Source organism: Streptomyces sp. NPDC023573 (genome assembly GCF_055559735.1).
In genome coordinates, this window is record NZ_JBVHKB010000015.1 from 1 (window position 1) to 112,257 (window position 112,257).

Annotated in this window: 101 protein-coding genes (1 of these 101 only partly in view); 39 read left to right on the top strand and 62 right to left on the bottom strand. The window is 71.6% G+C overall.

The window, feature by feature from the left end:
* Positions 1 to 742 precede the first annotated feature (742 nt).
* The 5 genes from ACZ32T_RS33335 to ACZ32T_RS33355 form a co-directional block, all read right to left on the bottom strand.
* The gene (locus ACZ32T_RS33335) at positions 743 to 1,054 is read right to left on the bottom strand and encodes an SCO5918 family protein (protein WP_467264450.1); all 312 of its coding nucleotides are present in this window, start codon (positions 1,052 to 1,054) and stop codon (positions 743 to 745) included.
* A 56-nt stretch (positions 1,055 to 1,110) separates the two neighbouring features.
* Complete coding sequence (locus tag ACZ32T_RS33340; protein ID WP_467371126.1) at positions 1,111 to 1,515, bottom strand: CBS domain-containing protein; 405 nt, start codon at positions 1,513 to 1,515, stop codon at positions 1,111 to 1,113.
* 46 nt (positions 1,516 to 1,561) lie between these two features.
* Positions 1,562 to 3,076, bottom strand: a complete 1,515-nt coding sequence (locus tag ACZ32T_RS33345) for a DEAD/DEAH box helicase (protein ID WP_467371128.1) — start codon at positions 3,074 to 3,076, stop codon at positions 1,562 to 1,564.
* Between the two features lie 323 nt (positions 3,077 to 3,399).
* A complete protein-coding gene (locus ACZ32T_RS33350; protein WP_467264444.1) occupies positions 3,400 to 3,603 on the bottom strand; it encodes a cold-shock protein in 204 nt (67 codons plus the stop codon).
* A 466-nt stretch (positions 3,604 to 4,069) separates the two neighbouring features.
* Positions 4,070 to 5,725, bottom strand: coding sequence for an FAD-binding dehydrogenase (locus ACZ32T_RS33355; RefSeq protein WP_467371131.1), 1,656 nt, complete (start codon positions 5,723 to 5,725; stop codon positions 4,070 to 4,072).
* 154 nt (positions 5,726 to 5,879) lie between these two features.
* Here ACZ32T_RS33355 and ACZ32T_RS33360 point away from each other — a divergent pair, with 154 nt between their 5' ends.
* The 4 genes from ACZ32T_RS33360 to ACZ32T_RS33375 are packed head-to-tail and all read left to right on the top strand — an operon-like array spanning position 5,880 to position 8,017.
* On the top strand, positions 5,880 to 6,797 hold the full coding sequence (locus tag ACZ32T_RS33360) for a DMT family transporter (protein ID WP_467264441.1): 918 nt from the start codon (positions 5,880 to 5,882) through the stop codon (positions 6,795 to 6,797).
* Positions 6,784 to 7,314 carry an NUDIX hydrolase gene (locus ACZ32T_RS33365; protein ID WP_467371133.1) on the top strand — a complete coding sequence of 177 codons (531 nt, stop codon included), beginning with the start codon at positions 6,784 to 6,786 and terminating at the stop codon, positions 7,312 to 7,314. The genes ACZ32T_RS33360 and ACZ32T_RS33365 overlap by 14 nt, the downstream gene beginning before the upstream one ends.
* Positions 7,311 to 7,706, top strand: a complete 396-nt coding sequence (locus tag ACZ32T_RS33370; protein WP_467264437.1) for a YidH family protein — start codon at positions 7,311 to 7,313, stop codon at positions 7,704 to 7,706. The genes ACZ32T_RS33365 and ACZ32T_RS33370 overlap by 4 nt, the downstream gene beginning before the upstream one ends.
* The gene (locus ACZ32T_RS33375; protein ID WP_467264435.1) at positions 7,706 to 8,017 is read left to right on the top strand and encodes a DUF202 domain-containing protein; all 312 of its coding nucleotides are present in this window, start codon (positions 7,706 to 7,708) and stop codon (positions 8,015 to 8,017) included. Before ACZ32T_RS33370 ends, ACZ32T_RS33375 begins: the two co-directional genes overlap by 1 nt.
* Positions 8,018 to 8,051: 34 nt before the next feature.
* On the opposite strand, the gene ACZ32T_RS33380 is transcribed toward ACZ32T_RS33375, so the two are convergent.
* Complete coding sequence (locus tag ACZ32T_RS33380; RefSeq protein ID WP_467264433.1) at positions 8,052 to 8,987, bottom strand: NADP-dependent oxidoreductase; 936 nt, start codon at positions 8,985 to 8,987, stop codon at positions 8,052 to 8,054.
* A 170-nt stretch (positions 8,988 to 9,157) separates the two neighbouring features.
* Here ACZ32T_RS33380 and ACZ32T_RS33385 point away from each other — a divergent pair, with 170 nt between their 5' ends.
* Positions 9,158 to 10,180 (top strand): phosphotransferase family protein, encoded by a 1,023-nt coding sequence (locus ACZ32T_RS33385; RefSeq protein ID WP_467371135.1) that lies wholly within the window; start codon positions 9,158 to 9,160, stop codon positions 10,178 to 10,180.
* Between the two features lie 7 nt (positions 10,181 to 10,187).
* Positions 10,188 to 11,402, top strand: coding sequence for an acyl-CoA dehydrogenase family protein (locus ACZ32T_RS33390; protein ID WP_467371137.1), 1,215 nt, complete (start codon positions 10,188 to 10,190; stop codon positions 11,400 to 11,402).
* Positions 11,403 to 11,446: 44 nt separating this feature from the next.
* On the opposite strand, the gene ACZ32T_RS33395 is transcribed toward ACZ32T_RS33390, so the two are convergent.
* Complete coding sequence (locus ACZ32T_RS33395; protein WP_467371139.1) at positions 11,447 to 12,757, bottom strand: M28 family metallopeptidase; 1,311 nt, start codon at positions 12,755 to 12,757, stop codon at positions 11,447 to 11,449.
* A gap of 422 nt (positions 12,758 to 13,179) precedes the next feature.
* On the opposite strand from ACZ32T_RS33395, the gene ACZ32T_RS33400 reads away from it, so the two are divergent.
* Complete coding sequence (locus ACZ32T_RS33400) at positions 13,180 to 13,818, top strand: DUF642 domain-containing protein (RefSeq protein ID WP_467371141.1); 639 nt, start codon at positions 13,180 to 13,182, stop codon at positions 13,816 to 13,818.
* 34 nt (positions 13,819 to 13,852) lie between these two features.
* Here the strand turns inward: ACZ32T_RS33400 and ACZ32T_RS33405 are convergent, their stop codons facing one another.
* The 3 genes from ACZ32T_RS33405 to ACZ32T_RS33415 are packed head-to-tail and all read right to left on the bottom strand — an operon-like array spanning position 13,853 to position 16,913.
* Complete coding sequence (locus tag ACZ32T_RS33405; RefSeq protein WP_467264424.1) at positions 13,853 to 14,446, bottom strand: TetR/AcrR family transcriptional regulator; 594 nt, start codon at positions 14,444 to 14,446, stop codon at positions 13,853 to 13,855.
* A gap of 38 nt (positions 14,447 to 14,484) precedes the next feature.
* Positions 14,485 to 16,152, bottom strand: coding sequence for an AMP-binding protein (locus ACZ32T_RS33410; protein ID WP_467371143.1), 1,668 nt, complete (start codon positions 16,150 to 16,152; stop codon positions 14,485 to 14,487).
* A complete protein-coding gene (locus ACZ32T_RS33415) occupies positions 16,149 to 16,913 on the bottom strand; it encodes an SDR family oxidoreductase (RefSeq protein ID WP_467371145.1) in 765 nt (254 codons plus the stop codon). The genes ACZ32T_RS33410 and ACZ32T_RS33415 overlap by 4 nt, the downstream gene beginning before the upstream one ends.
* Before the next feature lie 172 nt (positions 16,914 to 17,085).
* Between ACZ32T_RS33415 and ACZ32T_RS33420 the strand changes: the two genes are divergently transcribed.
* A complete protein-coding gene (locus tag ACZ32T_RS33420) occupies positions 17,086 to 18,354 on the top strand; it encodes an exo-beta-N-acetylmuramidase NamZ family protein (protein ID WP_467264417.1) in 1,269 nt (422 codons plus the stop codon).
* 55 nt (positions 18,355 to 18,409) lie between these two features.
* Here the strand turns inward: ACZ32T_RS33420 and ACZ32T_RS33425 are convergent, their stop codons facing one another.
* Both ACZ32T_RS33425 and ACZ32T_RS33430 read right to left on the bottom strand, forming a co-directional pair.
* Complete coding sequence (locus ACZ32T_RS33425) at positions 18,410 to 21,046, bottom strand: peptidoglycan recognition protein family protein (protein ID WP_467371147.1); 2,637 nt, start codon at positions 21,044 to 21,046, stop codon at positions 18,410 to 18,412.
* Positions 21,047 to 21,232: 186 nt separating this feature from the next.
* Positions 21,233 to 24,061: a penicillin acylase family protein gene (locus ACZ32T_RS33430; protein WP_467371149.1), complete on the bottom strand. Its 2,829-nt coding sequence runs from the start codon at positions 24,059 to 24,061 to the stop codon at positions 21,233 to 21,235.
* Positions 24,062 to 24,281: 220 nt separating this feature from the next.
* Here ACZ32T_RS33430 and ACZ32T_RS33435 point away from each other — a divergent pair, with 220 nt between their 5' ends.
* Positions 24,282 to 24,893: a hypothetical protein gene (locus ACZ32T_RS33435; RefSeq protein WP_467270879.1), complete on the top strand. Its 612-nt coding sequence runs from the start codon at positions 24,282 to 24,284 to the stop codon at positions 24,891 to 24,893.
* 30 nt (positions 24,894 to 24,923) lie between these two features.
* On the opposite strand, the gene soxR is transcribed toward ACZ32T_RS33435, so the two are convergent.
* A complete protein-coding gene (gene soxR, locus ACZ32T_RS33440; RefSeq protein ID WP_467270877.1) occupies positions 24,924 to 25,397 on the bottom strand; it encodes a redox-sensitive transcriptional activator SoxR in 474 nt (157 codons plus the stop codon).
* A gap of 156 nt (positions 25,398 to 25,553) precedes the next feature.
* On the opposite strand from soxR, the gene ACZ32T_RS33445 reads away from it, so the two are divergent.
* On the top strand, positions 25,554 to 26,015 hold the full coding sequence (locus tag ACZ32T_RS33445; protein ID WP_467270876.1) for a MaoC family dehydratase: 462 nt from the start codon (positions 25,554 to 25,556) through the stop codon (positions 26,013 to 26,015).
* An 81-nt stretch (positions 26,016 to 26,096) separates the two neighbouring features.
* Here the strand turns inward: ACZ32T_RS33445 and ACZ32T_RS33450 are convergent, their stop codons facing one another.
* The 4 genes from ACZ32T_RS33450 to ACZ32T_RS33465 all read right to left on the bottom strand — a co-directional run bounded on the left by ACZ32T_RS33450 (position 26,097) and on the right by ACZ32T_RS33465 (position 28,832).
* Positions 26,097 to 26,720 carry a TetR/AcrR family transcriptional regulator gene (locus ACZ32T_RS33450; protein ID WP_467270874.1) on the bottom strand — a complete coding sequence of 208 codons (624 nt, stop codon included), beginning with the start codon at positions 26,718 to 26,720 and terminating at the stop codon, positions 26,097 to 26,099.
* Between the two features lie 85 nt (positions 26,721 to 26,805).
* Positions 26,806 to 27,096 (bottom strand): YiaA/YiaB family inner membrane protein, encoded by a 291-nt coding sequence (locus ACZ32T_RS33455; protein WP_031099588.1) that lies wholly within the window; start codon positions 27,094 to 27,096, stop codon positions 26,806 to 26,808.
* A gap of 129 nt (positions 27,097 to 27,225) precedes the next feature.
* Positions 27,226 to 27,609, bottom strand: a complete 384-nt coding sequence (locus ACZ32T_RS33460) for a VOC family protein (protein WP_467371151.1) — start codon at positions 27,607 to 27,609, stop codon at positions 27,226 to 27,228.
* 71 nt (positions 27,610 to 27,680) lie between these two features.
* Positions 27,681 to 28,832: an acyl-CoA dehydrogenase family protein gene (locus ACZ32T_RS33465; protein ID WP_467371153.1), complete on the bottom strand. Its 1,152-nt coding sequence runs from the start codon at positions 28,830 to 28,832 to the stop codon at positions 27,681 to 27,683.
* Positions 28,833 to 28,897: 65 nt separating this feature from the next.
* On the opposite strand from ACZ32T_RS33465, the gene ACZ32T_RS33470 reads away from it, so the two are divergent.
* From ACZ32T_RS33470 to ACZ32T_RS33485, 4 genes are all read left to right on the top strand, one after another.
* On the top strand, positions 28,898 to 29,572 hold the full coding sequence (locus ACZ32T_RS33470; RefSeq protein ID WP_467371155.1) for a TetR/AcrR family transcriptional regulator: 675 nt from the start codon (positions 28,898 to 28,900) through the stop codon (positions 29,570 to 29,572).
* A gap of 14 nt (positions 29,573 to 29,586) precedes the next feature.
* Positions 29,587 to 30,312: an ArsR/SmtB family transcription factor gene (locus ACZ32T_RS33475; RefSeq protein WP_467371157.1), complete on the top strand. Its 726-nt coding sequence runs from the start codon at positions 29,587 to 29,589 to the stop codon at positions 30,310 to 30,312.
* 44 nt (positions 30,313 to 30,356) lie between these two features.
* Positions 30,357 to 31,307 (top strand): DMT family transporter, encoded by a 951-nt coding sequence (locus tag ACZ32T_RS33480; protein WP_467371160.1) that lies wholly within the window; start codon positions 30,357 to 30,359, stop codon positions 31,305 to 31,307.
* Between the two features lie 106 nt (positions 31,308 to 31,413).
* Positions 31,414 to 32,403, top strand: coding sequence for an Acg family FMN-binding oxidoreductase (locus ACZ32T_RS33485; protein WP_467371162.1), 990 nt, complete (start codon positions 31,414 to 31,416; stop codon positions 32,401 to 32,403).
* 42 nt (positions 32,404 to 32,445) lie between these two features.
* Here the strand turns inward: ACZ32T_RS33485 and ACZ32T_RS33490 are convergent, their stop codons facing one another.
* The 6 genes from ACZ32T_RS33490 to ACZ32T_RS33515 all read right to left on the bottom strand — a co-directional run bounded on the left by ACZ32T_RS33490 (position 32,446) and on the right by ACZ32T_RS33515 (position 41,015).
* Positions 32,446 to 33,525: a Zn-dependent alcohol dehydrogenase gene (locus ACZ32T_RS33490; protein WP_467270860.1), complete on the bottom strand. Its 1,080-nt coding sequence runs from the start codon at positions 33,523 to 33,525 to the stop codon at positions 32,446 to 32,448.
* A gap of 31 nt (positions 33,526 to 33,556) precedes the next feature.
* A complete protein-coding gene (locus ACZ32T_RS33495) occupies positions 33,557 to 34,951 on the bottom strand; it encodes an aldehyde dehydrogenase family protein (RefSeq protein WP_467270858.1) in 1,395 nt (464 codons plus the stop codon).
* 209 nt (positions 34,952 to 35,160) lie between these two features.
* Complete coding sequence (locus tag ACZ32T_RS33500) at positions 35,161 to 36,408, bottom strand: MFS transporter (RefSeq protein ID WP_467270856.1); 1,248 nt, start codon at positions 36,406 to 36,408, stop codon at positions 35,161 to 35,163.
* A complete protein-coding gene (locus ACZ32T_RS33505; RefSeq protein WP_467270854.1) occupies positions 36,408 to 37,808 on the bottom strand; it encodes a CitMHS family transporter in 1,401 nt (466 codons plus the stop codon). The genes ACZ32T_RS33500 and ACZ32T_RS33505 overlap by 1 nt, the downstream gene beginning before the upstream one ends.
* Before the next feature lie 121 nt (positions 37,809 to 37,929).
* A complete protein-coding gene (locus tag ACZ32T_RS33510; RefSeq protein ID WP_467371164.1) occupies positions 37,930 to 40,110 on the bottom strand; it encodes a molybdopterin oxidoreductase family protein in 2,181 nt (726 codons plus the stop codon).
* Positions 40,111 to 40,385: 275 nt separating this feature from the next.
* Positions 40,386 to 41,015 (bottom strand): TetR/AcrR family transcriptional regulator, encoded by a 630-nt coding sequence (locus ACZ32T_RS33515; protein ID WP_467371167.1) that lies wholly within the window; start codon positions 41,013 to 41,015, stop codon positions 40,386 to 40,388.
* Between the two features lie 111 nt (positions 41,016 to 41,126).
* On the opposite strand from ACZ32T_RS33515, the gene hmgA reads away from it, so the two are divergent.
* The 3 genes from hmgA (at position 41,127) to ACZ32T_RS33530 (ending at position 44,559) form a co-directional block, all read left to right on the top strand.
* The gene (hmgA, locus tag ACZ32T_RS33520) at positions 41,127 to 42,446 is read left to right on the top strand and encodes a homogentisate 1,2-dioxygenase (protein WP_467270848.1); all 1,320 of its coding nucleotides are present in this window, start codon (positions 41,127 to 41,129) and stop codon (positions 42,444 to 42,446) included.
* Positions 42,447 to 42,477: 31 nt separating this feature from the next.
* Positions 42,478 to 43,251, top strand: a complete 774-nt coding sequence (locus tag ACZ32T_RS33525; protein ID WP_467270847.1) for a GntR family transcriptional regulator — start codon at positions 42,478 to 42,480, stop codon at positions 43,249 to 43,251.
* Between the two features lie 84 nt (positions 43,252 to 43,335).
* The gene (locus tag ACZ32T_RS33530; RefSeq protein ID WP_467371170.1) at positions 43,336 to 44,559 is read left to right on the top strand and encodes a type ISP restriction/modification enzyme; all 1,224 of its coding nucleotides are present in this window, start codon (positions 43,336 to 43,338) and stop codon (positions 44,557 to 44,559) included.
* A gap of 203 nt (positions 44,560 to 44,762) precedes the next feature.
* Here the strand turns inward: ACZ32T_RS33530 and ACZ32T_RS33535 are convergent, their stop codons facing one another.
* Positions 44,763 to 45,026: a hypothetical protein gene (locus ACZ32T_RS33535; RefSeq protein ID WP_362889458.1), complete on the bottom strand. Its 264-nt coding sequence runs from the start codon at positions 45,024 to 45,026 to the stop codon at positions 44,763 to 44,765.
* Positions 45,027 to 45,233: 207 nt separating this feature from the next.
* On the opposite strand from ACZ32T_RS33535, the gene ACZ32T_RS33540 reads away from it, so the two are divergent.
* Entirely contained in the window at positions 45,234 to 46,355 is a 1,122-nt protein-coding gene (locus ACZ32T_RS33540) for a serine/threonine-protein kinase (RefSeq protein WP_467371172.1), read from the top strand.
* Positions 46,356 to 46,436: 81 nt separating this feature from the next.
* Here ACZ32T_RS33540 and ACZ32T_RS33545 read toward each other — a convergent pair whose 3' ends face one another.
* A complete protein-coding gene (locus tag ACZ32T_RS33545) occupies positions 46,437 to 47,246 on the bottom strand; it encodes an SGNH/GDSL hydrolase family protein (protein WP_467371174.1) in 810 nt (269 codons plus the stop codon).
* Positions 47,247 to 47,982: 736 nt separating this feature from the next.
* Between ACZ32T_RS33545 and ACZ32T_RS33550 the strand changes: the two genes are divergently transcribed.
* From ACZ32T_RS33550 to ACZ32T_RS33565, 4 genes are all read left to right on the top strand, one after another.
* Positions 47,983 to 48,813, top strand: a complete 831-nt coding sequence (locus ACZ32T_RS33550; protein ID WP_467270838.1) for a glycosyltransferase family 2 protein — start codon at positions 47,983 to 47,985, stop codon at positions 48,811 to 48,813.
* On the top strand, positions 48,810 to 49,814 hold the full coding sequence (locus ACZ32T_RS33555) for a glycosyltransferase family 2 protein (RefSeq protein ID WP_467371176.1): 1,005 nt from the start codon (positions 48,810 to 48,812) through the stop codon (positions 49,812 to 49,814). The genes ACZ32T_RS33550 and ACZ32T_RS33555 overlap by 4 nt, the downstream gene beginning before the upstream one ends.
* Positions 49,815 to 49,861: 47 nt before the next feature.
* The gene (locus ACZ32T_RS33560; RefSeq protein ID WP_467371252.1) at positions 49,862 to 50,650 is read left to right on the top strand and encodes a polysaccharide deacetylase family protein; all 789 of its coding nucleotides are present in this window, start codon (positions 49,862 to 49,864) and stop codon (positions 50,648 to 50,650) included.
* A gap of 96 nt (positions 50,651 to 50,746) precedes the next feature.
* On the top strand, positions 50,747 to 51,850 hold the full coding sequence (locus ACZ32T_RS33565; protein ID WP_467270834.1) for a DUF5925 domain-containing protein: 1,104 nt from the start codon (positions 50,747 to 50,749) through the stop codon (positions 51,848 to 51,850).
* A gap of 7 nt (positions 51,851 to 51,857) precedes the next feature.
* On the opposite strand, the gene ACZ32T_RS33570 is transcribed toward ACZ32T_RS33565, so the two are convergent.
* The gene (locus ACZ32T_RS33570) at positions 51,858 to 52,232 is read right to left on the bottom strand and encodes a GntR family transcriptional regulator (protein WP_467371178.1); all 375 of its coding nucleotides are present in this window, start codon (positions 52,230 to 52,232) and stop codon (positions 51,858 to 51,860) included.
* A gap of 69 nt (positions 52,233 to 52,301) precedes the next feature.
* On the opposite strand from ACZ32T_RS33570, the gene ACZ32T_RS33575 reads away from it, so the two are divergent.
* Entirely contained in the window at positions 52,302 to 53,222 is a 921-nt protein-coding gene (locus tag ACZ32T_RS33575) for a GNAT family N-acetyltransferase (protein WP_467270830.1), read from the top strand.
* Positions 53,203 to 53,712, top strand: coding sequence for a ribonuclease FAU-1 family protein (locus tag ACZ32T_RS33580; RefSeq protein WP_467371180.1), 510 nt, complete (start codon positions 53,203 to 53,205; stop codon positions 53,710 to 53,712). The genes ACZ32T_RS33575 and ACZ32T_RS33580 overlap by 20 nt, the downstream gene beginning before the upstream one ends.
* A 56-nt stretch (positions 53,713 to 53,768) precedes the next feature.
* On the opposite strand, the gene ACZ32T_RS33585 is transcribed toward ACZ32T_RS33580, so the two are convergent.
* From ACZ32T_RS33585 to ACZ32T_RS33600, 4 genes are read right to left on the bottom strand one after another with little or no spacing between them, the layout of a single operon-like run.
* The gene (locus tag ACZ32T_RS33585) at positions 53,769 to 55,247 is read right to left on the bottom strand and encodes a methyltransferase domain-containing protein (RefSeq protein WP_467270826.1); all 1,479 of its coding nucleotides are present in this window, start codon (positions 55,245 to 55,247) and stop codon (positions 53,769 to 53,771) included.
* Positions 55,248 to 55,280: 33 nt separating this feature from the next.
* Positions 55,281 to 56,768 carry a tripartite tricarboxylate transporter permease gene (locus tag ACZ32T_RS33590; protein ID WP_467270824.1) on the bottom strand — a complete coding sequence of 496 codons (1,488 nt, stop codon included), beginning with the start codon at positions 56,766 to 56,768 and terminating at the stop codon, positions 55,281 to 55,283.
* A 3-nt stretch (positions 56,769 to 56,771) separates the two neighbouring features.
* The gene (locus ACZ32T_RS33595; protein ID WP_467371182.1) at positions 56,772 to 57,302 is read right to left on the bottom strand and encodes a tripartite tricarboxylate transporter TctB family protein; all 531 of its coding nucleotides are present in this window, start codon (positions 57,300 to 57,302) and stop codon (positions 56,772 to 56,774) included.
* A complete protein-coding gene (locus tag ACZ32T_RS33600) occupies positions 57,299 to 58,282 on the bottom strand; it encodes a Bug family tripartite tricarboxylate transporter substrate binding protein (RefSeq protein WP_467270820.1) in 984 nt (327 codons plus the stop codon). The genes ACZ32T_RS33595 and ACZ32T_RS33600 overlap by 4 nt, the downstream gene beginning before the upstream one ends.
* 90 nt (positions 58,283 to 58,372) lie before the next feature.
* Between ACZ32T_RS33600 and ACZ32T_RS33605 the strand changes: the two genes are divergently transcribed.
* The 3 genes from ACZ32T_RS33605 (at position 58,373) to ACZ32T_RS33615 (ending at position 62,055) form a co-directional block, all read left to right on the top strand.
* Positions 58,373 to 59,113 carry a response regulator gene (locus ACZ32T_RS33605; protein WP_467270818.1) on the top strand — a complete coding sequence of 247 codons (741 nt, stop codon included), beginning with the start codon at positions 58,373 to 58,375 and terminating at the stop codon, positions 59,111 to 59,113.
* 138 nt (positions 59,114 to 59,251) lie between these two features.
* On the top strand, positions 59,252 to 60,826 hold the full coding sequence (locus ACZ32T_RS33610) for an alkaline phosphatase D family protein (RefSeq protein WP_467270817.1): 1,575 nt from the start codon (positions 59,252 to 59,254) through the stop codon (positions 60,824 to 60,826).
* A gap of 197 nt (positions 60,827 to 61,023) precedes the next feature.
* Entirely contained in the window at positions 61,024 to 62,055 is a 1,032-nt protein-coding gene (locus tag ACZ32T_RS33615; protein WP_467371185.1) for a lytic polysaccharide monooxygenase auxiliary activity family 9 protein, read from the top strand.
* A gap of 51 nt (positions 62,056 to 62,106) precedes the next feature.
* Here the strand turns inward: ACZ32T_RS33615 and ACZ32T_RS33620 are convergent, their stop codons facing one another.
* From ACZ32T_RS33620 to ACZ32T_RS33630, 3 genes are all read right to left on the bottom strand, one after another.
* On the bottom strand, positions 62,107 to 62,991 hold the full coding sequence (locus tag ACZ32T_RS33620; protein WP_467371187.1) for an esterase/lipase family protein: 885 nt from the start codon (positions 62,989 to 62,991) through the stop codon (positions 62,107 to 62,109).
* 165 nt (positions 62,992 to 63,156) lie between these two features.
* On the bottom strand, positions 63,157 to 64,155 hold the full coding sequence (locus ACZ32T_RS33625) for a DNA polymerase Y family protein (protein WP_467371189.1): 999 nt from the start codon (positions 64,153 to 64,155) through the stop codon (positions 63,157 to 63,159).
* Positions 64,152 to 67,610 (bottom strand): DNA polymerase III subunit alpha, encoded by a 3,459-nt coding sequence (locus tag ACZ32T_RS33630; protein WP_467371191.1) that lies wholly within the window; start codon positions 67,608 to 67,610, stop codon positions 64,152 to 64,154. Before ACZ32T_RS33630 ends, ACZ32T_RS33625 begins: the two co-directional genes overlap by 4 nt.
* 156 nt (positions 67,611 to 67,766) lie before the next feature.
* On the opposite strand from ACZ32T_RS33630, the gene ACZ32T_RS33635 reads away from it, so the two are divergent.
* Complete coding sequence (locus ACZ32T_RS33635) at positions 67,767 to 68,813, top strand: DUF3533 domain-containing protein (protein WP_467270807.1); 1,047 nt, start codon at positions 67,767 to 67,769, stop codon at positions 68,811 to 68,813.
* Between the two features lie 397 nt (positions 68,814 to 69,210).
* Positions 69,211 to 70,542 (top strand): serine hydrolase domain-containing protein, encoded by a 1,332-nt coding sequence (locus tag ACZ32T_RS33640; RefSeq protein WP_467270805.1) that lies wholly within the window; start codon positions 69,211 to 69,213, stop codon positions 70,540 to 70,542.
* A gap of 87 nt (positions 70,543 to 70,629) precedes the next feature.
* Here the strand turns inward: ACZ32T_RS33640 and ACZ32T_RS33645 are convergent, their stop codons facing one another.
* Positions 70,630 to 71,715: a S1 family peptidase gene (locus ACZ32T_RS33645; protein WP_467371193.1), complete on the bottom strand. Its 1,086-nt coding sequence runs from the start codon at positions 71,713 to 71,715 to the stop codon at positions 70,630 to 70,632.
* Between the two features lie 435 nt (positions 71,716 to 72,150).
* Between ACZ32T_RS33645 and ACZ32T_RS33650 the strand changes: the two genes are divergently transcribed.
* Positions 72,151 to 73,035, top strand: a complete 885-nt coding sequence (locus tag ACZ32T_RS33650; RefSeq protein ID WP_467270801.1) for an alpha/beta fold hydrolase — start codon at positions 72,151 to 72,153, stop codon at positions 73,033 to 73,035.
* Between the two features lie 60 nt (positions 73,036 to 73,095).
* Here the strand turns inward: ACZ32T_RS33650 and ACZ32T_RS33655 are convergent, their stop codons facing one another.
* Entirely contained in the window at positions 73,096 to 73,227 is a 132-nt protein-coding gene (locus ACZ32T_RS33655) for a hypothetical protein (RefSeq protein ID WP_467371195.1), read from the bottom strand.
* 7 nt (positions 73,228 to 73,234) lie between these two features.
* On the opposite strand from ACZ32T_RS33655, the gene ACZ32T_RS33660 reads away from it, so the two are divergent.
* Positions 73,235 to 73,396 carry a hypothetical protein gene (locus ACZ32T_RS33660; protein ID WP_467371197.1) on the top strand — a complete coding sequence of 54 codons (162 nt, stop codon included), beginning with the start codon at positions 73,235 to 73,237 and terminating at the stop codon, positions 73,394 to 73,396.
* A 62-nt stretch (positions 73,397 to 73,458) separates the two neighbouring features.
* On the opposite strand, the gene ACZ32T_RS33665 is transcribed toward ACZ32T_RS33660, so the two are convergent.
* From ACZ32T_RS33665 to fxsA, 5 genes are all read right to left on the bottom strand, one after another.
* Entirely contained in the window at positions 73,459 to 73,776 is a 318-nt protein-coding gene (locus ACZ32T_RS33665) for a hypothetical protein (RefSeq protein ID WP_467371199.1), read from the bottom strand.
* Between the two features lie 34 nt (positions 73,777 to 73,810).
* Positions 73,811 to 77,743, bottom strand: a complete 3,933-nt coding sequence (fxsT, locus tag ACZ32T_RS33670; protein ID WP_467371201.1) for an FxSxx-COOH system tetratricopeptide repeat protein — start codon at positions 77,741 to 77,743, stop codon at positions 73,811 to 73,813.
* Positions 77,740 to 79,041, bottom strand: coding sequence for an FxsC protein (fsxC, locus tag ACZ32T_RS33675; RefSeq protein ID WP_467270796.1), 1,302 nt, complete (start codon positions 79,039 to 79,041; stop codon positions 77,740 to 77,742). Before fsxC ends, fxsT begins: the two co-directional genes overlap by 4 nt.
* 150 nt (positions 79,042 to 79,191) lie before the next feature.
* Positions 79,192 to 81,468 carry a radical SAM/SPASM protein FxsBH, inactivated beta-hydroxylase extension form gene (fxsBH, locus tag ACZ32T_RS33680; protein ID WP_467371202.1) on the bottom strand — a complete coding sequence of 759 codons (2,277 nt, stop codon included), beginning with the start codon at positions 81,466 to 81,468 and terminating at the stop codon, positions 79,192 to 79,194.
* A gap of 111 nt (positions 81,469 to 81,579) precedes the next feature.
* A complete protein-coding gene (fxsA, locus tag ACZ32T_RS33685; RefSeq protein ID WP_104790156.1) occupies positions 81,580 to 81,744 on the bottom strand; it encodes an FxSxx-COOH cyclophane-containing RiPP peptide in 165 nt (54 codons plus the stop codon).
* 242 nt (positions 81,745 to 81,986) lie between these two features.
* Here fxsA and ACZ32T_RS33690 point away from each other — a divergent pair, with 242 nt between their 5' ends.
* The gene (locus tag ACZ32T_RS33690; protein ID WP_467270792.1) at positions 81,987 to 82,886 is read left to right on the top strand and encodes a DUF4231 domain-containing protein; all 900 of its coding nucleotides are present in this window, start codon (positions 81,987 to 81,989) and stop codon (positions 82,884 to 82,886) included.
* Positions 82,887 to 82,898: 12 nt separating this feature from the next.
* Here the strand turns inward: ACZ32T_RS33690 and ACZ32T_RS33695 are convergent, their stop codons facing one another.
* From ACZ32T_RS33695 to ACZ32T_RS33730, 8 genes are all read right to left on the bottom strand, one after another.
* Positions 82,899 to 83,378, bottom strand: a complete 480-nt coding sequence (locus ACZ32T_RS33695) for a hypothetical protein (protein ID WP_467270790.1) — start codon at positions 83,376 to 83,378, stop codon at positions 82,899 to 82,901.
* A 186-nt stretch (positions 83,379 to 83,564) separates the two neighbouring features.
* On the bottom strand, positions 83,565 to 84,467 hold the full coding sequence (locus ACZ32T_RS33700; protein ID WP_467270788.1) for a S1 family peptidase: 903 nt from the start codon (positions 84,465 to 84,467) through the stop codon (positions 83,565 to 83,567).
* A 268-nt stretch (positions 84,468 to 84,735) separates the two neighbouring features.
* A complete protein-coding gene (locus ACZ32T_RS33705) occupies positions 84,736 to 85,542 on the bottom strand; it encodes a DUF1684 domain-containing protein (protein WP_467270786.1) in 807 nt (268 codons plus the stop codon).
* A gap of 4 nt (positions 85,543 to 85,546) precedes the next feature.
* Positions 85,547 to 86,836 carry an NtaA/DmoA family FMN-dependent monooxygenase gene (locus ACZ32T_RS33710; RefSeq protein WP_467371205.1) on the bottom strand — a complete coding sequence of 430 codons (1,290 nt, stop codon included), beginning with the start codon at positions 86,834 to 86,836 and terminating at the stop codon, positions 85,547 to 85,549.
* On the bottom strand, positions 86,833 to 87,909 hold the full coding sequence (locus ACZ32T_RS33715) for an LLM class flavin-dependent oxidoreductase (protein ID WP_467371207.1): 1,077 nt from the start codon (positions 87,907 to 87,909) through the stop codon (positions 86,833 to 86,835). Before ACZ32T_RS33715 ends, ACZ32T_RS33710 begins: the two co-directional genes overlap by 4 nt.
* A gap of 66 nt (positions 87,910 to 87,975) precedes the next feature.
* Positions 87,976 to 88,728 carry an amino acid ABC transporter ATP-binding protein gene (locus ACZ32T_RS33720; protein ID WP_467270896.1) on the bottom strand — a complete coding sequence of 251 codons (753 nt, stop codon included), beginning with the start codon at positions 88,726 to 88,728 and terminating at the stop codon, positions 87,976 to 87,978.
* Between the two features lie 116 nt (positions 88,729 to 88,844).
* A complete protein-coding gene (locus tag ACZ32T_RS33725; RefSeq protein WP_467371209.1) occupies positions 88,845 to 90,686 on the bottom strand; it encodes an FAD/NAD(P)-binding protein in 1,842 nt (613 codons plus the stop codon).
* Positions 90,683 to 91,549 (bottom strand): amino acid ABC transporter permease, encoded by an 867-nt coding sequence (locus ACZ32T_RS33730; RefSeq protein ID WP_467371211.1) that lies wholly within the window; start codon positions 91,547 to 91,549, stop codon positions 90,683 to 90,685. The genes ACZ32T_RS33725 and ACZ32T_RS33730 overlap by 4 nt, the downstream gene beginning before the upstream one ends.
* A gap of 448 nt (positions 91,550 to 91,997) precedes the next feature.
* Here ACZ32T_RS33730 and ACZ32T_RS33735 point away from each other — a divergent pair, with 448 nt between their 5' ends.
* Positions 91,998 to 92,936, top strand: a complete 939-nt coding sequence (locus tag ACZ32T_RS33735) for an ABC transporter substrate-binding protein (protein ID WP_467371213.1) — start codon at positions 91,998 to 92,000, stop codon at positions 92,934 to 92,936.
* A gap of 24 nt (positions 92,937 to 92,960) precedes the next feature.
* Here ACZ32T_RS33735 and ACZ32T_RS33740 read toward each other — a convergent pair whose 3' ends face one another.
* A complete protein-coding gene (locus ACZ32T_RS33740) occupies positions 92,961 to 94,166 on the bottom strand; it encodes a DUF5685 family protein (RefSeq protein WP_467371254.1) in 1,206 nt (401 codons plus the stop codon).
* Between the two features lie 307 nt (positions 94,167 to 94,473).
* On the opposite strand from ACZ32T_RS33740, the gene ACZ32T_RS33745 reads away from it, so the two are divergent.
* Positions 94,474 to 94,914, top strand: a complete 441-nt coding sequence (locus ACZ32T_RS33745) for a cell division protein SepF (RefSeq protein WP_467270774.1) — start codon at positions 94,474 to 94,476, stop codon at positions 94,912 to 94,914.
* Between the two features lie 22 nt (positions 94,915 to 94,936).
* Here the strand turns inward: ACZ32T_RS33745 and ACZ32T_RS33750 are convergent, their stop codons facing one another.
* Positions 94,937 to 96,166 (bottom strand): acyl-CoA dehydrogenase family protein, encoded by a 1,230-nt coding sequence (locus ACZ32T_RS33750; RefSeq protein WP_467270772.1) that lies wholly within the window; start codon positions 96,164 to 96,166, stop codon positions 94,937 to 94,939.
* An 89-nt stretch (positions 96,167 to 96,255) separates the two neighbouring features.
* Positions 96,256 to 97,989: an MFS transporter gene (locus ACZ32T_RS33755; protein ID WP_467270770.1), complete on the bottom strand. Its 1,734-nt coding sequence runs from the start codon at positions 97,987 to 97,989 to the stop codon at positions 96,256 to 96,258.
* Positions 97,990 to 98,466: 477 nt separating this feature from the next.
* On the opposite strand from ACZ32T_RS33755, the gene ACZ32T_RS33760 reads away from it, so the two are divergent.
* Positions 98,467 to 99,519, top strand: coding sequence for a phosphatase PAP2 family protein (locus tag ACZ32T_RS33760; RefSeq protein ID WP_467371215.1), 1,053 nt, complete (start codon positions 98,467 to 98,469; stop codon positions 99,517 to 99,519).
* Positions 99,520 to 99,602: 83 nt separating this feature from the next.
* Here ACZ32T_RS33760 and ACZ32T_RS33765 read toward each other — a convergent pair whose 3' ends face one another.
* Both ACZ32T_RS33765 and ACZ32T_RS33770 read right to left on the bottom strand, forming a co-directional pair.
* Positions 99,603 to 99,818: an I78 family peptidase inhibitor gene (locus tag ACZ32T_RS33765; protein ID WP_467270766.1), complete on the bottom strand. Its 216-nt coding sequence runs from the start codon at positions 99,816 to 99,818 to the stop codon at positions 99,603 to 99,605.
* Between the two features lie 348 nt (positions 99,819 to 100,166).
* Positions 100,167 to 101,444, bottom strand: a complete 1,278-nt coding sequence (locus ACZ32T_RS33770) for a glycosyltransferase family 4 protein (protein WP_467270764.1) — start codon at positions 101,442 to 101,444, stop codon at positions 100,167 to 100,169.
* 311 nt (positions 101,445 to 101,755) lie between these two features.
* On the opposite strand from ACZ32T_RS33770, the gene ACZ32T_RS33775 reads away from it, so the two are divergent.
* Positions 101,756 to 102,538: a hypothetical protein gene (locus ACZ32T_RS33775; RefSeq protein ID WP_467270892.1), complete on the top strand. Its 783-nt coding sequence runs from the start codon at positions 101,756 to 101,758 to the stop codon at positions 102,536 to 102,538.
* A 137-nt stretch (positions 102,539 to 102,675) separates the two neighbouring features.
* Positions 102,676 to 102,981 carry a hypothetical protein gene (locus ACZ32T_RS33780; protein ID WP_467270762.1) on the top strand — a complete coding sequence of 102 codons (306 nt, stop codon included), beginning with the start codon at positions 102,676 to 102,678 and terminating at the stop codon, positions 102,979 to 102,981.
* A 62-nt stretch (positions 102,982 to 103,043) separates the two neighbouring features.
* Here the strand turns inward: ACZ32T_RS33780 and der are convergent, their stop codons facing one another.
* From der to aroH, 5 genes are all read right to left on the bottom strand, one after another.
* Positions 103,044 to 104,513, bottom strand: coding sequence for a ribosome biogenesis GTPase Der (der, locus tag ACZ32T_RS33785; RefSeq protein ID WP_467270760.1), 1,470 nt, complete (start codon positions 104,511 to 104,513; stop codon positions 103,044 to 103,046).
* Between the two features lie 56 nt (positions 104,514 to 104,569).
* Positions 104,570 to 105,238 carry a lysophospholipid acyltransferase family protein gene (locus tag ACZ32T_RS33790; protein ID WP_467371217.1) on the bottom strand — a complete coding sequence of 223 codons (669 nt, stop codon included), beginning with the start codon at positions 105,236 to 105,238 and terminating at the stop codon, positions 104,570 to 104,572.
* Positions 105,235 to 105,951, bottom strand: coding sequence for a (d)CMP kinase (gene cmk, locus ACZ32T_RS33795; protein ID WP_467371219.1), 717 nt, complete (start codon positions 105,949 to 105,951; stop codon positions 105,235 to 105,237). The genes ACZ32T_RS33790 and cmk overlap by 4 nt, the downstream gene beginning before the upstream one ends.
* A 111-nt stretch (positions 105,952 to 106,062) precedes the next feature.
* The gene (locus tag ACZ32T_RS33800) at positions 106,063 to 107,148 is read right to left on the bottom strand and encodes a prephenate dehydrogenase (protein ID WP_467270755.1); all 1,086 of its coding nucleotides are present in this window, start codon (positions 107,146 to 107,148) and stop codon (positions 106,063 to 106,065) included.
* Positions 107,145 to 107,507: a chorismate mutase gene (gene aroH, locus ACZ32T_RS33805; protein ID WP_467270753.1), complete on the bottom strand. Its 363-nt coding sequence runs from the start codon at positions 107,505 to 107,507 to the stop codon at positions 107,145 to 107,147. The genes ACZ32T_RS33800 and aroH overlap by 4 nt, the downstream gene beginning before the upstream one ends.
* A gap of 444 nt (positions 107,508 to 107,951) precedes the next feature.
* Between aroH and ACZ32T_RS33810 the strand changes: the two genes are divergently transcribed.
* Positions 107,952 to 108,647, top strand: a complete 696-nt coding sequence (locus ACZ32T_RS33810; RefSeq protein ID WP_467371256.1) for a nucleotidyltransferase domain-containing protein — start codon at positions 107,952 to 107,954, stop codon at positions 108,645 to 108,647.
* A gap of 1 nt (position 108,648) precedes the next feature.
* Here ACZ32T_RS33810 and ACZ32T_RS33815 read toward each other — a convergent pair whose 3' ends face one another.
* Positions 108,649 to 109,587, bottom strand: a complete 939-nt coding sequence (locus ACZ32T_RS33815) for a class I SAM-dependent methyltransferase (RefSeq protein WP_467371221.1) — start codon at positions 109,585 to 109,587, stop codon at positions 108,649 to 108,651.
* A gap of 47 nt (positions 109,588 to 109,634) precedes the next feature.
* On the opposite strand from ACZ32T_RS33815, the gene ACZ32T_RS33820 reads away from it, so the two are divergent.
* Complete coding sequence (locus ACZ32T_RS33820; protein WP_467270749.1) at positions 109,635 to 110,201, top strand: helix-turn-helix domain-containing protein; 567 nt, start codon at positions 109,635 to 109,637, stop codon at positions 110,199 to 110,201.
* Between the two features lie 19 nt (positions 110,202 to 110,220).
* Here the strand turns inward: ACZ32T_RS33820 and ACZ32T_RS33825 are convergent, their stop codons facing one another.
* The 3 genes in view from ACZ32T_RS33825 to ACZ32T_RS33835 are tightly spaced (at most 3 nt apart) and all read right to left on the bottom strand, a layout consistent with a single transcriptional unit that may run on beyond the window.
* A complete protein-coding gene (locus tag ACZ32T_RS33825) occupies positions 110,221 to 111,012 on the bottom strand; it encodes a nucleotidyltransferase domain-containing protein (RefSeq protein ID WP_467371224.1) in 792 nt (263 codons plus the stop codon).
* A gap of 3 nt (positions 111,013 to 111,015) precedes the next feature.
* Positions 111,016 to 112,038: an ADP-ribosylglycohydrolase family protein gene (locus ACZ32T_RS33830; protein ID WP_467270745.1), complete on the bottom strand. Its 1,023-nt coding sequence runs from the start codon at positions 112,036 to 112,038 to the stop codon at positions 111,016 to 111,018.
* On the bottom strand, positions 112,035 to 112,257 hold the 3' end of the coding sequence (locus ACZ32T_RS33835) for an NUDIX hydrolase (RefSeq protein ID WP_467270744.1). The gene runs 521 nt beyond the window's last position; 223 of the gene's 744 nt are visible here — the last part of the coding sequence; its start codon lies off the right edge, out of view — the gene reads right to left on this strand; the stop codon is at positions 112,035 to 112,037. Before ACZ32T_RS33835 ends, ACZ32T_RS33830 begins: the two co-directional genes overlap by 4 nt.

A 112,257-nucleotide genomic window follows, 5' to 3' on the forward strand; every position in this document is an offset into this window, starting at 1 on the left:
CCGGAGACCACCTCACTATCGATGTCCTGCGGTACCCGGGCCCAGTCATTCCGCCCGGGCGATCCTGATGGCGCCTGGTTCCTCCGTTCTTCCTCATTGATCAACTGCGTACTGCTGCTACTGCGTCGTACTGCTCGCGGCCTCTCATAGCACCGCCTTCGGCAGCCAGCCCCGTCGCCCGTCCTGCGTCTGCTCCGGCTTGGAACCCCACTGCCGAACCTCCCGGTGCGCGCGCCCGCAGCCGACGCCTTCACCGAGGTACCGCTCACTTACTTCTGCTGCTGGGTACCGCTCTCCGCGTTTACCGATACTGCGGAACTGCTCGTGGCGGCCCCTGATCACTGCGGGCCACCCGGTCCGGTCGCCAGTCCCGTCGCCGTCCTGCAACCATCCTGGCTTCGGAACTCCGCCACCGCACCGTTCTGCCAACTGCAACTGCGGTACTTCTGCCCGGCAGTTCATCTCTGCCAGGCCCTGCTGACTTCCTGAGCTACGAGAGAAACCATAGCCACACCACAACCCAATGTCTACTCCGTCCAGCATAGGTTTTCGCGTGTTCGGTGATGAGGAAACCGGCCGTGGCCGTGATGCCGGACGCCCCCGGAGGGCGATGGGCGGCTTCAGCCACTGCGACCACTGACCCGCCGCCTCGCCGGGGCACCCCGATACGCGGTGAGGGTCCGGCCGGAGTGCTCCGGCCGGACCCTCACCCGCTTGCCGACGGCTCGCGTCTGCCCGTCGGTCAGGCGGCCACAGGGGCGCCGAGCATCGCGGATGCCTGCTGCACCGGGCTGAGAACGCGGGTGGGCGCGGGGGCCGGGGACAGGTCGCGGCAGGTGAAGCCGAGCTGGGCCATGGCCCGCAGCACCTCTCCTGCGCTGAAGTCCCGGCGGTCCTGGCGTGTGATGACCTGTCCGACCTGTTTGACGGGGTAGGTGCGTCGGGCGATGATCACCGATTCGCCGGAGGCGTGCTCGGGCTTGATGCCCTTCATCGATTCCAGAACGCCGCTCCTGGTGAGGTCGAACGGGAAGCGGGCGATGACACAGCGCATGATGCCTCACAGGAAGAGGGACGAAGAGGGAGTGGTTCTGCCGCGGTGAGGACGGTTCAGCGGGCGAGGGCGAGTACGCCCAGGGCGTTGCCGTGTTCGTCGACCACAGGCAGCGCATCGACGTCGCTGTGGCGCATCATGTGCCCGGCTTCGGCCATGGTGGTCACGGGCGAGGTGAACGGTCCGCCGGCGCCGGGGATGTCCCGCAGCCGGACCCTGTCCGAGTACGCCGGGCTGTCACGGACTGCTGCGAGCCGGGCGTGGGTGACCAGTCCGATGCACAGGCCGCTGTCGTCACAGAGAAGCAGATGCCCGGTACGGGCACTGGCCATGACGGAGAGGGCCACCTCGACGGTCATGTCGTCACAGACCTGCGGTCCGGCGGTGTCCATGGCGTCGGCCACCGTGCCGCCTGCCGCTGTGGGCCGGGCCGGGCGGGGGTGCGTCTGGATCAGCGTCAAAAGGTGCCTCCTGCACAGGTGGGTCAGCTTCCGGATCACGCAGTTCTCAGGCCGCCGCGTCGAAGACGGACTGTTGTGCGGTCACGCGCCGGGCCCTGGAGGCGGGGCTGCGCCGGCCTCGTGAGGACGTGCTGCGCCGACGCCGCTCGACCACCGGCGCGGTGATCGTCACGGGAATGCCTGAGGGGGTCCGGGCGCCGGTGATGCGGCCGAGTGCCTCCTCGCCGGAGCGGACCTGGGTGGTCTGGGGGACGATGCCGGCGGCGGTCATGAGGTGGTTCATGTCGCGGCGCTGGTTGGGGGTGACCAGGGTGACGACGCTGCCTGCCTCCCCTGCTCGCGCGGTTCGGCCGCCGCGGTGGAGGTAGTCCTTGTGGTCGGTCGGCGGGTCGACGTTGACGACGAGGTCGAGGTTGTCGACGTGGATGCCGCGTGCGGCGACGTTCGTGGCCACGAGCACGGTGACGTGCCCGGTCTTGAACTGGGTCAGGGTCCGGGTGCGCTGGGACTGCGCCTTCCCGCCGTGCAGGGCGGCGGCCCTCACACCGCTGGCCAGCAGGTGGTCGGTGAGCTTGTCCACAGCCCGCTTGGTGTCCAGGAACATGATGACTCGGCCTTCGCGCGCGGCGATCTCAGTCGTCGCCCGGTGCTTGTCGGCGCCGTGGACGTGCAGGACGTGGTGCTCCATCGTGGTGACCGCGCCGGCGGAGGGGTCCACCGAGTGGACGACCGGGTCGCTGAGGTAGCGGCGGACCAGGCGGTCGACGTTGCGGTCCAGGGTGGCGGAGAACAGCATCCGCTGCCCTTCGGGGCGGACCTGGTCCAAAAGTGCGGTGACCTGGGGCATGAAGCCCATGTCGGCCATCTGGTCGGCCTCGTCCAGGACCGTGATCGCGACCTGGTCGAGTCGGCAGTCACCGCGGTCGATGAGGTCCTTGAGCCGGCCCGGCGTCGCCACGACGACCTCGGCACCCCCACGCAGCAGGTTGGCCTGCCTCCCGATGGGCATCCCGCCGACGACGGTGGCCATGCGCAGCCTCACCGAGCGGGCGTAGGGGGCCAGGGCGTCGGTCACCTGCTGGGCCAGCTCACGCGTCGGCACGAGGACCAGGGCCAGCGGTTGTCGGGGCTCGGCACGCTGACCGGCGGTGCGGGCCAGCAGAGCCAGGCCGAAAGCGAGGGTCTTGCCGGAGCCGGTGCGCCCACGGCCCAGGGCGTCGCGGCCCGCTAGGGTGTTGGGCAGGGTCGCGCCCTGGATCGGGAACGGAACGCTCACCCCCTGGGCGGTCAGGGCCGCCAGCAGCTGCCCCGGCATGTCGAGGTCGGCGAAAGCATCGACCGCGGGGAGCGCGGGAGTGACCGTGACCGGCAGAGCGAACTCGCCCTGGACCGCGGAGGGCCGCCGCCCATGACCACCACCCGAGCGGCCCGAACCGCCGGAGCGGGCCGGGGCAGCCGAACGCGCCGGGGAGGTCGAGTTGAAGCGGCTGCCGCCACGACCGGAGTCAGCGGTACGGCTGCGTGCGCGGGAAGAGCGGTCGTTCGTTCGTGTGGAGTTCATTCAGAACCTTCCTTGATACGGCACGTACCAAGGAATTCCCGCAGCGGAAGAACAGCGCAAGGAACTACAGGAACGGGCCGAGCGAAATACAAAACAAGCGAATGGGCCCGGTGATTTATCCCGGATCGGGATGCAGGCCGTGGAATGAGTGATGCCGTAGGGGCGAGGGAGCCAGCCCACTGGCGAGTGGAGCTCCGCAGGAGTGGGCAGCGACTCCGCGGGCGAAGGTTCTGCCGCAGGTGGCACCGATCCGGGAGGAATGCCCGGAGCCGGGTCCCGCACCCCGAGGGATGCGGGACCCGGCTACGAAGTACGCGTCGGCGTCAGGCGGGAACGATGTTCTCGGCCGTCGGGCCCTTCTGGCTCGGCGCGATGTCGAAGGTGACCTTCTGACCTTCCATGAGCTCGCGGAAGCCCTGGGCGGCGATGTTCGAGAAGTGGGCGAACACGTCAGCGCCGCCACCGTCCTGCTCGATGAAGCCGAAACCCTTGGCCGCGTTGAACCACTTCACAGTGCCTGACGCCATGTCATATCTCCTTCAGGGGGGCAGTACGCCGAGACCCGTGAGGTACGGATCCCGCGTCGCCGCGATGATGCCCCGACCGGAGAAAACCGGAAATACAATGAAGCTTCCGCTGGCCGGAAATACCCACACGGAAGCTTGAAGTTTTGGGAACCACGACTGCAACTGAGATCGACAGTAGCATGCCGTAATGATCCGCGTACGGCGAATAAATCCACTCTCTTTGCCGCCGCAATAACACTCCCGGCACGGCGCGTTGAACCCTCACGTCGTGGCCATAGATATTGCCCCGCCCTGGGCGCAGCGTTGCGCGAAGGGCGCTTACCCTTCACAGCGCGAGGATGCCGGCCACGCGAAGCAGGTCGGCGCGTCGCCCGCCGGACGAAAGGCCGGCGTCCAGGTCCGGGTAGTGGCGCAGGGCGTACTCCTGCGCCGGTTCCTTGAGGCGTGTGAAGTCGAAGGCGGCGCGTCAGCCGGTCGCCTCCGCCGCCGCACGGCCCGCCGTCCGGCCCGAGAAGATGCAGCCGCCGAGGAAGGTGCCCTCCAGGGAGCGGTAGCCGTGCACCCCGCCGCCGCCGAAGCCCGCCGCCTCCCCGGCCGCGTACACCCCGGGCAGCGGGGCGCCGCCCTCGGTGAGGACGCGGGAGGACAGGTCCGTCTCCAGCCCTCCGAGGGACTTGCGGGTCAGGATGTTCAGCCGTACGGCGATCAGCGGGCCCGCGGCCGGGTCGAGGATGCGGTGCGGCTTCGCCGTACGGATCAGTTTGTCGCCGAGGTAGGAGCGGGCGCCGTTGATCGCCGTGATCTGGAGGTCCTTGGTGAAGGGGTTGGCGATCTCTCGGTCCCGGGCGGTGATCTCGCGGCGCAGGGAGTCCTCGTCGATGAGGGCTTCGCCCGTGAGCGCGTTCATCCCGCGTACGAGCGCGCCGAGGTCCTTCTCGACGACGAAGTCCACGCCCTTGTCCATGAACGCCTTCACCGGCCCGGGGACGTCGGCGCGCGCCCTGCCGATCACGTCGCGCACGGACTTACCGGTCAGGTCCGGGTTCTGCTCGGAGCCGGAGAGGGCGAACTCCTTGCCGATGATCTTCTGATCGAGGACGAACCAGGTGTAGCCGTGGCCGGACCGCATGATGTGTTCCAGGGTGCCCAGCGTGTCGAAGCCCGGGAAGAGCGGCACCGGCAGCCGCTTGCCGCGGGCGTCCAGCCAGAGGGAGGACGGGCCGGGCAGGATCCGGATGCCGTGCTTGTCCCAGATCGGGTTCCAGTTCTCGATGCCCTCGGTGTAGTGCCACATCCGGTCGCGGTTGATGTGGTGGGCGCCCGCCCTCTCGGCGATGCCGAGCATCAGTCCGTCGACATGGGCGGGGACGCCGGAGAGCATCTTCTCCGGCGGGGTGCCCAGGCGCCCGGGCCACTGGGAACGCACCAGGTCGTGGTTGCCCCCGATGCCGCCGGAGGTGACGATCACGGCCTGGGCCCTGAGCTCGAAGGCGCCCGTGACCTCCCGGCTGCTCGCGGTGCCCCGCCCGGCCGGGCTCTCCTCCAGGATCTCGCCGGTGACCGTGTCGACGGCTCCGGCCGAGCGCCCGAGGCCGGTCACCCGGTGGCGGAAGCACAGCTGGACGAGGCCCTTCGCGACGCCCTCGCGGACGCGCCGCTCGAAGGGAGCGACGACGCCGGGGCCGGTGCCCCAGGTGATGTGGAACCGGGGGACGGAGTTGCCGTGGCCGTTCGCGTCGTAGCCGCCGCGTTCGGCCCAGCCGACGACGGGGAAGAACCGCACCCCCTGGGCGTGCAGCCAGGCCCGCTTCTCCCCGGCCGCGAAGTCGACGTACGCCTCGGCCCACTTCCGTGGCCAGTGGTCCTCGTCGCGGTCGAAGCCGGCGGTGCCGTGCCAGTCCTGGAGGGCCAGGTCGTGGCTGTCCTTGATCCGCATCCGGCGCTGCTCGGGCGAGTCGACGAGGAAGAGCCCGCCGAAGGACCAGTGCGCCTGGCCGCCGACGGACTGCTCGGGTTCCTGGTCGAGCAGGATCACCGTGCGGCCCGCGTCGACGAGCTCGGCGGTGGCCGCCAGGCCCGCGAGTCCCGCCCCGATCACGATCACATCAGCGTCGTACGCCATGGGTTCCATCCTTCGGGGCGGTGCGGGGCAGCGGCGGGCGGGGCGGGCGAAGTTACTTGTGGGTCAGATCTTCGGTACCGGCCGCCCCCACGTCAACCGTCCGGTCGGCGGCGCCCTCACCGATCCGGTACGTCCGCCGGGCTATCGTCGGACCGTGTCGGTGCTGGTACTCCTGCTGTCGGTGGGCGCTGCCTGCTGCCTGGGCTTCGGATATGTCCTCCAGCAGGACGCGGCCCGCCGTGCGCCCCTGAACGACTTCCTCTCCCCCCGCCTGCTGTTCGACCTGATGCGGGTGCCGAGCTGGCTGGCCGGGCTCGGCCTGATGGTCTGCGGGATGGTCCTCGGGGCGCTGGCGCTCGGCCAGGGCGAGGTGTCGGTCGTGGAGCCGCTCCTGGCGACCAATCTGCTCTTCGCGATGGCCCTGTCGCGCCATCGCACGGGCCAGACGCTGGGCCGTCAGGGCTGGGGAGGGCTCTGCCTGCTCGCGGGCGGCGTCACCGCGTTCCTGCTGGCCGGTGAGCCGCGCGGCGGTGAGGCGGTGACGGCTCCCCTGCGGCTGTGGCTGGTGATCGGGGGTGTGGCGGGGCTTGCGGTGGTCCTGACCGCCTGTGCCCGGCACCCGAGGACCCGTGGGACCCCTGTCCTGCTGGGCCTGGCGGCGGGACTGCTCTACGGGCTGCAGGACGCGCTGACCAGGCTCAGCGGGGAGCGCCTGGCCGACGGCGGCTGGACGGCACTGCTGACGGGCTGGCAGCCGTACACGGTGCTCGTGCTGGGGGTGACCGGGCTGCTCCTGGTCCAGAGTGCCTTCGAGGCGGGGCCGCTGCGGATGTCGCTGCCGGCGCTGACCGCCGCGCAGCCGCTGGCCGGGATCGTCTGCGGGATCGGGTTCCTCGGCGACCAGGTCCGCACCGACACCGGGGCACTGGCCTGGCAGGCCGTGGGGATGGCGGCGATCGTGGCGGGGATCGTGCTCCTGGGGCTGCACCCGGCGATGCCGGAGGGCAAGGACCGGCACGGATCCACGGCCGCCGACCGGTTGATGTTGGATGGACCCCATGAATCCGGCTGACGAGATCCTGGACATTGTCGACGAGAACGACGAGGTGGTCGGACAGGCGCCACGCGGCGAGGCCACCGCGCGCGGCCTGCGCCACCGCTGCGTCTTCATCGAGGCCCGGGACCCGGCGGGCCGGCTGTTCGTGCACCGCAGGACGGCCACGAAGCTGGTCTTCCCCTCGCACTACGACATGTTCGTCGGCGGGGTCGTGGGCGCGGGCGAGTCGTACGCGGAGGCGGCGCTGCGGGAGGCCGGGGAGGAGCTGGGGGTGCCGGGTCTCCCCCGCCCCGCACCGCTCTTCAAGTACCTCTACGAGAGCCCTCGGCACAGCTGGTGGTCGTACGTGTACGAGGTGCGCTGCGAGCTGCCCGTGCGGCCGCAGGCGGAGGAGGTCGACTGGCACACCTTCCTGACCGACGCGGAGCTGGAGGCGCGTCTCGGCGACTGGACGTGGGTGCCGGACGGGCTGGAGACGTACCACCGGCTGCGGGCCCACCGGGCGAGCGGCGCGGCGGGGGGCGCCGCGTGAGCGATTTCGTGCGCGGACTGCGGCTGTGGTTCGCCCCGGAGCGGATCCGCACGGAGGGTGACACCCCGGACTACCGCTTCTCCCTGGCCAACGAGCGCACCTTCCTCGCCTGGATCCGGACGGCTCTCGCACTCATCGGCGGCGGTTTCGCCGTCGACCAGTTCCTCCCGGAACTGGCGTGGGGCGTACGCGCCGGTCTGGCCCTGGGGCTGCTGGCGGCGGGGGTGCTCTGCGCGCTGCGCGCCGTCAACCACTGGGTGCGTTGCGAGCGTGCGATGCGGCGCGGGGAGGATCTTCCGGTGTCGCGCTTCCCCACGCTGCTCAGCCTCGTGGTCGCCGTGGTGGCGGTCGCGATGGTGGTGGTGGTCCTGTTCGGCTGGGAGGGCCGGTGATGTCGGCGGAGCGCGATCCCGGGCTCCAGCCCGAGCGGACGCGGCTCGCCTGGCGCCGCACCACCCTGTCGTGCACGGTGGTGGCCCTCCTCGCGTTCCGGCAGGCGCTGTACCAGGGGGCGACCGCGGCCGGGGTGGTCGCGTCGGCCCTGAGCCTGCTGGCCCTGCTGGGGTTCCTCGTGGTGGCGCACCGGCGGGTGACGGGTATGGGGGCCGCCGGGCCGCCCGCAGCGCTGTCGCCGCGCCATGCGCTGACGGCGGTCGCCTGCACGGTGGCGCTCGCGGTGTTCGCCGCCGTGTCGTTGTTCTGACCGGCCGTCCGTCCCCGGTGCTCCCGGGCCGCGGTCAGTCCTCCCAGGCCACCGCGACGACGATCTTGCCCCGGGTGCGCCCCTCCTGGTTGAGCCGGTAGGCCTCGGCGGCCTGCTCCAGGGGGAAGACCCGGTCGACGTGGACGGAGACGATGCCCTGCTCGGCGAGTCCGGCGAGGTGGGCGAGGTCGGCGGCGTCGGGCCGGACGAAGGCGTAGCGCCCGCCGTAGGAGAAGACCTCCGCGTCGGCGATGGACGCGAGCCGGCCGTCGGGCGCGAGGGTCTCGGCGGAGATCCGGAGGGCTTCCCCGCCGACCGTGTCGAACGCCGCGTCGAATCCGTCGGGGGCCAGGTCGCGGAGGCGGGCGGCCAGCCCTTCGCCGTACTCCACGGGCTCGCCGCCCAGTTGGCGTACGTAGTCGTGGTTGTGGGGCCCCGCCGTGCCGATCACCCGGCAGCCCGCGTGCCGGGCGAGCTGGACGGCGAGCGAACCGACGCCTCCGGCGGCCGCGTGGACCAGGACGGTGTCGCCCGCCTGCACCTCGAGCGTGCGGTGCAGCACCTGGTGTGCGGTGAGGCCGCACAGCGGCAGGCCGGCCGCTTCCTCGAAGCCGACACTCAGGGGCTTGCGGGCGAGGGTGCGCACGGGTGCGGCGACGTACTCGGCGAAGGTGCCGCGCGAGAGGAAGTCCTCACGCACATAGCCGATGACCTCGTCCCCCACCGCGAACTCGTCCACAGCGGCGCCGGGCTGGACCACGACGCCGGAGACGTCCCAGCCGGGGATGACGGGGAACACGGCCTCCAGCCCCGCCTGGAGGTAGCCCTCGCGGGCCTTCCAGTCGACGGGGTTGACGGCCGCGGCCCGCACCTTGACCAGGACCGAGTCGGGCCCGACCTTCGGATCGGGCCGCTCGCCGTACTCCAGTACGTCGGCCGAGCCGTACCTGCTGTAGCTGATCGCCTTCATCCTCCGACGATCGGCGTGGTCCCGGGCGCCCGCAACTCAGGCTGGGACACGGCTGACGCGGACCGGGGAGGGGCCCGAGATCACTTCTCGGATTCCGGGAGGACACTGGACGACATACCGACTGGTCGGCATCATGGTGCCGACCGTTCAACGTCCCGGAGGTGCGCCCCATGAGCCCAGTCCACCCGCCAGGTCTCGATCTCGACCTGCTGCGCGGCCATCTCGACCGTGAGCGGCCGGGGCTGGTGAACGGACCGCTCGACGCCCGGGTCATCGAGGGCGGCCGCTCGAACCTCACCTACATCGTCACCGACGGCACCGGGCAGTGGGTCGTGCGCAGACCTCCCCTGGGCCATGTGCTCGCCACCGCGCACGACATGAAGCGCGAGCACCGGGTGATCAGCGCCCTGCACTCCACGGCGGTCCCGGTGCCGGAGACCCTCCTGCTCTGCGAGGACGACGCGGTGATCGGCTCGCCGTTCTACGTCATGGAGTACGTCGAGGGGACCCCCTACCGCACCGCCGACCAGCTGTCCCCGCTGGGCGCCGAGCGCACCCGGGCCGTCGTCCTGGGGCTGGTGGACACCCTGGTGGATCTGCACGCCGTGAATCCGGCGGCCGTCGGCCTCGGTGACTTCGGGCGTCCGGAGGGCTTCCTGGACCGGCAGCTGCGGCGCTGGGGCAAGCAGCTGGACGCGTCCCGCAACCGTGAGCTCGCCGGCATCGACGAGCTGCACGCCGCGCTCGGCCGGGAGCTGCCCGCCTCCCCCGCGCCCACCGTCGTGCACGGCGACTACCGGCTGGACAACGTCCTGATCGGTCAGGACGACCGGATCAAGGCGGTTCTGGACTGGGAGATGTCCACGCTCGGCGACCCCCTCACGGACCTCGGCCTGCTCGTGATGTACAGCTCCGACCTGGGCCTGCCCGAGTCGCCCGTCTCGACCACCAGCGGCGCCCCGGGCCACCCAGGCCCCGCCGAGCTGATCGAGCGCTACGCCGCACGGTCCGGCCGCGACACCTCCGCCATCTCCTGGTACACGGCCTTCGCGTGGTTCAAGCTCGCCGTGATCCTCGAGGGCATCCACTACCGCTACACCCTTGGCCAGACCGTGGGCGCCGGCTTCGACCGCATCGGCGACCTGGTCCCGGTCTTCATCTCGCACGGCCTCACCACCCTCCAGGAAGGCTGATCACCCCGTGGACTTCGCATTCGACGCCCGTACCGAAGAGCTGCGCACCAGGCTGCTCACGTTCATGGACGAGCACGTCCACCCCGCCGAGGAGGTCGCCGAGGAGCAGCGCGGGCGGCTGGCGTCGCCCTGGGACACCCCGCAGGTCGTGGAGGACCTGAAGGCGGAGGCGCGCAGGCAGGGCCTGTGGAACCTCTTCCTCCCCGACGCGGAGTACGGCGCCGGGCTGACGAACCTCCAGTACGCCCCGCTGGCCGAGATCACCGGCCGCAGCCCGCACCTGGCACCGACGGCGCTGAACTGCGCGGCGCCGGACACCGGGAACATGGAGGTGCTCTTCCAGTTCGGTTCCGAGGCGCAGAAGAAGCAGTGGCTGGAGCCCCTGCTCGCCGGGGAGATCCGCTCGGCGTTCGCGATGACGGAGCCCGATGTGGCCTCGTCGGACGCGACGAACATCGAGACGCGGATCGCTCGCGACGGCGACGGCTACGTCATCAACGGGCGCAAGTGGTACATCTCCGGGGCGATGAACCCGGACTGCGCGGTCTTCATCGTGATGGGGAAGACGGACCCGGACAACGAGGACATCCGCCGCCAGCAGTCGATGATCCTGGTCCCGCGTGACACCCCGGGCCTGGAGGTGCGCCGCGCGATGCAGGTGTACGGCTACGAGGACCACTCCCACGGCGGCCACGCCGAGGTCGTGTTCACGGACGTACGGGTGCCAGCCGCCAACCTGATCGGCGAGGAGGGCGGCGGCTTCGCCATCGCCCAGGCACGGCTGGGGCCGGGCCGGATCCACCACTGCATGCGGCTGATCGGGATGGCCGAGCGGGCGATCGAGCTGATGTGCCGGCGGTCCGTGGCCCGTACGGCCTTCGGCAAGCCGCTCGCGCAGCAGGGCGTCGTGCAGAACTGGATCGCGGACGCCCGGGTGACGGTGGAGCAGCTGCGGCTGCTGGTACTGAAGACGGCCTGGCTGATGGACACGGTGGGCAACCGCGGCGCCCACACGGAGATCCAGGCCATCAAGATCGCCACCCCGCGCGCGGTCTGCGACATCCTCGACCGGGCGGTGCAGCTGTACGGCGCCGGCGGCGTCAGCCAGGACTTCCCGCTGGCCGAACTCTGGTCCTCGGCGCGGACGCTGCGGCTGGCGGACGGGCCGGACGAGGTGCACCAGCGGTCGCTGGCGCGGCGGGAGATCAGGAAGTACGTCTGAGCCCTGGTGCGGGGAGGCGGCCGGCCGGCCGCCTCCCCGGCGGGTCAGAAGGTGAGCTGCCAGCTGTCGATGTAGCCGGTGTCCTGCGCGGCCACGTCCCGGACCTGTAGCTTCCAGGACCCGTTGGCCGCCTCGGCGGAGGCGTTGACCGTGTACGTCGTGATCACGTTGTCGGCCGAGTCACTGCCGCTGGAGTTCTTCAGCCGGTAGGCGGTCCCGTCCGGTGCGAGCAGGTCGACGACGAGGTCACCCCGGTAGGTGTGCTTGATGTCGACGGCCACCTTGAGGGCCGAAGGGGCGTTGCCCGTACGGCCGGTGACGGAGACCGGCGAGGTCACTGCGGCCCCGTTGTCGGGTACGGAGACGTCGGCGGCGTTGCTGAACACCGTGCCGGTCGGCGGGGTGACCGTGCCCGCGGACAGGGTCCAGACGGCGTGGGCGACCGCGTCGCTGTTGCGGTCCAGGGCGGTGTCGTTGATGTTGGCGGTCGTGTCGCACGAGGAGTGGTAGCAGCGGTCGAAGGACTGGCCCGCCGTGCCACCCCACTTCTGGGCCTGGGCGCTGGACTTGGTGTTGCTCGCCCCGGTGAACAGGCCTCCGACGGGCACGCCCGCGCTCTTGAAGGGGGCGTGGTCGGAGCGGCCGTCCCCCTCGGTCTCTATCTCGGTGGGTACCGACAGACCCGCGAAGTAGCTCTTGAAGGTCTGCTCGATGACGGGGTCGTCGTCGTAGACGAAGTAGCCGGCGTTGGGCGAGCCGATCATGTCGAAGTTGAGGTACCCGGCGAGCTTGGAACGCTCGGCCGTGGCCAGGTTGTTGACGTAGTACTTCGAGCCGACGAGGCCCAGCTCCTCGGCGCCCCACCAGGCGAATCGCAGGTGCTTGTCCGGCGCGAGCTGAGCCCTGGAGACCGCGAGTGCGGTCTCCAGCACGGCGGCGGAGCCGGAGCCGTTGTCGTTGATGCCGGCGCCGGAGGCCACCGAGTCGAGGTGGGAGCCGGCCATCAGGACCTGGTTCGGGTCGCCGCCGGGCCAGTCGGCGATCAGGTTGTACCCGGTGGCCCCGCCGGAGGTGAACTGCTGGAGCGCCGTGGTGTAACCGGCGGCGTCCAGCTTGGCCTTCACGTAGTCGACGGATGCCTTGTAACCGGCCCTGCCGTGGGCCCGGTTGCCGCCGTTGGCGGTGGCGATCGACTGGAGCTGGGTGAGGTGCGCCTTCACGTTGGCGAGCGGGATGTCGGGGGCCGCGGCGACGGCTCGGGGTGCGGCCTGGACGGCCGGGGCGGCGGTGGCCAGCAGGGCGGCGACCGCGAGCGCGGCGGCGGCGGCGAGGGATCTGCGTCGGGCAGGTCTCATCAGGGGCTCCGGATTCCGTTCGGGGACTGACGGAACGTGCGGGGGGTCCCCGGGCGTGCACGACCGGGGCCTGGAGCGGTGGGGCTGGAAGCGCGCCCCCGATGCTCGGGCAGATGACCGAGCACCGTCAAGAGTGGAATCCGGACACGCTTGTTCGCTGAGCGGACACCGGGGAGAAGGGGCCGAGGCCACCCTCCCTACCGAGCACGCAGGCCGGCACCCCGGGCCGGCTCCCGCGTGTGCCGGAGCGCGGCCCGGCCGGCCCCGCGCCGGGGGCGCTCATTCCCCGTGTTGTTCCTGCTCGGCGCGCCTCAAGCGCCGCCGTCCGGCGTCTTGGCGGGGTGGGCGCAGGACCGCACACTCCGAGTGGGTCCCCCGCCGGGAGCCCCGCCCATGGCGTCGCGTGAACCGAGAGGCCCTCCATGCGCCCGTTCCGCCTGTCCGCCGCCGCTCTGTCCTCCGCGGTACTCCTGCTGACCGCCACCGCAGCCTCCGCTTCGCCCCGTACGCACGACGCCACGACGCACGACACCACGACGCACACCACTGTTGTGGACTTCGACGGCGGATTCGAGACACCGGCCGTCCCGGCGCCGGCCCCCTTCACCACGTACCCCGGCGGACAGCCCCTCGGCCCCTGGACGGCCGGCGGTGACAGCGTCGACCTGACGTCCGACCGCCTGTGGGACGCCGCCGAGGGTCAGCAGTCGCTCGACCTCAACGGCAGCTCGACCGGCAGCGTCTCGCAGGAGATACGGGTCCTGCCCCTGACCTCGTACGTCGTCAGCTTCGAGCTGGCCGGCAACCCGGCGTGGGCGCCCGCCCTGAAGACGGGCGAACTACGAGTCGACGGCGCACCGGTCAGGACGTTCAGCTTCGACATCACCGGCCACGGGTTCCGCGACATGGGCTACACGCGGCAGACCGCCGTCTTCACCAACCTGCTGAAGCACTCCGTCACCCTCACCTTCACGAGCACCAGCCCCGGGGTCGGAGGCCCGGTCATCGACGACGTCCGGGTCCGGAGCTGCCTGCTGGTGCTCTGCCCGCCCACGTCCTGACTCCGGACGGGGGGGCGACCGCCCGGGTCCGGCCTCAGGGGCGCAGCGCCCTCAGCAGCAGGTCGGCCAGGTGGTCCGCGACCTCTCGCCGGCTGAGCGGGCCGTCCGGGCTGTACCACGTGGACAGGTGGTGGACCGAACCGAAGTGGTAGTCGACGACCAGGTCGGCCGGAGTCGCGGCGGAGAACACCCCGGCCTTCTGCCCCTCTTCGATCAGGGCGCGGAAGCGCTCGTGGTAGCGCCGCCGCTCCGTGCGGACCTGCTTGTTCTTCTCCGGGCTCAGATGGTGCATGGAGCGGAAGAAGATCGAGGCGTCGTCGAGGTTGTCGATGGTGGTGACCACCACGTCGGCCGCCGCGTCACGCACCCGCTGCTCGATCGGCGCCTCGGCGTTCGCGTAGGCGTCGAGCCGCTCCTGCTGGAGCCGCAGCACCCGGGCGTAGACCTCCTGGAGGAGGTCCTCCTTGGAACCGAAGTAGTGGTAGAGCGCCCCCTTGGTGACGCCCGCCGCCTCGACGATCTCCTGGACGGAGGTGCGGTCGTAGCCCTGTTCCGCGAAGAGCCGGGTGGCGGCGGCCAGCAGCCTCTGGGGGACGGGCGTACCGTTCCCGTCCGTCGCCTTGGCCATTGCCGCCACCTGTCCTCTCGTACCGTGCGTGAACTGTTCTAACGGGGGGAACGCAGTTCCCGCCTGAGGATCTTCCCACTCGCCGTCTTCGGGAGTTCGGTCAGGATCTCCACTTCGCGCGGGTACTTGTACGCGGCCAGCCGTGCCTTGCAGTACGCGCTGAGCTCGCCGGGCTCCGTCGCGGTGCCCGGCCGCAGGCTGACGTAGGCCCGGACGGTCTCCCCGCGATAGGCGTCGGGGACTCCCACGACGGCCGCCTCGCGGACCGCCGGGTGGGTGTAGAGGACGTCCTCGACCTCCCGGGGCCAGACCTTGAAGCCGGAGGCGTTGATCATGTCCTTCTTGCGGTCCACGACGTAGAGCCAGCCGGCCGTGTCCATGAAGCCGATGTCCCCGGTGCGCAGCTCCCCGTCGGGGAAGGCGGCCTCGGTGGCCTCGGGCAGGTTCCAGTAGCCGGAGACGACCTGCGGCCCGCGCACGGCGATCTCGCCCTGTTCGCCGAAGGGGACGTCGTCGCCCTTCTCGTCGATGATCCTGACCACGGTGTCGGGCCCGGGGACACCGACGGACAGGGTCCCGGAGACGGGGTCGACGGGCGCCTCGTGCTCCGGCGGTACGGAGGCGCAGGGCGCGGTGCACTCCGTGAGGCCGTAGCCGTTGCGGATGTACGGGCCGAAGCCGTCACGGAACTTCTCGACCAGGGCGGGAGGCAGCGGCGCGCCACCCGACGAGATCACCTTGAAGGAGGCGAAGTGCTCCCGGGTGACGTCCGGGTGCGCGGCGAGCGCCATGAAGGCGGTCGACGGGCCCACCGTGTAGGCGGGCCGGTGCTCGGCGAAGGCCTCCAGGACGACGCCCGCCTCGAAGCGGTACGCGAGGACCAGGGTGCCCGCGTTGGCCATGCACGCGGCCAGCTGGCAGACCATGCCGGTGATGTGGAAGAGCGGGGCGAGCGCGAAGTAGGACGAGCCCTCCTCGATGGGGTGGCCGGTCCGCTGGCGCTCCGCGTTGATCATGATGTTGCCCTGGGAGTTCATGGCCCCCTTGGGAGTGCCGCTCGTCCCGGACGTGTAGCTGATCAGGGCGGTGTCCGAAGCGGTGAGCTCGCGGTCCTCGGGGGCCGCGAGACCGCGACGGGCCACCTCCACGAGATCGGAGGCCCGGTCGCCGGGGCCGGGCGCGGGGAGCCGTTCGAAGCCGAGCACCCGGGGGTCGTCGGCCGACTGGAGATCGAGCTCGCAGGCCGTGAGTGCGATCGTGACGCTCGGCGCGGCCTCGGCGGTGGCCCGCAGATAGGACTCCCAGGCCCGGTCGGAGCAGATCAGCGCGGTCACCTCCGCGTCCTTCAGCACGTGCCCGACCTCGCCGGCCTTGTACATCGGGTTGAGCGGGACGACGGTGGCACCGGCCTTCCAGGCCCCGAGCAGCGCGAGCACGAAGTGCGGGGTGTTCTGCAGCATGATCGCGACCCGGTCGCCCCGCCGCAGGCCCTCGGCCGCGAGATGTCCCGCCACGGAGTCGGACAGCTCGTCCGTCTCGCGGTAGCTGAGCCGGCCGTCGAAGTAGGCGAGCGCGGTGTGGTCCGGGGCCCGCCCGACGGCCGCGCGGAAGGCGTGCACCATGGTCTCGGCGGGGTGGACGGGGGCGAGCTGGGCCTCGCTGAGCAGGGCCGTCCAGGGCTTGGCCGCGTAGATCGAGTCGCTCATGCGCCGGCCTCCTCCCACTTCTGCTGCAGGTGGTTCATGTTGCCGATCCAGTGGTCGGGGTCCTTGGCGCGGGCGCGGTAGTAGCCCGCCACCTCGGGGTGCGGCAGGACGAGGAAGCGGTCCTGCTCCATGGCGTCGAACAGGGCGTCGGCGACGGCCTCCGGCTCGATCGCGGTGGGCGCGAGCACGAGGTCGCCCGCGGATCCCGCGGCGGTGAGCATGTCCGTGCGCACCCCCTGGGGGCAGATCGTGTGGACCTTGACCCCCCGGTGCCGGTAGGTCAGTGAGAGCCACTCGGCGAAGGCGACGGCGCCGTGCTTCGTCACGCTGTACGGGGCGGCGCCGATCATCGTCAGCAGGCCGGCCGCCGAAGCGGTGGAGACGAAGCGGCCGCTGCCGCGCTCCAGCCACTGGGGCAGCAGTGCCTTGGCCGCGCGGACGTGCGCCATCACGTTGACGTCCCAGGCCCGGGCCCAGACGTCCTCCTCGGCGAAGGCGTCGCCGCCCGAGGCGAGGCCGGCGTTGGCGCAGTAGACGTCCACGGTGCCGCCGAGCGCGTCGCGCGCGGCGTCCACGATGCCGGAGGCGTCCCCGGCCACGACCGTGCCGCCGATCTCCTCGGCGAGCGCCTCGACCCGGTCGCCTTCGAGGTCGTTGACGACGACCCGCGCGCCCTCCGCGGCGAATCTGCGGGCGAGGGCGGCCCCGATGCCGCCTCCGGCTCCCGTCACCACTACGCCAGCGCCCTGCACCGTACTCATCGGTCCCGCCTCTCTCAGCCGTCTTCCCCGGCAGACTAACCAGTCGGTATGTGATCGGGGAAGGGGTTCGGGGCAGGACTGGGAATCTGCCCAGTCCTGGGCGTTCCGTGCGGCCCGCACCCGCGCTAGCGTGCGTGACCATGACGGTCGACGCGATCATGGAGGTAGCGGAATGACCCTGTCCAGGCGTGGTTTGCTGGCTGTCGGCGGCGCGATGGGAGCCCTCGCGACGACCGCCGCGGGGCCGGGGGCGGCCGTCGCGGCCGGCCGGGAGCACGGCGCCGGGGGTGCCGTGGTCCGTACCGGCTTCGAGCGGCTGGCCGCCGACGGTTACCGGCTGCTGGCCGGGCAGAAGGTGGGTGTCGTCACCAATCCGACGGGGATCACCGCCGACGTGCGCCACATCGTCGACGTGATGCACCCCGACGACCGGGTGGACCTGACCGCCGTCTTCGGCCCCGAGCACGGCTTCCGGGGGACGGCTCAGGCGGGCGGCTCGGAGGGCCGGTACGACGACCCGGCGACCGGGCTGCCGGTCTACGACACGTATCTGAAGAGCGGCCAGGCGCTCGCCGACGTCTTCACCGCGTCGGGTGTCGACACGGTGGTCTTCGACATCCAGGACGCGGGCGCCCGCTTCTACACGTACATCTGGACCCTGTACGACTGCATGGAGGCGGCGGCGCTCGCGGGCAAGCGGTTCGTCGTCCTGGACCGGCCGAATCCGGTGACCGGCCGGGCGGCGCTCGGACCCGTGCTCGACCCGGCCTTCGCCACCTTCGTGGGACGCCGGGAGATCTCCCAGGCGCACGGGATGACGGTGGCGGAGCTCGCGCTGCTCTTCAACGCGGAGTTCCTGGCGGACCGTCCGGTGGAACTCGACGTGGTCAAGATGTCCGGATGGCGCCGCAAGGACTTCTTCGACACCACGGGCCTGCCGTGGGTGCCTCCCAGCCCCAACATGCCGACGCCGGAGACCGCGGTGGTCTACCCCGGGACCTGCCTGTTCGAGGGGACGAACCTCTCCGAGGGCCGGGGGACGACACGGCCGTTCGAGCTGCTCGGCGCGGAGGGCGTCGACCACCGGTGGGCGGCTGCGGTGAACGGCCTGGAGCTGCCCGGGGTCGCCTTCCGTGAGGCGTACTTCGCGCCGACGTTCTCCAAGTTCCAGGGGAAGACGGTGGGCGGGGTCCAGGTGCACGTCCAGGACCGGGACGCCTTCGACCCCGTACGCACGGGAATCGCCCTGCTGGTCACGGCCAAGCGGACCTGGAGCGGGTTCGCGTGGCGGGCGGACAACTGGATCGACAAGCTCACCGGCAACACCCGGGTCCGCACGATGATCGACGCGGGGGCGGACACCGACGAGGTGGTGGGTGCCTGGGCGGCCGATCTGGCCGCGTTCCGGAAGGTGCGGCGGGAACACCTGCTGTACCGGTGAACACGTCGGCGGGGTGGTACGGGCCTGGCCCGTACCACCCCGCCTCCGTCTCACCTCACTTGCGGAAGTAGCCGGTGATGTCCGCGATCAGGTCGAGGCTGCCCGACCGGTTGTAGAAACTCACCTTGCCGTTCACGACGGGCACGATCACCAGGTTCGGAGCCGTCTGACCCTGCACGAGGTTCAGGTTCGTCGCGCTCGTGCGCGTCGTCCCGTCCGGATAGACCGACACATAGCTCGTCGGCGCCGTCACGTTCGTCGCGGTCACGTTCAGCACGACCGCCGTGACACCCTCGGCCGGTACACCGTCGACGCCCGCCACCTGCAGCGTCACGACACTGTCCGCGCCGACCGGCGCCTTGGGCACGCCCAGACCGGCACGGGTGTCCATCACACGCTTGGGCCCGAGGTTGATGTGGGACGCGCCTTCGTCGCCGGAGGTGAAGTAACCGGTGATGTCGGCGATCAGGTCCAGTGTCCCGGCACGGTTGTAGAAACTCACCTTGCCGTTCACCACGGGCACGATCACCAGGTTCGGAGCCGTCTGCCCCTTCACCAGGTTCAGATTCGACGCGGCCGTCCGCGTCGTCCCGTCCGGGTAGACCGACACATAGCTGGTCTCCCCCGTCACGTTCGTCGCGGTCACGTTCAGCACGACCGCCGTGACACCCTCGGCCGGCACACCGTCGACGCCCGCCACCTGCAGCGTCACGACACTGTCCGCGCCGACCGGCGCCTTCGCCACGCCCAGACCCTCACGCGTGTCCATCACACGCTTCGGCCCGAGGTTGACGTGCGTGGAGCCCTCGCCGCCGGAGGTGAAGTAACCGGTGATGTCCGCGATCAGGTCCAGCGTCCCGGCACGGTTGTAGAAACTCACCTTGCCGTTCACCACGGGCACGATCACCAGGTTCGGAGCCGTCTGCCCCTTCACCAGGTTCAGATTCGACGCGGCCGTCCGCGTCGTGCCCTCCGGGTAGACCGACACATAGCTGGTCTCCCCCGTCACGTTCGTCGCCGTCACGTTCAGCACGACCGCGCCCACTCCGGTGGCCGGGATGCCGTTCGTGCCGGTCACCTGGAGGTTGACCACACTGTCCGCGCCGACGGGCGCCTTGGGCGCGCCCAGTCCGGTACGCGTGTCCATCAGACGCTCCGGGGTGACGGGCACGAACTTCTTCGGGCTCGGCACACTCACGTTCACCGCGGCGGTGGTCGTGGCCTTGCCCGACTGGTGGACAGCCTTCACCGCGACCTGGTGGCTGCCCGGGAGGAGCGTCGTGGAGGCGGTGCGCGCCTTGCCCGCGACGGTGGTCACGCTCTTGCCGTCGACGAGGAGCTCGAACCCGCTGATCAGCGAGGACGGGGTGGTCGTCGACCAGTTCACCGAGACCGGGCCCGGCGTCTCGTAGCCCGAGTCCACGGCGAACGCCCCGCCGGCGACCGAGGTGACCTTGAGGCCCTGGACGGGGCCGGCGGCCAGCGTGCGGATGGTCGGAAGCTGCGGGTACAGCTTCATGCCGGGGCACTGGGTGTTGAAGCCGTCCCGGTGACCCGAGATCTGCTTGAACGAGTAGGACTGCCCGGCGACGAACTCCGTGCCGTGGTAGTTCTTCTGCGTGGCGCCGGCGACCAGCGTGGTGCTGCCGGCCGGGTCACCGCCGTACTGTCCGAGCTTGTACGCGGCCATCCGGGCGGTCGCCTCGAGAGCGACGTTCGGGGCGCCGGCGTCCGTGTAGTCGCCGATGACGGCGACACTCGTCGACTCACTGTTGAAGCCGTACGTGTGTGCGCCCTGGACGGGCTGGTCGATGCCGCCCTGACGGCCCTCGAATATCTTCCCGCACTTGTCGACGAGGAAGTTGTAGCCGAGGTCGCGCCAGCCGTTCGTCTTCACGTGGAAGACGTGCAGGGCGCGCACGATCGCCGCGGATTCGGAGCAGTCGTAACTGGCGTTGGTCGTGTGGTGCACGAAGGCGGCCTTGATGACGCCGCCTTCCAGGTAGATCGGGCCCTCGTCGTTGATGGATTCGTCGGCGCCCCACTCGGCGCGACTGACGACCGTGGGCTGCGGGACCGTCGACGGCGGGCCCGGGTCGATCGCGGCGGACGCGAAGGCGGCGGGCTCGGCGTCCGTGGAGCCGCTCCGCGCCGCGCCGGCCCCGGCGACCGGGTCGACCATGTCGAGACGGAGGCCGGCCGGCAGGGTGCCGGAGGCGGCCCCGTCGCTCACCCGCACCTCGGCACCGTCCGAGCGTCCGACCCAGACGGGCTCCGTGGAGCCGCGTTCCGTGGGACGCTCGCCGTCGAGGCCGGGCAGGTACGGCTCCAGTGTGATCCAGTCGGACCACGCGCCGGTCCGCGCGTCGCGGGTACGGGCCTCGATCGTGCCCTCGACCTCCGCGTCGGCGTCGGGCCAGGAGACGCCCAGCATGCCGAACGGCTCGGTGGCACGCCGGGAGAGGGCGGCCTCGCCACGTCCCTCGGACTTCAGGGCGAGCTTGTGCACCTCGCTCCTGACCGGGCCGCCCTCCCCGGCCGCGGCACTGTAGGCCCCCGCCCGGGCGGCCGTACGGCCCTCGTTCCGCGCGTCTCCCGCCTCGGCGCCGCTCGCGGCGTTCTGGAAACCCAGAACGGCGACGACACCGAGGGCGGCGGCCACAGCCGTACCGCGCACACGATTCGATCTCAAGTTGTTCCCCACCCCTTTATGGACATGTCATTGTTGAACGGCGAAATGCTACTGGGTGGCACTGACAGCCGACGGCCGGTACCGCCGAAACGCACGAGGCCGCCCCATGACGAAGGCCTCCGCACCGCGAGGAACAGCGGTACGGAGGCCGGGTTCTGATGCTTTGTCAGAAAAACTGCCCCGGACTCAGCGGTGCGAGGGGAACTCCACGACCTGCTGGTAGGTCGGCCGGTTCTGCCAGTGGATCGACTTCTGCGAGATCCCGCCGAGCGGGCGGTGGACGATCGCGTCGGTGCACCACTGCTCACCGGCCTCGCAGCTGTCGTCACCCGGGTAGACCGTGGTCGCGGGTACGGCGGCGGCCTCCTTCAGGGTGCCGAGGAGGGCCGACCGGCAGGCGCTCAGGTCGCCGTTGCCGCAGTACGTCCTGGCCAGCGGCCCCTTGACGGGCTGTCCGAGGACCTGGCGCAGGTCCTTGTCGGCGAAGCCCCACCAGCCGTACTGGAAGGCGGAGCCGCTGTGCGCTCCGCTCGGCCCGTGGGCGACCGCCGGGGACTCGTCCGTGGCCAGGTTCGCGGTCAGTGCCGTGTAGAGGCCGTCACCCAGCCCGGGGCGGAACTCCGCCTCGATCAGTTTCGGCCACCACGCGTCCATGATCCGCACGGCGTCCGCGTGCGTGTACGTGTGCGAGCCCGGGCTGGTCTCCTTGCGCTGCGCCCCGGCCGCCCGCCAGGAATCCAGCTGCTGGACCACCGCGTCGAGCTCCGGGTCGGTGACCGGCCGGGAGCGGAGCACCTTCAGCAGTTCGGGCAGCAGCTGCTCGCCGCGCAGGTCGGTGAGCGCCGCTTCCTCCATGGCGCGGGTGAGGGAGGCGCGGGTCACCCCTCCCTCCTCGACCAGTTCGGACACCCGGTCGTCGAGCAGGTCGCCGCGGTGCACGGCGCCGAAGCCGAACGCGGCGGTGGAGTAGTCCTCGGCCTGACGGTTGTTCCAGGAGATGTAGTAGTCCTGGCCGCTGGAGTGCGGGTGTTCGGCGAACGGCGTGTAGTCGGTGGTGTTGGCCGCCGGGTCGTAGCCCTGCCACTCGTAGGCCTTCTCGGCCCTGACCGGCAGCGCCGCGTCCACACCGGCCGCACGCACGGGGTTCATGCCGCTGTTGTAGTAGGCCGTGGTGCGGGAGTCCGCGTAGAACCAGTTGAAGGCGTAGTCGATATGGCTCGCCGCCCGCTGGAAGGAGGCCGCGTCCGTCACGTACGCCGGATCGTTGAGCAGCTGGAAGCCGATGATCGAGTCGGCCTCGTGGCGGTAGGTGGTGCGCAGCGAGGTGTACGCGACGGGCTTGCCGTCCACCGTGGCCCGGTGGGTGACGATGCCGTAGTCGCTGCGCCACACCTGCATGCGGTACGAGCCCTTGGCGGTGGAGTCGGCGACGGTGGGCTTCCAGGAGTTGGTGCGCTCCAGCTTCTCCATGGCCGTGCAGACGCCGTCGTTCCGGTAGTGCGTGGAGTCCTTGGTGGGGGCGGAGCCGTCGGGTTCGCAGAGCTCGACGGCGTACGTGTCGGTGATGTCCTGGGCCGCAGAGGTGGCGCTCCAGGCGTAGTCCTGGCCTCGGCCCATCTGGATGTACATGCCGACACCGGCGAAGGAGACGCCGCGGGCGCTGATGCCGGGGCCCTGGAGCTCCTGGAGCATCATCAGCTGCGGGGCGAAGTAGCCGGTCTGGGGGCCCATGACGGCGATCGGGTTGCCGCTCGCGGTGTGCTTGCCCGACACCAGGAGGGCGTTGGACATGCCCCGCTTGCGGGCGGTGTCGCCGGATCCGGGCAGCGAGCCCTCCGGGATCACGCCGTCGTCGTACATCCCCTGGGCCGGTGCGAGGCGGTCGGGTGCGTCGACGGGGTCCTTCCTGTCGGTGCCCGCCGAGCCGGTCCGGTCGTATATCAGTGGTTCCGGGGTGACGGAACCCGCGTCGGGAAGAGCGGTGCCCCGGGCCTCGTCGGGCTTGCCGGCGTACGGGAAGGAGGTGCCGTCGTGGACGGTGAGCACCGCCTCGGGGTCGTTGCGCTGGCGGAAGGACTCCCAGACGCGGGTGCCCTCCTCGACGCCGTACTTCCGCTGGGCGGCGAGCAGCGAGAGCGCGGCCTGGACCTCGCCGCCGCCCCCGCCGCCGAACTGTCCCCCGACGACCGAGGCGATCGAGATCAGGTCGGTCAGCTTGAACGGCTGGATCTCGCCGATGTTGGTGATGGCGTCGATCTTCCCGGTGAGGACGTACTCGCCCGGGAAGTAGCGGCCCTTCTTGGACTTCTCGCGGTAGGAGTTGATCCCGTCCACGTAGGCCTGCGCGTCGGCCATCGCCTGCTCGCCGCGGGCGCCCTCGGTGGTGCGGATCCGTTCGACCTGCGCTTCGAGGTCCGCCTCGGTGTACGGGGCCTGCGGCCAGAACTGCTGCTCGAGTCCCTGGTTGGCGAGCGCTCCGCCGGCGAAGGACGTCAGCTGCCCGCGCCCGATGTGCCGGAAAAGGTCCATCAGCCAGAGCCGGTCCTGCCCGGCGGCGAATCCCGCGCCGAATTCGGTGCCGTAGCGCGTGGTGCCCTTGATGTGGGGCACGCCGCTCTTCTTGTCCCGCGTGATCGTGACGTCCTCGCGCGGTGTGGTCACGGACTCGACCTGGTCGGCGGCGACTCCGAAGGAGGCGTCGTTGAAGAAGTCGGTCAGCTTCCGGTCGGTGAGGCCCGTGTGCCCCTCGACCAGGCCGTTGTAGCGGTCGAGCTGGTCGTCGCTGTGCGCGGGGTGGGTGCCGAACGCCTTGTTGCCGAGGATCTCGACGAGCGTGGCGTTGCCGTTCTCACCGGGTGGCAGGATGTCCGCGCACTGGTTGCCGCAGTGGTCGGTGACGGCGAGGGGCTCCGGTTCCGCCGCTCCGGCGCCGGGCGCCGAGGCGAGCAGGGACGTACCGAGAGCGAGGACGGCCGCGACTGTGGCGGCTCTGAGCGTGCGGGTGCGTGGGGGCATGCGTGCTCCTCCGGGTGGCCGATGCGCCGGAGGTTACCGCCGGTACACCCCGCCGGTAAGATGAACATCAGTCACTTTTCCGGATCACCACACCCCCGCACCCGGCCTCACATGGACCGTCTCAGTCCGTGGACGCGTTTCACCTTTGGATGGAGCCGAATCGGGCAGTCGTACGTCCATCCCTTGACGCCGAAGTACGAGCGACGGAGGTGGCAGTGCCATGGCCGGTTTCCGGAGTCTTGCGAGACAGGTCCGCGATCCGCGGGGCGATCTGGCTTTGCGGCGGTACTCGCTGCGCAAATGCCTGGAGCGATTCGCCCCGTACGGTCATCGGGCGACCTGGGATCATCTGTGCGCCCGGCACGGGATGGAGCCCGAGGACCGGGCTCCCGACCCGGGGCGCCTGATCCGCGCACTGGAGGAACTGGAGGAGGCGCGGGCCGTCTGGCTCGCGTACGAGGCGGGCTTCGCCGAGCGGCGGCGCCGCGAGAAGCACGACGGGCTGCGGCGGCCCGGCACGTTCGACGACTGGCACCGGCGGACCTGGGGCGGCAACGGGATCGCGCACTGCGAGGATCCGGGGGTCCACCCCGGCGCACCTCTGGCCGAGGTCCTGGGACGGCTGATCGCGGCCCTGGGCGCGAAGCCCGGCGCCGCGTGCCCGGTCTGCACGGGAACCGGCATCATCTGGCGGCAGGACCTGGAGCGGGAACCGTGGGCCGGACCGGTCTGCACGGGCTGCGGCATCGTCGTACCCCGGCCCGTCCTCACGGCGAAGGCGCTGGCCGAGGCCAGGAGGGCACGGAGCCGGGCCCTGGCGTCGGCGGCCTGAGCACCGCGGTCACGGAGCGACCGGGCGCGCTCAGGAGCGGTCGGCCGGACGCCGCTCGGGCATCAGCCGCGACCCGGCGATCCGGTCACCGACCACGTCGTCGGGGTTGGACAGGACACAGGTCTCCAGCGACAGGCATCCGCAGCCGATGCAGTCGGTGAGGTGGTCGCGCAGTCGGCCCAGCTGCTTGATGCGCTCGTCCAGCTCCGAGCGCCAGGCCTGGGAGAGCCGGGCCCAGTCCTCCCGGTTCGGCGTGCGCTCCTCCGGCAGCTCGGCCAGCGCCTCCCTGATGGTGGCGAGCGGGATGCCCACCCGCTGCGCCGCCCGGACGAACGCCACCCGGCGCAGGGCGTCCCTGGTGTAGCGGCGCTGGTTGCCGCTGGTGCGACTGCTGCTGATCAGACCCTTGGACTCGTAGAAGTGCAGGGCGGACACCGCGGCGCCGCTGCGTGCGGAGAGCTGACCGACGGTGAGTTCATGGAATGACTGCGGGATCTGAGGCACTCCCCCAACCCTAGTGGCCACCTTCCGGCCTGTGCGTCCGCCCTGAAAACCCGCCCGTCCGTCGTTGACAGGACCGCGCCGCCCAACCATGCTGAGCAAGCGCTTAGACACCGCCCTTGGAGGGCGACCGACAGCCGGAAGGCAGGGACCAGGAACATGACAGAGCCGAAGATCTTCACGTCCGCACAGGAGCTGCGGGACGGGGTGGGCCAGGAGCTCGGTCACAGCGATTGGCTGGAGATCGAGCAGAAGAGGATCGACCAGTTCGCCGAGGCCACGGGTGACCACCAGTGGATCCATGTGGACCCGGAGCGCGCCGCGGCCGGGCCCTTCGGCACGACGATCGCGCACGGCTACCTGACGCTGTCGCTGCTGCCGGTGCTCGTCCCGCAGATCCTGCGGGTCGAGGGCGCGAAGATGGGCATCAACTACGGGACCAACAAGGTCCGCTTCCCCTCGACCGTCCCGGTGGGCTCGCGGCTCCGGGCCACGGCCGTGCTCAAGGACGTCGAGGAGGCGGGAGGCGGCGTGCAGGTCACCGCCCTGGTCACCGTCGAGCGCGAGGGCGGCGACAAGCCGGCCTGCGTCGCGGAATCGGTCTCGCGCTACTACTTCTGACCCCGGCGCGCGCCCGCCCTCCGGAGCGCGCGGCCGTTTCCGGTCCGTACGGGTGCGCCGGGCCCGCGGGGGCGCCCGGCGTCACTTCTGGGCGCCCACCATGCGCAGGACGAGGTCCGCGTAGAGGGTGCCGACCTCCTCGGGCGTCCGGCTGCCCTGCGCGTTGAACCAGCGCGCCACGTCGATGCAGAGGGACAGCACGGCGAGCGTGGTGCCGGGGACGTCCGGTACGTCGAACTCGCCCGCCCGGACACCGTCGCCGATGATCCGGCGCACCACGGCGTCGGTCTGCCTGCGCAGGGCCACGATCTCGGTGCGGTGCTCCTCGCCGAGGGCCTCCAGCTCGTACTGCACGACCCGGGCGGTGGTGTGCCGCTCCGCGTGCCAGCTGACGAAGGAGCGGACCGCTTCGGCGAGCCGCTCGGCCGCCGTGCCGTCCTTGCCGGCCGCCGTCTCCAGGAGGAGCAGGGCCCGGTCGTGACCGATCCTGCTGATCCGGTGGAGCAGTTCTTCCTTGGTCTTGTAGTGGATGTAGAGCGCGGCCGGGCTCATACCGGCCCGGCCGGCGATGTCACGGGTCGTGGTGGCGTGGTAGCCACGCTCCGCGAAGGCCTCGACGGCGGCGACGAGCAGTCGCCGGGCCGCTTCGGGCGTCACCTCGCTCCACGGCGTGTTCTCGCCGTCGGTCTCCTCCGCCGTACTCATCGCCACGTGCCCCTTTCCGCTGGCAGGACGAACACCATACCGCGAACCTGAGCAAGCGCTTAGAGCGCTCATGGAGGTGAGACCGTCAGAGCTTCTGGAAGGGGTCGTGCTCGGCGAGGATCTTCTCCAGCCTGGCCTGGTCGACCCGGCTGACGATCTGCCCCGCCTCCTGCCGGTCCCTGATGACCTTGGCGAGCGTGAAGCACGAGGTGACGAGATAGAGGACGCCGATGGCGAGGAAGGCCCGCACCCAGGCGTCGGCGTCCAGGAAGAAGATCCCGAGGGCCACGGCTCCCATGGCCACACCGAAGGAGAGGACGGCTTGTCCGTAGAAGGCGGCGGTGCTCTGCTGCTTGACCGATGTTGTCTCACTCATGTGCACAGCATCCGGCCCGGCGGCGTGCCCCGGTATCCGTCGGCGTACTCAGCCGGTACTCACGGTCAGCGGCGCGCGGGCCGGCCGGGGCCGGATCCGGCCGGACCCGGCCCCGGCTGGATCCGGGCCTCAGGAAGACATCGCGGCGCGGTCGGACGCGCTGCGCAGCACACAGAACTCGTTGCCCTCGGGGTCGGCGAGGACGGCCCAGCCCGCGCCGCCGGGTTCCCGGCGGTCGGCGACCAGGGTGGCGCCGAGGCCCAGCAGACGCTCCGTCTCTTCCTCGCGCGAGCTCTCGGGGCGCAGGCAGAGATGGATCCGGTTCTTGACCGTCTTCGGTTCCGGCACCTGGTTGAAGTACAGCACCAGGCCCTGCTCCAGCGTCACCTGGGTCTCGTGAGCACCCGGCCCGTCCTCCGGGTCCGGCGGGCACCCGGTCACCTCGCTCCAGAACCGGGCCAGTTCATAGGCATTCGCACAGTCGATCGCCACGTTCCGCAGTACTGAGACCATGCGCGGAAGCCTGCCCGAACGCCACCCGGTCCGCCAGTCACACGCTCGCGCCGGAGGCACCGACGCTCCGGTCAGAAGGCCGACACCCCGGTCAGCGCCCGGCCGATGATCAGCTTCTGGATCTGGCTGGTGCCCTCGTACAGGGTCATCACGCGGGCGTCCCTGACCAGTTTGCCGACGGGGTACTCGTCGATGTAGCCATAACCGCCGAACACCTGCAGGGCGTTGTTCGCCGCGCGGACCGCGGCCTCGGAGGCGAAGAGCTTGGCCGTGGACGCGGCGGTGGCGAACTCCTGGCCGCGGTCGATGAGATCGGCGACCCGCCAGGTCAGCATGCGGGCGGCGTCGACGTCCACCGAGATGTCGCTGATGAGCTCCTGGACGAGCTGGTAGCTCGCGATGGACTTGCCGAACTGCTCACGCTCGCCGGCGTAGCGCACAGCGGCGTCCAGGGCGGCCTGTGCGATGCCGACACAGCCGGCCGCGACCGACATACGGCCCTTGGCCAGGGCGGACATGGCGATGGAGAAGCCCTTGCCCTCGGGGCCCAGGAGCGTGGAGGCGGGGACGCGGACGTCCTCCAGCACCATCTCGGCCGTGGCCTGGCCGCGCAGGCCGAGCTTGCCGTGGACGGTGCGACGGGTCAGGCCGGGGCTGTCGGCCGGCACCAGGAAGGCGGAGACGCCCCGGTGGCCGGGGGTGTCGTTCGTACGCGCGAAGAGCAGGACGACATCGGCCCAGGTGCCGTTGGTGATGAACATCTTGGAGCCGTTGATCACATAGTCGTCGCCGTCGCGCACGGCCTTCGTGGTGAGGTTCCCCGCGTCGGACCCGGTGCCCGGCTCGGTGAGGCCGAAGCAGCCGACGGCCTCGCCCGCGGTGAGCCCCGGCAGCCACCGCCGCTTCTGCTCCTCGCTCCCCCAGGACGCGATCGTCTTGGCGACCAGGCCGAGCGAGACGGAGACGATGCCGCGCACCGAGGAGTCACCGCGGCCGAGCTCCTCGGTCACCAGGCAGTACGCGAGGTGGTCGCCGCCGGAGCCGCCGAACTCCTCCGGGATCGTCAGCCCGAGGAAGCCGAGGGCTCCCAGCTTCTTCACGATCGACTTGTCGACACTCTCGGCGCGGTCCCACTCCACGACGTGCGGGGTGATCTCCCGCGCGACGAAGTCCTCGGCGAGCTGCCGGACGGCATCCTGCTCCTCGCTCAGCTCCAGGTTCATCCTGCGACACCCCACTTTTAATTAGCACTGCTAGTTTTCTGCTTGCAGGCCCTACTATGTGCCGCATGGCCCGACCACGCAAGCCCCTTCTCAGCAGAGACCGCATCGTCGAGGCGGCGAGCGCACTCGTCGACGCGGAGGGGCTGGACGCCGTCTCGACCCGCCGGCTCGCCGCGGAGCTCGGTGTGAGCGGGCCGTCGCTCTACAACCACTTCCGGAACAAGGACGAGATCCTCGACGCGGTCGCCGACGCCGTGTCCGCACAGGTCGACCTGTCGATGTTCGAGGAGGACGACCCGCGCGACTGGCCCGCCGCCCTGCACGACTGGGCCGTCTCCTACCGCGCGGCGCTCACCGCGCACCCGCACATCGTCCCGGTGCTCGCCCAGGGACCGGGCCGCCGCCCGGCCGGTCTGCGGGTCGCGGACGCGGTCTTCGGGGCCATGGTCCGGGCGGGCTGGCCGCCCGCCCAGGCCACCTACATCGGCGCGCTGATGCGCTACTTCATCACCGGGTCGGCGCTCGGCTCCTTCGCCCGTGGTTTCGTCGACGACGAGACGGCGTACGACCCCGCCGACTATCCGCACCTCGGCCAGGCCCACCTGTTGGCCGACCGCCGGCAGCAGGTCGACGAGGGCGCGTTCGAGACCGGGCTGCGCGCGCTGCTGGACGGTCTCGCGTTCCAGTACCAGCAGACCGCTCCCGGCCGCACGGTTCGGCCCGCGCCGAACGGTGCCTGACGCATCCTGGAGCCATGGCCCGTACGACACCGCACGATCCGGCCGCGCCCCGGCTCGCCGCGCTGGCGGCCCTGCTCGCCGACGAGACCCGCGCCGCCTTCTGCCTGGCCCTGCTCGACGGCCGGGCCTGGACCGCCGGCGAGCTGGCCCGTGGCGCGGGCGTGGCCCCCTCGACGGCGAGTGAACACCTGTCCAAGCTGGTCGCGGGCGGACTGCTGGCCGAGGAACGCCAGGGCCGCCACCGCTATCTGCGGCTCGCCGACGGGCGGATCGCGCAGCTGGTCGAGGAGCTGGCCGCCCATGCCGCTCCCGGCCCGCCGACTCCCCCGCGCACCCTGCGCGAGGCGAGCCTCCGGCACGCGCTGGCCCGGGGCCGCACCTGCTACGACCATCTCGCAGGCCGGCTCGGCATCCGTATCACCGAAGCGATGACCGGACGCGGACTCCTGCGGCAGGACACCGGTTTCGCGCTGACCGAGGACGGCCTGGAGTGGTTCGGCACGCTCGGCATCCCCCTGACCACCGCTTCGCGGAGGCCCCTGGCACGGGGCTGTCTGGACTGGACCGAGCGGCGGCAGCACCTGGCGGGGACCGCGGGTGCCGCGCTGTGCCGTCATGTGCTGGACGCCGGGTGGTGCGAACGGGTCGGGACGGGACGAGCTGTCCGGGCCACGCCGGCCGGGCTCCGCGCCCTGTCGGCGCACCTGTCCGTCGAGCCGACGACGATTGACGTGAGCTGACAATTCGGTGGGCCCCGAAGCGTTCCCGGCCTAACGTCGTGCCCATGACGACGACACCGACAGCGCGCCCGAACGCCCCGGCCGCCTCCGGGCGCGACTGGCGCGCCCCGGCCGCCGCCTGCACCACGGTCATCCTCTGGGCCTCCGCGTTCGTCTCCATCCGGAGCGCGGGCGAGGCGTACTCACCGGGGGCGCTGGCCCTGGGCCGGCTCCTCGCGGGCACGCTGACGCTCGGCGCGATCCTGCTGGTACGCCGCGAGGGGCTGCCGCCCCGGGCCGCGTGGCCGGGCGTCATCGGGTCCGGGCTGCTCTGGTTCGGCCTGTACATGGTGGTGCTCAACTGGGGTGAGCAGCAGGTCGACGCGGGCACCGCGGCCATGATCGTGAACGTCGGGCCGATCCTGATGGCCCTCCTGGGCGCCAGGCTGCTCGGGGAGGCGCTGCCGCGCCGGCTCCTGACGGGCATGGCGGTCTCGTTCGCGGGCGCCGTCGTCGTCGGCCTCTCCATGTCGGGCCACGGGAGCTCCTCCGTGCTCGGCGTGCTCCTGTGCCTGCTGGCCGCGCTGTCGTACGCGGGCGGGGTGGTCATCCAGAAGCCCGCGCTGCGGCACGGATCGCCGCTCCAGATCACCACGTTCGGCTGCGTCGTCGGAACGGTCGCCTGCCTGCCGTTCAGCGGCGTGCTGGTCTCCGATGCGGCCGGCGCTCCCCTGTCCGCCACGCTGAACATGGTCTATCTCGGGGTGTTCCCGACGGCGCTGGCGTTCACGACCTGGGCCTACGCGCTGGCCCGGACCACCGCGGGCCGGATGGGCGCGACGACGTACGCGGTGCCCGCCCTGGTGGTGCTGATGTCCTGGCTGCTGCTCGACGAGATCCCCGCGCTGCTCACCGTCGCGGGCGGGCTGCTCTGCCTGGCCGGGGTCGCGGTCTCGCGGACCCGTGGGCGGACCGGCCGCGCGGGAGCGGAGCCTGCGGTGCCGGCGGAGACGTAGGCCGGAAGTCCCGCCCGGGGGAAACCTAGGACCCTTACACCGGCGTGTGTGACGTCGGACACTGGAGGAGACGTACTGACCGGCCACTCCGCAGGAGGCATGCCTCATGCAGTCCTTGCTCCACTCCGCCCTCGACCTCCCCGGGCAGGCCGCCGTCGCGGCGGCCGCGGCGGCCGCTCCATCCGTGTTCAACACCCAGCCCTGGTCGTTCGCCGTCGGTCCGGGGGGACTCGACGTGTACGCGGAGCCGGGCCTGGCGTCGCTGCCGACGGCGTCGGCGGAACGCGATGTCCACCTGTCGTGCGGGGCAGCGGTCCTCAACGCCCGGGCCGCGCTCGCCCGTCTGGGTCACGGAGCCCGGGTCTCGGTGCTGCCCGACGCCGGCGACCCGCTCCTGGTGGCGCGGATCGCGGTGACCGACGAGGCGCCGGACCCTGTGCTGGGCCGGCTGTGCGGCTGGGTGCACCTGCGCCGCACCAACCGGTACCCGTTCGCCCCCGAGCCCCTTCCTTCGGACGTGGTGGCACTCCTGCACGACGCGGCGGGCCAGGAGGGGGCGAGCCTGCGGCTGCTGGACCGGGAGCCGGAGTACCAGCGCATGCTGTCCCTGATCCGGCAGGCGACGTGCGACGAGGAGGCAGCCGTCCAGGAGGACAGGCTCGCCCGGCTCTCGCCCGGCAGCGCTCCCTCCGTCATTCCGGTCGGCAGTCTCGGGCCCGTGCCGCACCGCGGCGGCTACGACGATCCGCTCGTACGGGACATGGCCGAGGGAGCCGACCTCCCCGGGCGTTCGCACGCGGACTTCGAACCGCACCCGGACCTGGCCGTCCTGGAGACCCCGGGCGACGACCCCGCCTCCTGGGTGGCGGCCGGGCAGGCCCTGCAGAGGCTGCTGCTCACCGCCACGGAGCACGCGGTCGCCGCCTCGTTCGCCAACCAGCCGCTGGAGGACGCCGACCTGCGTGACGACGTGTCGGCGAGTGCCGCGCACTACGGGCACCCGCAGATGGTGCTGCGCGTCGGATATCCCCGGACGCAGCCGCCCCCCACTCCCCGCAGGCCGCTGAGCGAGGCCCTCCGCCGGACGGAGGGCTGACAGCCCCCCGCCGCGGACGCGGGCCCCGCCCCTGGGGCCTGTCTAGAAGACGACCAGCGCGCGGCCGCCCTTGCCGGCGATCATGTTGTCGAAGGCCGCCGGGATGCCGTCCAGCGAGATCCGCTCCGTCACCAGCATGGAGAGGTCGAACCGTCCGGCGCGGATGTGGTCGGCGAGCACCGGCAGGTCGCGCGCCGGGTCGCTGTTGCCGTAGACGCAACCGGTGAGGGAGCGGCCCCAGTGGAAGATCTCCAGGGCGTTGAAGGTCACCTGCTGGTCCTTGCCGCCGATGCCGACGACCGTGGTGCGGCCGCCGCGCCGGGTCGACTCCCAGGCTCCGCGGATCGTGGCGGGCCGGCCCACGCACTCCACGGCGACGTCCGCGCCCTGGCCGCCGGTGAGCTTGCGGACTGCGCGCGGAGTGGTGTCGGACGCGACGACGTAGTCGGTGGCACCGGCCCGGCGGGCGAGTTCCTCCTTCTCCGGTGAGACGTCCACGGCGATGATCTTCGACGCTCCGGCGATACGGGCGGCCTGGAGCACGGCGAGGCCGACCCCGCCGATCCCGAAGACGACGACGCTCTCGCCCTCGCGCACCCGGGCTGAGTGGTGGACCGCCCCGTAGCCGGTGAGGACGGCGCAGCCCAGCAGGGCCGCGTCGTCGAGCGGGATGCCGGCCGGGGCGGGCAGCACGCAGTTGCCGGCGACGACGGTCTCCTGGGCGAAGGCCGCGACGTTCAGGCCGGGGTGGAGCTCGGTGCCGTCCGCCGTGCGGGCGTGGACGTTCGCCGCGCCCTTGAGTGCGTCGGCGCAGAGCCAGACCTCGCCGATCCCGCAGTGGAAGCACGCCCCGCAGGACGGCGCCCAGTTGAGGACCACCGGGTCACCCGCGGCGACATGGGTGACGCCCTCGCCGACGGAGAGCACCGTCCCGGCGCCCTCGTGGCCGAGGACGGCGGGGACGGGCAGACGCATGGTGCCGTTGGACAGGGACAGGTCGGAGTGGCAGACACCGGCGGCGGCGAGAGAGATGCTCACCTGGCCGGGGCCTGGCTCCGGGAGTTCGATGTCGGTGATCTCCAGGGGAGCTCCGACGGCGGGCAGTACGGCGGCGCGGACCACGAACAGACTCCTCGGTGGATCGGCGTGGGAATCAGAACTGCAGGGACTTGGTCTGGAGGTACTCGGAGAGGCCGTGCGGGCCGAGCTCGCGGCCCACCCCCGACTGCTTGTAACCGCCGAAGGGCGCGAGGGGGTTGAAGCGTCCGCCGTTGATGTCGACCTGTCCGGTGTCCATGCGGCGGGCGAAGGCCACGGCCTCGTCGTCGTCGGCGCCCCAGACGGCGCCGGCCAGCCCGTACACGGTGTCGTTGGCGATGCGCAGGGCGTCGTCCACGTCCTCGTACCGCAGGATCGAGAGGACCGGGCCGAAGATCTCCTCCTGCGCGATGGTCATCCCGGGCGTGACGTCGGCGAACACCGTGGGGCTGACGTAGTAGCCCTGGTCCTTCGGCGCCTCCGGGCCGCCCGCGACGAGGCGGGCGCCCTCCTCGATGCCCTTCTCGATGTAACCCCGCACCCGGGCCTGCTGCTTGGCGTTGACGACCGGGCCGACCCGCTCGCCGGGTACGTATTTGGCGACGGCCGTGGCGGCGAGGCTCACGGCCTCCTCGTAGCGCTCGGAGTCGACGAGCATCCGGGTCCAGGCGCTGCACGTCTGACCGGAGTTGGACATCACGTTGGCCACGCCGACGTTGACGGCCTTCGCGAGATCGGCGCCGGGCAGGATCACGTTGGCGGACTTGCCGCCGAGCTCCAGCGCGACCCGCTTGACGGCCGCGCCCGCGGTGGCGCCGATCCGCTTGCCGACGGCCGTGGACCCGGTGAACGACACCAGGTCGACGTCCTCGTGTTCGGCGAGCGCCTGTCCGGCGACCGCACCGATGCCGGTGACCAGGTTGAAGACGCCGGCCGGCAGCCCCGCCTCCTGGACTGCCTCGGCGAAGAGCTGCGCGGTGAGGGGGGTGTCCTCGGCGGGCTTCAGGACGACGGTGCAGCCGGCGGCGAGCGCCGGGGCGACCTTGGCGACGATCTGGTGGAGCGGGTAGTTCCAGGGCGTGATCGCGCCGACGACGCCGACGGGCTCCAGCAGGACGGTGGAGTTGCCGAGCTTCTCCTCGAAAGAGTACGTGGCGGCGAGTTCGGCGTACGAGCCGGCGACCAGCACCGGCACTCCCGCGTGCACCATCTGGGACATCGCCAGCGGCGAGCCGAGCTCGGCGGTGACGGTCTCGGCGATCTCGTCCTTGCGGGCGGCGAGCACATCACGCAGGGCGCCGATCCTCGCGGCGCGCTCGGCGGGCGGGGTCGCCGCCCAGCCGGGGAACGCGGCGCGCGCGGCGCGTACCGCGGCGTCGACGTCCTCGGCGGTGCCCGCCGGGACGTGTCCGATGACCTGCTCGTCGGCCGGGTTCACGACCGCGATCGTGTCCTGGCCCGAGGCGGGCCGCCACTCCCCGCCGATGTACATCCCGTCATGCGCCTTCATGGCTGTTCCTCCCGGGCTCGCTGTGCCTGCCGCCGAAGCCGTGCGTCGTACGGACGGATGCCGTCCCGGCCCCAAACTAGCGCTGTTAGTTTTTTGGCGCCAGGGAACCGCCGGAGACACAGGTCACGCACGGCCGACGGCCACACTCGCACGCCGGGCCCGGGGATGTCCCGGGGCGGGCGCGCCCCGGCCGGAGGAGAGGCAGCCCGTCAGGCCGGATCCCGCTCGGCGCGGGAGTGTCCGCCACGGCGAGCCGTGGCCGCGTCCGGGCCGGCGGCCGGGGCCCCGCCGCCCCGCAGCCCGAGCCCCGCCGCCCCGACGAGCAGGACGCCCAGCATCACGAACGGCGCGGCGGTACCGGCGACCCCGGCGATCAGTCCGGCCGAGGCGGGGGCCGCGACCTGGCCGAGCCGGTTGCCGGTGAGCCTGAGGGCGAGCGCGGTGGAGCGGGCCGCCGCGGGGGCCGCCTGGACGACGGTGGTCATCGAGAGGGGCTGGCCGACCCCCAGGCAGAAGCCCAGCACGGCGAGCATCACGGCGAGGCCCCACACCGGGACGGGCAGGGCGACGGCGGCACAGAGGAGGCCGCCGAGCAGGCAGGTCGTGGAGAGCAGGGCGGTCCTGCCGACCCTGCGCAGCATGGGTGTCATGACGAGCCGGCAGGCGATGGTCGCGGCGGCCCGCAGGCTGAGCAGCAGGCCGACGGTGGCGGGCGTGATGCCACGGTGTTCACCGACGACCGGCAGATAGGCGGTGAGGATGTCGGTAGCGCTGAGCACGGCGAGGCTGATGAAGATGCCGGCCGGGACTCCCCTCGTACGCAGGATGCTGCCGACCGGTACCTTTGCGGCCGTTCTCCGGGGCGGTCCGGCTGCCCTTCGGTGCTCGATGCGCCACAGCGAGGTGAAGGAGACGGCGGCGACGGCCGCCGAGACCAGAAGGGCGAGGGCGCTCGTACGGGCCATCGCGCCGTCCCGCTCGGAGATGAGGTAGCCGGCGGCGATCGGTCCGACGAGCTGGCCGAGCGAGGCGCCGATGGTGAAGTGGCCGAAATTCCGGTCCTGTTCGGCGGGTGCCGACTGCCGGGCGACGAGCGACTGGGCGCCGATCACGAAGCAGAGGTGGCCGAGACCCATGACCCCGCTCCAGGCGGCGAGCGCGGGGAGCGAGCCCGCGGTGCCGCTGAGGGCGCAGCCGCCGCCGATCAGGACGACCCCGACGGGCAGCAGCGGTGCGCAGCGTCCGTGGTCGGTCCGCCGGCCCAGTGGTACGGCGGCGAAGAGCGGCAGGAGCGCGTACACGCCTGCGATCACGCCGATCGCGCGCTCGTCGGCACCCAGCGAGAGGGCCCGGTAGGAGACGGCGGGCCGCGCCATCGACACCGCCCCCTGCGCGAAGGCGAAGGCGATGACGAGGCGCAGCAGCCAGCCCCTGCCGGGCCGTGGTTCCGGAGGCATCAGATGATTCCGAAGAGGATTCCCGCGCCGAGGACCACCAGCGAGGTGAGCACGGCCCACTTGACGGTGAAGCGGGTGTGGTCGCCGAACTCGACCTTGGCCATGCCGACCAGGACGTAGACGGCGGGTACGAGCGGGGACGACATGTGCAGCGGCTGTCCGACGATGGAGGCGCGGGCGACCTCCAGGGGGGAGACGCCGTGGGCGGCGCCGGCCTCGGCGAGCACGGGCAGGACTCCGAAGTAGAAGCCGTCGTTGGACATGAAGTAGGTGAGGGGGAGGCTCAGGACACCGGTGACGACGGCCATGTGCGGGCCCATGCCGTCGGGGATGGCCCCGACGAGCCAGTCCGCCATGTGTTCGACCATACCGGTGCCGGTCAGCACGCCGGTGAAGACGGCCGCGGCGAAGACCATGCCGGAGACGTTGAGCACGTTGTCGGCGTGCGCCGCGATCCTGGCCCGCTGGTCGGGCATGTGGGGGAAGTTGACGGTGAGGGCGAGGGCCGCGCCGAGCAGGAAGAGCACCGGGATCGGCATGAGTTCCAGGATCATCGCGGCCAGCAGGGCGACGGTGAGGCCGGCGTTGAACCAGTAGAGCTTCGGGCGGAGCGTGGACCTGTCGGGGTCGAGGCCCTTGAACTCCTCGTCCTCCTCCTCGGTGCCGTCCGCACCGCCGGTCGCGGTGCCGCCGCCCTTCGGGGCCTTCGTGAGCCGGTCCCCACCGCCGCCCGCGCCGACGAGGACGGTCTCGGGCTCGGTCACCAGCGCCTCGTCGAGGGTGAGCATGCCGAGCCGCTTGCGCTCGCGACGGCCGAGGACACAGGCGAGGAGGATGACGGCGAGGAGACCGACGGCGAGGGCCGGGATCATCGGGACGAAGATGTCGGCCGCGTCCACCTTGAGCGCGGTGGCCGCGCGGGCGGTGGGACCGCCCCAGGGCAGGGTGTTCATGACCCCGTTCGCGGTGGCGGCGACGCCGGTCATCACGACCAGGCTCATCTTCAGCCGCTTGTAGAGCGGGTACATCGCCGAGACCGTGATCATGAAGGTGGTGGAGCCGTCGCCGTCCAGCGAGACGATCGCGGCGAGCAGGGCCGTCCCGATGACGATCCGCATCGGGTCGGCCTTGCAGAAGCGCAGGATGCCCCGGACGATCGGGTCGAAGAGACCGACGTCGATCATCACACCGAAGTAGACGATGGCGAACATCAGCATCGCCGCGGTCGGCGCGAGGGTGCCGACCCCTTCGATGACGTAGTCACCGAGCTTCGCGCCCTGTCCGACGGCCACGCAGAACAGGGCGGGGATCAGGACCAGCGCCGCGATCGGCGACATCTTCTTCATCATGATCAGGACCAGGAAGGTCGCGATCATGGCAAAGCCGAGGATTGTCAACATATGGGATACCTAACGTTCACCTTTGAACTCTCACCGGTGCCGGCGGTCCGGATGACGTTAGGGGCCCTGAAGCAGCGTTAACAAGATGTTGACGTGTGAGCAATACGAGCAAAACCCCAGGTCAACGAGTTGGTGTTACGGAGACGGGGACGGCGTTGAGCACCGCCGTGCCGGACAGCGGGTCCAGGAGGGTGCCGTCCAGGAGCTGGTTCACATTGACGCCCGGATCCGCTCCGGCGACCGACATGCGGGTGCCCGGCCGGCTGTGGCCCCAGCCGTGCGGAAGGCTCACGACCCCGGCCCGCACCGAGTCGGTGATCTCGGCGGGCGCCTCGACCTCGCCGCCCGCGGCCGTGATCCGGGCGGTGTCGCCGTCCGCGAGCCCGATCCGGGCCGCGTCGTCGGGGTGGATCTGCAGGGTGCAGACGTTGGAGCCGCCGCGCAGCGCGGCGACGTTGTGCATCCAGCTGTTGTTGGACCGCAGATGGCGGCGGCCGACGAGGACGAGACCGGCGGGCCGCGCGCCGAGCGATGCGCGGAGCCGGGGAAGATCGGCGGCGATCGGCGCCGGGAACAGCTCGATGCGGCCGCTGCGGGTCCTGAGGACCTGCGGTACGCGTGGCTTCAGCGGGCCCAGATCGATCCCGTGGGGCCGCGCGAGGAGCTGCTCCAGCGTGAGCTCGTACGGGCCGAGGCGCAGCATCAGGTCGAGGCGCCGTTCGGCTCCGGTGGTGCCGGTCAGGTCGGCCGCGAGGGACTCGGGGAGCCCCGCCCTGGCGATCGTGGTGGCGATGACCAGGTCGTCGACGGCCTCGGGCGGCGCGCCGTGGTTGCCGCCGACGGCGAGGACGAGCCGTGCGAGGATCTCGCTCTCGTCCATCCGCCCCTCCTCCAGGGGCACGGCGGGGCCGCTGTAGCGGACCTGGTTGCGGACGGCCAGGGAGTTGAACGCGAAGTCGAAGTGGGCGCTCTGCGAGGGCGGCGGCGGGGGCAGCACGACGTCCGCGTGGCGCGCGGTCTCGTTGAGGTACGGATCGACGCTGATCATGAAGTCGAGTCCGTCGGCGAGCGCCCGGTCCAGGCGGTCCCCGTCGGGTGCGGAGAGCACCGGGTTGCCCGCGATGACGATCAGCGCCCGGATCCGGCCCTCTCCGGGTGTCTCGATCTCCTCGGCGAGTGCGGCCACGGGCAGTTCGCCCTTGGCCTCGGGGTGCCCGGAGACCCGGCTGCTCCAGCGGCCGAGGGCGAAGCCCTTCCCCGGCCCGGCGGCCCGCGGGGCGCGGCCGGTGGCGGAGAGCGGGAAGAGGGCGCCGCCGGGACGGTCGAGGTTGCCGGTGAGGATGTTGAGTACGTCGACGAGCCAGCTGGCCAGGGTGCCGTGCTCGACGGTGCAGCTGCCGATGCGCCCGTAGACGGCCGCGGCGGGTGCGGCGGCCAGCTCGCGGGCGATCTCCCGGATGGTGTCCGCGTCCAGGCCGCAGGCCCCGGCCACCGCTTCGGGGGTGAAGTCGGCGACGGCTTGGGCCAGTTCGTCGTAACCGTCGAGATGCTCGGCGAGTACGCCTGGGTCGGTGAGCTTCTCCTCCACGAGGACCTGGGTGAGCGCGGCGAGCAGCAGGGCGTCGGTGCCGGGCCTGATCGCCGCGTGCCGGTCGGCGAGGCGCGCGGTGCGGGTGCGGCGCGGGTCGATGACGGTGAGGGTGCCGCCGCGCCTGCGGAGCGCCTTGAGCTTGCCCGGGAAGTCGGGCGCCGTGCACAGACTGCCGTTGGACTCCAGCGGGTTGGCGCCGATCAGCAGCAGATGGGCGGTGCGGTCCAGGTCCGGTACGGGGATGGCGTTGGCGTCACCGAAGAGCAGTCCGCTGGAGACGTGCTTGGGCATCTGGTCCAGGGTGCTGGCGGTGAAGACGTTGCGGGTGCCGAGCGTGGACAGCAGCAGCGGCGGGTAGAGGCCGCCCGCCATCGTGTGCACGTTGGGGTTACCGAGGAAGACTCCGACGGCCTGCTCCCCGTGCTCCCCGATCAGGGCCGGGACCTTCGCGGCGATCGCGTCGAATGCCTCGTCCCAGGTCGCCTCGCGCAGGACGCCGTCCGTGCGGACGAGCGGGGCGCGCAGCCGGTCCGGGTCGGCGTCGAGCCCCCCGAAGGAGGCGCCCTTGGGGCAGATGAACCCCTTGCTGAACACGTCCTCGCGGTCACCACGGGCACCGGTGACCTCGGTCCCCTCGATCGTGAGGGTGAGTCCGCAGGTCGCTTCACAGAGCGGGCAGACACGCAGAGCGGTACGGGATTCGTGGGACATGGGCCCTCCCCGGGGCGGCGGCGGTGCGCGCGGGCGTGATCCGGCGTCCCGCGGCGCGCTCGGCGGGCGCGGGCTCCCGGCGCATCGAGCATACCGACCGGTACGGATGCTGGCGAGGTCCTGGAGCGACCCGTTGCCCCACCGCCTCCGAACCGCTCCTCCCGCCGCCCCGGCCCGCCGGTCCCGCCGTCCCCCGCGCCGCTAGGGCCTGCCTGACAATTCCCGTCCGCCGCGCGGCCGCCCTGCGGGCGACGACGCGAATGGTCGGACAGGCCCTAGTCGAGGACGCCCGCGAGATAGGCCCGGAGCAGCACCCGCGTCTCCGCTATCAGGTCCGGGTCCCCCGCGGGGTCGGCGCGGAAGGCGAGTTGGAGCAGCGCGTCGGCGGCCTGCACGCAGACCAGGACGGTGCGGAGCAGACGGGTGTCGGAGGCGGCCCCGTCGCGCTCCCGGCCGAGGTGCCCGGAGAGCAACTCCGTCAGGCGCCCCGCGACGCGCTGGTTCACCTCCGCGTCGAGCGGTCCCGGAACGGGCACGGGAGGGCCGAAGTCGACCAGGGAGAAGCCGGCGACGGAGCGCTTCATCGCCAGGTACTCGTCGAGCACGGCGTCGATCGCCTCGCGCCACTCCCGCTCCGGGATCGCCTCCAGCCTGGCCACGACCCGGCCCGCGTAGACCTCCAGGTTCCGCTCGGCCAGGGCGTCGACCAGCGCCCTCTTGTTGGGGAAGAAGCGGTAGACGGAGCCGATGGGCACGCCGGCCCGGTCGGCGACCGCCCGGGTGGAGAGCTGCTCGTAGCCGGTCTCGTCGAGCAGCGCGGCGCCGGCGTCGAGGATGCGGGCGAGGCGGTCGGCGCTGCGCTGCTGAACGGGGACGCGTCGGAGGTTCGTATGAGCGTGGGACACGGCTCCATGATGCCTGCATGCCGTTGACGGGCCACGCTTCGATTCCTACGGTGATCCATAGGATTCTTCGTCAGGGGATCCACGGGATTCCTCATCCAACGGGAGCGCATGATGAGCGGCATCGAGCAGGCGAGGAAAACGGCGGAGAATCTCGGCCACATGTCGGGTTTCGGCAACGAGCACAGTTCGGAGGCCGTCCCGGGCGCCCTGCCCCACGGCCGCAACTCGCCCCAGCGCGCACCGCTCGGGCTGTACGCGGAGCAGTTGAGCGGCTCGGCCTTCACCGAACCCCGAGCCCGTAACCGCCGTTCCTGGCTCTACCGGATCCGGCCGTCGGCCGCCCATCCCGCCTTCGTCCGCATCGACAACGGCACCCTGCGCACCGCCCCCTTCACGGAGACGGTCCCCGACCCGAACCGGCTGCGCTGGGACCCGCTCCCCGACCCCGCGCCCGGCACGGACTTCCTGACCGGCCTGTGGACGCTGGGCGGCAACGGCGACGCCTCGCAGCGCACCGGCATGGCCGTGCACCTGTACAGCGCGGACTCCTCCATGACGGACCGGGTGTTCAGCGACTCCGACGGGGAGCTCCTGATCGTCCCCGAGCGCGGCGGCCTGCTGCTCCGCACCGAACTGGGCCTGCTGCGGGCCGAGCCCGGCCACGTGGCACTGATCCCGCGAGGCGTCCGCTTCCGTGTCGAGCTGCTGGACACGACCGCCCGCGGTTACGTCTGCGAGAACTACGGGCAGCCCTTCGTCCTGCCCGACCTGGGGCCCATCGGCGCCAACGGCCTGGCGAACGCCCGGGACTTCCTCGCGCCCGTCGCCGCGTTCGAGGACCGCGAGGGTCCGGTCGAGGTGATCAACAAGTTCTGCGGGAACCTCTGGTCGGCGACGTACGGCCACTCGCCGCTCGATGTCGTCGCCTGGCACGGCAACCACACGCCGTACGTCTACGACCTGCGCCGCTTCAATGTGATGGGCACGATCAGCTACGACCACCCGGACCCGTCGATCTTCACCGTGCTGACCTCTCCGTCCGACACCCCGGGGCTGGCCGGCGTCGACTTCGTGGTCTTCGCCCCGCGCTGGCTGGTCGGGGAGGACACCTTCCGCCCGCCGTACTTCCACCGCAACGTGATGAGCGAGTACATGGGCCTGATCGAGGGCGCGTACGACGCGAAGGCGGGCGGCTTCGTGCCGGGCGGCGGCTCCCTGCACAACATGATGTCCGCGCACGGCCCGGACCGTGAGACCTTCGACCGGGCGAGCGCGGCCGAGCTGAAGCCACAGAAGATCGACGACGGCCTGGCGTTCATGTTCGAGACCCGCTGGCCGGTCACGGCGACCGCGCAGGCCGCGGGGACGGACCTTCTCCAGCGCGGGTACGACGACGTGTGGCAGGGTCTGAGCCGCAACTTCCGGCCGTGAGACCGGACCGCAGAGAGTTGGGGTGAACCAGATGGATCAGGTGAACGAGGCGAGTTCGCCCGGCTTCGCGCCCGACTCCCTGGTGCTGAACCGGAAGCTGCCCCTCTGGTACCAGGTCTCGCAGTCGCTGCGGGCCTCCATACTGGGCCGCGCCCAGGACGCCTCGACGCGGCTGCCCACCGAGGAGCAGCTCGCCCTGCACTACGGCGTCAGCGTCCTCACCATGCGCCAGGCCCTCAAGGAGCTGAAGGCCGAGGGGCTGATCAGCAGACACCGGCGGCGCGGCACGTTCATCGAGCCGCGCGCCCGGCGGGTTTCGCCGGTCCGGCTGCTGGGTTCGATCGACGCGATCGTCGCCCAGCAGTCGGGTGAACGCACGACCGTGCTCGGCCACGGCCGGGCACCCGTCCCCGGCGATCTCGCCGAGTTCTTCCCCGACTGTGCCGAGGTGGTCAGCTACCGGCGGCTCCGCTGCGACGACGCGACGGGTGAGCCCACCAACTGGGCGGAGAACGCGGTGCGTCCGGAGATCGCCGGACGGCTCGACGTGGCCGATCTGGAGCGGTGGCCGATGACGAAGGTGCTGCGTGACTCCCTCGGCGTACGCATCGCCCGGATCACGGACACCGTCGAGGCGCGCCTCGCCGACCCCGTCACGGCCGAGCTGCTGGGGGTCCCGCTGCTCAGCCCGATCCTGCACTACACGGGCGTGACGTACGACGAGGACGGCACGGTGGTGGACGTGGCGCGCATCCGCTACCGGGGCGACCGCTTCTCCTTCTCCGTGACCGTCGAGGCCCACTGACGGCGGGCCGCGACCGGCGGTCGTCACGCGGCGGGCCGTTGCGATGCCCGGGGCGGCGAACGTGGCGAGGGGGAGGACGACACGGTGGCAGCACGGGTGGCGGCCGGAGCCGGCGGGAGCGACGCGCTCCCGCTGCTGGACGACCTCATGCCCTGGTCGGTGCGCCCCCTGAGATCGGGACGCCCCTGGGTGACGGCCCCCGACGCCTCCTCGCTCCGGGCCCGCTGGGACCTGCTGGCGCGGGCGGAGGGCGCCGAGCAGGAAAGGCTGTTCCGCCCCAGCCGCTCCCGTACGCCGCTGACGCCGGCCGCGGCCCTGCCGGGCAGGTCCACCGGCACGAGTGCGTTCGCCCGGGACCCGGGACCGTATCCCGAACCGGTACGGATCGCGCACGGGCCCTTCGACGAGCAGTGGCTGATTCCCGACCACCGGCTGCTCGACGCGGCCCGCCCCGAGCTGTGGCGGGTCGCCGACGGGCACCAGCTCTTCGCCGTCGAGCACGGGTACGTGCCCCAGGACGGCGGCCCCGCCCTCTCCGCGACCACGCTCCTGCCCGACGGGCACTCCCCCGCGGGGCGGCCCGGCCGGATACGGCCGCTCTACCGGCGGCCGGGCGGCCTGGAGCCCAATCTCGCGCCCGGCCTCACCGCCGAGCTGACCGCACGCCACGGGGTGCCGGTCACCGCCGGATCCTTCCTCGCCTGGGCCCTTGCCGCCGCCCGCCCCTCCGCCGCCGGGCCGCTCGTCCCGCTGCCCGCCGACGCCGCGCTGTGGGAGCGGGGCGTGGAGCTCGGCCAGGAACTGCTGCGGCTGCACGTGCGCGGGGCACACGGTGGCGGGCGTCCACGGCTGCCGGGCGGCCGGCGCCCGTATGTGCGGGCCGCGATCCCGCCCCGGCCCGAGGGGCTGCGCTACGACGCCGAGGAGGAGACGCTCGTCGTCGGCGAGGGACGCGTCTCCCCCGTGCCGGCCGGTGCCTGGGAGTTCCGGGTCAGCGGGGTACGGATGCTGGAGCTGTGGTTCGAGCGCCGCACGGCGGCGGGTGAGGGCCTGGCTGCGGTGGGACCGAGCGGCTGGCCGCAGGAGCGGACCTCGGAGCTGCTGGAGCTGATCACCGTCCTGGCGCTGCTCGCCGGACTGCGGCCCCGGCAACAGGCCCTGCGGGAGCGGCTGGAGGAGGCGGAGGTCCTCACCAGGGACGGGCTGCGCGCGGCCGGGGTGCTTCCCGTCCCTGCGTCGGCCCGGCTTCCCGCGTCCGTGCTGGACCACCAGGAGGAGGGCCCCGAGGGGCAGTTCGCGCTGTGGTGAGAGCGGGAGCGGCCACCGCTGTCGGCGGCCCCGGGCACGCTGCGGAGCGCCGGTGGGGTGCCGTACCGGCGCGGGTGGAACACACCGACGCAACGCTGCGGGCCCTGGGGATGACGGGCGGGCGGAGAGCAGCACTGCGCCGGGACGGAGTGGTCGTGGACGCGGCCCTGAGCGGAGGGCCGCACCGGTCGTGGAGCCGTCGGTCAGCGGCGGCTGCCGAAGAGCGAGCGCCGCAGTCGCCGCAGCGGGGCGAAGAGCGAGACACGCGCGCTCCTGCTCCTGCGGGTGTGCGCGGCGTCGCGCGAGGTGAGTTCGAGCATCAGCAGCGTCGCCTCCGCCGACTCCCGCTGCGGGACGACGGGGCCGCCCAGCACTGCGAGATGGCGGTCGAGGCGCGAACTGGTCGCACCGCTCCCACATGTGATGGCAGGCACACGCGGCCTGCTGCGCACCGTTATCTGTTCCATGTCACTCCCCACCCGTACGAGGGCACCCGGCCCGGGCAGGTTAACCCTATCGTCCCGCGGTGACACTCGTGTATCCCGGCCGCAGGATTGCACACCCGTACACGGGGGTTGACGGCCCGTTACCGGATCCTGTCGGTTCCGGGACGGGTTGCGTTAGCTTGGAGGGGATTCGTCCGACCGCACGCAGCTGCTGATGGAGGGTCACCGATGAGCGAAGTCCCGGGAACCGGAAGGGTGATCGCGGACCGTTACCGTCTTCTGGACCCGCTGGGCGAGGGCGGGGCAGGTGTCGTGTGGCGCGCCCGTGACGAGGTGCTGGGACGCGAGGTGGCCGTGAAGGAGGTGCGGGCCCCGGCGGGCCTGTCGGCCGAGGGCGCCGAGCTGTTGCACGACCGCCTGGAGCGGGAGGCCCGGGAGGCGGCGCGGGTCACGCACCGCAACGCGGTCGCCGTGCACGACGTCGTCAGGCAGGACTCCCGGCCCTGGATCGTGATGGAGCTGGTCCGGGGGCTCGCGCTCTCCGACGTGCTGGACGCCGACGGCCCGCTGTCCCCCCGGCGGGCCGCCCGGGTCGGCGCGGAGGTGCTCGCGGCCCTGCGCGGTGCCCATGAGGCCGGCGTACTGCACCGCGACGTGAAGCCCGGCAACGTGCTGCTGGCCAACGACGGGCGGGTGATGGTGAAGGACTTCGGCATCACCCCGGCAGACGGCTCGTCCGGCCTCACGGGTGAGCCCATCGGCTCGCCGGAGTACCTCGCGCCCGAGCGCGCACAGGGGCGCACGCCGGGGCCCGAATCCGACCTCTGGTCGCTCGGAGTGCTTCTGTACGCCGCCACCGAGGGGCGGTCGCCGTTCGGCCGGGACGCCCCGGCGGACACCCTGCGTGCGGTCGGCGAGGACGACTTGCCGCCGCTGCGGCGGGCGGGCGCGCTCGCCCCTGTCATCGAGGGTCTGCTGCGCAAGGATCCGGCCGGGCGGCTCGCGGCCGGGGAAGCGGAGCGCCGGCTGCGGATCCTCGCCGCGGGCGGGACCGGGTCGCCCGACGGCGGGGCGGCCGGGCCGCCGCTTCCGCCGCCGGCGGGCGAGACGGCCGTGGCGGCCGGGGGCCCGGGGGCTGCCACGGGCACACCGGAGCCCGGGGGCCTGACGAGACGCACGGGCGTTCTGGTGGCCGTGGGGGCGGTTGTCGCGCTGCTGGTCGCCGGAGGAGTCGTCTGGGCGCTGGCGGGCGACGACGACACGGACGAAAGGGGTGGCGGGAAGGCCGCGGCGTATTCCTGGGCGGCTTCCGCGGAGGCCCCGGGGCGCCCCCCGTGGACCTCTTCGTGACGAGCGGGAAGGAGACTCCGCGGGGCGGAGTCCCCTCCTCGGCGGACGGCTGAGCCGGCGCGCCGCGCCGCGGCGGTGCGGTCAGGCCTTCGAGCTGAGGACGGGCAGATAGCCGCCCGACTGCCCGGCGGCCGTGGGGTGGTAGGACTCACCGATGTTGAGCCAGTTCACGCTGTGCAGCCAGGCGCTGCCGGAGCAGATCTCGTGCCCGGTGAAGGTCGAGGTGACGTCGCCGAAGGTGAAGCCGTGGTCCGCCGCGCGCTTGGCGGTGGCGGCGTTGAGGTGGTCGGCGGCGCCGTTGATGGCGGAGCGTTCCTTCTCGCTCAGACCGGCGATGCAGCCGCCGCCGAGCTTGTAGAAGCGGGGATAGCCGAGGACGACGACACGGGCCGAGGGTGCTTTCGCGCTGATCGCCGTGTACACGGAGTCCAGTTTGCCGGGGAGCGTCGAGTCGACGTAGGCACGGGCGGTGGCGATCCTGCTCAGGCAGGTGGCCTCGGACTGCAGGACACAGGTGGTCATGACGTCGGCGAAGCCCGCGTCGTTGCCCCCGATGGAGATCGACACGAGGTCGGTCGCGGAGGTCAGCGGTCCGAGCTGACCGGCTGTCACATCGCCAGTCCTCGCCCCTGAGCACGCGGTGAAGGCGAACGAGGCGGGGTTGTTGGCCGCCTTCCAGAGGACGGGGTACGCACGGGTGCTGCGCTTGCAGTCGCCGCTCGCGCTGTCGTAGGCACCGGCTCCGAGACCTGATGAGTACGAGTCACCCAGGGCTACGTAGTCGACCGACGCCGCGGATGTCTGGGCCTGGGCCACGCCCACGCCCGTCAGGGCGAGAACGGTACCGAGCAGGAGAGAGGACGAGAACGCCACGAGTCTGGACATTTTCATGGAACCTCCTTGGGCAGGATCTCTGCCTACTCCGTGGTAGCAGCACCGCCCCGAACGGCGGAAGTGTTCATGCCAAGAAGCTTCGACAACGTCTTCTTGACGCCCCCTTGGCGGTACGTCACATTGAAATCCGGCATCCGGCGCACTGGGGGGCAAAGTCGCCAATGCGGATCAACAGCGATGAGACGGGGACAGTCGGGGCAGTTGTTCCACCCGTGCCGACGGGCGGCACGGGTGCGGTGGACGAGCCGGGCGCCTCACCGACGCCCGCCGACAGCAATTCACCACCGCACGCCCCCTTGCGTGCCCTTTCACCTCTTCGCAACCCCGGCCGCGCACTTCACGCCGGGTCGGCGAGAAATGGGAAGCAGCAATTCCAGCGCCGCATGTGACAGTTCCGTCGAAGTCTGAAAAGTGCGAGACGCCCTTGCATGTCTTGCCATACAGTTCCAATCGTTAATACCGTCGTAGATCAACCCGTAACGGACCATCACGCAGGCGGCTCCAGGGGAGGGCTCAGGAAGCCGCGGTGGATACCGGAGCGGGGCACGGCAGGGGGGTGCCGTACGGCGTCCGCACTCGACGAGTCGGTCGCCGCACGGCCAGTTGTGCCACCTCATCACGCCAGCTCGGAGCGCCATACCGTCATGGCCGGGGTGAGAACCCCCCTTTCGAACCGGACCTTATCCGGACTGCCCGGGGGCGGGCCGTCCACCGGACGAGAGGGAAAAGAATCATGAGTTCAGTTCTGCCTTCCTCGATCAGACCTGCCGCCGAAGAGACCGAAACCGCTCGAATGGCGAGCGAATACCGCCCGATCTCCTCGCACCTCGCGATAGCGCCGCCGGTAAGTGTCGTGATCCCCGCCATGAATGAGGCGGAGAATCTTCCCCATGTGTTCAAGACGCTGCCCGACTGGATTCATGAAGTCGTGCTCGTGGACGGGAATTCGACCGACGACACCGTCCGGGTCGCCCGTGAACTCCGGCCGGACGTCGTGGTCGTCGAACAGGTCGGCAAGGGCAAAGGCGACGCCCTGATCAGCGGCTTCGCCGCGTGCACCGGCGAGATCATCGTGATGGTCGACGCGGACGGCTCGGCGGACGGCGAGGAGATCGTCAGCTACGTCTCCGCCCTGGTCGGCGGCGCCGACTTCGCCAAGGGCTCCCGCTTCGCCAACGGCGGCGGCACGGACGACATGACGCCCGTCCGCAAGCTCGGCAACCGGGCGCTGTGCGCAGTGGTCAACCGCAAGTTCGGGGCTCGCTACACGGACCTCTGCTACGGCTACAACGCCTTCTGGAAGCACTGCCTGGACAGGATCACCCTGGACTGCACCGGCTTCGAGATAGAGACCCTGATGAACATCCGGGTGGTCAAGGCCGGCCTCAGGGTCCAGGAGGTGCCCAGCCACGAGTACAACCGCATCCACGGCGTCAGCAACCTCAGCGCCGTACGGGACGGGCTCCGGGTGCTCAGGGTGATCCTCAGGGAGAAGGGCGTGCGCCGCGGCGGGCGCCGGACGGGGGCCGTCCCCGCCGTGATCGGCCGGGGACGGGTGCTGTGAGCCCACGCGACTTCTCCGTCGTCGTCTGTGTCTACACCGAGGAACGCTGGGAGGACATCCTCGAGGCCGTCGCGTCCGTCCGCGCGCAGTCCCTGCCCGCGCGGGAGGTCCTCCTGGTGGTGGACCACAACCCCGCGCTGCTGCGCCGCCTCGCCGGTGAGTACGGGGATCGCCACGAGGTGCGGGTGCTCGCGAACGCGGGCCCCCGCGGCCTCTCGGCGGGCCGGAACACCGGCATCGCCGCGGCACATGGCGCGATCGTCGCCTTCCTCGACGACGACGCGGTGGCCGGGCCGGACTGGCTGCGCCACTTCAACAAGGGCTACGACGACCCGCGGGTGATGGCCGTCGGCGGCCGGACCCTGCCGTCGTGGGCCTCGGGCCGCAGGCCTCTCTGGTTCCCCGAGGAGTTCGACTGGGTCGTCGGGTGCACCTACCTCGGTCTGCCGCCCGGCACGGTCCGGGTCCGCAACGTCCTCGGTGGCAACGCGTCGTTCCGCCGTACGGCCTTCGACGCGGCGGGCGGCTTCGCCACCGGCATCGGCCGGGACGGGGGCAAGCGGCCGCTGGGCGGTGAGGAGACCGAGCTGTGCATCCGGCTGAGCCGCGCACTCCCCCACGCCGTCCTGCTCATCGACGACCGCGCCGTGATCCGCCACAAGGTCCCCCGGGCCAGGGAGCGCTTCGGCTACTTCCGTACCCGTACGTACGCCGAGGGGCTCTCCAAGGCGCTCGTCGCGCGGAGCGTCGGTGCGCACAAGGGGCTGGAGTCCGAACGCCGCTACACCACCCGGGTGCTCCCGGCCGGGGCGCTGAGGGGCGCCCGGGACTTCCTGCTCGGCCGCCCCGGCGGAGCGGGCCGCGCCGGGGCGGTCGTCGCGGGGGTGCTGACGGCGGCGGCCGGCTACGCCGTGGGTAGCGTGCGCGTCCGGCGCGACGGCGCGTCCTTCGACGTACCGGCGATCGCACGGGCGGACGCACCCGTCGAGGAGGTGCGGTGAGCGGGGCGGCGGGCCCGGCGAGCGGGGGCGGGGCCGTGCCGGTCCTGATGTACCACGCCGTCGGCGACCGCCCGGCCGGCGGTGTGTACGGCCTCTCGGTGTCGCCCGGTGCCTTCCGTACGCAGATGGAGATCCTGGCCCGGCGCGATGTCACCCCGCTCACCACGACCGCGCTGGCCGCGCACTGGCGTACGGGGCGGCCCCTGCCGCCCAGACCGGTGCTGATCACGTTCGACGACGGTTACGAAGGGGTGCACCGGCACGCCCTGCCGGTCCTCGCCGAGCACGGCTTCGCGGCCACCGTCTTCGTCACCACCGGCTGGCTCCGCGGGGCGTACGACGAGGGTGGCGCCCTGGACACCATGCTCGACTGGGACCAGGTGCGCGAACTCGCCGGGACGGGTGTGGAGATCGGCTGCCACAGCCACACCCATCCGCAGCTGGACCAGCTCGGCGGGACGGCCCTGCGGGCGGAGACCGTGCGGTGCCGGGAGATCGTCACCGCCGAGCTGGGCGCTCCTCCGGCCTCCTTCGCCTACCCCTACGGCTACTCCACCCGCCGGGTGCGGCGGTCGGTGCGGGCGGCGGGCTTCGCCCAGGCCCTCGCCGTGGGCAACGCCCTGGCCCGCCGCCGCCAGGGGCCGTACGCCCTGGAGCGGGTGACCGTCCGCCGCGGCACGGGCGCCGCCGAGTTCGCCCGGCTGGTCGAAGGCCGGGCCGTCGCGCGGGCGTTCGCTGTGGACCGGGTGCTCACCAAGGGGTACGCCGTGGTGCGCGGCGCACGCCGGGCGGGCCGCGCGTTCCGGGGCTCCGGGCCGGCCGGCCCGACCGGCTGAGCCCCTGCTCCCCCGGGGTCCTCCGTCCCGTTCCGGGCGGAAGCCCCCGGGGCAGCTCCTGAAACCTGGGTGCGCGGGGTCCCGCCTTACCGGATCATGGGCGCCATGTCTGCCAACCCCGAGTCCGCCCTGCCGATCCGGATCAACGTCGACGACAGCGACTCGCCGTCCGACGTCGTGGACGCGCTGTTCCTGGGCCGCTTCGCGACAGGCGAGCAGCCGTACTCCCACAGCTCCTCCCTCGAGCGCGTCAGGTCGGGGGCGACCCTGCTGCCCGCCGCCGCCGAGGTGCTGAGGTCGGCCCGTGACGACGACCGCAGCGCGACCCTCGCCGAGGGCGACGGGTGGACGATGCTGATCTCACGGTGGAACCGGGGAGCCGACGTCACGGTCACCGCCACCACCGCCGAGCTGGCCCGGAAGGTCCTGTCCGAGGCGACCGACGGGGCCCAGGACGAGCCGGAGCCGCAGCCCGAGAACGTGACCATGGGCTTCTGGTACGTGTCCCCGCGCCGTGGCCCGCACCGCACCACCCGGCAGATCGCCGCCGGCACGTGGGACGAGGTCCGGTCCAACTACACGGCCCCGGTGGCCGATGCGATGGACCGGCTGATGAAGGTCACCCCGGACGACATCTCCGGCCGGCTGCTCCTGCTGCACGGCCCTCCGGGCACCGGCAAGACCTCGGCGCTGCGCACCCTCGCCCGGTCCTGGCGCGACTGGTGCCAGGTCGACTGCGTCCTGGATCCGGAGCGGCTGTTGAACGACGTCGGCTATCTGATGGACATCGCCATCGGGGAGGACGACGGTTCGGCGAAGGGGCGCTGGCGGCTGCTGCTGCTGGAGGACTGCGACGAGCTGATCCGCGGTGAGGCGAAGCACACGGCGGGTCAGGCGCTGTCCCGGCTGCTGAACCTCACGGACGGCCTGCTGGGCCAGGGCCGCAACGTGCTGGTGGGGGTGACGACCAATGAGGACCTGGAGCGCCTGCACCCCGCCGTCGTACGGCCGGGCCGCTGCCTCGCCCGTATCGAGGTGGGTTCGCTGACCCGCGCGGAGTCGGTCTCCTGGCTGGGTACGGAGGAAGGGCTCGGCCGCGAGGGCGCGACGCTCGCCGAGCTGTACGCGTTGCGGCGGGGCAGCGGCCCCGCGTCCGTGCCGAAGCAGGACGTGGGGTCCGACGCGGGGCTGTACCTGTGAGCGGGCGTCAGCGCGTGTAGGCCGCCCGTACGGCGTCCTCGGCGAGGGCCAGCGCGTCGGCCCTGGAGAGGCCGAGGCGTCGGGCCTGCTCGGCGTACTCCTGCGCCGCCGTCGACGCGTGGCGGGCCGCCGCGTCGCCCGCGGCGGCGATGAACGTCCCGTTGCGCCCCCGTGTCTCGATCACCCCGTCGCCCTCCAGCGCGCGGTAGGCCTTCGCAACGGTGTTGGCGGCGAGGCCCAGCTCCCCGGCGAGACCGCGCACGGTCGGGAGGCGGTAGCCCACGGGCAGGGCACCCGAGCGGGCCTGTTCGGACAGCTGGGCGCGCAGCTGTTCGTACGGGGCGGTGGCGGAGTCCGGGTCAACGGCGATCTTCGGGGTCACGCGCCGATTCTCCCCCACCGCCGGAAAATCGGAGGCGACCGGGCGGGCCGGCCCGCTACCGTCCGGCGAATGACGGTGATGGTGCGTGACTTCCGGCCCTCCGACGCGGAGGCCTGGGTACAGGTGCGGCGTGCCGCGCTGCCCTGCATGGTGACGACTCCGGAGCAGGTCCTGAGCGACCTGGCCCGGGCCCACCCCGGCCGGCACTACCGGCTGCTGGTCGCCGAGGAGGACGGCGAGGTGATCGGGACGGCGCAGGTGGGCGTCTCCCACGAGAGCCCGCAGCCGGGCCAGGGTTTCTGCAATCCGTATGTGCGTCCGGACAGGAGGGGGCGGGGCGCGGGGGCGCTCCTGACGCGGGCCGGCGAGGAGCATCTGACGGACGTGGGCGCGACCGACGTCTACACCTGGGTACTCGACGAACCGGGCAACCGCGCGTTCGCGGAGAGGCGCGGCTACGCGGCGCGCAGACCGGCGCACTTCCTCCGTCTCCGTCTGGCGGAGGGCGCCCTGCCCCCGCTCCCGGAGCTCCCCGCCGGGGCGGAGCTGCTCACGGCCGCCGATTTCGAGGACGATCCGCGCCCGCTGTTCGAGGCCGACGCCCAGACGACGGCGGACGAGCCGAGTGACGTCCCGGTGGAGTTCTCCGACTACGAGGACTGGCTGGCCACGACCTGGCGACGGCCCGGGCTGGATCACGCGCTCACCACCGTCGTGACGGTGGACGGGCAGGTCGCCGCGTTCAGCGCGGCGATGACCGACGGTCTCACCCGCTACTCGTCGGCCATGACCGGCACCCTGCGCGCCTTCCGGGGCAGAGGGCTGGCGAAGCTCGCCAAGAGCGACTCGCTGCACCGGGCGCGGGCCGCCGGATACACGGACGCCTACACGGGCAACGACGCCGACAACGGTCCGATGCTGGCGGTCAACCGCTGGTTCGGCTACGAGATCTGCGCCACGGAGGTGCGTCATGTCCGCCGGCTCGCCTGAGAACGACCTGTCCGAGAACACTCTGTCCGTCCACCTGGTCAAGGCGGGCAGCACCAAGATCCGCTACCCGGCGGACCTCGTCGGCGACGACGGCACCCGCATCACCGTCCGGGCCCCCTGGGCGGCGCCGCACGCCCGTGACTTCGGCTTCGTACGGTTCGAGCCGGGCGATGTCCTCACCGAGCACTACTGGCGTGACCGGTGGTACGCGGTGAAGGAGGTCCGCACCGGGGGCGGGCTGCTGAAGGGCTGGTACTGCGACATCACCCGGCCCGCCGTGCTGCGGGGCACCGAACTCCTGGTCGAGGACCTGGACCTGGACCTGTGGGTGTCGGCGGACGGATCCTCCGTACTGCGGCTGGACGAGGACGAGTTCGAGGAGAGCGGTCTGGCCGCCGGCGACCCGCCGGCGGCGGAGGCCGCCGTCCGGGCCCTGGACGAGCTGGACCACCTGGCCCGCACGGAGGGGATCGCGGGGCTGCTCGCCTGAGACGGAGCACCCTCGGCCTCGGTCGAGCGGGCCTCGAAGGCCGGCCGGGCGGCACCTCAGGGCGCGACCAGCTCCACCTCGTGCCCCGCCGTGTCCACCAGGCGGGCCGCGTGGGGACCGCTCTCGTCGGCGTACGGAGGCAGGCCGCTCGTCAGCGGCCGCCAGCCGTGTCCCGGAGCCTCTGCCACCAGGGCGTCGAGCGCTGCGCGGTCCCGGACGTGGAACGCCAGGCGGCCGATGCCGGGGCGCTCCGTGCCGTGTCCACCACCGGGCAGGTCGGGGGTGTGCCTGACCACCACGTAACTGTCGCCCCGCCGCCAGCTCCGGCCGTACGCCCAGCGCTGGTACGGGACATGGCCGAGGCGTCCGAGCAGCCAGCCCCACTCCGCGTCGGCCTCGGCCGGGTCGGGCGCCCACAGCTCGACGTGGTGCAGCCGGCCGGTGGGGGCCGCCGCGACCGGCAGCGGGACGGCGCGCCGGGCGCCCCGCGGGGCGTACGCGACGGTGTCGTCGTCCTCGTGCCAGTGGATCAGGAAGCGCTGCTCCGCGCGGTACCCGTCGAGCCCCGCACGGCAGTACGCCACCATGTCGTCGGGCAGCGCGTCCAGGGGGAACCAGTCCAGCTCGGAGCACTTGTCCGGCTCCGCGTTGCGGGGCGGGCGCGCGGGGTCGTGATCCGCCTCGAAGAACCAGCCCATCCTGGGGTTGCCGCCCGGTCCCCTGTGCTGCATGACCAGGGCCACCCGAAGCTCGTCCGGGTCCAGCTCGACGCCGATCTCCTCCGCCGCCTCCCGGATCATCGCCGCCCGGACGTCCTCTCCGTCCTCCGCGTGACCCGAGGGGGCGTGGAGCAGCCCGTCGGCATAGCCGGTGCCGGCCCGCCGGGCGAGCAGCACGTCGGAGCCCCTGCGCAGGATGAGGTGGACGTCGACGACCTCGGTGTGCCGGTGCGGGGGCTCGGCGCGGGCCACCAGGGCGTACCTGTCGTCGTCGACCTCCTTGCCCCAGAGCCGGGAGTCCTCGGACAGCGGCTCGTGGTGGACCCGCTCCGTGTGCTCGGCGAGGAGCGCGGTGAGGTCGGCCGCGGAGATCCCGGTGCCGTCCCACACGCCCTCGATCAGCACCAGCCGGCCGCCGGGCCGCAGCAGCGTGAACCAGTGCCGCAGGACGGCCGCCGGGTCGGGCAGCAGCCACACGATGTGCCGGGCGAGGATCACGTCGAACCGCTGCTTGCCGACCGGGGGGTGCGCCGCGTCGCCGACGAACACCTCGGTGCCCGTCCCGGCCAGCTTGGCCCGCGCCCGCTCCACCATCCGGGCCGAGCGGTCGACGGCGGTGACGCGGTGCCCCTGGCCGGCGGCGACCAGGGCCAGGCTGCCCGTACCGCATCCGAGATCGAGGACCGCGGAGCGTGCGGTGGGCAGCCAGGTCTCCATCCGTCGCGCCCAGGCACTGCGGACCACCGGGTCGTGGAGGCCGTGGTCGGGTGCGTCGTCGAAGGAGTCGGCGGCGTCGTCCCAGTCGATCGTGGTCATGCCCCGATCCTCTCAGCCGCCGCCGACATTCCCTCAGCCCCGGTTCCGCGCCGGCGCCTTCCTCACCAGCGGCCAGGCCAGGATCAGCGCGACGACGACGTAGACCGTCACGGAGAACGGGGTGTTGACGAGCCCGGTCACGCTGCCGTCACTGATCTGGAGGGCGCGCCGCAGCTGCTGTTCGGCGGACGGGCCGAGGATGACCGCGATGATCGCGGGGAGGACCGGCAGGCCGTACCGCCGCATCCCGAAGCCGATCAGCCCGATCACCAGCAGGATCACCAGGTCGACGGCCTCCCCGCCGACCGCGTACGCCCCGACCGCGGCGAAGAACAGGATGCCCGCGTAGAGGTAGGGGCGCGGGATCCGCAGCAGCTTCGCCCAGAGCGGCGCGAGGGGCAGGTTCAGCGCGAGCAGCAGCACCATGCCGACGAAGAGGGAGGCGATCAGGCCCCAGACCAGCTCGGGTTCGCGTTCGAACAGGAGCGGGCCGGGCTGGATGCCGTACTGCTGGAAGGCGGCCAGCATGACGGCGGCGACGGCCGTGGTGGGCAGGCCGAGCGTGAGCATGGAGACCAGGGTGCCCGCGGCGGAGGCGGAGGCCGCCGACTCCGGTCCGGCGACGCCTTCGATGGCGCCCTTGCCGAATTCCTCACGGTGCTTGGAGAGCCGCTTCTCGGTGACGTACGAGAGGAAGGTGGGGATCTCCGCGCCACCCGCGGGGATCGCGCCGAACGGGAAGCCGATGAGGGGCCCGCGCAGCCACGACTTCCAGGTGCGCCGTACGTCGGACCTGCCCAGCCAGGGGCGGCCGACGGGGATCGGCTTCCCGCTGGTGCGGCGCAGGTGGGCGGCGACCCAGAGGGCCTCCCCGATGGCGAAGAGGCCGACGGCCACGATCACCACGTCGACGCCGTCGGCCAGTTGGAGCGAGCCGAAGGTGAGACGCTGCTGGCCCGTCATCTGGTCCAGGCCGACGAGGCCGATGGTGAGGCCGATGAGGAGCGACGCGAGGCCGCGGATCCGGGAGGAGCCGAGGACGGAGGTGACCGCGATGAAGGCCAGCACCATGATGGCGAAGTAGTCGGGGGCGCCGATGTCGACGGCGAGCGAGGCGACGGTCGGGGCGAGGACGACCAGCAGGATGGTGCCGATCATGCCGCCGGCGAAGTGACCGATGGCCGCGGCGGCGAGCGCCTGGGCGCCCCGGCCGGCCTTCGCCATCGGGTTGCCCTCGATAGCGGCGACCACGGCCGCGCTCTCCCCCGGGGTGTTGAGGAGGATCGAGGTGGTGGAGCCGCCGAACATCGCGCCGTAGTAGATCCCGGCGAACATGATGAAGGCGCCGGTCGGTTCGAGTCCGTACGTCACCGGCAGCAGCAGTGCCACGGCCATGGCGGGGCCGATGCCGGGGAGCACCCCGATGGCCGTGCCGAGGAGGACGCCGAGCGCGGCCCAGAGCAGGTTGACCGGCGTGAGCGCCGTGCCGAAGCCGTCGATGAGGGAGTTGAGGGAATCCATCGGTCAGAGCACCCCCATCAGCGGGCCGCCCGGGAGGGGCACCCCGAGCAGGTTGTCGAAGACGAAGTAGGTCACCAGGGCGAGCCCGGCGGCGATGAGCGGATCGCGGTCGAGGTGGCGGCTGCCCAGCGCGTAGGCGGAGCCCCAGAAGAGGAGGGCGCCGGAGATCGGGAAGCCCAGCGGGCCGATGAGGACGGCGAAGGCGAGGAAGACGCCGGTGAGCAGGGCGACGGTGCGCCGGTCCGCGGGTTCGTCGAGGTCGACGTCCTCGCCGGCCTCCGCCTCGCCGCGGCCGCCGCGCAGGACGTCGACGGCCAGCAGCACGGCGACGGCCAGCAGCCCGATGCCGACGGCGACCGGGACGGTCCTGGGTCCGACGGGTCCACGCTGGGTGATGTCCACGCTCATCGTCAGGGCGTCGGTCAGGACCAGGACGCCTAGCACGAGCAGCAGGACGCAGACGCCGAGTTCGGAGTGTTCGCGCAGCCAGGCGCGCGCGGTGGCGGGCCGGGCGGGAGTGTTCTCGTCGCTCACAGTCCCAGCTCCTTGAGGACGGTGGCGACGCGGCGGTCCTGGGCGTCCAGGAAGTCACCGAAGGCGTCACCGGCGAGGAAGGCGTCGTCCCAGCCGTTCTTCTTCATGGAGTCCCGCCACTGCTTCGAGTCGTGCAGCTCGCTGACCAGACCGATCAGCTTGTCGCGCTCGGCCTCGGAGAGTCCGGGCGGGGCGACGATGCCGCGCCAGTTGGTGAAGTCGGTGTCGAGACCGGCCTCGCGGAGGGTGGGCGCGTCGAGACCCGGGACCCGCTTCGGACCGGTGACGGCGAGCAGCCGCAGCTCACCGGCCTCGATCTGGTCCAGGTACTCGCCGACGCCGGAGACACCGAAGCCGACCTTGTTGCCGAGGATCGAGGCGAGCAGTTCGCCGCCGCCGTCGAACGGGATGTAGTTGACCTGCCGGGGTGCGATCCCGGCGGCCTTCGCCATCAGCATCGGCGCCAGGTGGTCGGGCCCGCCGGGCGAGGAGCCGCCGCCGACGGGGATCTTCCCCGGGTCCTTCTTCCAGGCGGTGAGCAGCTGGTCGATCGTCCTGTACGGGGAGTCCTTGGCGACGACGACGATGTCCTGCTCCTCGGTGAGCCGGGCGATCGGAGTCGTGTCACCCAGGGTCTTGGGCGACTTGTTGGTGTGCACGGCGCCCACGACACCGAGGCCCATGGACATGGCGAGCTTGCCGTTGCCGTGCTCGGCGGCGAGCCGGGTCACACCGACGGTGCCGCCCGCGCCGGGCAGGTTGAACACCTCGATGCCGTGGGTGAGCCCCGCGTCCTCGGCGTTCTTCGCCGCGGTGCGCGCCGTGATGTCGTAACCGCCGCCGGGTGTGTTGGGGACCATGAAGCGCAGTCCGGGGATCTGCGTGCCGGTGTCGGAACCGCTGCCGGTGGACAGCAGCGGCGGCCCGACGAGTACCAGCAGCGCTGCCCCGAACAGGGCGAGTGGAGTGCGCAGTCGCACCGGATGCCGCCTTTCGAGCCGTACGTGCAAGCGTGTGAGGTGGCCCACATGTTGCCTGCGCGTTAACGACCTGTCGCCTTTCCGGAACCAATGGACGTTGTGGTCGTTGTGGTCGCGCCCTACCGTGGCCGCGTGACGAAAGTGCTGGTGGTGGACGACGACTTCATGGTCGCGAAGCTGCACAGCCGGTATGTGTCCGCATTGGACGGTTTTACGGTCGTCGGCGTGGCCCACACGGGCGCCGAGGCCCTGCGGACGGCCCGCAGAACACGCCCTGACCTGGTCCTGCTCGACATCTACCTGCCCGACATGGACGGGATACAGGTCCTGCGGGAGCTGCGCGCGGCGGAGGAGCGGGACGGCGACGCCCACAGCGCGGACGCCCTCTTCATCACCGCCGCCCGCGATGCCGGAGTGGTCAGGGCGGCGCTGCGGGCGGGCGCCCTGCACTATCTGATCAAGCCGTTCCACCGCTCCGCCCTCCAGGAGCAGCTGCAGCACGTGGCCTCGCTGCGCAACCGCCTCGACGCGCTGGACGAGGCACGCCAGGAAGCCCGCCAGGAGGATGTGGACCGTATCTTCGGCACCCGTCCGCCGGGCTCACGTGAGCTCCCCAAGGGCCTGGCGGCCCACACCGCGGACCTGGTCGAACGCGTCCTGCGTGAGCATCCGGGCGGACTGTCGGCCTCGGAGTGCGCCGAGGCGGGTGCCCTCTCGCGGGTCAGCGCGCGACGTTACCTGGAGTACTTCGCGGAGACCGGCCGGGCCGAGGTGTCGCTGCGCTACGGCGGGACGGGCCGGCCGGAGCGCCGCTACCGCGCGGTGTCCTGAGCCGCTCCCCTCCGAGGGCATTTCGCTGCCCTGTTCACGTAACGCTCGGCCCCCGGCCATGCGCTGCGTGTGAGCATGACATCAATTCCCGGCAGCGTGTCCGAGGTTGGCGCAGATCAACCGAGGAGGGCGTAACCCGTGGTCGCGAATTCCGTGTCCCGCAGGCAGATGTTCGGATTCGGCGGGGCGGCAGCCGCCGCGCTGATGCTCGGGACGGGGGCGTGGGAGGCGCAGTCCGCGTTCGCCGCGCCCGCCCTGAAGGGTGACCCGTTCACCCTGGGTGTCGCCTCGGGCGACCCCACGTCGGACGGCGTCGTGCTCTGGACCCGCCTGGCTCCCGAACCCTTCGCGCAGGACGGTCTCGGCGGCATGCCCGCGAAGCCGGTCCGTGTGCACTACGAGGTGTCGCTCGACGAGCGGTTCCGCCGGGTCGTACGCCGGGGCAGCGTCGTCGCGAGTCCCGAACTGGCGCACTCCGTCCACCCGGAGGTGCACGGGCTCGCCCCCGACCGCACGTACTGGTTCCGCTTCAAGGCCGGCTCCGCGATCTCCCCCGTGGGCCGTACGCGCACCACTCCGGCCCCCTCGGACAACCCGCGCGGACTGAAGTTCGCCTTCGCCTCCTGCCAGGCCTGGCAGGACGGCTACTTCACGGCGTACCACCACATGGCGCGGGAGGACCTGGACCTGGTGGTGCACCTCGGCGACTACCTCTACGAGTACGGCGTGAAGACGAACAAGCGCGGCGTGACGACCGATCCGAAGTTCCACACGGAGACCCTCGACCTCGCCCGCTACCGCCTCCAGTACGGCCTCTACAAGTCCGAGGCCCCACTGCGCGAGGCGCACGCCAACTTCCCGTGGATCATGACGTTCGACGACCACGAGGTGGAGAACAACTGGGCGGACGAGACCTCCGAGAACAACCAGGACCCGAAGACGTTCCTGCAGCGCAGGACCGACGCCTTCCAGGCCCTGTACGAGCACGCGCCGCTGCGCCGGCCCCAGTTGCCGAAGGGCCCCGACGTACAGATGTACCGCAGGCTCTCCTACGGCCGGCTGGCCGACTTCACCATGCTCGACACCCGCCAGTACCGCGACGACCAGCCGTGCGGCGACGGTTCGTCGGCCGACTGCGCCGACCGCTTCGACACGGACCGGACCCTGCTCGGGGCCCGGCAGCGGGACTGGGTGCTCAAGGGCTTCAGCCGCTCGCGGGCGCGCTGGCAGATCCTCGGCAACCAGGCCCCGATGGGCCAGACCGACCAGGACCCGGGCGAGGCCACGAACGTCTTCATGGACCCGTGGGACGGTTACGTCGCCGAGCGCAACCGGCTCCTCGCGGAGGCGGACACCCGCGGGGTGCGCAACCTGGTCGTGATCACGGGTGACCGCCACCAGAACTACGCCTGGGACCTCAAGCGCGACTACGCCGACCCGGAGTCGGCGACCGTCGGCTCGGAGTTCGTGGGCACCTCGATCACCAGCGGTGGTGACGGCGCGGACATGACGGCTCAGGGCGAGACCTTCCTCGCGGCGAACCCGCACATGAAGTTCTTCAACAGCCAGCGCGGCTACGTCCGCGTCACGGTGGACCGGGACCGCTGGACGAGCGACTTCCGCGTCCTGCCCTTCGTGACGAAGCCGGACGCCACGATCAGCACCCGCGCGAGCGTGGTCGTGGAGGACGGCACCCCGGGCGTCCAGGTCTGACTTAGGCCGGTGGGAAGTCACGGACGCCTGATTCGGGCATTCCGCCCGGATGTGCGTCCGTGACTTCCCATCGACCTGTTTCCTCCATTAGGGAGAGCTTAAGGGCGGCATAAGGGGCGCCACCTGGGGCTTTTGCCCTCCTGACGGCGGCTAGTTTGCTGGGCAACCAGCCGTGCCGCCGAAGGAGAACCACCACCATGGCCGTCATCACCACCGCCCGCCGTCGGACGAAGAGGGCCGCCGGAGCCGTCGTCGCGCTCGGCGTCGCACCGCTCGCGCTGACCGGTCTGTCCGCCGCCCCGGCGGCCGCCCACGGTTCGCTGAGCGATCCGGTCAGCCGGGTCTCGGCCTGTTTCGCGGAGGGGCCGGAGAGCCCGCGGTCGGCGGCCTGCCAGGCGGCGGTCGCGGCGGGCGGGACCCAGGCGCTGTACGACTGGAACGGCGTGAACATCGCCAACGCCGCCGGCAAGCACCGTGAGCTGATCCCGGACGGCAAGCTGTGCAGCGCGGGCAACGACAAGTTCAAGGGGCTCGACCTGCCGCGCGCCGACTGGCCGTCCACGCCCATGGAGGCGGGCAGCCACACCTTCCGGTTCCGGGCGACGGCTCCGCACAAGGGCTCGTTCGAGCTGTACCTGACCAAGGCGGGCTACGACCCGGCGCAGCCCCTGAAGTGGTCGGACCTCCAGGAGAAGCCGTTCGCCACGGCCACCGACCCGACGCTGGAGGACGGTTCGTACGTCTTCGACGGCACCGTGCCGGAGGCGTCCGGGCGTCAGTTGATCTACACGGTCTGGCAGCGGTCGGACTCCCCCGAGGCCTTCTACGCCTGCTCCGACGTGGTCTTCGGCGGCGAGAAGTCCGGCAGCGGTTCCGTCGCGGCCGTGCCGGCGCCGGCCGCGTCCGCCCCGTCCGAGCAGGAGATCGAGAAGGGCGCGGAGCAGTCGTCCGTCGAGCACGGCGGCCACGGTGACGACGACGCCTCGACCGGCGCCGAGGTCACCGAGGCCGCCCCGGCCGAGGACGCCGGGGCGAACGCGCCCGAGCCGAACAGCGTCGCCGCCTCCCCGGCGGACACGGCCCCGGCGGACACGGCCCTCGCCGAGACGGGTGGCAGCAGCAGCACCTCGTACCTCGCGATGGGCGGAGCCGCCGCGCTGGCCCTCGGGGCGAGCGCGCTGTTCGTCTCGGTCCGTCGCCGGTCCTCGGGCGGCGCGCACCGCGCCTGACCGGTGGTGACGGCGGGGCCTGTCTCCGGGCCCCGCCGCACGTCCCGTGTCTCAGCCGACGACCGAGGCACAGGTGGTCGGGGTGGCGTGCGCCGGGTCGAGGGCGTTCACCACCTCGTGGAAGGCGATCCTGTCGATGGTCCCGATCGTGACGTGCTCGGACAGGTCGACCGGGCACAGGTCCTGGAGCAGGACGTTGCGTACGTCCGGCCCGTCCAGGTACTGCGTGCGGTACGGGGTCACGACTTCGTCGTACCGGGTCGCGATGACGGTGTAGCGGACCCCGGGCACGGTGTCGCCGCCCGCGTTGAGCTTCGCGAGGAAGGCGGAGCCGGCGATCTGGTCGGCGAGGCCCGGGGTGTGCGTCGTGAGGAGGTCCTCGGCGCCCGGGAAGTACGGCAGCAGCCGGGTGAGGCCGAGAAGCGTGGTGCCGTGGTTGTCGGGGGCGATCCCGACGAGTGTGTTCACCTTGTCGGCGCCGCCGAGGAACTTCAGGTAGTAGCGGGGCATCATGCCGCCCTGGGAGTGTCCGACGAGGTCGGCCTCGGGCGCGCCGGTGGTGCCGAGCACCTTGTCGACGAACACGTCGAGCTGTTCTGCCGACGTGTCGATCGGACCCAGGCCGTTGAAGAAGGGCACGCCCGGGAGCCGGCCGTAGTCGAGGGAGAAGACGCAGTAGCCCCGGTTGACGAGGTACGGCGCGAGGACCAGCCAGTTGTCGACCGAGTTCCCGAAGGTTCCGTGGACGAGGACGACCGGGCGGGGGTGGGCTGCGGAGGGCTTGCAGGAGTAGTCGTTCCATCCGCGGGACGGAGCGGCGGCTTCCGTCGCGGTCGCGGTCGCCGTGGGGGCGACGAGCGCGGCGACGGTGAGGAGCAGGGCGGCGAGGGTGCGGCGTGCGCGTGGGGAGCGCCGGGCACGGGTCCGGGGCAGCATCGGGTGGTCTCCTTGCGGCTCAAGGGAGTTGCGATGTCGGTGCGCCCTGCGGCCCGGACCACAGTGGTACTGCGTGGGCATGGCTTTGCGTGCTCATGCCAAGTTACGCACGGGTAAGGCCGTGGGGGAAGTTACGCGTCGGTAAAAAGATTCCGGTGCCCCGGGTCAGGCCGCGAGCCGTCCCGGCTTCACGGCCCCCGGACCGAACCTCGCCCGCAGCCTGTCGGACACCGCCTCGATCCGCCGCGCCCGCTCGTCCACCGGGTCGAAGGTGAGCTGGTGGGCGGCGCGTTCCGCGTCGTGAAGCCCCTCCGCCCGCAGCCCGATCCCCCGCACCCGCGCCCGCTGCAGGGCGAACGAGTCCTGGATCCGGTACGCGAGCGAGGTGAGCGCCGCCGAGTGCGCGGTGGGCTCCGTGAGCGTACGGCTGCGGGTCAGCGTCGCGTAACCGGTCCGGTCGGCGTAGCGCACGGAGACCGCGAGCGAGCGGCACACCTGGCCGTCGCCGCGCAGCCTGGCCCCCAGCTCCTCGGTGAGCGAGAGGAGCGCGCGGCGGTGCTGCTCCGGGTCCAGCTCGTCGCGGGGGAAGGAGCGTTCGGCGGCGATCGACCGTGCGGCGGCGTTCGGCACGACCCGCGTACGGTCGATGCCGTTGGCCCGCTCCCACAGCTCGCGCCCGGTCCGTACGCCGGTGATCCGCTGCAGGGTGGCGAGCGGCGCGGCGGCTATCCGGCCGATGGAGTCGAGCCCGTATCCGCACAGGGTGCGCGCGGTCGCCGCCCCGACGCCGTCCAGTGCGGCGGCGGGCCTGGACGCGAGGAAGCCGGCGTGCTCCCCGGGGGGCACCACGAAGGTCGTGCCGGGCGCCGCCTGCCGTGCGGCCATCCTGGCCAGCATGGGGTTGGCGGCCGCCCCGATCGCGCAGTCCACGCCGTGCAGGGCGAGAGCCCGCACCCGGATCACGGAGGCAAGGCCCGCCGCGTCCTGCCCGAAGTAGCGCAGCGCGCCGCTGACGTCGGCGAGCGCGACGCCGGGCGGGGCCGCCTCGACGACCGGGGTGAACGCCCCGAGGAGGGCGAGCAGTCCCTCGTAACCCGCGCTGTCCGGCAGTCCGCCGCCGATCCGGCGGAACCGCAGGCACAGGACGGCCGGCTGGTCGTTCATCCCGCGCTCCCCTGGCTCCGGTGCCACAGTTTCCTTCCGGTGGGCGTCCCTTCACCGGCTGGCTGGAGGTCGGCCCACGGGTTCATCTCGTAGCCGGTCGGCAGCTGGATGCGGCGGCCGTCGTCGGGTGCCTCCTCCTCGCCGGAGGCCGGCTCCTCCGCCAGCCGTGCCGCGACCGCGTCGAGGCCGCCGGTGCGGCGGAGTTCGGCCAGCTCCGCCAGGTTCCAGGCCGCCGAGCCGACCACGCTCATGCTGCGCGCGCCGCGCCGCTGGACCACACCGCGCACGAGCAGCAGCCAGGAGTGGAAGACGGTGTGCGCGCAGGCGGCGTGGCTGTCGTCGAAGAAGGCCAGGTCGACCAGGCCCGTCCCGTCGTCCAGGGTGGTGAAGATGACCCGGCGCCCGGAGCGGACCGGCGGGGTCTGGGTGGCGACCTTGGCCCCCGCGACCAGCACGGTCTCCCCGTGCCCCGCCTCCCGCAGCCGCTGGGCGGAGACCGCGCCGAGCTCCTTCAGGAAGGCGTGGTGATCACCCATCAGGTGGCGCGACACGTCCATGCTGAGGACGCCGAGCTCGGCGCTGAGACGTTCGGCGTCGTTGAGGTCAGGCAGTCCGACGGTTCCGGTCCTGTGTCCGCCGCCGAGCGGGAGCTGGGCGCCCGCCGCGCCGGAACCGGAGCTCCGCTGGGCGCGGTGGAGCTCGGACAGGTGCAGCAGCAGGTCCCGGCGGTTGGCGCCGAAGGCGTCCAGCGCGCCGACCTGGGCCAGCCGTTCGGCTGCCGGTTTCCCGGGCCTGGCCCGCTGCCAGAAGTCCAGCAGCGAGGCATAGGGCTGCCCGGCCTCGATCCGGGCGACCTCGGCCTCGCTGATGCCGTGGACGTCCGAGAGCGCCAGCCGCAATCCCCATTTGTCACCGTTGTCGCCAGACACCAGTTCGATCCTATGGACGGCCGCCGACCGGTTCACGTCCAGCGGCAGCACCGGAACCCCGCGCCGCCGCGCGTCCGCGAGCAGCAGCCGCTTCGGGTACATCCCCGGGTCGTGCGTGAGCAGCCCGGCGTAGAAGGCCGCCGGGTGGTGCGCCTTGAGCCAGGCCGACTGGTACGTCGGCACGGCGAAGGCGACCGCGTGCGCCTTGCAGAAGCCGTAGCTCCCGAACGCCTCGATGATCTCCCAGGCACGGCCGATCACCTCGGCGTCGTACTTCCTGCGCGCCGCCCGCTGTGCGAACCAGACCCTGATCCGGGCCTGCGACTCGGGGTCGGAGAGCCCGCGCCGCACCCGGTCGGCCTCGCCGCGTCCGCAGCCGGTCATGACGTTCACCATCTCGATGATCTGCTCGTGGAAGACGACCACCCCGTAGGTGTCGCGCAGCGCCTCCTCCAGGTCGGGGTGCGGATACCGCACGGGTGCGCGGCCGTGCCTGGCCTCGATGAACGGCCGCACCATGTCGGCGGCGACCGGCCCCGGCCGGAACAGCGATATGTCGACCACCAGGTCGTGGAAGGTGGCGGGCTGGAGCCGGCCGACCAGATCGCGCTGGCCCGGCGACTCGATCTGGAAGCAGCCGAGCGTCTCGGCGCTCCTGATCAGCCGGTAGGTCTCCGGGTCGCCCTGCTCCACGGCGTCCAGGTCGACCTCCTGTCCCGAGGCCCGCTTCACCTCGGTCACCGCGTGCGCCATCGCCGACTGCATCCGCACGCCGAGCACGTCGAGCTTGAGCAGCCCGAGGTGCTCCACGTCGTCCTTGTCGAACTGCGACATCGGGAAACCCTCGCCGCTGGTGGGCATGACCGGCGTACGCCGCAGCAGCGAGTCGTCCGAGAGGAGCACCCCGCACGGGTGCATGGCGATGCCGCGCGGCAGTGCGTCCAGTGATTCCACCAGATCCCAGAGCCGGCCGTACTGTTCCTTCCGCCCGGCCACGGCGCGCAGTTCGGGCAGCTCCTCCATCGCGGCGCGGGCGTCCCTGGCCCGGATGTGCGGGAAGGCCTTGGCGAGCCGGTCGGTCTCGGCCGGGTCCATGGAGAGCGCGGCGCCGACGTCGCGGATGGCGTGGCGCACCCGGTAGGTCTCGGGCATGGAGACGGTCGCGACCCGCTCGGCACCGAAGCGCCCGATGATCGCGCGGTAGACGTCCAGGCGGCGGGCCGACTCGACGTCGATGTCGATGTCGGGCAGCACGAAGCGCCGCTTGGACAGGAAGCGCTCCATGAGCAGTCCGTGTTCGACCGGGTCGGCGTGGGCTATCCCGAGCAGGTGGTTGACCAGGGAGCCGGCCCCGGAGCCGCGTGCGGCGACCCGTATGCCCATCCCCTTCACGTCCTCGACGACCTGGGAGACCGTCAGGAAGTAGGAGGCGAAACCGTGGTGGGCGATGATGTCCAGCTCGTGGTGCATCCGGTCCCAGTAGTCGCGCCTGCGGTCGTAGCCGTACCGCACCATGCCGGCGGCGGCGCGGGAGGCCAGCACCCGCTGGGCGGTGCGCCGGCCGGCGCCGACGAGGTGCGGTTCGGGGAAGTGGACGCTGCCGAGACCCAGGTCGCCCGCCGGGTCGACGAGGCAGGCGTCGGCGGTGTGCCGGGTCTCCGCGAGCAGCCGCTGCCCCGCGTCCCGTCCGAGCCCCGCGGCGGAGGCGATCCGCTCGGCGGTCTCCCGCATCGCGCCGGCGTCCTTGAGCCAGCGCTCCCCGCTGTCGAGGGGCGAGCGCCGCGGGTCGACGGGGACGAGCCGGCGGGCCGAGTCGAGCACGTCGGCGACGGGGCCCTGCCCGGGGTCGGCGTAGCGGACGGCGTTGGTCAGGACGGCCCGCACCCCCTGCTCGGCGGCGAAGCCGACGGTACGGGCGGCGAGCCGCAGCGATCCCGGGCCGGTGCCCTCGCGGCCGTGGTGGACGGCTTCGAGGCGCAGGGCGTCTCCGTAGATCTCCCGCCAGGGGGCGAGCAGCGCGGCGGCCCGGTCGGGCCGGCCCGCGGCCAGCGCGGCGCCCACCTCGGAGGCGGGGCCGAGCAGCACGGTGAGCCCTTCGGCGGGCAGCGCGTCCCGGCCGACCAGGGGCTGCCCGGCGTCCGGGTCCCCGGCACCGGGGGCGTGGGCGGCGGTGACCAGCCGGCACAGCTCGGCCCAGCCACGGGCGCCGTCCCGGGCGAGGAAGGTGACCCGGGGTGCGGATTCATCGACAAAGGCGCCTCCGCGGACCGGCGTGCGCGGTCGGTGCGTACGCCCTCCTCCGCCGGTCTGCGGCGCCACCGCGAGCTCCGCCCCGAAGAGCGGACGTATCCCGGCCTTCTCGCAGGCCCTGGCGAAGCGGACCGCACCCGCGAGACTGTCGCGGTCGGTCAGCGCGAGGGCGTCCATCCCCCGCTCGACGGCACGCTCTGCCAGCCGCTCCGGGTGCGATGCCCCGTACCGCAGGGAGAACCCGGAAACGGTATGCAGATGCGTGAACCCGGGCATCCGCACCTCCTGGACCGATCCGTACTCACCACCCCCTCGCTCTCCACCATAGACCAAGTTTCGAACGTTCGTACGATAACCGGGCGCGGGGTCACCTCTCCGCCATTCGGCCTGCCCCCGCCTGCGCGAACGCCGGACTCCCCGGACCGTGGGTGCATGACTTTCGCTGACGAGGTGAAGAGCGCCGTCACCACACGGGCCGCGCTACTGGTTGTCGGTGTCCTGGCACTGCAGCTGCTGTTCATCGCCTCGTACGTCGGCGCGCTGCACCGGCCCGACCCGACGGAGGTCCCCTTCGGAGTCGTCGCCCCGCAGCAGGTGTCCGGGCAGCTCGTCACCCAGCTGGGTGATCTGCCGGGCGACCCGCTCGACCCGCGCGCGGTCGCCGACGAGGGCGAGGCCCGCCGGCAGATCCAGAACCGCGAGATCGACGGCGCCCTGATCGTCAGCCCCACCGGGACGACGGACACCGTGCTCGTCGCGTCCGGGGGCGGCACCGTGCTGGCCACCTCACTCACCAAGATCATCAAGGAGGCGGAGGCGCCCCGGCAGCGCACCGTACGGGCCGAGGACGTGGCACCCGCCTCCCCGGACGACTTCGACGGCCTCTCGTCGTTCTACCTGGTCGTGGGCTGGTGCGTGGGCGGCTACCTCTGCGCCTCGATCCTGGCGATCAGCGCGGGCACCAAGCCGGCCAACCGGCAGCGCGCGGTGATCCGCACCGCGGTCATGGCGCTGTACTCGATCGCGGGCGGCATCGGCGGCGCGGTCATCATCGGCCCGGTCCTCGGCGCGCTCCCGGGCAGCGTGTGGGCCCTTTCCGGCCTGGGCGCCCTGACCGTCTTCGCGGTCGGCATGATCACGCTCGCCCTGGAGGCGCTCACCGGCATCGTCGGCATCGGCCTGGCCGTCCTGCTCATCGTGATCGCGGGCAACCCGAGCGCCGGCGGCGCCTTCCCCCTGCCGATGCTGCCGGACTTCTGGCGGGCGATCGGCCCCGCCCTCCCCCCGGGAGCGGGTACCTGGGTGGCCCGCTCGATCGCGTACTTCAGGGGCAACGCGGTCACCGGCCCCCTGCTGGTGCTCTCCGCCTGGGCGGTCGTCGGCACGGCCCTGACCCTGCTCCTGTCGATGCGCGGCCGGGACACGGACGGGGCACGGACGGCGACGGACCCCGCGGGCGGCAGCTCGCGTCCCGGCTGACCACGCGTCCTCGTCCGGCGTCCTCCCTCGGGCGACGGTCTTGACGGCCTGCCCCTGACGCTCAAGTGTGTTCCCCCACCGAAGCCGGCCACCTGTTCCGGGACGGCTCGGGCCGCACCGACATCAGGGGGTGGCCGGCGCCCTGCCGGCGGCAGGAGGCCCGCACCTTCCTGATCCGGATGTGGGAGGCGATCACGGCGATGCAACTGTCCATGCGTCCGGATCTCGGCGTCTCCGCACCGCCCCGACCCCGAGATCCCGCTCCGGGCAGGCCGACACCTGACAAACGTCATCTCTTCCCGTGTACCAGGTCGTTCCCAGGGAGGATGGATGACCGGTGTGACGCGCAGAGGATGGGGAGCCCTGCCACACACACCTGACGAGACGGGATCCGACCATGCCTGACGCCCGACCGCCCTACCGCCCCTGCCGCCGGGGACCGCGCCTGGCCGCCGTGGCATCGGCGGCGCTGCTGTCGCTCGCGGTCGGTGCGCTTCCGGCCGGGGCGGCTCCCCCACCGCCGGCCGCCGCCATCGCGTCCGCCCCGGTCACGTCCGGCCTCGACCGGCAGGCACTCCGCGCCTCCCTGGAGGCCTTCCACCGGGCGGGGATGTACGGGGCCTACTCATCGGTCAGGGACGGCTCCGAGCAGTGGCGCGGAGCGACAGGCGTCGCCGACATCGACAGCGGGCGGCCGATGCGCCCGGACTTCGAGCACCGGATCGGCAGCATCACCAAGACCTTCACCTCGGTGGCCGTCCTCCAGCAGGTGGCCGAGGGCCGAATGGACCTGGACGCCCCGGTCGGCGACTACCTTCCGGAACTGGTGCCGGGCGAACGGGGCCGGGAGGTGACGGTGCGGATGCTGCTCAACCACACGAGCGGCATCGCGGACTACATACTGTCCGCCTTCCCCAAGCTGGTGACGGACCCGGGACAGGCCCTGGACGAGGGCCGGTTCCGCAGGATGGCCCCGGAGGAGTTGGTCCGCCTCGGCCTTGCCGCCGAGCCGCAGGCGCCGCGTGGCACGCACTCGTACGCGAACACCAACTACATCATCGCCGGTCTGCTGCTGGAGAAGGTCACGGGCCAGGACGCGGAGTCGTACATCACCAGGAACGTCATCCGCAAGGCCGGGCTGCGGCACACGTACTTCCCGCGCTCCGCCCGCATATCGGGGCCGCACGCCAAGATGTACGAGTCGTTCTACGGGACCATCGAGCCGGCGCGCGACTACAGCGTCTACGACATGTCCTGGGCCGGCACGGCCGGTGCGATGGTCTCCACGACGAGCGACCTCAACGACTTCTACCGCCTGCTCCTGAGCGGGAAGCTGCTCGGCGCGGCGGAGCTGCGGGAGATGAAGACGACGGTTCCCGCCTACGAGCCGGCACCGGGCCAGGAGGTGGCGGTGCGGTACGGCCTCGGTCTGTCCGCGCTCAAGATGCCGAGCAGCGGCTGGCACTGGGGTCACGACGGTGGCGTGTTCGGGGCCGGGACCTGGGCGCTGTCCACGGAGGACGGACGCCGCCAGGCCGCGATCGGCTACAACCTGATGAAGTACGAGCGGTTCGGCGAGGACGGCACGCCGTTGCCGGACCCGATCGGCGAGGCACTGTTCGGATACATGGACGGAGCGCTGAGCGGCGCCCCCGTCGACCGGGCCCCCGGCACGTCTCCTGTGCCCCGGCGTCCGGTCGCACCCGAGCTGCTGCGGACGGTGAGGTAGCGCCTCACCGCCTTCGAGCGGACGAGCCCGCCCCCTCGTGCGAGGGGGCGGGCTCGCCGGTTCACCGGAACCGGAGGGGGCTCGGCGTCAGCCGATCTCGGCGCCGAAGGCCGCCAGTGCCTCGGGCACCGGCTGGAAGAACGTCTCGCCGCCGGCGGAGCAGTCACCGCTGCCGCCCGAGGTGAGGCCGAGCGCGGTGTCGCCCGCGAAGAGCGAGCCGCCGCTGTCGCCGGGCTCGGCGCAGACCGTGGTCTGGATGAGGCCGTTGACGATGTCGCCGTTGCCGTAGTTGACCGTGGCGTCCAGCGCGGTGACCTCACCGTCGTGGACCTGGGTGGTGGAACCGCTGCGGGTCACCGCCTGGCCGACGGTCGCGTCGCCTGCCTGGGTGATCGCCTGGGTGGAGCCGTCGTAGAGGTCCACCTCGCTGGGGTGCGCGGTGTCGGAGGTGTACTTGACCAGGCCGTAGTCGTTGTCCGGGAAGCTGGAGCCCTCGTTGGCACCGATCTCCGTGCCGCCCTGCGTGTCGGACCAGCTGGTGATCCCCTCGGTGCAGTGACCGGCGGTCAGGAAGTACGGCGCGCCGTCCTTGACCACGTTGAAGCCGAGCGAGCAGCGTCCGCCGTCGCCCCAGATGGCGTCTCCGCCGGCGATCAGGGGCTTGAACTCCCCTGCGGACTTCTTGAGTTCGGCCTTGGCGCCGAGCCCGTCGACCACCTTGCTGAGCTTGTCCCAGGCCGCGCCGTCGACCGTACGGTCGGCTGTCACGACCACCTTGTTGCTGACCGGGTCGACCGCCCACGAGGTGCCGGGGACGGTGGCCTTGTCGGTGAGCGTCTGCCGCGCGTTCGTCAGCTCGGCGAGCGTGTGCTGTACGAGTCTGGCCTTGCCGCCCGCCTGGCGTACCTGCTCGGCCGCCGCCTCGTCGACGACGTTGACGACGAGGTTCTTGGCCTCGGCGTCGTAGTACGAACCCGCCGTGTCACCGCCCAGGGCCTTGTCCAGGGTGGTGGCGAGACTTCCGGCCGAGTCGGCGCTGAGGGTCTTCGCGGTGAACTCGGGTACGTCGTCGCTGGCGTTCGCGGTCTGGAACGTGAATCCTGCCGCGACCAGTGCGAGCACAGCCGATCCGGTCAGGGCCGCACGCTTCCTGGGTATGCGTCGGTGCTTCAACTTCGACCTCCTGTGGGGCCGTGCACGGACAAGTGGGGTGTCCGGAGCACGGAGGATGGGGCGCCCACTATTCCGATGAGGCCGTTAGCACACAAGGTCGACTTCCGGACGCGCACATGACGACGACGGTTCGCCCGCGCCGTGTTCACAACCCGGGTGTCGCACCACGTCGGTTCCGAACGCGAACACCCGGTGCGATGGCCCGTCGGCGGCGGGTGAGGACTGGTCCTGTCCTGTAATGACTGCTGGAGTCCGGATGCTGGGGAGGGCACTCCTGAAGCCGAACGCCCCCGAATGCCTCCGGACGTCCCGAACACCACCGGCTCGTCCCGACAGGGAGTGCCGGTATCGGCCCCGATAGGTCATCATCGAACTGGCAGTGCACGCCGGGCACTTGGTGTCCGGACCGAGCGGGGTGATGAGCGGAGGGACGTCGTGCGGAGTCGGGTGCGCGTGGCCGACGGACGGCATCTGATGGTCGAGCGCCTGGGGGACCCCCGCGGCAGACCGGTGTTCCTCCTGCACGGCATGCCGGGCAGCCGGCTGGGCCCGGCGCCCCGAGGGATGGTCCTCTACCAGCGGAACATGCAGCTGATCGCCTACGACCGCCCGGGGTACGGCGGCTCGGACCGGCAGCCGGGCCGGCGGGTGATGGATGTCGCCGAGGACGTACGGGCGATCGCGGACTCCCTCGGTCTGGAACGCTTCGCCGTGGTCGGCCGCTCCGGGGGCGCACCGCACGCCCTGGCCTGCGCCGCGCTGGCGCCCGACCGGGTCACCCGCTGCGCCGCTCTGGTCAGCCTGGCTCCCCCGGACGCCGAAGGGCTCGACTGGTTCGACGGGATGGCCGCTTCGAACGTGCTCGCGTACTCCAGGGCGGCGGCGGACCCGGACGGGCTGGCGGAGTCCTTCATCAGCCGCTCGGAGGAGATCCGGCAGAACCCGGTCCGGCTCCTGGACGACCTGCGCCGCGAGCTGACCGACTCCGACCGTACGGTGGTCAACGACGCCGGGATCCGCACGATGTTGCTCGCCAACTTCCGCGAAGGACTGCGGACGTCGGCGTACGGCTGGATCGACGACGCCCTCGCGTTCTCCCGGCCGTGGGGGTTCGACCCCGCCGACATCAGGTGCCCGGTGATGCTGTGGCACGGCGTGAAGGACGTGTTCTCCCCCGTCGGCCACTCACGCTGGCTGGCCGGACAGATCCCCGACGCCACCGCCGTACTCGAACCGGCGGCAGCGCACTTCGACGCGCTGTCCGTGCTGCCCGAGGTGCTCAACTGGCTGCTGGACGAACGGGCGGCCGCGGTCGGCTGACCGGTGGTGATCCGGAGGAAGCCGGAGGTCGAGGTCCGGCCGACGAAGGTGAAACGGGTGTCACCCCCGAGGTGCTTCTCCACCCGCGGCCTCGACGCCCGGCCAGTTCCTGTCGGTGTAGTCGTCGAGGATGACCACACCGCCGCTCGCCACCAGCGTCTCGGCCCATTCGAGGTCCTCGCGTACGCCCATCCTCGGAGTGGTCACCGTCGATGACGACGACGCCGTACTCCCGGTCGGAGACGGCGGCGCGGACCTCGGGGTCGTTCGAGAGGCCGCGCCGCAGCCGGATCCGTTCCTCGGGCAGTCCGGAGAGCCCGAGGTCGGCGCGCACGACCTGCTCGCTGATCGGGGTTCCTGACGGATCGGCGCCGAGTACGGGCCCCGGCGGCAGCTGGACGTCGGCCAGCGGGTCGACGATCGTCAGACGGGGGCGTAGCCCGCGCTGACGAGCTGCCGGGCCGGGCCTGCCGCGAACAGGCCGTGCAGCGTGCCGATCTCCAGCACGTCGTCGTTCGGCGGCTTCAGCAGCGGGACGGTGGACAGTTCGCCGACGACGTTCCGCCCCAGCAGCAGCTCGACCGCGTTGCTCTTCACCGCCACGCCGTCCAGTTGCCGCCGGGTCTGCTCCGGCTGCCGGCGCAGCTCCGCGTTCTCGGACCTGGCAGCCGCCGGGCGCACGGCGACCGGCCGGTGGATGAACGGTGCGCGGCGGCACACAGGGGCGGCCCGGACACTCACCCTGGCCGCCCCTGTGTGCCTCGACTCCCCGGTGTCACACCGACATCGGCTCCAGCTCGCGCCAGAACCTGCGCTCGTCCCGCGCTATCCGGGTCAGCGGGTGCTCGTCGCCGAGCTGCCGTGCCAGTTCGTCCCCCGTCTCGGTCCGCAGACTCAGCGCCTCGTCCTTGCGGCCCATCGCGCCGAGCGTGACCGCGAGGTTCGACTTCATGGCCAGGGTCTCCGGGTGATGCGCCCCGAGGACGTCCCGGAGCTGGCCGGCGACCCGGCGCTCCGTCTCCAGGACGAGTTCGAGATCGCCCCGCCCGGCCGTCGCGTTCGCCAGGTTCATGACGCAGAACAGGGTGTTCGGGTGCTCGCGGCCGAACACCTCCCGCATCGAGGCGACCACCCGCGTCAGCAGCTTCTCCCCCTCCAGCGGTGCGCCCGCCCCCGAGAGGTAGGCGCCGAGATTGTTCTGCGCGGCCAGGGTGTACGGATGGTGCTCCCCAGGCACGTTCATGTACTGGTCCACCACCTCCTGCGCGGTGTCCCTCGCCTCGACGGCCTCCCCCGCGGCGAACAGGTCGGACGCCATGTTGAGGTCGCACGCCAGTGACTCGGGGTTGGCCGCGGTGTACTTGGCCCGGTACCTCGCCCGGGTGGCCACCGTCAGCCTCCGCGCGTCCTCCAACTGCCCCGCCCTGCGGAGCGAGACCGCAAGACTCTTGGCGGCGCTGAGCGTGGTGGGGTAGGTCCGGCCGAGGGTGGCCTTGTACGCGTCGTACGTCCGGCTGAGCAGACCGACCGAGTCCTCGTACCGCCCCACCTCACGCAGATCACGTGCCAGCGAGATGGCGGAGGACAGGCTGTAGGGATGCTCAGGGCCCAGGACCTCGGACCGCAGGTCGTAGACATCCTGGTCGATCTCCCTGGCGCGGGCGTACTGCCCGACGCTCCGCAGATTCAGCGCCAGGTTGTTCGCCGCGGCCAGAGTCCGGGGATGCCTGTCGTGGAAGATCTGACTGAATCCCTCGTGCGCCGCGGTCGCCAGCTCGATCGCCTTGCCGTAGTCACCGAGGAGCCCGAGGTCGATCGCCAGGCTGCTGGTGGTCATGTACGTGTGCGGATGCTCCGGTCCAAGCACCGCTCGCTGCCTGCCCAGGGTCACCTCGTCGAGCTCCTTGGCCTCCACGTACCGGCCGCGGGTGCGCAGGATGTTGGAGAGGTGGAAGCAGAGGTAGAGGTACTGCAGGTCCTGGTTGCCCAGCATCTCCCGCCAGGTGTCGCGGAGTTCGTCACCGAGCCGGCCCGCAGTCCGGACGTCTCCCCGCTTCCACAGGTAGCGCACCCGGTCGATCAGCAACCTGCGGGTCTCCGGGTCCTTGCAGTTACGTGCGTCCGACGGGCCGAGGTGCGGCCAGATCGTGGCGAAGCGCGGCCAGGTCTCGGGGTTGTCGATCGGCTCGTCGTCGTCGGGCCGGGCGCCCGCCAGGATGCGGTGGACGACATGCCTCGCCTCGCGCTGCTCCTCCTCACTGAGCTGGGCCCTGATCACCGCCTGCACCAGACGGTGGACCTGGATGGAGTTCGACACCTGGTCCACCTTGGCCAGGGCGAACCGGCCGATCTCCCGGATCACCCGGCCCAGGACCAGCTTCTCCTGGAGCGAGGCGTCATACGGTTTCAGCGCCTCGATCATCTCCTTGCTGTAGAGGAGATTCGCCGAGATCGGCTCGGGCGCGAAGAACGCGCAGAGCTGGAGCAGCCGCACCGCGGCGGGCGAACGCTCCTTGAGGCGTTCGATGGAGATGTTCCAGGTGGCGGCGACGGGCTGCGGATACCCGGCCGGCTGGTTGAGGGCCAGGACCTCCGGGGCCTGCTGGGCCAGCTGCTCCAGATAGGTGTCGATCGGGGTCGCGGTCTCCGCGATCCAGGCCGCCGCCTGTTCGACCGCCAGCGGCAGGTCTCCGACCGCGGTGGCCACCTGGGCGGCGTCCTCGTCGCTCAGCCCCGGCGCACGGCGCTGGAGGTGCTCGATCGACTCCTCCCGCAGGAACACGTCGACGGGCAGCGCGTCACCGTGCTGCGACCAGGACTGGTTCCTCGACGTGACGAGGATGTGACCGGATCCGCCTTGCGGGAAGTACCGGCTGAGGCGTTCCGGATCGTCGGCGTTGTCGAACACCAGCAGCCAGCGTTCCGAGGGCACCCCCCGCCGCAGCAGATCCACGGCCTCCTGCGAGGCGGCTGCCATGTCGTCCCCGCCCTGGGCACCCAGCCGTACGGCGAGTTCGGCGAGGCTGGCCACGACGTCGTCGATCTGCTCCGACGATATCCACCACACCAGGTCGTAGTCGGCCATGAAGCGGTGTACGTACTCCAGGGCGACCTGTGTCTTTCCGACACCGCCGAGGCCGTACAGCGTCTGGGGCTGCGGCAGCACGACGGCCATGCCGCCGCCGAGCTGGTCGCGCATCCGCTCCAGGACCAGGGAGCGGCCGGTGAAGCCGGGGTTGCGGGGCGGCGCGTTCCAGATCCTCGGCACGGTGCCCGGGAAGCGGGGACCCGGCGACATCCCGTCGCCGAGCTGCACCGGCCGGTCCAGGGCACGCATCAGGGCCGTGGTGGCGTGCACCTCGTCCAGACGGAACAGGTCGACCGGGTTGCGGTCGATGTACGGCGCGGAAAGCCGGACGTCGCTGACCCTGAGCGGCAAGAGCTGGCGCCGCCCGCCACCGGGGTCCTCCGAGACCGCGCGCTCCCAGAGGTCCACGGCTCGCTGTGACTTGAGATAGGCGCTGGAGAGCAGGACGACGGTGCGGGTCGCGTTCTCGACCGCGTGGTCGGCGTCCACGGTTCCTGGCTCGGCGGAGACGTCACGCGGGACGACCCGGAACCCGGCCCGGGTGAGGACCGATTCGATCCAGTCGGCCCACATGCGGTTCTCGGCCACATAGCTGAGGAAGAGATCGGCGGGCAGAGCCGGCCTCCGCCGGGTGAACGCGTCGCGGATGCGCAGCCGGACTTCCTCACCCACCGGGGGCATGGAGGTGACCTCCTGCTGGGTGACGACCGCGGTGAGACGTTCGAACGCGGACAGGAGCGAGTTGCTGAGCCCGGCCTCGTCGCCGAAGGTCGCGAGGGTCTCCTCGTACGCGTAGTAGGGACGGTACGGGATCTCCACCGCGCCCCAGTAGGCGGTGAGTTCGTCACCCGAGAGGTCACGGGGCAGCCGGTCGAACTTCAACCGGGCCAGCGCCCGCCCGGCGTCGGCCTTCTCCTTCTCGCCCTCGTCGATCCGCATGGGGACGGGGAAGATCGAGATAGGTCGGCCGGTGTAGCGCTCGGCGATCTGCCGGGCGACGGAGGCCGCGCCGTCGATGGACTGGTCGCTGAGAGTGAAGCAGTCGACGAGCGCGTCCGGAAGGTGGACGGTGCAGATGTCCGCGATGTCGCTGAGACCCGTGCGGCTGTCGATGAGCACGTAGTCGTAGTTGGCCTTCATGTCGTCCCGCAGGGCGTCGAAGAAGTGGCCGCCGCCGAGCCGGTCGTAGAAGTTGTCCCAGTCGAAGGTGGACACGGTCGCGGAGTACTCGCGGTTCTGACGCCCGGCGGAGACGAAGTCGAGGGTGCCACCCCTCGGGAACTCCCAGCCGAGCGCCTCGGGGGTGAGCGATACGGCGTGAGGCTGGATACGGGCGTAGTCGCGGTGCCAGTCGTCCGCCCGCTGGGCCGGGTTGGTCGCAGCCCAGGCGTATTCGGTGATCAGGTCGATCACGCCGGTGGTGGCCCCGAGGGTCGAGGGATCGAGGAAGGGGTGGAAGAACCGGTGGAGGCCCGGCGCCTCCAGGTCCCAGTCGACTGCCAGCACCCGCTTGCCGTTGGCGGCCAGGATCCAGGCGGTGTTGGCCAGGGCCATGGTGCGCCCCGTGCCGCCCTTGTACGAGTAGAAAGTGACGACGCGCCCGTCACGACCGGCTGTCATACGTCCTCCGCATCCGTCGCAGGGTCGTGCATGTCGGGTATGAACTGGGTGTTGCCCATGGGCCCCATCAGCCGCGTCCGCTCGCTGTGCCGCCCACCGGCCGGTGGATAGACCGTGGCGTGCCTCAGATACTGCTGGGCAGCCACCTCGACCACTTGGGGCAGGATCTGGCCGAACGCTTCCATACTGGGTACCCCCTTGGCCGCGACACGGCAGAAGGCCCGCCCCTGCTGCATCTTGACCGGCATCGTCTGCTCGAGTCTCTCGGTCAGTTCGACTTCGGCCGCCCTGCTCTGATGGTCCTCCCTGCACCACGGGACGACCATGGTCACCCAGGGCCTGTTCTCCCGGTCGAAGGCGGCGAGCCGGCGCCTCAGGTCCTCGTCCCGCAGGGCCCAGCGGTCGACCAGGAGGATTTCGGGGGTGCTCGGCGGCTGCTTGCCCTCCCGCTGGCCGGGTTCCTCGTCGAACGACGTGATGACGGCCTGGTAGTTGAGGGAGCGCACGAGCTCTTCGGCGACATAGGCCAGAGGTCGGGCGGCGGCCGGATGGTAGGGGTTCCACTCCTGCGGAATGTCGCCGTAGTACTCGGGGTTCCGGCCTTCCGGCAGGTCGTGGCGAGTAGGTGCGGCGATGGTGATCCGCATGGGCCTCGGCGCACCCGCGCCGCTGCCCGGCGCTCCGAAGGCGCTGGGGACGAGGCGGAAGTCGAGGGGCCTGCCCGAACCTATCTGGACGCTGTCGGCGACATGGACGATGCGCTTGGCCAACTGGTAGACGGCCTGCTCGTAGTCCTGGGCGAACAGGGTGAGTTTGATCAGCCCGTAGAGCCCGTCGCTGACGTACCGGTCCCCGAAGTCCCGGTGGTTGAACTGTAACCTCTCGGCGGGGCCCGGGAGTTGACTCGGCTGCACCGGCACCCAGAGGGCGGGCACGATCGCCTCCGCCGGCTGGTTCGACCGGGCTCGGTGGTGAATGGCGCGCTGCTCGAAGGCGTACCACTCCTTGCCGCACATCTCGCTGGCGAAGTAGCGCGGCGAGAAGAGCGGGACGAAGACCCGGCAGTTGGCCAGGACATTTCCCAGCCGTTCGGACCAGCCCTCGCCGGAGCGTATCTCCCGGTCCATGAATCCGGCCGGTGATCCGGCCGGGAGGTTGGTCATGGCCATCACATGACCGCAGAGATCTTGGAAAAGCCGCTCGACCCACATGTCTGGGTCCGATCCACCGCCGTACCCCGGTGTATGCGCGTAGCTCAGAAAAAAGTACGGCCGATGGTCCGCTCGCTGTTGCGTCATGCGTGCACACGACCCCCGTCCTGTGTGAGCACCCGCATCCCAGGACTGTGGAGAGGGTGCGAGCGAATTCATCATTCCGGAGCGGACTGTGCTCCACCCCCACGACGTTCGGTCAATCAACGCCGCTTTTCAGTCATCCATACCCAGGAATCATCGAACACGTTCTAGATTCACGGCATTCGTGGGGACGTGCATCCCACTTGTCCCGTGTACACCTCCCGCCTCGTCACGGAGCGACCTCAGCAGCCGCATTCCTCCGACAGTGGGCTCGGCTGCCCCGTCCATCATGTCGAGTGCCTCTGACACTCCGTCCATGGATTCGGGAACAAGAACGGAAAGACCCACGCGTTCGTACGTACCCGCCAGCAGCCCGGAAAAGGGGACCTTCACATTCCGCTCCCAGGGCAGCCGGTATTCCCAGGCTCCGTCCAGCGCGTAGAGATCCATGACGTCCAGGAGCGCCCGGAACCTGGCCCGCCGCAGCCCGCGCAGCAGGGCGAGAGCGAACTCCCGGGTGTCCTCGGCCCACACGAGTCCGACGGCCCCGTGGCCGTGCGGCCGCTTCGTGTGGCGGCCGGCGACGAGCGGGGTCAGCGTGGTCAGGCTCTCCGCGGCGTCCGCCGTCCGGTGTGGCGCGGCCCGTTCCAGCAGCTCCCACGCACGGCCGACTCCCTCGGCCCAGGCCTCCGCCTCCGTCCGGCTCAGGCGGGGTGCGGCAGGAGCGTCGAAGCAGTCTCTGTACGGATCCAGGTCGTCCAGGGCGAAAGAGGGAGCGCTCCCCGCAGCGAAGTGCCGCACCGGGAGCCAGCCGGGCCCCTCACTCCCCCTCACGACGATCCGTTCACCGCCGCCCTCACGCCGGACCGCGAACCCCTCACCGAGGGCTCGCACGAGGACCCGTCCCGTCCCGCCAGGCTCGGCGACCCGCAGCTCGCCGAGGGTGGGAAGGAAGAGCCTGCCGTCCCGGTAGTCACAGGGCACCTCCAGACCGAGACCTGACCGCACCGCGGCAGCCGCGACGTACGACGGCAGCCGCAGCGCCTGGCCGACGGCTTCGGGGCGTTCGGCGTGCAGCCCTTCCAGGACGTCCAGCAGCCAGGTACGCGTGTAGGGGTGCGCCACGACGCGGTCGAGCCCCGCGGCGCCCTCGCCGGAGGACTCCAGAACGCCTGCGAGCCCCCAGGCCTCGTCCCATCGGGCTCCACCACGGCCGTCCAGCGCCTCGTGGAGGCCGGCGAGGAGCGTGCGGGTCAGTTCGTGCTGCTCGGCCGCCAGTTCATGCCGGTCGGACAGGGCCAGGGACACTGCGGCCGCGCTCGTGCGTTCCTGGACACCCCGCACCAGCGCCTCCAGGTCGGCGCAGTAGACCGACGGGTTGTCGAAGTCGTTCGCCGAGCTGTACCGGTGGGTGTAGAGCCCGCCGCCGCAGGAGCGTACGACGGGGCACCGACGGCACGCATCGCTGACGCCTGCCAGGCCGAGCTGCCGCGCCCGGACCCCGGGGTGGGCGGCGACGTCGTCGAAGGAGTGCGAGAACACGTCGAACCCGGTGGCCGCGGCACCCTCGTAGGCGCTCTTGAGGGAGTCGACCTGTTCCAGCTGACCGTCCGTCTCGACGACCACCAGGTCCGTGGGCGCGAGCCCCAAGGACTCGGTGAGACTGGGCCCGCCGCTCAGCGTGGAGAGCACCGAGGAGAACAGGCGCACCGGCACCGGACTTCCCTCCTCCTGCCAGCGGTCGAAGACCGCGAGGAGCCACTCGGCGTAGGCCGTGGGTGATCCGTCCGGACGGGGAGGCGGCTCGTCCCATGTGGCGTGTGGGAGGAGGAAGTCGATGAGCGGAGGATCGAGGGCCACCAGGGCGTCCAGCACCGCGTGCGGGTCGTTCTCGATGTCGACGGTGCACAGGAGCCCGAGGTTGAGATGACGGTAGCGGTCCTGCCGGAGCAGCTCGACCGCTTTCAGCACGAGGGGGTGGCTGCTGCGTCCGTCGGCGAATCGCCGGTGCCGGTCGTTGGCCGCACGGTCACCGTCGAGGGAAATACCCACCTTGACGTCGAACTCGTCGAAGAGGTCCAGATACCGGGGGCTGAGCTGAAGGCCGTTGGTGTGGATCCTGAGGTCCAGCTCGGCGACTCCCGCCAGGGCTGACCCGAACTCCTCGCAGACGCGCCGCAGTCGGGCGGGCCCGGCGAGCAAAGGCTCCCCTCCGTGCAGGATCACTGACACGGAGGGCAGTGCATGTGTCTTCGCGTGCTCAGCGAGGCGCTGCGCCGTTCTGGAGATGACATGATCAGAAACAGTCTTCGGCCGGGTTCTCCAGCTCTGATCAGCATGTTCGTAGACATAGCAATGATCGCAGGCTAGGTCACACCTGCTGTGAACCTTCAGAACGATTTCGCGGAACGGGACCGCGGGGCCTGTCATTCCACCACTCTAGTCCAGCCGCGCCGCGAATCCGGACGACGGGCCACAGTAGCCGATCGGCCGAACGGGTGGAATTATTGCAGCTTTACGGCAGCGGCGGTCCTGCTGTTCTTACAGCGAGGAGTTGAATGTCGAGATCTGTGTCGGACGGCCGCCTGCCGTCGCGAGCACCCGGCCCATCTTCTCTGCTGCTGCACTGCCGGATGCGTCGATCTTCGCAAGCGGCACACGACGCTTCGCGACAGCGAAGCTCGGGGTGGATTCGTAGGTCTTCACGGCCGTCCTTGATGGGCTCGTTCCGGACACGGAAACAGCACCGGCACCTGCACCATTGCAGTGTCCGGCGGCACGACTTTACTCTCATGGCCCCGGTGTGCAACTCGACTCGTTCAGCCGTAACCCGAGTGATTTGCGGGACTACTCCAAATGGGCCTCAACCCATTCACACACCGCCCGGGGTGACCACAACATCGAATACGGGGGTGAACATGGCGGCGATTCCAGGACCACTGCAGAGCATGGTCTTCAGGAGCGCTGATCTGCCCGCACTCTTCCACCACACCGACGCCGTGGCCGTCGCACGCCAGCGTGAGGCGGTCAACACCACCCGCGGCCAGCTCGTCCTGCTCGTCCTGGGCACCGTGCCCGCAGCCCTGCCGTGGCACGCCGAGATCGGGTCCGGTTTCCAACTCCTCAATGGTATCGCGGTGTTGGCGTATCTCGGTGTCCTGATCACGACCTACCTCGGCTCCCGGCGCAAAGCAAAGTCGCACTGGCAACTGAACCGTTCCGCCGCGGAGTTCATCAAGTCGAACTGCTGGCGCTACGCCGTCCACGGCTCTCCCTTCGACTCCTCCGTCCAGCACCCCGAGGCGGTGTTCGCCAGCCGGCTGGAGGAAGGGCTCCAGGAGTTGCGGAAGGTGGGGTGGGACGACCCGAGGGAGGAGATGGCGGACTCGGGAGGCGGTCTCATCACCGCGTCCATGCGGGAGTTGCGGGGCAAGGCGTTCACCGTACGCAAGGAGACGTACATCCGGGACCGGCTGATCGAGCAGCGGCGCTGGTACCGCAGGCGCAGACTGGTGTCGCGGCGCGGGGCGCTCGTCTGGTCCAGCACCATCGCCGCGCTGACGCTCCCGGCCCTGGTCCTCGCCGTGCTGCAGACCTTCGGCGGCGCCGGGTCGTTCGCGCTCACCGGGACGTTCTCCGCCGCTGCCGCCGCCTGCCTCGCCTGGAACGAGATGCGCCGTCACCACCCTCTGGTGACCGCTCACTCCCTCGTCGAGGACGATCTGGAGAACATGCAGGCCGCGATGGAGACCACCCTCACCGAACGGCAGTGGGCGGCCGCCGTCTTCGAGACCGAGCGCATCGTCTCGCCCGAGCACACGGACTGGCTGGTCAGGCACCGGATGTGAGAGCGCGTGGGCTCAGCCGCGCTCCACGCCGTCGCGCCAGATGACGGTGACCGGCCGGCCGAGGCTCCGGGCGTACGTCACGATGTCGCCGGTGCCTCCTAGACCCCGCGCGGGCAGGCCGTCCCAGACCGCGATCAGCCGGTCGCAGTGGTCGGCGATCCAGGCGCCCGCCGCGTAGTAGGCCTCGTCGGTGGAGTGCGGGAAGTCCAGCCGGATCTCGCGGGCGGCCCGGGCCTTGAGCGTCCGGTAGCGCGCGAGGTCCGCCTCGTCGGCGAAGCCGTCCTCGTAGTCCCCGCTGGGGATGACCACGGTGAGCTCCGCGCCCTGGGCCAGTGCGACGTCGGCGAAGAGCTGGTCCGCCCCGACCGCGAGGCTGGAGAGCGCCTCCAGTGAGCCCTCGTGTCCGCACAGTGCCGCCCTCAGCCCCTCCAGGACATGCTCCTGGACCTCCTGGGGGATGGAACGGTGACCGGTCACTCCGATGCGTTTCACGGACCTGGAACCCCCTGGTGTCTGCGGGGGCTCCCGGAGGGCATCCCTCCGGACCGCACAGCGTCCGCCCCCCGTGGAACCTCTGCGACCGACCGTCCCCACATCCTCTCAAGAGCAGCGGGCCGAAAGGGAGCCCCCGCCCGGTATCGGCGGGGGCTCACAGGAGTGCGGCGGTGCCCGGCCGGGTCAGAACACGCTGACGCCGTACGCGCCGAGTGCTTCGCCGACGGGCTGGAAGAAGGTCGTTCCGCCGGAGCGGCAGTCACCGCTGCCGCCGGAGGTGAGACCGATCGCCCGGGTACCCGAGTAGAGGGGGCCGCCGGAGTCACCGGGTTCGGCGCACACATTGGTGCGGATCATGCCTCGGACGATGTCGCCGCTGCCGTAGTTGACCGTGGCGTTGAGGCCGGTGACGGTGCCGCCGTGGGTGCCGGTGGTGGAGCCGCGCCGGGTGACGGACATGCCGACGGTGGCGTCGGCCGCGCTGGTGATGTCCTGGCTGCCGACGGTGCCGGACTTGGGGACGGAGGTGTTGGTGTAGCGGACGATGCCGTAGTCGTTGACCGGGAAACTCGATCCCGTGGTGGTGCCGAGGACCGTGGTGCGGGCGGGGTCGGACCACCAGTCCCCGGCGCCGTCGGTGCAGTGACCCGCTGTCAGGAAGTAGTAGGTGCTGCCGCTGCGGACGTTGAAGCCGAGGGAGCACCGCCAGCTGGAGGCGTGGACCGCGTCGCCGCCCGAGATCAGCTTGCTGAATCTCCCCGGGGTGCGCTCGATACGCAGGGCACCCGCGTTGACGCCGGCGGACTCCTTGATCCGGTCGATCTCCGCCTGCGAGACGGTGCTGTCCACGGTGACGAGGACCCGTCCGGTAGCCGGGTCGACGTTCCAGGCGGTGCCCGCGATGTCGGCGTCGAGCACCGCCTCCCCGACCGCTCTCAGCTGGTCGGCTCCGTAGGTTCCGGCCTGGTCGGCGTTGGCCGCCGGGACGGCGAGCGCGGCCACGGCGACGAGGCCGGCGGATACGGCCGTGATCCGGATGTGTCTCGCGGTGCTGCCGCTGCGGGGGTTGGTGCGCTTGATCCTCACTTTTCATTCCTCCCGAGGGGAATCGGGGGCCCGCCTGTGGGGTGGCCGAGCCCGTGAGGCGCGGTCATGAAACACGACAGTGTCCCGAAAAGCGTTCGAATTCCGGAAGTGTCGTACTCGTGACGAGCGCTGCTCGGGAGTATCAGGGGGCGTCAGGAGGCTCCGCAAGGGCGCCTTTTCGGACGCGGACGGCCCCGCGGGCCGACCCCACGCAGCCCTGGGGCCGGCTGGCGGGGCCCGCCTCCGCCTCGCGTCCGGAAGGTGCGGTTCAGCCGTCGATACGGTTCCGCTCCCCCGCGGGGACCGCCACCGGGAGGGTGTTGCCCGGTGGCGGGAAGGGGCAGATGAAGTGGTCGGCGAAGGCGCACGGCGGCAGCAGGGCTCGGTTGAAGTCGACGCGCACCCGGCCGGACGCGTCGGGCGCCGGAGGCCTCAGGAAGCGGAAGCGGTAGCTGCCGTTCCCGCTGGTGGTGTCGGCGAAGACGGCCCAGAGCGAGCCGTCGGGCTCGACCGCCACCTGGAGGGTGTGCTCGGCGCCGTCCAGCGTGAAGGCGATCTCCCCCGCGAGCCCCAGCCCCCGCCGCCGCCCGTCGGCGTTCTCCACGCGGACGGTCCGGTCCGAGTCGTACGGCCGGAAGGTGCCCTCCAGCGACCACTTCGGGTCGTACGGGGTGGCGTCGATGCTCCGGAAGGCGTGCCTGGCCGGGGACTGGGGGTCGAAGTCCCTCACGGCCCAGAGGCCTTCGCGGCTCAGCACGACCAGCCGGCGCTCGCCCTGCGCCACCCGGGAGGTGTCGATGGGCCCCCGGTCGGCGCCGAGGCGGATCTCGCCCGAGAGCGGCTCCGTGTCGACGGTCAGCCCGTCCTCGGGGGTGGCGGTGAGCACCACCTCGTCGCCCTCCTCGCGCCACTGACCGGGCACGGCCGGAATTCGACCCTCCGGGTGGTCGGCGAGCCAGTGGGTGCCGGTGAGGGAGAGCGGGCCGTGCGGCGCGGCCACGGCGACGATGCGCCGCTCGTGCCAGCGCTGCCAGGCGTGGAACTCCTCGCTGTCCTGCTGTGCGTCCGTGCTCATGCGGTCAACTTTTCCATACGGGCCGGGCCAGGCCGAGGTGCGACCTCAGCGTGGAGCCGGTGTATTCGGTGCGGAAGGCCCCGCGCTCCTGGAGGATCGGGACGACCCGGTCGACGAAGCCGTCGAGGCCGCCCGGGGTGAGATGGGGTACGAGGATGAAGCCGTCGGCCGCGTCGGTGGAGACGAACGTCTCCAGTTCGGCGGCGACCGTCGCGGGGGAACCGATGAAGGACTGCCGGGCCGTGGCCTCGATGGCCGTCTGCCGGATGGACAGCCCCTTCGCCTCGGAGAGCTCCCGCCAGCGCGCGGCCACGGCCAGCGGGTCCGCGATCCGGACCCTGCCCTGGACCAGATCCGAGGACGGGTCCGGGTCGATGTCGGGGAGGGGCCCGTCGGGGTCGTACGAGGAGAGGTCGCGGCCCCAGATCTGTTCGAGGGCGAGGATCGCGTTCTGCGGTGACACCTGCTGGTGGCGGATCTCTGCGGCGTTCTGCTGGGCCTCCGCGTCGGTGTCGCCGAGGACGACGGTGACCCCGGGCATGATCTTCAGGTCACCGGGCTGCCTGCCGTATGCCGCGAGGCGGGCCTTGACGTCGGCGTAGAACCGCCGGCCGGCCTCCAGGGTGCCGTGCCGGGTGAAGACGACGTCGGCGGCGGACGCGGCGAACTCCCGGCCCTCGTCGGAGTCCCCGGCCTGGATGACGACCGGGTGCCCCTGCGGTGAGCGGGGGACGGTGAACTCCCCGGAGATGTCGAAGTGCTGCCCCGGGTGCGCGAACGGCCGCGCGTCTCCGTCCGGTGTCCAGGAGTCCCAGAGCTCCCGCGCGGTGGCAACGAATTCGGCGGCCCGCGTGTACCGGTCCGCCCGGTCGAGGTAGCCGCCGCGGCGGAAGTTCTCCCCGGTGAAGGCGTCGGACGAGGTCACCACGTTCCATGCGGCGCGGCCGTCGCTGAGGTGGTCGAGTGTGGCGAGGCGCCGGGCGAGTTCGTACGGTTCGTTGAAGGTGGCGTTGACCGTGGCGGCGAGCCCGAGGCGGTCGGTGACGGCGGCCAGGGCGTTCAGGACGGTCAGGGACTCGGGGCGGCCGACCACGTCCAGGTCGTGGATGCGGCCGTTGTGCTCGCGCAGCCGCAGCCCTTCCGCGAGGAAGAAGAAGTCGAACTTCCCGCGCTCCGCGGTCCTCGCCAGGTGCTCGAACGAGGCGAAGTCGATCTGGCTCCGGGAGCGCGGATCGGTCCACACGGTGGTGCTGTTGACGCCCGGGAAGTGGGCGGCGAGATGCATCTGCTTCATGAACGGCCCCCTGAGGTCCTCGCGAGCGTGTGACGGTTGGCGGGCCGGCCGAGGCCGAGGTGCTCGCGGAGTGTGCCGCCCGGGTGGAAGGTGCGGAACAGACTGCGGTGCTGGAGCAGGGCCACCGTCCCGTTGACGATCCTCTCCAGGTCGCGCTCCGGTGCGATCGGGGTGAGGTGGAAGCCGTCCACGGCTCCGCCCCGGTGCCACCGGATCATGAGTTCGGCGAGGTCGACCGGGCCGCCCCGGAAGTAGGTGCCCCGCCCGGCGAGCTGCGGACCGCTCTCCAGGCCGGGTTCGGGTGCCTTCTCGGAATCCGAGAGATCGACCGTGAGGGCGACCAGGATCCGCAGGCCGTCGGGGTCCCGGCCGTGGGCCGCGGCACTGCGGCGCAGGTCGTCACGGAGCGCGGCCGCCTGTTCGGGCGACGTCGCCCGTACGTGGACGACGTCGGCGTACCGCGCGGCGGTCTCCTGGGCGGGGCCGCTGCTGCCGTCGATGACGGTGACGGGCCGGCCCTGCGGTGGCCGGGGCACGATGGCCGGACCCCGGACGGAGAAGGTGCTGCCCTGGAAGTCGACGTGGTGCAGCTTGTCCCGGTCGATGAAGCGGCCGGTGGCGACGGACCGGATCTCCGCGTCGTCCTCCCAGCTGTCCCAGAGCCGGGCCCCGACGTCGGCGACCTCCCCCGCCTCCTGCCACAGGGCGCCGGCGGGTGCGGCGGACCGCCGGCCGAACAGCCGGGCCTCGGCCTCGGTCGTCGACACGTCGGGCTGCCAGCCGGCCCGGCCCTTGCTGACCCAGTCGAGGGTGGCGACGGCGGACGAGACGTGGAAGGGCTCGGTGTGGGTGGTGGTCACGGTCGGTACGAGCCCGATCCGCGTGGTGGCCGGGGCGACGCGGGCCAGTACGGCGAGCGCGTCGGGGCCCGGGCGGCCGAAGGAGTCGCTCAGGGTGATGTAGTCGAGCGCTCCCCCTTCGGCGAGGCGGGCGAGTGTGACGTGCGAACCGGCGGCGTACCGCGGGGGGCCTCCGATCTCGGCGGCGAGGTGGAGTGGCCTGGTGGCGGGCATGAAGGACCTCTCGGGTTCGGTTCCCGGTCTCGGGCGGGCAGGACGGATCGGTCGCGGGGGCACGGCTCAGATGACCTTGGAGAGGAAGGCGCGGGTACGCTCCTGGACCGGGCGGTCGAGTACGTCGGCGGGCGGGCCCTGTTCGACGATCCGTCCCTCGTCCATGAACACGACGGTGTCGGCGACCTCGCGGGCGAAGCCGATCTCGTGTGTGACGACGATCATCGTGGTGCCCCCGCGGGCCAGGTCCTTGATGACGTCGAGGACCTCTCCGACGAGTTCGGGGTCGAGCGCCGAGGTCGGCTCGTCGAACAGCAGCAGTTTCGGTTCCGGAGCGAGGGCCCGGGCGATCGCGACGCGCTGCTGCTGGCCGCCGGAGAGCTGCCGGGGATAGGCCCCTGCCTTGTCGGCGAGCCCGACCCGGGCCAGCAGCTTCTCCGCCGCGGCGACGGCCTCCTCACGGGGGCGGCCGAGGGCGGCGACGGGAGCCTCGATGACGTTCTCGAGGACGGTGAGGTGCGGGAAGAGGTTGAAGTTCTGGAAGACGAAACCGATCCGGGTGCGCCGGCGCAGGACCTCGCGCTCGCGCAGCTCGTACAGTTTGCCGCCGGACCTCCGGTAGCCGACGAGCGTGCCGTCGACACCGACCCAGCCCCGGTCGGCCTTCTCCAGGTGGTTGATGGTGCGCAGCAGGGTGGATTTGCCCGACCCGGAGGGGCCGAGGACGACGGTCACCTCTCCCGCGCGTACGGACAGGTCGATGCCGCGGAGCACCTGGAGCGGGCCGAAACTCTTGTGTACGGACCGGATCTCGACCATGACGTCCTGACCGGTTGCCCGGTCCCCGGGTGTGCTCATCGCACGGCCTCCCTAGGCGTAGTGATGTTCGGTGTGGTGCCGGCGTGGAATGCGGGCGCGGCGGTCGGGCGCCGTGCTCACGTGGTGAGGCGATCCCGGCAGGAGAGGTCGCGCAGGAACGCGAGGGCCGTGCGGGCGGTGGCGTCGTTCTGCCGGAGGGCCGGGCCGCCGGTGCGCGGCCGGGTGAAGGCGCCGCCGGCCCGCGCGGTGGTGCAGGGGCCGAGGGCGAAGCGGCGCGGGTGCGGGCGGCCGTCGAGCTCCAGGATCCGGCCGTCGGCGGGGTCCACGGAGAGCAGCCCCGTGCGGGTGCCGGCCGCCCCGTCCTCGTACAGCGCGCTCAGCAGCGGGCTGCGGGTCCTGCGCAGCGAGGGGCCGGGCAGCCGGGCCTCGACCAGGGCCCGGGCCTCGGTGTACGCGCCGGGCACGGTGGTGCTGCGGGCACGGAAGACGCCCTGTTCCTCGTCGGATTCGACGGTCATGCCGGCGCCCAGGAAGCGGACGATGCCGGCCCTTGAGAGGGCGAGGAGCTGGCGCAGCCGGGGCCCGGGGGGTCCGGAGGCGAGGTAGCTGAAGAAGCCGTGCCACCGGGCGCCGATGTCGCCTGCGCCGGTCAGCCGGCCGTATACGGAGAGCAGTCCGAAGAACACGGCGAGGTCGGAGCTGTGCGCGGGATCGTGACGGCGTTCGAGATCGGCGGTGATGTAGGTGCGCAGCCCGTCCTGCAGGGAGTCGTACGTGGCATGGCGCACCCCGTCGAGCGGGCGGTCGAGGGCGTCGAGGTCGAGCCGGTCGGCCGGGTCGGGGACGGCAGAGGCGACGAGCGCGGCGAGCTCGGGGCTGCCGGGCTCGGCGACGGCGTACTTCTCCTCGAAGTCGCCCAGGTCCGCCGCGGTGCGCTCGGGGTGGGTCGTGAAGAGCCGGTGGTAGTGGGCGTGGCCCAGCTCCTTGGCGATCAGGGGCCACAGGTCACGCCGGTAGTCCACCGGGCCTGGCCTGTTCACGATCTCGTCCACCTGCGCTTCCCCGAAGTGGCGGGGCAGCGGCGGCCGTTCGCCCCGCCAGGTGTAGCCGATCTTGGAGTGGTACGGGACGCCCCGGCGTGACCCGACGCAGAGGACGGGTTCCTTGCCGGAGGGGACGTAGACCCCGTCCTCGTACCGTCCGCCGCGCCCCTCGGTCAGCAGCACCATCAGGTCGATGAAGGCGAGTCCGAAGCCGCGTACGAGGACGGTCTCGCCCGCCGGCACGGCGGACAGGTCGGTGTCGGCGGTGAAGTCGGGCGGAAGGTGGACCAGCCCGTGACGTGCGGCGAAGGCGGCCAGCTCCCGCTGTTCCGCGTCCGGTTCGGCGTCGAGGTGGCCGACGGTGAGGACGACGAGGTCGGCGGCGAGCGGCTCGGCGCGCCCCTCGATCCTGACGCGCTGCCGGCCGTCGCGGGGCCCCGAGACGCGCAGGGCGAGGCCGGTGTGTTCGTGGACCCTGACTCCGGGCGGGAGCGCGGCGACGGCCTGTTCGTAGGCCCAGCGCAGATAGGCGCTCTGCAGCCGCCGGGTGGGGAAGTCCTGCCCGCCGAGACCGCGGATCTCCTCCATGACCCCGGGGCCGGCGGAGATGACGGTCCGCCCCTCGCGGACGTCCTCGGCCCAGGTGTGCAAGGCGGGGCCGGGGCGCACCGGGCCGTCCAGCTCGACGGTGTCGTCGGTGAACATGGTGACGTCCTCGGCCATGGAGTTCATCCGGAGCAGCGGGGACTGGTCCTGCCGCCAGATCCGGCCGCCGCCCGGCGGGTAGGGGTCGACGAGGTGGAGGTCCAGGGGCCGGTCGCCGTACAGCTCGGCGGCGTTGGCGGCTATGCGTTCGATGACTCCGGTGCCGCGCGGTCCGCCGCCTATGACGACGAGCGTCGGGGTGTCGCTCACCGGGCACCCGCCGTGCCGCGTGCGTAGTGGCGTTCGACGTAGTACTGGCCGATGGACAGCAGCGAGGTGATCACGGCGTACCAGAGGGTGGCGACCAGCAGCAGCGGGATGACCTCGTAGGTGCGGTGATAGACGAGCTGCACGGAGTGGAGCAGGTCCTGCACGGCGATGATGCTGACGATCGAGGTGCCCTTCAACGTCGCGATCAGCATGTTCCCGGCGGGAGGGACGATGGAGCGCATGGCCTGCGGCAGCACGATCCGCCGGAACCGGCGCCAGGGCCCGAGGCCGAGTGACTGGGCCGCCTCCAGCTGTCCGCGCTCGACGGACAGGAGGCCGCCGCGGAGCACTTCGGCGGCGTAGGCGGCCTCGTGGAGGGTGAGGCCGATGACGGCGACGGCGATCGGGCTGAGGAGGTCGACCGTGTCGACGCCGAGGATCTGCGGGTAGAGGGCGCCGATGTTGAACCAGAAGAGCAGCTGGACGAGGATCGGCGTCGACCTGAAGAGCCAGATGTATCCCCAACTGACCGCTTGGAGCACGGGGTTGCCGGAGAGCCTGGCCAGGGCGAGCAGGGTGCCGAGGGCGAAGCCGAGCACCATGACGAGGCCGGTGAGCCACAGGGTGAGGCCGAGGCCCCGCAGCACGGAGCCGGTCGTGAGGTAGGTGGCCACGACGTCCCATTGGAAGGCTTCGTTGCGGACGACCGAGACCAGGGCTCCACCGAGGAGGAGCAGGACGGCAACGGCCGCCGTCCACCGGCCGGTTCGGCGTACGGGGACGATGCGAGGGGTGTCCTCCTCGGCGCGCTTTTCCGGCGGGACGGGAAGTGACGGGGCAGGGATGTCTGTCTGCGCGGACATGCGAAGGCTCCGTGGATGCAGAGATCGAACACGGGGCGTGCCTTCGACGCGGAACACGACGTGGACCGGGCCCCTCAGCGCCGGTCCGCTTCCGAGAAAAGCGCCACCCGGTGCCGTTGTCAAGCGTGTCCACAGTGTGAGCCGTGCGTCCTGGTCCAGTTGACGCGCCACCGGATGCCTGTTCCACTTGGGCCATGTATTCGCAGCAGTGGCTGGTCACCCGCTCCCACATCGACTTCGGTCGTGTGTGGTCCTGTTCCTGTTGAGCTGACCCCCTGCGTCTCCTTTCTCCCGCTCGCGCCCTTGCCGGTGCTTGAGCGGTCTCCCCCGCGTTCCTTCGCGCACACGACATGGCTCGGCCCTCCCCTCGTACAGCTGATCTCCCGCCCCGACGCTCCGTGCTGCCCTGGCCCCGGAGCGGGGCCTACGAATCCGGAGAACCTCCGTCATGCCCCGAACCAGGCAGACCGCTGCCTTCGCACTGATCACCGTGGCCGCACTCGCACTCAGCGCCTGCGGAGCGGGGGACCCCGCCGTCTCTCCGGCCGGCGCGGGATCCGCGGCCGGGGGCGGGATCCCGACGACCGACGTGGTCTCGTCGGTGAAGAGGAACGAGGACGCGGCGAAACTGCTGCCCGGGAAGGTGCGGGCCGCGGGCACCCTCTCGCTCGCGACCGCCACGGGAGCCCCTCCCGGCGCCTTCTACCTGGAGGACGGCAAGACGCTCGCCGGGGCCGACATCGACTTCGCGGACGCGGTGGCCAGGACGCTCGGACTGGAGCTGAGGCGGGAGGTCGCCTCCTTCGAGGCGATCCTGCCGGCGCTCGGCAGCGGCAGATTCGACGTGGGCACCGGCAACTTCGGAGTGACGGACGAGCGCCGGAGGACGATCGACTTCGTCACGTACATCAACGACGGACAGGGCTTCGCCGTCCGGGACGACAGCGATCTGAAGAAGGTCACCGACCTCACGCAGCTCTGCGGCCTGACCGTCGGCACCGGTGCGGGCACGACCTTCGAGGCGACCCTGGAGGAGAGCAAGCACCTGTGCGCCGACGCGGGCAGGAAGCCGTACGAGGTCAGGACGTACTCCGATTCCTCCGCGGTCTGGATCTCGCTCCAGCAGGGCCGCAGCGATGTCGTGATGAACACGATCAACGGACTGCGCTACGGCGTGACCCAGCTGGACGGGCTGCGCTTCCTCAACGAGTACAAGCGGCTCGACGTCGGCTTCGTGTTCAGGAAGGGCACCCCCCTGGCACCGGCCTTCCAGGCGGCGGTCAACGGCCTCAGGGCCGACGGGACCTACGACCGCATCCTGAAGAAGTGGGGCACCACCGGATCGGCGATCCGGACGTCGCGGATCTCTCCGCCCGAGATCAGATGAGTGCGCCGCCCGGCTGACGTCACGTCAGCAGTCGCACCCGCAGCCGTCGCAGCAGTTGCCGCACTTGTCGCAGCAGCTGCAGCACTCGCAGCAGCCCTCGCACCAGTCACTGCAGCTGTTGTTGCGGCAGAGCCCTTCGCGCTCCTGGCCGCTCCATGGGTCGTGGAAGCTGCCGGCGCAGCACATCTGGCAGGTGCAGGCGAGCCCCGTCCAGACCAGGCAGCCGGCTATGAGGCCACGTCGGTTGCGGGGCGGCCCGGGCGGGAGCAGCGGGCCCGGGGGGCCGGACGGACCTCCCGGGTTCGGGGCGTACGGATTGCCGGGTACCGGACCGTAGGCGCCCGAGGGCCGCCCGTCGGCCTGGTGCGCGCACGTGCCGGGGCCGAAGGCCCTGTCCACCGAGCGCCGCAGCTCGTGCACCAGGAGCATGTGCGCCAGCGTGCCGTGGGTGAATTCCGCGTCCCTCATCGCGAGGCGCACTCCGTGGAGCGCGTCGTCGCAGAGTCGGCGGGCCTCGGCGAGCGGGGTGCCGGTCGCGGTGAGCGGGTTCCAGGCACCCGACGCGGCGTCAGCTTCGCGGTCCTCGACGGCGTCCAACAGATGGGCGAGCCGTCCGAAGAGCCGGCCTGCCTCGGCGAGCGGCTCCGCGTTCTGCGGCTTGCCCGCGAGGACGGCGGTGTGCGCGAAGGCCGCGGCCGTCGCCGTCTCGGTGGGCTCGGTCACGGTCAGCAGCGGGGTACCGGGGCCGGCGAGGGACTCGATGCCGGTCTGCCGGTCGACCGCGTCGACCAGGACCGCGGTGTCGAAGCCGAGCTCGGCCCCGGTGCGCGCGCCCGCCCTGTCCCAGCCCGCCGCGACCCGGCGTGCGGCGGCGGCCACCGGGCGCCGCTTCAACAGCCCGTCCCGGTCGGCGACATGGTCGCGCACCTTCGCGGACGCCAGCACGAGCGACACGGCGGCGGCGAGCCTGGCCCCCTCCCCGCGGGCGACCGGAGCCGTCCGCATGGAGCGCAGGGGGCAGGGACCCGCGGTGCGCCGCTGCCCGGCGGAGGGCTCGGACTGAGCCTCCGTCAGGACCGAGACGATCAGGCCGTCGTAGTTCGTGACGATCCGGGCGAACTGTCCGTGGTCGGCGCGAAGAGCGAGACAGAGCCCGCAGAGATGGGCCATCCACTCGGTCTTGAGTCCCTCGGACAGCCGATGGGTACATGGCCTCACGATTCCGAACACGACGATCCCCCGGGAGCCGTTCACCTGACGAGCCGCGCTCATGCGCCTGCGCGGGGTGCATCGTACCGAGCCGCGCGTTCACCCGTACGCCTCCCATCTCACCCGTACGGACGGGTGCATCATATTTTCCTTCCGCAAGCCCCCCTATGCGGTACGAACCCTGACGAATCGCCACATCTTCTGCACCAGTAGCGTCACGAATCGCCTGCACGGCGACTATCCCCTTGGCGCTGTATCCGCATCATGGACGACCATAGGGATAGGAAAGAGATACGGAACCAACGAACCGCGGTGAGAGGAGGCGTCCATGGGATCGGTGCGCAAGGCGAGCGCCTGGCTGGGCCTCGTGGAGGACAACGACGAGCGGTACTACGACGACGAGTACTCCGAGGAGGCTGAGACCGGCACGCATCAGCCCTGGGTGACCGACCCGCGCGTGCGGGTCGCCTCAGAGAAGGCGGAGGACAAGGGCCGCCGGATCGCCACCGTCACCCCCGACAGCTTCCGGGACGCGCGCGCCATCGGCGAGCTCTTCCGGGACGGTGTGCCGGTGATCGTCAACCTCACCGCGATGGACCCCGGCGACGCCAAGCGCGTCGTGGACTTCGCCGCGGGACTGATCTTCGGACTGCACGGCTCGATCGACCGCGTGGCGACCCGGGTCTTCCTGCTGTCCCCCGCCCACACCCGGGTGGTCAACGGCGAAGCCGCCGGCCGGCCCGCCGACGGCTTCTTCAACCAGAGCTGAGCAGGGCGCTCGCCGGAGAGCCCTACCGGAAAGCGTCCAGGCCGGTGAGCGCCTTGCCCAGCACCAGCTGGTGCATCTCCACGGTGCCCTCGTAGGTGAGCACCGACTCCAGATTCGTCGCGTGCCGCATCACCGGGTATTCGAGCGAGATCCCGTTGGCACCGAGGATCGTGCGCGAGGTACGGCAGATCTCGATCGCCTCCCGTACGTTGTTGAGCTTCCCGAAGCTGACCTGCTCGGGGCGGATCCGGCCGGCGTCCATCCGGCGGCCCAGGTGGTGGGCGAGCAGGATGCCCTTGTGGAGCTCCAGGGCCATGTCCGCCAGCTTGGCCTGGGTGAGCTGGAAGCCGCCGATGGGCCTGCCGAACTGCTCACGGGACTTCGCGTAGTCGAGCGCCGCCTCGAAACTGGCGCGCGCCGCGCCCATGGCGCCCCAGACGATTCCGTAACGGGCGTGGCTGAGACAGCTGAGCGGGCCGCGCAGCCCGGTGGCCCCGGGCAGGACCGCGTCGGCGGGCAGCCGCACACCGTCCAGCACCAGCTCGCTGGTGACCGAGGCGCGCAGCGACCACTTGTGCCTGATCTCGGGTGCGGAGAAGCCGGGGCTGTCCGTCGGCACGACGAAGCCGCGGATCCCGGAGCCGCCACCCGCCTGGTCGGTCTGTGCCCATACGACGGCGACCCCGGCGACCGATCCGTTGGTGATCCACATCTTGCGGCCGGTGAGGATCCAGTCCTCACCGTCCCGTTCCGCGTAGGTCCGCATCCCCGCGGGGTCGGAGCCGTGGTCCGGTTCCGTGAGACCGAAGCACCCGATCGTCTCGCCGGCCGCCATGCCGGGCAGCCACCGCTGCTTCTGCTCCTCGGAGCCGAAGCGGTGGATCGCGTACATGGCGAGCGAGCCCTGGACGGAGACCAGGGAGCGGATGCCGGAGTCGGCGGCCTCCAGCTCCAGACAGGCCAGCCCGTACTGGACGGCGCTCGCCCCGGCGCATCCGTACCCCTGCAGGGACATGCCCAGCGCGCCGAGCGAGCCCAGCTCGCGGGCCAGCTCGCGGACCCCCGGGAGTTCGCCGTCCTCGTACCACTCGGCGATGTGCGGGAGGACCCGGTCGGCGGCCCAGGTGCGCACGGTGTCGCGGATCGCGAGGTCCTCGGGGCCGAGGAGGTCGTCGATGCCGAGCGGGTCACCCGGGTCGAACGGCGGGGCCTTCATCGGCACGGACGACTTCGCGGACTCGGTGGTGGACATGAGTGCCTCCGGCGGCTCGCACGGTACAGAAACGCGCCACGGTACTAAAACTAGCAGTGGTAGTTACGGCGCCGTGCCGACGTTACGGCTCAGCGTGCCGATCGTCCAGAGCCCGAGGCCTCGGCGGGTTCACGCCGGGAGGGGAGGGGGACCCGGCGTGCGGGGGCGTCGGACTCCGCGAGCGGACGGTGCTCGCCACGCGGTGCGGACCCGGCCGTTCCGGGACCGACGGCCTGCTCCGGGAGGGCTGCCCCCCGCTCCCGGCGGGTGCCCTTCACCGGCGGGCAGTCCATGGCACGCGGGAGACGCAGCGCCGCCAGCGCGCCGAGCAGCAGGAGACCCGCGCTGACCAGCAGGGTGAGGTGGAGGCCGTCGACGAAGGCGTGCCGGGCCGTGCTCCTCAGCAGGTCACCCATGGGGCCGCCCAGCCGGCCGGCCACCTGGTAGGCCTCGCCCAGCGAGTGCGAGGCCGCCGACCCCGCTGCGGCCGGCACACCCTCCTCGTGGAGCCGGGAGAGCCCGGGGGCGTAGGCCGCGTTCATGACGCTGCCGAGCAGGGCGATGCCCATGCCCGCACCCAGCTGGTAGGAGGTCTCGCCGATCGCGGCCGCGCCACCCGCCCGCTCGGCGGGAACCTCGCTCAGCATCGACTCGTACGCCCCGAACAGCGTGGACTGCAGCCCGAAACCCAGCAGAACGAAGCCGGCGGTCAGCAGCACGGGCCGGTCGTGCTGGCCCATCAGGGTCAGCAGGAGCACCGAGGCCGCCGTGAGCACGAAGCCCCAGCCGACCATCCTTCGCGGACCGACACGGCTCAGGGTGTACGAGCCGGTGGCACCCGCCGCCATCGCGGCGAAGGTCAGCGGCAGCAGCCGCAGACCGGTCTGCAGCGGACTCAGATCCAGCACCAGCTGGAGGTACTGGACGGCGATCAGCTCCAGGCCGACCAGGGCCAGCATGGCGAGCACGATGCAGCCGACCGCGGTGGTGAAGGCGGGCCGGGAGAACATCGCGATGTCGATCAGCGGGTGCGTACGCCGCTTCTGCCTGCGCACGAAGAGGACGACCAAGGCGGCTCCCGCGCACAGCGGGACCAGGGCGGCGAGGTTCAGCAGCCCGTCGCCGCCGCCGATCCGCTTGATCCCGAGGACCACTCCGAGCACGCCGGCCGCGGCCATCAGCGCGCCGAGCACGTCCCACGGGCCGTCGGCCACACCGCGGGACTCGGGCAGCAGCCAGCGGCCGACCGGGAGGATCACCATCATGAGCGGGATGTTGATCAGGAAGACGGAGCCCCACCAGTAGTGCTCCACCAGGAAGCCGCCGATGACCGGCCCGGTCGCGGCTCCGACGGCGGCGACGGCGGTCCACACACCGATGGCCAGGGCACGCTCCCGGCGGTCGGGAAAGACCTGGCGGAGTATCGACAGCGTGGCCGGCATGATCATCGCGCCGCCCACGCCGAGCAGGGCGCGCGCGGCGATCAGCACACCGGGCGAGCCGGCCGTCGCGGCGAGCGCGGAGGCGACGCCGAAGAGCGCGTAACCGAAGAGGAGGACACGCCGTCTGCCGATCCGGTCGCCGAGCGTGCCGAAGAGGATCAGCAGCGAGGCGCAGACCAGCGGGTAGGCGTCCACGATCCACAGCAGTCCGGTGGCGCTGGGCCGCAGGTCCTCGGTGACGGCGGGAACGGCGACGTGCAGCACGGTCGCGTCGAGCGCGACGAGCAGGAGACTGAGGCAGAGGACGACCAGGACGACCCAGCGGTTGGCACCGTCGGCTGCCGCGCGCAGCCTGCTCACGGCCGTGGACGTCCCAGTCATGTACGTACCTCCCACAATGAGTCCCTCGCGCTCGGCAGACCTGCTGGGACCGGCTCACGGCGTCCCCCGGGCCCGGCATCGACGGGCGAGTGAGCCGTCAGCGTACGCGAGTTCCGGGTGGTCACGCGTGGTGCAGCTCATACGTTCGTCGGCCACCGGGTGTGGCGTACGCCACTCCGCACTCCCGCGAGAGGGTGCGTCCGGCCCGCCGCGCCGGCCCCCCGACGGCGTGTCGGCGCGCCGGGCGGTGACCCTCCGAATGGCGCACCGACTCCCCGGCGCGGTCACGCTGCGCCATTCCATCGACACCCAAACATTTCTACGAATAGCGCGGGAAACCAATAGGCGGCGAGTCGGAACCCATTCCCCGGCGCATCGGGAATGGATACCTGTCTGAGACAAAGTCCACATCACATCGTCATCACAAAGACGCGGGATCGGCCGGATCACACACTCACTCGCTGTAACGTCCATTGTGTGCGTACCGACATCTTTGCCCGTCTGGACCGGGAGCCGGAACCGCCGAAGATAGAGACCCCGCGGATGAGTCCTCACCGCATCGCTCTCTTCGGCGGCACTTTGGCGTTCTATCTCGCCATCGTCGTTGCCGTGCTGGTCTCGTCCTGGCTGGTGGCCCTCGACTGGAAGGTCATGCTGTTCCGGCCCTACCAGCAGTGGCCGGAGCTCCACGCCTTCCTCGACTACTACGTCGTGCTCGGCCAGCGAGGCCCCACGGCCGTGATGGTCGCCGCCTGGCTCGGCTGGCGCTCCTGGCGCCAGCACACGCTGCGCCCGCTGCTCACGCTGGGTGCGTCCCTGCTGCTGCTCAATCTGTCGGTGGGCGCGGTCAAGCTCGGCCTGGGGCGGCTCGGCCCGCACTACGCCACCCAGATCGGCTCGGCGGAGCTCTTCGCCGGCGGCGATATATTTCCTTCGGGCCACACCGCCAACGCCGTCGTGACCTGGGGAATCCTCGCCTACCTGGCCACCACGCCGCGGGCCAGGCGCTACCTGTCGGCCGTGTCGGCCTTCGTCTCGCTGGGCGTGGGGCTCACCACGGTCTACATCGGCACCCACTGGCTCAGCGACGTCCTGCTGGGCTGGGCCGCCGGCCTGCTGATCCTGCTCGCCCTGCCGTGGTTCGAGCCGCTGATCACACGGGCAGAGGTCCTGATCCTCGCAGTGCGCGAGCAGTGGCGGAACCGCCGCGGACGGCTCCGCAAGCCCGCGCCGCCGTCCCCCGTGACCCCGGAGCCGGTCCTGCTGCCGCAGGCGCTGGGCGGCGGAACGGCCGCCGAGGGGGTCCAGGAGGCCGCGAGTAAGGCCCAGGCCCCCGGGGCGCCGGGGACCGCGGGCGCGGGACACCCGGGGGCACCCGCCAGGGCCCGGGCGCATCCGGCGCACCCCGCGCGTCCGGACCGGACACCGCCGGCTCCGGCCGGCTCGCGCCGCCCGCCCCACGCGGACCGCTCGCCGAGGAACACCACGGGCCAGTCCCGCCCGGTGGCGGGCGGCCCGGTCGCCCCCTGACCTGCGGGAACATGAGCGCTGCCGGCGCCCACGCACAGCGAAGGCCCCGACTCCGGTCGGGGCCTTCGCTCGTGGGACCGGGGTCAGCCGACCCAGCAGCGGGTCACGGTCGAGGCGTCCACCTCGAAGTTGATGCGCCCGCCGCGGAACTCCATGGTGATGACGGTGCCCGGCGGAAGAGCCCGGACCGTGCTCCAGCCACGCGCTCTGGCCTGCCGTTCCGCGGCATCCGCGTCGAGGCCGACGTACGTCTCGGGGGTGTCGTCCGGCTGGGCGGGAGGGGTCGGTACAGATGCCATACCTCTCACCGTAGGCCGCCCGGCGGCGCGGCGGAAGCGGTGGCGGTCACGGGTCCCGATGCATCTCCGTGTACCCCGGCGGTCACGCTTGTGTCACAGGATCCCCACGCGCGTTTACCAGGGACGACTTCACCCGAACGGCAGCCTGGCTCCACTCGGACTGAATTACTAGGCATCCAGGAAATGCAGCCGCAGAGCAGCCGGGAGGAAATGGCGGAGAGGGAGGGTACCTTGCGCGTTCTTCTTTTCGGAGACCCCGGAAAGAAGAATATACGGACAGGCCACCTCGAATTCACTCCGCCTTATGCATTCCTTACCTTTTCCGGCCCACCGCCCGGGTGCCCCGGCTCAGGCTCCCCTGCGGATCACCGCCGCGGCCTTGTAACGCAGCGCGTACGCCCCGTCCAGCACGCCGCCCCTGGACCGGTGGTACGCGCTGCGCAGGACGCTCTGTGACCGTGTCCCGCCGCCCCGGGCGGCCAGCTCGGCGAAGAGCCTCTCGTGCCGCTCGGCGATCGGCGCGGGGTCGAACCGCGCGGCCGAGGCCCGTGCGGCCCGGCCCATGCGGTGCCGCAGGGCGTCGTCGTCGATCAGGCCGAGCAGGGCCTGGGCGAACGCGTGCGTGTCCCCCAGCGGAACCAGCCGCCCGTCCGTGCCGTCGTCGATGATCTCGGCCGGCCCGTGGGGGCAGTCCGTCGCCACGACCGGCACTCCGCACCTCATCGCCTCCACGATGGTCATGCCGAAGGACTCCCGCTCGGAGGTGACGGCGGCGATGGAGCTCTTGGGCCACTCCTCCTCCATCGGATCGGCCGAACCCATGAGGAGAACCCGTTCCCGCAAGCCGAGCTCGTCCACGAGCCCGCGCAGGGGCTTCTGCTCGTTGCCGGACGCGTCCCCGGCGCCGTAGATCCGCAGCCGCCACTCCGGGCGCACCGCCGCGATCTCGGCGAAGGCCCGGATCAGCACGTCGTAGCGCTTGACCCGGTGCAGCCGGCCCGCCGCCACGATCGACTTGGCGTCGCAGTCCGCGGGCGCGCCGGCGGGCTCGGGCACGCTGTTCGGGATGGCCTCGATCCGCACGCCGGGCAGCCGGAGACCGGTGCGGTAGTCCCGGGCGTCGGCCTCGGTGACGGTGGTGACCGCGTCGAGCTGCTGGTACCGGTGGCTTATCTCCCGGCGCAGGCGGTAACCGTGGCTCTCGAGGGTGAGGTGCTCCTGGCCGACCCGTACCGGACCGCGCGGCGCCTGCCGGCTGATGTGGACGTTGAGGCCGGGGCGGGTGCCGACGACGACATCGGCCTCCAGGGCGCCCAGGTGAGCCGCGATGCGGCTGTCGGTGAGCCTGCTGTATTGCCGGTGCCTGGTGTCGCCACGCGGAAAGACCGACGCGGGCCGGGAGTGCTCCTCGGCCTCCCCGTCGTATCCGGGGCTCGACTTGCGCAGATCGACGAGGTGGCTCATCCGCACCCCCTCGGGTGCGCCGAGCTTGGGCTCGTCGCGGTGCCGGAAGACGGAGACGATCTCGACGTCGTGCTGTTCCGCCAGCGTCCTGGCGAGCGTGAAGGTGGTACGGATCGTTCCCCCGATGCCGTACGCGTTGTGAAGCAGAAATGAAATGTGCATTGCGTAGTCGTTTCCCCTGGTCGACTGGTCTGCAACGGACCCTACGTGGCGTCAGGTCACGACACAGCATTCGCACAGGAGTCGCACAAAGCCGTGACGCTTCGAACGAAGGCGCGTGCATCGGGGGCCGCCGCACGGAAGATTGGGCTCCGGTTCGTCCGCCCGCTCCTCCGGTTCATCGGCCTTCCGGCTCCGGCGCTCGACCGGTCTCTTAATCTCCCGATTCGCGCGTGACCCCGGCCCCGGGTCTTCCGTTGTCTTCCATGAGCCGGGAACCGCCCGGCCCACGCACCGAGTTCGAGGAGCCACCCGTGCCGCGCATGCTCGACGTCAGCGAGGACGTACGCGCCGAGATCGGCGATGCCGAAGCCGACCGGCTGCTCGTCGGCGACAGTGCCCCAGGCAGTTACGACTGCACCTCATGCCGTACCCCCGGCGACTCCGACCAGGAGCGCACCAGCACGGTCCTGTTCGTGGGCGACGAGACCGCCGTACTCGCCTTCGCCCACGCAACCTGCATCCCCTCGCAGGTCGTCCAGGTCGCGGAGGACCAGCTCCAGGGCGCCGTGCGGTCCATCACCGGCAGCGAGCAGAAGAATTCGGAGGGCCTCGTGCCCGAACAGGCCGTCCTCGGCATCACCAGCGGTCTCGTCCTGATCGAGGACGACCTCCGCCCCGCCCTCGTCGTCGAACCGACCGGTCCGATCGCCCGGCCCGGCACGGACGGCAGCGGCGGCGACCAGTTCCTCCAGCTCCTGCTGGAGCAGGGCTTCCAGCCGACGCCCCATCTCAACCGCCTGCCCGGCGTCCTCGCCGGCTGGTCCGTCCTCCTCGCCATGGGCCAGCTGCACGCGGTGCTCCAGCCCGGCGCCGGCGGCGGCAATCCCGTCGCCTGGTGGCAGGCGCACCAGCCGCTCCAGGTCACCGAGGGCTGGCGGACGGCGGCCAACAAGGCACAGAGCGTCCTGGTGTTCGCCGCTCCGGCCGGTTCCATCGGTCAGCAGCCGCGTGAGGACCTGCTCCGTGACGCGCTGGACAAGGCCGCGGTCAACGGCCTCCTGGTCGCCGCGACGATGCCGCTCGCCGGGACCTGACCGTGCCCCCGCTGCCCTCCCCCGCCCGCCGGACAGCGTTTTCTCCGTCAGGCCCGCATCCGACGGGCGGTGAGGTCGTTGGCACCTACGTGCACTCATACGACCCTCCTCGCCAGCAGCAGACCCCGATTCCGGCCATGCGCCCGTCGCAGGAACCCTCGGGCGGCAAGTCCGCCACCCCGATCTACGACGCGCTGTACTCCGAGTACAGGCGATCGTTCCGGGCGCTTCCCGGGGACCGCACCGGCGAGGAGAATCTCGGCTTCAGAACGTTCGGCATCGGGACGTTCGGCAGCCGTGCACCGCTGAGCGGCCGTACCGCGGCGAACGCCCAGGGCAGCCACAGCACGGGCGGCGGCAACCCGGGTTCCTGGCAGCGGGTCGGACGGCATGCCGGGCGTGCCCGGCCCGCGGCGCTGCCGCCCGGGTCCACGGACGCCTGAGGAACACGGCGAAGCCCCCTGGACCCGCAAGGGACCCAGGGGGCTTCGCCGTGTTCCTCAGCTCACTTCTTGCGGCCGCGCTTCTCGCGCACCCGCACCGAGATGTGGATCGGCGTGCCCTCGAAGCCGAACTCCTCGCGCAGGCGGCGTTCGACGAAGCGGCGGTAGCCGTGCTCCAGGAAGCCGGACGAGAAGAGGACGAACCGCGGCGGCTTGGTGCCCGCCTGGGTGCCGAAGAGGATGCGGGGCTGCTTGCCGCCGCGCACGGGGTGCGGGTGGGAGGCGACGATCTCACCGAGGAAGGCGTTGAGCCTGCCGGTGGGGATGCGGGTCTCCCAGCCCTCGATCGCGGTCTCGATCGCCGGGACCAGCTTCTCCATGTGCCGGCCGGTGACGGCCGAGACGTTGACGCGCGGGGCCCACGCGACCTGCGCGAGCTCCGTGTCGATCTCGCGCTCCAGGTAGTAGCGGCGCTCCTCGTCGAGGGTGTCCCACTTGTTGAACGCGATCACGATCGCACGGCCCGCTTCCACGGCCATGGTGACGATCCGCTGGTCCTGGACGCTGATGGACTCGCTCGAGTCGATCAGGATGACGGCGACCTCGGCCTTCTCCACGGCGGCGGCGGTACGCAGCGAGGCGTAGTAGTCCGCGCCCTCCTGGAGGTGGACCTTGCGGCGGATACCGGCCGTGTCGATGAACTTCCAGGTGACGCCGCCGAGCTCGATCAGCTCGTCGACCGGGTCACGGGTGGTGCCGGCCAGCTCGTTGACGACGACGCGGTCCTCGTTGGCGACCTTGTTCAGCAGCGAGGACTTGCCCACGTTCGGGCGGCCGATGAGCGCGATGCGGCGGGGGCCGCCGAGCGCGGTGCCGAAGGTCTGGGCAGGTGCCTCGGGCAGCGCCTCCAGGACGGCGTCCAGCATGTCTCCGGTGCCGCGGCCGTGCAGGGAGGAGACCGGGTGCGGCTCGCCGAGCCCGAGCGACCAGAGCGCGGTGGCGTCGGCCTCGCCGCTCTGTCCGTCGACCTTGTTGGCACAGAGGACGACGGGCTTCTTGGCCTTGCGCAGCAGCCTGACGACTGCCTCGTCGGTGTCGGTCGCGCCGACCGTCGCGTCGACGACGAAGACGACCGCGTCGGCGGTCGAGATCGCGTACTCGGCCTGGGCGGCGACGGAGGCGTCGAGGCCGAGGACGTCCTGCTCCCAGCCGCCGGTGTCGACGACCTTGAAGCGGCGCCCGGCCCACTCGGCCTCGTAGCTGACGCGGTCACGGGTCACGCCGGGCTTGTCCTGGACGACGGCCTCGCGGCGGCCGATGATCCGGTTCACCAGGGTCGACTTGCCGACATTCGGGCGGCCGACGACGGCGAGCACGGGAAGCGGTCCGTGACCGGCCGCACCGATCGCGCCTTCGACCTCCTCGGGGTCGAACCCCTCCTGCGCGGCGAGCTCCATGAACTCCGCGTACTCGGCATCGCCAAGTGCTCCGTGCTCGTGGTCCGAGCCGCCGGAGTGAATCTGGTCGTTCATGAAGTCCGTTCCTCTTTGCATCATCATCGATGGGCCGCGATCGCGCGGCCCACTACTCAAGTCCTGACCGGGCGCCCGGTGAGGCGCCTGGCGTTCTCCAGGTGCGCGGTCAGCTCTTCCTGGATCCGGAGAGTCGCCTCGTCCAGCGCCTTCCTCGTACGCCGGCCGCTGCCGTCTCCCGCCTGGAAGGCGTCGCCGAAGACGACGTCGACCCTGCTGCGCAGCGGAGGCAGTGCTGATATCAACCGTCCGCGGCGCTCCGTGCTTCCCAGGACCGCGACGGGGACGATCGGCGCCCCGCCGCGCACCGCGAAGTACGCGAGCCCCGCGCGCAGGGAGGCGAAGTCGCCTTCGCCCCTGGTGCCCTCGGGGAAGATCCCGAGGACCCCGCCGTCGTCCAGCACGCCGAGTGCCTGCGTGATGGCGTTGCGGTCGACGGTCGTACGGTCCACCTTCAGCTGCCCGATTCCGCGGAGGAACGGGTCGAGGGGGCCGACGAACGCCTCCTTCTTGATCAGGAAGTGGACGGGCCGGGGCGCGGTGCCCATCAGCATCGGTCCGTCGAGATTGTGCGCGTGGTTCACCGCGAGTATGACGGGTCCCGTGGTGGGGACGCGCCATGCTCCGAGCACACGGGGCCTGAACAGCCCGTACATGAGCCCGATGCCGATCCCGCGCCCGACGGCCGCTCCGCGCAGCGTCGGCGCGGTGGTGGCTTCGGTCACTTCGCGGCCCGCTTCTCCCCGACGAGGGTGACGACGCACTCGATGACCTGCCCGAGGGTCAGGTCGGTGGTGTCCACCTCGACGGCGTCCCCGGCCTTGGCCAGTGGCGAGGTCTTGCGGCCGGAGTCCGCGGCGTCCCGCTTGATCAGCGCCTCCCGGGTGGCGGCCAGGTCGGAGCCCTTGACCTCACCGCTGCGCCGCGCGGCACGCGCCTCCGGGGAGGCGGTCAGGAAGATCTTGATGTCGGCGTCGGGCAGCACCGTGGTCCCGATGTCACGGCCCTCGACGACGATGCCGCGCTCGGCCTCCTTGGCGATCGAGCGCTGCAGCTCGGTGATCAGGGCGCGCACCTCCGGCACGGCGCTGACGGCGCTGACCTGGGAGGTGACCTCCTGGGTGCGGATGGGACCCGAGGCGTCCTCGCCGTCGACGGTGATCGTCGGGGCGGACGGATCCGTGCCGGAGACGATGACCGGCTTGGCGGCGGCCGTGGCGATCTCGGCCGGGTTCCGCACGTCGATGCCGTTGTTCAGCATCCACCACGTGATCGCCCGGTACTGCGCGCCGGTGTCCAGGTAGCTCAGGCCGAGCTGGGCGGCGACGGCCTTGGAGGTGCTCGACTTGCCGGTGCCGGAGGGGCCGTCGATGGCGACGATCACTGCGGCCGGGGCGGTCCGGGCGGCGGCACTTACGGTTTCCACGGTGGTGGACACCTTCCTGGTACACGGGGACGGGCGGAGCGGGCCACGGAACGGCCTCCCCCAAGGTTACCGAGTGCGCGAAGCGCCTTCGCACCCCTGTCACCGGGGTCCGCTCCGGTGCTCCTACGGGCGGATCGACCAGCCCCGTTCCCTGAGGGCGGCGCTCAGCGAGGGTGCGGCGCTCGGTTCGACCATGAGCTGGACCAGTCCGGCCTGCTGGCCGGTGGCGTGCTCGATGCGGACGTCCTCGATGTTGACGCCGGCCCGCCCCGCGTCGGCGAAGATCGATGCCAGCTCGCCCGGCCGGTCGCTGATGAGCACGGCGACGATCTCGTACGAGGCCGGGGCCGCCCCGTGCTTGCCGGGGACCCTGACCCGGCCCGCGTTGCCGCGCCGCAGGACGTCCTCGATGCCTTCGGTGCCCGTGCGGCGCTTGTCCTCGTCGGCGGACTGCAGGCCGCGCAGGGCCCGTACCGTCTCGTCCAGGTCGGTGGCGACACCCGCCAGCACGTCGGCGACCGGGCCGGGGTTGGCGGAGAGGATCTCCACCCACATCCGGGGGTCGGAAGCCGCGATGCGGGTGACGTCCCTGATCCCCTGGCCGCACAGGCGTACCGCGGTCTCGTCGGCCTCCTCCAGCCGGGCGGCGACCATCGAGGAGATCAGCTGCGGGGTGTGGGAGACCAGGGCGACGGCGCGGTCGTGGGCGTCGGCGTCCATGACGACCGGGACGGCCCGGCAGAGCGCGACCAGTTCCAGGGCGAGGTTGAGGACCTCGGTGTCCGTCTCCCGGGTCGGTGTGAGGACCCAGGGGCGCCCCTCGAAGAGGTCGGCGGTCGCCGCGAGAGGCCCGGAGCGCTCCTTGCCGGCCATGGGGTGCGTGCCGATGTACGGCGTGAGGTCGACGCCGAGCGCCTCCAGCTCACGGCGCGGGCCGCCCTTGACACTGGCGACGTCGAGGTAGGCGCGCGCGATCCCGTCCCGCACGGCCGTGGCCAGCACGGGCGCGGTGTGGGCGGGCGGCACGGCGATGATCGCCAGGTCGACGGGGCGCTCGGGCGCCTCGTCCGTGCCGGCGCCGAGCGCGGCGGCGGTCCGCGCCGAGGACGGATCACGGTCGACGAGGTGCACCTGGACGCCGCGCCCCGCGAGGGCGAGGGCGGCGGAGGTGCCGACCAGTCCGGTTCCGATGACGAGGGCGGTTCTCACTGGGCGATGTCCTTGCGGAGGGCGCCGGTGGCGCCGAGGTAGACGTGGCTGATCTCGGACTTGGAGAGATACGTCTCCACATGGGCCAGGACGCGCACCACGCGCGACATGGCCCCGGTGACGTCGAGCTCCTGGGCACAGATCAGCGGTACGTCGACGATACCGAGTCCCCGGGCCGCGGCGGCCGGGAAATCGCTGTGCAGATCGGGGGTGGCGGTGAACCAGACGCTGATCAGGTCGTCGGCGACGAGCTGATTGCGTTCCAGGACCGCGGTGAGGAGTTCACTCACCCGCTCGTCCATGTGACCGGCCTCGTCCCGGTCCAGCTGGACGGCTCCACGGACTGCTCGTACCGCCACGTCGTACCCCTCGTCGCCTCGTGCTGCGTGCCCTTTCAGCCTAGAGGTGCCACGGCGCCGCCGGTCACCGGTGCTCTGTCCGTGAGACGCGGAGGTGAGCCGGGTGCTCCCGGACACCCGGTCGGACGTGTGCGCGCACGCGGGCTGCGTCGCCTCCTCGGTCGCCGACGGAACCGTCGACTGCGCCTGCTGGCGGATCACGGTCGAGGGCGACAGCATCCGGCTCGCGTGGGGGGTCTTCCGCGCCCGGTTCGTCGTCCGGCGGTACTACCACGCGACCGACCGGGCCCCGGCGCCCGCGCGTGGTTCCGGACGTAGGATCGGCCGTCATGCCGTCAGGCCGCCGCGATCCCCGTCCGTCGCGGCGGCGCGGCGAGGGCCCGTCCCCATGGAGAAGTCACGGTGCGTCCCAGCAGAACTCCCGCAGGCACGTCGTCCGACGCGCTGTCCGGTCCGGCCGACGGCGCACGGCTCGTCCGGGAGCACACCGTCTACTCCTGTGTGATGGGCTCCCGCGCCTTCGGGCTGGCCACCGAGGGCAGCGACACGGACCGGCGCGGGGTCTTCCTCGCACCCACCCCGCTGTTCTGGGGCTTCACGAAGCCCCCGACCCACGTCGAGGGCCCGGCCGACGAGCAGTTCTCCTGGGAGCTGGAGCGCTTCTGCGAGCTGGCGCTGCGGGCGAACCCCAATGTGCTGGAGTGCCTGCACTCCCCGCTCGTGGAGCGGGTCGACGCCACGGGCCGCGAACTCCTCGGCCTGCGCGGGGCCTTCCTGTCCCGGCAGGCCCACGGAACGTTCGTACGTTACGCACTGGGCCAGCGGCGGAAGCTGGAGGCCGATGTCCGGGCCCACGGCGCTCCGCGCTGGAAGCACGCCATGCATCTGCTGCGGCTGCTGGCGTCCTGCCGGGACCTGCTGCGGACGGGCGAGCTGCGGATCGAGGTCGGTGACGCGCGGGAGGATCTGCTGGCGGTGAAGCGGGGCGAGGTCCCGTGGGCCGAGGTGGAGCGCCGCATGACCCGCCTGGCCGGGGAGAACGACGAGGCGGCCGCCCGCTCCCCGCTGCCGCCGGAGCCCGACCGGGACCGCGTGGAGGCATTCCTGATCCGGACCCGGCGGGCGTCCGCGGAGGCGTAGCTCAGGCGGAGTCCGCCGGGCGGCGGGCGACCCAGAGGCTGCGGGTCGAGCGGACGACGAGGTCGTCCCGGTGGCGCACGTCCGCCGGGCCTCCGTCGACCAGGGTGCCGAGCGCGGCGAGGTCCGCGGGGTCGGCCCGGCCGTCGAGCGCGCCGCGGATGCGGTCGAGCACGATGTGGGCGTACCGGCCGACGCCGGCGGGCAGCGGGTCGCGCAGCTCCAGCCGCTCGGTGCGCTCGTCCTCGACGAGGAGGCCGGCCTCGGCCAGCATGGCTCCCCAGTCGGCGCCGATGTGCGGCATCTGCTCGGCGTGGAGGCCGTCCAGCGCAGCGCGGCACCGCGCCTCCAGGCCGGGGCGGCCGGCCACGGCGTCGTCCGGGAGGAAGTGCGGCATCCCGTCCAGCTCGGCGACGGCCACCAGTCCGCCGGGGCGCAGGGCGGCACGGACCCCGTCGAGGGCTGCGGCCGGGTCGTCCACGTGGTGCAGGGAGGCCGAGGCCCAGACGAGGTCGGCGTCCGTGATGTTTGCGAGCCCGGCGCCCGCGTCCGTCTCCAGGGTGTCCACCCGGTCGCCCAGGCCCTTCGCCCGGGCAGCCTCGACGAGCCGGGCGAGCATGACGGGCGAGCTGTCGACGGCGGTCACACGGGCGCGGGGGAAGCGTTCCAGCAGGGCGAACGTGCCGGTCCCGGTGCCCGACCCCAGGTCGACGACGTGCGCGACGCCGTCCCCGGCGAGCTCGGCGAGCCGCCGGGTCACCGCGGTGAGGTACGGGGCGAAGATCTCGGCGTCGAGGTCGAGCACGACGGCGAGGGCGTCGTCCTGGCCGGTGTCCGCCTGTCCGTGGCCGTGCTCGTGGTGGTGTCCGGGGCCGTGGTGGTGGCCGGGGCCTTGGTGGTGTGTGGGGCCTTGGTGGTGTGTGGGGGAAGCGGAAGGTGTCATGCCGCCGAGCCTACGAAGGTTTGCGCACAACGCATACTGTCTTGCCCATGACGCAAGAAGGAAGTGCTCTGGACGGCCTCGTACGCAAACGGATCCGGGCCCTGCGTGCCGCGCACAGCTGGTCGCTCGACGACCTCGCCGCCCGCTGCCACCTCAGTCCTTCCACGCTCAGCCGGATCGAGACGGGCCACCGGAGGATCGCGCTCGACCAGCTCACCGTGATCGCCCGGGCGCTGGGCACCTCGCTCGACCAGCTCGTCGAGACGGACGCCGACGACGTGGTCACGAACCCCACCCTCGACCTGGCGCGGGGCCTGACCCAGTGGGCGCTGCGCGGCCAGCCCGGCGTGACCGTGGCCCGGATACGGCTGACCGGGCCCCCGGCCGAAGGCCCTGCGGCGCTCAAGGCGCACCCCGGCCGGGAGTGGTTCACGGTGCTGTCCGGCACCGCCTTGCTGGTACTGGGGGAACGGCGGCTGCGGGTGGAACAGGGGCAGGCGGCGGAGTTCACCACGATGCTCCCGCACGCGCTGGGCGCCGTGGGCGGCCCCGCGGAGGTCCTCGGCATCTTCGACCGGGACGGCCGCCGCTCCCATCTGCGCGAGCGCGGGTGAGAGGGCGGCCGCCGGGCGGTCAGGACGGGACGGTCTCTCCCAGCCGCGCACGGACGGCCAGATCGTGCAGGGCGTCGAAGCCCGAGGGCGCCTCCGCGAGCGGTGACGCGGTCTGCGCCTCGTCGAGCACGAGGTGCAGGGCCTCGACGTCCTGCGCGACGGCCGCGCCGTCATCCAGGTGCGCGGCCCCGTGCTCGGCATCCGCCTTCGCCTCGATCAGCGCGGGCAGGTAGGCCGGCGCGGCCACCTCGCCCAGCAGGGACGGCAGATGCGCCACCAGGGTGCCGGTGCGCATCAGATGGATGCCGGTGAGCAGCGCGCGGAACGTGTAGAGGAGCGGCTTCAGCTCGCCGGTCCTCTCGTACAGCCGCCACTGCGTCCCCGCGAAGCCCCGGTAGTGGTGGGCATGGTTGCGGGTCACCACCGCCGGTGCCAGCTCCACGAGTTCCGCGTGGAGTGACGTGGTGTGCACCACCAGCGGGGACAGGAGCTGTTCGAGCACATAGCCGTTGGGTCTGAGCATGAGCCGGACGAACTTACGCAGGTCATGGGTGACGAGGTCCATCTCCACCCCGTCGTGGTCCCACATCCGTGACCGTGTCTCCTCCGGCGTCCGGAGGCCGACGAGATCTTCCGCGGGCAGGACGTGGACCCCCCGCAGGTCCACGTCCGAGTCACGCGAGGGAAAGCCGTACAGATGGGCGCCCGAGACCGTGGCGAAGAGGAGCGGGCAGGGCTCCTGTCCGAGTACCGGGGTCAGGTCGGTGACCGGCAGCCCGGCCCGTCGAAGGAGCGTCGTGTCGCTGTGCATCGGTCACGCGTCCCAGAGCGCGGCCAGCGACAGCAGGTCGCTGCGGTACTCGATGCGTTCCGACCACTCCTTGGGCCAGGCGCCCGCTCCCAGGTGCGCTCCGGCGAACGCGCCCGTGAGACAGGCGATGGAGTCGGAGTCGCCCCGGGTGCAGGCCGCCCGGCGCAGGGCGGTCAACGGGTCCTCGGGGAAGAGCAGGAAGCAGTGCAGGGCGGTGGCGAGGGCCTCCTCGGCGATCCAGCCGTCGCCGGTCCGCTCGCACGGGTCGGTCTCGGGTGACGGGCGGCGCAGTGCGTCCTGGAGGTGTTCCAGCACGGCCAGGCACTCGTCCCAGCCCCGGCTGATGAACGCCTCGGGCGAGGCGTCGTGGGTGTACCGCCACAGGTCACCGAGCCACCGGCCCGGATAGCGGCCCCGGTTCTCGTACGCGTAGGAGCGCAGCTGGCCCACCAGGCCGAGCGGCTCGGCACCCTGGGCGAGGAGGTGGACCGCGCGGGCCGTCAGGTCGGAGGCCGCCAGCGCGGTGGGGTGGCCGTGGGTGAGGGCGGCCTGGAGCTGGGCCGCCCCGGCACGCTGTTCGTCGCTGAGGCCGGGCACGAGGCCGAGGGGCGCGACGCGCATGTTGGCGCCGCAGCCCTTGGAGCCGGTCCGGCTGGCCTCCTGCCAGATCCGGTCGCCCTCCAGCAGCGCACACGCCTCCAGGCAGGTGCGGCCGGGAGCGCGGTTGTTGTCGGGTGAGCGGTTCCAGCGCACGAACTCCTGCCGGACCGGACCCACCATCCGCTCGGGGGTGAGGAGCCCCTGGTCCATGGCGGTCCGTATGCCGCGTCCCAGGGCGAGGGTCATCTGGGTGTCGTCGGTGACGAACGCGGGCTCCGGGAGCCGCATCTCGCGCCAGGGCCCGCACTTCGCGAGGATCGCGGGGACGTCGTTGAACTCGGTGGGGAAGCCCAGCGCGTCGCCGAGCGCGAGCCCGGTCAGCGTGCCTGTGGCCGCCTGCTTGGTGAGAATCCGTGTCGGGATCATGACTTCCGTCCTTCAGGGCGTCCTTCCGGGCGCAGCAGTGGAGGGTGCAGGGCGGTAGCGGCACCCGCCCGGTAGAGAGCGGCCGGTTTTCCCCGTCCGCCGGTGCGGCGCGGCGGTCCGTCCACGGCCTGGACGAAGCCGGGCGTGGTGAGGACCTTGCGCCGGAAATTGGGCCGGTCGAGCTCGACGCCCCAGACGGTCTCGTAGACCCCCTGGAGC

Bases quoted from the DNA above. Each gene is read 5' to 3' on its own strand.
- ACZ32T_RS33415 (WP_467371145.1), bottom strand. From the start codon at position 16,913: ATGAGTACGGTGCAGGGCGCTGGCGTAGTGGTGACGGGAGCCGGAGGC.
- ACZ32T_RS33365 (WP_467371133.1), top strand. From the start codon at position 6,784: ATGAATCCGGCTGACGAGATCCTGGACATTGTCGACGAGAACGACGAG.
- ACZ32T_RS33540 (WP_467371172.1), top strand. From the start codon at position 45,234: ATGAGCGAAGTCCCGGGAACCGGAAGGGTGATCGCGGACCGTTACCGT.
- ACZ32T_RS33355 (WP_467371131.1), bottom strand. From the start codon at position 5,725: ATGGCGTACGACGCTGATGTGATCGTGATCGGGGCGGGACTCGCGGGC.
- ACZ32T_RS33630 (WP_467371191.1), bottom strand. From the start codon at position 67,610: ATGCCCGGGTTCACGCATCTGCATACCGTTTCCGGGTTCTCCCTGCGG.
- ACZ32T_RS33820 (WP_467270749.1), top strand. From the start codon at position 109,635: ATGACGCAAGAAGGAAGTGCTCTGGACGGCCTCGTACGCAAACGGATC.
- ACZ32T_RS33475 (WP_467371157.1), top strand. From the start codon at position 29,587: ATGGCCCGTACGACACCGCACGATCCGGCCGCGCCCCGGCTCGCCGCG.
- ACZ32T_RS33780 (WP_467270762.1), top strand. From the start codon at position 102,676: ATGCGCCCGTCGCAGGAACCCTCGGGCGGCAAGTCCGCCACCCCGATC.
- ACZ32T_RS33585 (WP_467270826.1), bottom strand. From the start codon at position 55,247: ATGACCACGATCGACTGGGACGACGCCGCCGACTCCTTCGACGACGCA.
- ACZ32T_RS33730 (WP_467371211.1), bottom strand. From the start codon at position 91,549: ATGTCCGCGCAGACAGACATCCCTGCCCCGTCACTTCCCGTCCCGCCG.
- ACZ32T_RS33495 (WP_467270858.1), bottom strand. From the start codon at position 34,951: ATGAAGGCGCATGACGGGATGTACATCGGCGGGGAGTGGCGGCCCGCC.
- ACZ32T_RS33745 (WP_467270774.1), top strand. From the start codon at position 94,474: ATGGGATCGGTGCGCAAGGCGAGCGCCTGGCTGGGCCTCGTGGAGGAC.
- ACZ32T_RS33830 (WP_467270745.1), bottom strand. From the start codon at position 112,038: ATGATCCCGACACGGATTCTCACCAAGCAGGCGGCCACAGGCACGCTG.
- ACZ32T_RS33445 (WP_467270876.1), top strand. From the start codon at position 25,554: ATGACAGAGCCGAAGATCTTCACGTCCGCACAGGAGCTGCGGGACGGG.
- ACZ32T_RS33405 (WP_467264424.1), bottom strand. From the start codon at position 14,446: ATGGCCAAGGCGACGGACGGGAACGGTACGCCCGTCCCCCAGAGGCTG.
- ACZ32T_RS33420 (WP_467264417.1), top strand. From the start codon at position 17,086: ATGACCCTGTCCAGGCGTGGTTTGCTGGCTGTCGGCGGCGCGATGGGA.
- ACZ32T_RS33550 (WP_467270838.1), top strand. From the start codon at position 47,983: ATGAGTTCAGTTCTGCCTTCCTCGATCAGACCTGCCGCCGAAGAGACC.
- ACZ32T_RS33460 (WP_467371151.1), bottom strand. From the start codon at position 27,609: ATGGTCTCAGTACTGCGGAACGTGGCGATCGACTGTGCGAATGCCTAT.
- ACZ32T_RS33690 (WP_467270792.1), top strand. From the start codon at position 81,987: ATGGTCTTCAGGAGCGCTGATCTGCCCGCACTCTTCCACCACACCGAC.
- ACZ32T_RS33335 (WP_467264450.1), bottom strand. From the start codon at position 1,054: ATGCGCTGTGTCATCGCCCGCTTCCCGTTCGACCTCACCAGGAGCGGC.
- der (WP_467270760.1), bottom strand. From the start codon at position 104,513: ATGAACGACCAGATTCACTCCGGCGGCTCGGACCACGAGCACGGAGCA.
- ACZ32T_RS33375 (WP_467264435.1), top strand. From the start codon at position 7,706: ATGTCGGCGGAGCGCGATCCCGGGCTCCAGCCCGAGCGGACGCGGCTC.
- ACZ32T_RS33815 (WP_467371221.1), bottom strand. From the start codon at position 109,587: ATGACACCTTCCGCTTCCCCCACACACCACCAAGGCCCCACACACCAC.
- fxsBH (WP_467371202.1), bottom strand. From the start codon at position 81,468: ATGACAGGCCCCGCGGTCCCGTTCCGCGAAATCGTTCTGAAGGTTCAC.
- fxsT (WP_467371201.1), bottom strand. From the start codon at position 77,743: ATGACAGCCGGTCGTGACGGGCGCGTCGTCACTTTCTACTCGTACAAG.
- ACZ32T_RS33430 (WP_467371149.1), bottom strand. From the start codon at position 24,061: ATGCCCCCACGCACCCGCACGCTCAGAGCCGCCACAGTCGCGGCCGTC.
- ACZ32T_RS33400 (WP_467371141.1), top strand. From the start codon at position 13,180: ATGCGCCCGTTCCGCCTGTCCGCCGCCGCTCTGTCCTCCGCGGTACTC.
- ACZ32T_RS33575 (WP_467270830.1), top strand. From the start codon at position 52,302: ATGACGGTGATGGTGCGTGACTTCCGGCCCTCCGACGCGGAGGCCTGG.
- ACZ32T_RS33560 (WP_467371252.1), top strand. From the start codon at position 49,862: ATGTACCACGCCGTCGGCGACCGCCCGGCCGGCGGTGTGTACGGCCTC.
- ACZ32T_RS33755 (WP_467270770.1), bottom strand. From the start codon at position 97,989: ATGACTGGGACGTCCACGGCCGTGAGCAGGCTGCGCGCGGCAGCCGAC.
- ACZ32T_RS33380 (WP_467264433.1), bottom strand. From the start codon at position 8,987: ATGAAGGCGATCAGCTACAGCAGGTACGGCTCGGCCGACGTACTGGAG.
- ACZ32T_RS33735 (WP_467371213.1), top strand. From the start codon at position 91,998: ATGCCCCGAACCAGGCAGACCGCTGCCTTCGCACTGATCACCGTGGCC.
- ACZ32T_RS33470 (WP_467371155.1), top strand. From the start codon at position 28,898: ATGGCCCGACCACGCAAGCCCCTTCTCAGCAGAGACCGCATCGTCGAG.
- fsxC (WP_467270796.1), bottom strand. From the start codon at position 79,041: ATGACGCAACAGCGAGCGGACCATCGGCCGTACTTTTTTCTGAGCTAC.
- ACZ32T_RS33485 (WP_467371162.1), top strand. From the start codon at position 31,414: ATGCAGTCCTTGCTCCACTCCGCCCTCGACCTCCCCGGGCAGGCCGCC.
- hmgA (WP_467270848.1), top strand. From the start codon at position 41,127: ATGAGCGGCATCGAGCAGGCGAGGAAAACGGCGGAGAATCTCGGCCAC.
- ACZ32T_RS33615 (WP_467371185.1), top strand. From the start codon at position 61,024: ATGGCCGTCATCACCACCGCCCGCCGTCGGACGAAGAGGGCCGCCGGA.
- ACZ32T_RS33500 (WP_467270856.1), bottom strand. From the start codon at position 36,408: ATGCCTCCGGAACCACGGCCCGGCAGGGGCTGGCTGCTGCGCCTCGTC.
- ACZ32T_RS33510 (WP_467371164.1), bottom strand. From the start codon at position 40,110: ATGTCCCACGAATCCCGTACCGCTCTGCGTGTCTGCCCGCTCTGTGAA.
- ACZ32T_RS33620 (WP_467371187.1), bottom strand. From the start codon at position 62,991: ATGCTGCCCCGGACCCGTGCCCGGCGCTCCCCACGCGCACGCCGCACC.
- ACZ32T_RS33465 (WP_467371153.1), bottom strand. From the start codon at position 28,832: ATGAACCTGGAGCTGAGCGAGGAGCAGGATGCCGTCCGGCAGCTCGCC.
- ACZ32T_RS33580 (WP_467371180.1), top strand. From the start codon at position 53,203: ATGTCCGCCGGCTCGCCTGAGAACGACCTGTCCGAGAACACTCTGTCC.
- ACZ32T_RS33410 (WP_467371143.1), bottom strand. From the start codon at position 16,152: ATGAGCGACTCGATCTACGCGGCCAAGCCCTGGACGGCCCTGCTCAGC.
- ACZ32T_RS33710 (WP_467371205.1), bottom strand. From the start codon at position 86,836: ATGAAGCAGATGCATCTCGCCGCCCACTTCCCGGGCGTCAACAGCACC.
- ACZ32T_RS33635 (WP_467270807.1), top strand. From the start codon at position 67,767: ATGACTTTCGCTGACGAGGTGAAGAGCGCCGTCACCACACGGGCCGCG.
- ACZ32T_RS33385 (WP_467371135.1), top strand. From the start codon at position 9,158: ATGAGCCCAGTCCACCCGCCAGGTCTCGATCTCGACCTGCTGCGCGGC.
- ACZ32T_RS33350 (WP_467264444.1), bottom strand. From the start codon at position 3,603: ATGGCGTCAGGCACTGTGAAGTGGTTCAACGCGGCCAAGGGTTTCGGC.
- ACZ32T_RS33750 (WP_467270772.1), bottom strand. From the start codon at position 96,166: ATGTCCACCACCGAGTCCGCGAAGTCGTCCGTGCCGATGAAGGCCCCG.
- ACZ32T_RS33455 (WP_031099588.1), bottom strand. From the start codon at position 27,096: ATGAGTGAGACAACATCGGTCAAGCAGCAGAGCACCGCCGCCTTCTAC.
- ACZ32T_RS33345 (WP_467371128.1), bottom strand. From the start codon at position 3,076: ATGAACTCCACACGAACGAACGACCGCTCTTCCCGCGCACGCAGCCGT.
- ACZ32T_RS33655 (WP_467371195.1), bottom strand. From the start codon at position 73,227: ATGGGCGTACGCGAGGACCTCGAATGGGCCGAGACGCTGGTGGCGAGC.
- ACZ32T_RS33535 (WP_362889458.1), bottom strand. From the start codon at position 45,026: ATGGAACAGATAACGGTGCGCAGCAGGCCGCGTGTGCCTGCCATCACA.
- ACZ32T_RS33480 (WP_467371160.1), top strand. From the start codon at position 30,357: ATGACGACGACACCGACAGCGCGCCCGAACGCCCCGGCCGCCTCCGGG.
- ACZ32T_RS33605 (WP_467270818.1), top strand. From the start codon at position 58,373: ATGGACGTTGTGGTCGTTGTGGTCGCGCCCTACCGTGGCCGCGTGACG.
- ACZ32T_RS33640 (WP_467270805.1), top strand. From the start codon at position 69,211: ATGCCTGACGCCCGACCGCCCTACCGCCCCTGCCGCCGGGGACCGCGC.
- ACZ32T_RS33825 (WP_467371224.1), bottom strand. From the start codon at position 111,012: ATGCACAGCGACACGACGCTCCTTCGACGGGCCGGGCTGCCGGTCACC.
- ACZ32T_RS33720 (WP_467270896.1), bottom strand. From the start codon at position 88,728: ATGGTCGAGATCCGGTCCGTACACAAGAGTTTCGGCCCGCTCCAGGTG.
- ACZ32T_RS33765 (WP_467270766.1), bottom strand. From the start codon at position 99,818: ATGGCATCTGTACCGACCCCTCCCGCCCAGCCGGACGACACCCCCGAG.
- ACZ32T_RS33625 (WP_467371189.1), bottom strand. From the start codon at position 64,155: ATGAACGACCAGCCGGCCGTCCTGTGCCTGCGGTTCCGCCGGATCGGC.
- ACZ32T_RS33705 (WP_467270786.1), bottom strand. From the start codon at position 85,542: ATGAGCACGGACGCACAGCAGGACAGCGAGGAGTTCCACGCCTGGCAG.
- ACZ32T_RS33505 (WP_467270854.1), bottom strand. From the start codon at position 37,808: ATGTTGACAATCCTCGGCTTTGCCATGATCGCGACCTTCCTGGTCCTG.
- ACZ32T_RS33770 (WP_467270764.1), bottom strand. From the start codon at position 101,444: ATGCACATTTCATTTCTGCTTCACAACGCGTACGGCATCGGGGGAACG.
- ACZ32T_RS33395 (WP_467371139.1), bottom strand. From the start codon at position 12,757: ATGAGACCTGCCCGACGCAGATCCCTCGCCGCCGCCGCCGCGCTCGCG.
- ACZ32T_RS33525 (WP_467270847.1), top strand. From the start codon at position 42,478: ATGGATCAGGTGAACGAGGCGAGTTCGCCCGGCTTCGCGCCCGACTCC.
- ACZ32T_RS33565 (WP_467270834.1), top strand. From the start codon at position 50,747: ATGGGCGCCATGTCTGCCAACCCCGAGTCCGCCCTGCCGATCCGGATC.
- ACZ32T_RS33545 (WP_467371174.1), bottom strand. From the start codon at position 47,246: ATGAAAATGTCCAGACTCGTGGCGTTCTCGTCCTCTCTCCTGCTCGGT.
- ACZ32T_RS33590 (WP_467270824.1), bottom strand. From the start codon at position 56,768: ATGGATTCCCTCAACTCCCTCATCGACGGCTTCGGCACGGCGCTCACG.
- ACZ32T_RS33435 (WP_467270879.1), top strand. From the start codon at position 24,282: ATGGCCGGTTTCCGGAGTCTTGCGAGACAGGTCCGCGATCCGCGGGGC.
- ACZ32T_RS33715 (WP_467371207.1), bottom strand. From the start codon at position 87,909: ATGCCCGCCACCAGGCCACTCCACCTCGCCGCCGAGATCGGAGGCCCC.
- ACZ32T_RS33450 (WP_467270874.1), bottom strand. From the start codon at position 26,720: ATGAGTACGGCGGAGGAGACCGACGGCGAGAACACGCCGTGGAGCGAG.